General features: G+C 71.1%; 100 protein-coding genes, 1 tRNA gene and 4 pseudogenes (1 of these 105 cut by a window edge). 47 read left to right on the plus strand and 58 right to left on the minus strand.

What is annotated here, in order from left to right; all coding sequences use genetic code 11:
* Window positions 1-159: 159 nt before the first annotated feature.
* The 3 genes from ACZ69Q_RS15390 to bldG form a co-directional block, all read right to left on the minus strand.
* On the minus strand, window positions 160-2,565 hold the full coding sequence (locus ACZ69Q_RS15390; protein ID WP_471041705.1) for a sodium-translocating pyrophosphatase: 2,406 nt from the start codon (window positions 2,563-2,565) through the stop codon (window positions 160-162).
* A 329-nt stretch (window positions 2,566-2,894) separates the two neighbouring features.
* Window positions 2,895-3,332: an ATP-binding protein gene (locus ACZ69Q_RS15395; RefSeq protein WP_471041707.1), complete on the minus strand. Its 438-nt coding sequence runs from the start codon at window positions 3,330-3,332 to the stop codon at window positions 2,895-2,897.
* Between the two features lie 122 nt (window positions 3,333-3,454).
* A complete protein-coding gene (gene bldG / locus ACZ69Q_RS15400) occupies window positions 3,455-3,796 on the minus strand; it encodes an anti-sigma factor antagonist BldG (RefSeq protein ID WP_003975386.1) in 342 nt (113 codons plus the stop codon).
* Window positions 3,797-3,878: 82 nt separating this feature from the next.
* Between bldG and ACZ69Q_RS15405 the strand changes: the two genes are divergently transcribed.
* The gene (locus ACZ69Q_RS15405) at window positions 3,879-6,665 is read left to right on the plus strand and encodes a DEAD/DEAH box helicase (RefSeq protein ID WP_471041708.1); all 2,787 of its coding nucleotides are present in this window, start codon (window positions 3,879-3,881) and stop codon (window positions 6,663-6,665) included.
* On the opposite strand, the pseudogene ACZ69Q_RS15410 reads toward ACZ69Q_RS15405, so the two are convergent.
* From ACZ69Q_RS15410 to ssd, 7 genes and pseudogenes are all read right to left on the minus strand, one after another.
* Window positions 6,616-7,020, minus strand: a pseudogene (locus ACZ69Q_RS15410) (Rv3654c family TadE-like protein); the annotation flags it as partial. The gene ACZ69Q_RS15405 and the pseudogene ACZ69Q_RS15410 overlap by 50 nt on opposite strands.
* Window positions 7,021-7,064: 44 nt before the next feature.
* Window positions 7,065-7,463, minus strand: coding sequence for a TadE family type IV pilus minor pilin (locus ACZ69Q_RS15415; RefSeq protein WP_471041710.1), 399 nt, complete (start codon window positions 7,461-7,463; stop codon window positions 7,065-7,067).
* 7 nt (window positions 7,464-7,470) lie between these two features.
* On the minus strand, window positions 7,471-7,680 hold the full coding sequence (locus ACZ69Q_RS15420) for a DUF4244 domain-containing protein (RefSeq protein WP_471041712.1): 210 nt from the start codon (window positions 7,678-7,680) through the stop codon (window positions 7,471-7,473).
* Window positions 7,681-7,830: 150 nt separating this feature from the next.
* Complete coding sequence (locus tag ACZ69Q_RS15425) at window positions 7,831-8,622, minus strand: type II secretion system F family protein (RefSeq protein WP_471041714.1); 792 nt, start codon at window positions 8,620-8,622, stop codon at window positions 7,831-7,833.
* A gap of 100 nt (window positions 8,623-8,722) precedes the next feature.
* Window positions 8,723-9,574 (minus strand): type II secretion system F family protein, encoded by an 852-nt coding sequence (locus ACZ69Q_RS15430; protein ID WP_471041715.1) that lies wholly within the window; start codon window positions 9,572-9,574, stop codon window positions 8,723-8,725.
* Between the two features lie 122 nt (window positions 9,575-9,696).
* Window positions 9,697-10,977: a TadA family conjugal transfer-associated ATPase gene (locus ACZ69Q_RS15435; RefSeq protein ID WP_471041717.1), complete on the minus strand. Its 1,281-nt coding sequence runs from the start codon at window positions 10,975-10,977 to the stop codon at window positions 9,697-9,699.
* 449 nt (window positions 10,978-11,426) lie between these two features.
* Window positions 11,427-12,554, minus strand: a complete 1,128-nt coding sequence (gene ssd / locus ACZ69Q_RS15440; RefSeq protein WP_471042598.1) for a septum site-determining protein Ssd — start codon at window positions 12,552-12,554, stop codon at window positions 11,427-11,429.
* A 569-nt stretch (window positions 12,555-13,123) separates the two neighbouring features.
* On the opposite strand from ssd, the gene ACZ69Q_RS15445 reads away from it, so the two are divergent.
* Window positions 13,124-13,957 carry an HAD family hydrolase gene (locus tag ACZ69Q_RS15445; protein WP_471041719.1) on the plus strand — a complete coding sequence of 278 codons (834 nt, stop codon included), beginning with the start codon at window positions 13,124-13,126 and terminating at the stop codon, window positions 13,955-13,957.
* A 435-nt stretch (window positions 13,958-14,392) separates the two neighbouring features.
* On the opposite strand, the gene ACZ69Q_RS15450 is transcribed toward ACZ69Q_RS15445, so the two are convergent.
* Window positions 14,393-15,217 (minus strand): Fic family protein, encoded by an 825-nt coding sequence (locus ACZ69Q_RS15450; RefSeq protein WP_471041721.1) that lies wholly within the window; start codon window positions 15,215-15,217, stop codon window positions 14,393-14,395.
* A gap of 147 nt (window positions 15,218-15,364) precedes the next feature.
* Between ACZ69Q_RS15450 and ACZ69Q_RS15455 the strand changes: the two genes are divergently transcribed.
* A complete protein-coding gene (locus tag ACZ69Q_RS15455; protein WP_471041723.1) occupies window positions 15,365-16,375 on the plus strand; it encodes an ATP-binding protein in 1,011 nt (336 codons plus the stop codon).
* Here the strand turns inward: ACZ69Q_RS15455 and ACZ69Q_RS15460 are convergent.
* Complete coding sequence (locus ACZ69Q_RS15460) at window positions 16,365-17,672, minus strand: polysaccharide deacetylase family protein (RefSeq protein WP_471041725.1); 1,308 nt, start codon at window positions 17,670-17,672, stop codon at window positions 16,365-16,367. The two genes, ACZ69Q_RS15455 and ACZ69Q_RS15460, sit on opposite strands and share 11 nt — an antisense overlap.
* Window positions 17,673-17,966: 294 nt before the next feature.
* Here ACZ69Q_RS15460 and ACZ69Q_RS15465 point away from each other — a divergent pair, with 294 nt between their 5' ends.
* The 6 genes from ACZ69Q_RS15465 to ACZ69Q_RS15490 all read left to right on the plus strand — a co-directional run bounded on the left by ACZ69Q_RS15465 (window position 17,967) and on the right by ACZ69Q_RS15490 (window position 26,503).
* Window positions 17,967-20,687, plus strand: a complete 2,721-nt coding sequence (locus tag ACZ69Q_RS15465; RefSeq protein ID WP_471041726.1) for a bifunctional SulP family inorganic anion transporter/carbonic anhydrase — start codon at window positions 17,967-17,969, stop codon at window positions 20,685-20,687.
* A 308-nt stretch (window positions 20,688-20,995) separates the two neighbouring features.
* Window positions 20,996-22,954, plus strand: coding sequence for an acetate--CoA ligase (gene acs / locus ACZ69Q_RS15470; protein WP_471041728.1), 1,959 nt, complete (start codon window positions 20,996-20,998; stop codon window positions 22,952-22,954).
* Between the two features lie 227 nt (window positions 22,955-23,181).
* Window positions 23,182-24,618 carry a Na+/H+ antiporter NhaA gene (gene nhaA / locus ACZ69Q_RS15475; protein ID WP_471041730.1) on the plus strand — a complete coding sequence of 479 codons (1,437 nt, stop codon included), beginning with the start codon at window positions 23,182-23,184 and terminating at the stop codon, window positions 24,616-24,618.
* A gap of 78 nt (window positions 24,619-24,696) precedes the next feature.
* A complete protein-coding gene (locus ACZ69Q_RS15480; RefSeq protein WP_471041732.1) occupies window positions 24,697-25,197 on the plus strand; it encodes a phage holin family protein in 501 nt (166 codons plus the stop codon).
* A complete protein-coding gene (locus ACZ69Q_RS15485) occupies window positions 25,194-26,120 on the plus strand; it encodes an alpha/beta fold hydrolase (protein ID WP_471041733.1) in 927 nt (308 codons plus the stop codon). The genes ACZ69Q_RS15480 and ACZ69Q_RS15485 overlap by 4 nt, the downstream gene beginning before the upstream one ends.
* A gap of 200 nt (window positions 26,121-26,320) precedes the next feature.
* On the plus strand, window positions 26,321-26,503 hold the full coding sequence (locus ACZ69Q_RS15490; protein WP_471041735.1) for a hypothetical protein: 183 nt from the start codon (window positions 26,321-26,323) through the stop codon (window positions 26,501-26,503).
* A 69-nt stretch (window positions 26,504-26,572) separates the two neighbouring features.
* Here ACZ69Q_RS15490 and ACZ69Q_RS15495 read toward each other — a convergent pair whose 3' ends face one another.
* The 3 genes from ACZ69Q_RS15495 to nth form a co-directional block, all read right to left on the minus strand.
* Entirely contained in the window at window positions 26,573-27,772 is a 1,200-nt protein-coding gene (locus ACZ69Q_RS15495; RefSeq protein ID WP_471041737.1) for a MarP family serine protease, read from the minus strand.
* A 120-nt stretch (window positions 27,773-27,892) separates the two neighbouring features.
* The gene (locus ACZ69Q_RS15500) at window positions 27,893-28,588 is read right to left on the minus strand and encodes an NUDIX hydrolase (protein WP_471042600.1); all 696 of its coding nucleotides are present in this window, start codon (window positions 28,586-28,588) and stop codon (window positions 27,893-27,895) included.
* 151 nt (window positions 28,589-28,739) lie between these two features.
* On the minus strand, window positions 28,740-29,834 hold the full coding sequence (gene nth, locus ACZ69Q_RS15505) for an endonuclease III (protein WP_471041739.1): 1,095 nt from the start codon (window positions 29,832-29,834) through the stop codon (window positions 28,740-28,742).
* Between the two features lie 369 nt (window positions 29,835-30,203).
* Between nth and ACZ69Q_RS15510 the strand changes: the two genes are divergently transcribed.
* From ACZ69Q_RS15510 to ACZ69Q_RS15520, 3 genes are all read left to right on the plus strand, one after another.
* On the plus strand, window positions 30,204-30,878 hold the full coding sequence (locus tag ACZ69Q_RS15510) for a Crp/Fnr family transcriptional regulator (RefSeq protein ID WP_030943409.1): 675 nt from the start codon (window positions 30,204-30,206) through the stop codon (window positions 30,876-30,878).
* Between the two features lie 656 nt (window positions 30,879-31,534).
* Window positions 31,535-32,401, plus strand: a complete 867-nt coding sequence (locus tag ACZ69Q_RS15515; RefSeq protein WP_471041741.1) for an NUDIX hydrolase — start codon at window positions 31,535-31,537, stop codon at window positions 32,399-32,401.
* Between the two features lie 94 nt (window positions 32,402-32,495).
* Window positions 32,496-33,326, plus strand: a complete 831-nt coding sequence (locus ACZ69Q_RS15520; RefSeq protein ID WP_471041743.1) for an MBL fold metallo-hydrolase — start codon at window positions 32,496-32,498, stop codon at window positions 33,324-33,326.
* 47 nt (window positions 33,327-33,373) lie between these two features.
* Here the strand turns inward: ACZ69Q_RS15520 and ACZ69Q_RS15525 are convergent, their stop codons facing one another.
* The 3 genes from ACZ69Q_RS15525 to ACZ69Q_RS15535 form a co-directional block, all read right to left on the minus strand.
* On the minus strand, window positions 33,374-34,195 hold the full coding sequence (locus ACZ69Q_RS15525; RefSeq protein ID WP_471041745.1) for a nucleotidyltransferase domain-containing protein: 822 nt from the start codon (window positions 34,193-34,195) through the stop codon (window positions 33,374-33,376).
* 150 nt (window positions 34,196-34,345) lie between these two features.
* The gene (locus ACZ69Q_RS15530; RefSeq protein ID WP_471041746.1) at window positions 34,346-34,813 is read right to left on the minus strand and encodes a RidA family protein; all 468 of its coding nucleotides are present in this window, start codon (window positions 34,811-34,813) and stop codon (window positions 34,346-34,348) included.
* Window positions 34,810-34,968, minus strand: coding sequence for a DUF4177 domain-containing protein (locus tag ACZ69Q_RS15535; protein ID WP_003967454.1), 159 nt, complete (start codon window positions 34,966-34,968; stop codon window positions 34,810-34,812). The genes ACZ69Q_RS15530 and ACZ69Q_RS15535 overlap by 4 nt, the downstream gene beginning before the upstream one ends.
* A 106-nt stretch (window positions 34,969-35,074) precedes the next feature.
* On the opposite strand from ACZ69Q_RS15535, the gene bagA reads away from it, so the two are divergent.
* On the plus strand, window positions 35,075-36,052 hold the full coding sequence (bagA, locus tag ACZ69Q_RS15540; protein WP_471041748.1) for an ATPase BagA: 978 nt from the start codon (window positions 35,075-35,077) through the stop codon (window positions 36,050-36,052).
* 73 nt (window positions 36,053-36,125) lie between these two features.
* Window positions 36,126-37,520: an ATPase BagB gene (bagB, locus tag ACZ69Q_RS15545; protein ID WP_471041749.1), complete on the plus strand. Its 1,395-nt coding sequence runs from the start codon at window positions 36,126-36,128 to the stop codon at window positions 37,518-37,520.
* A gap of 44 nt (window positions 37,521-37,564) precedes the next feature.
* Here the strand turns inward: bagB and wblA are convergent, their stop codons facing one another.
* Entirely contained in the window at window positions 37,565-37,903 is a 339-nt protein-coding gene (wblA, locus tag ACZ69Q_RS15550) for a transcriptional regulator WblA (protein WP_030943388.1), read from the minus strand.
* Between the two features lie 552 nt (window positions 37,904-38,455).
* On the opposite strand from wblA, the gene ACZ69Q_RS15555 reads away from it, so the two are divergent.
* On the plus strand, window positions 38,456-40,750 hold the full coding sequence (locus ACZ69Q_RS15555; protein ID WP_471041752.1) for a transglycosylase domain-containing protein: 2,295 nt from the start codon (window positions 38,456-38,458) through the stop codon (window positions 40,748-40,750).
* 321 nt (window positions 40,751-41,071) lie between these two features.
* Here the strand turns inward: ACZ69Q_RS15555 and ACZ69Q_RS15560 are convergent, their stop codons facing one another.
* Window positions 41,072-41,536 (minus strand): GatB/YqeY domain-containing protein, encoded by a 465-nt coding sequence (locus ACZ69Q_RS15560; protein WP_471041753.1) that lies wholly within the window; start codon window positions 41,534-41,536, stop codon window positions 41,072-41,074.
* A 121-nt stretch (window positions 41,537-41,657) separates the two neighbouring features.
* Here ACZ69Q_RS15560 and ACZ69Q_RS15565 point away from each other — a divergent pair, with 121 nt between their 5' ends.
* From ACZ69Q_RS15565 to ACZ69Q_RS15610, 10 genes and pseudogenes are all read left to right on the plus strand, one after another.
* Window positions 41,658-42,584, plus strand: a complete 927-nt coding sequence (locus tag ACZ69Q_RS15565) for a metallophosphoesterase (RefSeq protein ID WP_471041754.1) — start codon at window positions 41,658-41,660, stop codon at window positions 42,582-42,584.
* A 230-nt stretch (window positions 42,585-42,814) separates the two neighbouring features.
* Complete coding sequence (locus ACZ69Q_RS15570; RefSeq protein ID WP_471041756.1) at window positions 42,815-43,624, plus strand: Pr6Pr family membrane protein; 810 nt, start codon at window positions 42,815-42,817, stop codon at window positions 43,622-43,624.
* Window positions 43,625-43,657: 33 nt separating this feature from the next.
* A tRNA-Pro gene (locus tag ACZ69Q_RS15575) sits at window positions 43,658-43,731 on the plus strand.
* Window positions 43,732-44,135: 404 nt separating this feature from the next.
* Complete coding sequence (locus tag ACZ69Q_RS15580) at window positions 44,136-44,483, plus strand: GntR family transcriptional regulator (protein ID WP_471041757.1); 348 nt, start codon at window positions 44,136-44,138, stop codon at window positions 44,481-44,483.
* A complete protein-coding gene (locus ACZ69Q_RS15585) occupies window positions 44,480-45,466 on the plus strand; it encodes a DUF1648 domain-containing protein (RefSeq protein ID WP_471041759.1) in 987 nt (328 codons plus the stop codon). The genes ACZ69Q_RS15580 and ACZ69Q_RS15585 overlap by 4 nt, the downstream gene beginning before the upstream one ends.
* A gap of 230 nt (window positions 45,467-45,696) precedes the next feature.
* Complete coding sequence (locus tag ACZ69Q_RS15590; protein ID WP_471041761.1) at window positions 45,697-46,425, plus strand: sporulation delaying protein family toxin; 729 nt, start codon at window positions 45,697-45,699, stop codon at window positions 46,423-46,425.
* An 87-nt stretch (window positions 46,426-46,512) separates the two neighbouring features.
* Entirely contained in the window at window positions 46,513-47,112 is a 600-nt protein-coding gene (locus ACZ69Q_RS15595) for an SdpA family antimicrobial peptide system protein (RefSeq protein ID WP_471041762.1), read from the plus strand.
* Window positions 47,112-48,059 carry a sporulation-delaying protein SdpB family protein gene (locus ACZ69Q_RS15600; protein ID WP_471041764.1) on the plus strand — a complete coding sequence of 316 codons (948 nt, stop codon included), beginning with the start codon at window positions 47,112-47,114 and terminating at the stop codon, window positions 48,057-48,059. The genes ACZ69Q_RS15595 and ACZ69Q_RS15600 overlap by 1 nt, the downstream gene beginning before the upstream one ends.
* A gap of 28 nt (window positions 48,060-48,087) precedes the next feature.
* Window positions 48,088-48,510 carry a hypothetical protein gene (locus tag ACZ69Q_RS15605; RefSeq protein ID WP_471041766.1) on the plus strand — a complete coding sequence of 141 codons (423 nt, stop codon included), beginning with the start codon at window positions 48,088-48,090 and terminating at the stop codon, window positions 48,508-48,510.
* Between the two features lie 390 nt (window positions 48,511-48,900).
* A pseudogene (locus ACZ69Q_RS15610) lies at window positions 48,901-49,206 on the plus strand (calcium-binding protein); the annotation flags it as partial.
* A gap of 178 nt (window positions 49,207-49,384) precedes the next feature.
* On the opposite strand, the gene ACZ69Q_RS15615 reads toward ACZ69Q_RS15610, so the two are convergent.
* From ACZ69Q_RS15615 to ACZ69Q_RS15635, 5 genes are all read right to left on the minus strand, one after another.
* Window positions 49,385-49,756 carry an SH3 domain-containing protein gene (locus ACZ69Q_RS15615; protein ID WP_471041768.1) on the minus strand — a complete coding sequence of 124 codons (372 nt, stop codon included), beginning with the start codon at window positions 49,754-49,756 and terminating at the stop codon, window positions 49,385-49,387.
* Between the two features lie 133 nt (window positions 49,757-49,889).
* Window positions 49,890-50,675 (minus strand): calcium-binding protein, encoded by a 786-nt coding sequence (locus ACZ69Q_RS15620; RefSeq protein ID WP_471041770.1) that lies wholly within the window; start codon window positions 50,673-50,675, stop codon window positions 49,890-49,892.
* Between the two features lie 97 nt (window positions 50,676-50,772).
* Complete coding sequence (locus ACZ69Q_RS15625; protein ID WP_471041772.1) at window positions 50,773-51,969, minus strand: acyltransferase family protein; 1,197 nt, start codon at window positions 51,967-51,969, stop codon at window positions 50,773-50,775.
* Between the two features lie 75 nt (window positions 51,970-52,044).
* Entirely contained in the window at window positions 52,045-53,067 is a 1,023-nt protein-coding gene (locus ACZ69Q_RS15630; RefSeq protein ID WP_471041774.1) for a hemolysin family protein, read from the minus strand.
* Entirely contained in the window at window positions 53,064-54,443 is a 1,380-nt protein-coding gene (locus ACZ69Q_RS15635) for a hemolysin family protein (RefSeq protein WP_471041775.1), read from the minus strand. The genes ACZ69Q_RS15630 and ACZ69Q_RS15635 overlap by 4 nt, the downstream gene beginning before the upstream one ends.
* A 354-nt stretch (window positions 54,444-54,797) precedes the next feature.
* On the opposite strand from ACZ69Q_RS15635, the pseudogene ACZ69Q_RS15640 reads away from it, so the two are divergent.
* Window positions 54,798-55,762: pseudogene (locus tag ACZ69Q_RS15640) on the plus strand (sporulation protein).
* Between the two features lie 57 nt (window positions 55,763-55,819).
* Window positions 55,820-56,275 carry a tellurite resistance TerB family protein gene (locus ACZ69Q_RS15645; RefSeq protein WP_030960098.1) on the plus strand — a complete coding sequence of 152 codons (456 nt, stop codon included), beginning with the start codon at window positions 55,820-55,822 and terminating at the stop codon, window positions 56,273-56,275.
* A gap of 103 nt (window positions 56,276-56,378) precedes the next feature.
* Here ACZ69Q_RS15645 and ACZ69Q_RS15650 read toward each other — a convergent pair whose 3' ends face one another.
* From ACZ69Q_RS15650 to ACZ69Q_RS15660, 3 genes are read right to left on the minus strand one after another with little or no spacing between them, the layout of a single operon-like run.
* Window positions 56,379-57,842 (minus strand): LCP family protein, encoded by a 1,464-nt coding sequence (locus ACZ69Q_RS15650; RefSeq protein ID WP_471041777.1) that lies wholly within the window; start codon window positions 57,840-57,842, stop codon window positions 56,379-56,381.
* A gap of 59 nt (window positions 57,843-57,901) precedes the next feature.
* Entirely contained in the window at window positions 57,902-58,834 is a 933-nt protein-coding gene (locus tag ACZ69Q_RS15655) for a M56 family metallopeptidase (protein WP_471041778.1), read from the minus strand.
* A gap of 6 nt (window positions 58,835-58,840) precedes the next feature.
* Window positions 58,841-59,266 (minus strand): BlaI/MecI/CopY family transcriptional regulator, encoded by a 426-nt coding sequence (locus tag ACZ69Q_RS15660; RefSeq protein ID WP_471041780.1) that lies wholly within the window; start codon window positions 59,264-59,266, stop codon window positions 58,841-58,843.
* A gap of 262 nt (window positions 59,267-59,528) precedes the next feature.
* Here ACZ69Q_RS15660 and ACZ69Q_RS15665 point away from each other — a divergent pair, with 262 nt between their 5' ends.
* Window positions 59,529-59,765, plus strand: coding sequence for a twin-arginine translocase TatA/TatE family subunit (locus tag ACZ69Q_RS15665; RefSeq protein WP_471041782.1), 237 nt, complete (start codon window positions 59,529-59,531; stop codon window positions 59,763-59,765).
* 24 nt (window positions 59,766-59,789) lie between these two features.
* On the opposite strand, the gene ACZ69Q_RS15670 is transcribed toward ACZ69Q_RS15665, so the two are convergent.
* The 4 genes from ACZ69Q_RS15670 to ACZ69Q_RS15685 all read right to left on the minus strand — a co-directional run bounded on the left by ACZ69Q_RS15670 (window position 59,790) and on the right by ACZ69Q_RS15685 (window position 63,449).
* Window positions 59,790-61,694: a glycoside hydrolase family 15 protein gene (locus ACZ69Q_RS15670; protein ID WP_471041784.1), complete on the minus strand. Its 1,905-nt coding sequence runs from the start codon at window positions 61,692-61,694 to the stop codon at window positions 59,790-59,792.
* Between the two features lie 118 nt (window positions 61,695-61,812).
* Window positions 61,813-62,229, minus strand: a complete 417-nt coding sequence (locus ACZ69Q_RS15675) for a DUF7144 family membrane protein (protein WP_471041786.1) — start codon at window positions 62,227-62,229, stop codon at window positions 61,813-61,815.
* A 40-nt stretch (window positions 62,230-62,269) separates the two neighbouring features.
* Window positions 62,270-62,728, minus strand: coding sequence for a PLDc N-terminal domain-containing protein (locus ACZ69Q_RS15680; RefSeq protein WP_471041788.1), 459 nt, complete (start codon window positions 62,726-62,728; stop codon window positions 62,270-62,272).
* Between the two features lie 79 nt (window positions 62,729-62,807).
* The gene (locus tag ACZ69Q_RS15685; protein ID WP_471041790.1) at window positions 62,808-63,449 is read right to left on the minus strand and encodes an HdeD family acid-resistance protein; all 642 of its coding nucleotides are present in this window, start codon (window positions 63,447-63,449) and stop codon (window positions 62,808-62,810) included.
* 214 nt (window positions 63,450-63,663) lie between these two features.
* Here ACZ69Q_RS15685 and ACZ69Q_RS15690 point away from each other — a divergent pair, with 214 nt between their 5' ends.
* Entirely contained in the window at window positions 63,664-65,076 is a 1,413-nt protein-coding gene (locus ACZ69Q_RS15690) for a DUF2252 domain-containing protein (protein ID WP_471041792.1), read from the plus strand.
* 19 nt (window positions 65,077-65,095) lie between these two features.
* On the opposite strand, the gene ACZ69Q_RS15695 is transcribed toward ACZ69Q_RS15690, so the two are convergent.
* The 3 genes from ACZ69Q_RS15695 to ACZ69Q_RS15705 all read right to left on the minus strand — a co-directional run bounded on the left by ACZ69Q_RS15695 (window position 65,096) and on the right by ACZ69Q_RS15705 (window position 68,583).
* Window positions 65,096-65,293 carry a hypothetical protein gene (locus tag ACZ69Q_RS15695; RefSeq protein WP_147999898.1) on the minus strand — a complete coding sequence of 66 codons (198 nt, stop codon included), beginning with the start codon at window positions 65,291-65,293 and terminating at the stop codon, window positions 65,096-65,098.
* Between the two features lie 120 nt (window positions 65,294-65,413).
* On the minus strand, window positions 65,414-65,920 hold the full coding sequence (locus ACZ69Q_RS15700; protein WP_471041794.1) for a hypothetical protein: 507 nt from the start codon (window positions 65,918-65,920) through the stop codon (window positions 65,414-65,416).
* 29 nt (window positions 65,921-65,949) lie between these two features.
* Window positions 65,950-68,583, minus strand: coding sequence for a winged helix-turn-helix domain-containing protein (locus tag ACZ69Q_RS15705; protein WP_471042603.1), 2,634 nt, complete (start codon window positions 68,581-68,583; stop codon window positions 65,950-65,952).
* A 623-nt stretch (window positions 68,584-69,206) separates the two neighbouring features.
* On the opposite strand from ACZ69Q_RS15705, the gene ACZ69Q_RS15710 reads away from it, so the two are divergent.
* Both ACZ69Q_RS15710 and ACZ69Q_RS15715 read left to right on the plus strand, forming a co-directional pair.
* Window positions 69,207-73,238 (plus strand): nSTAND1 domain-containing NTPase, encoded by a 4,032-nt coding sequence (locus ACZ69Q_RS15710; RefSeq protein ID WP_471041795.1) that lies wholly within the window; start codon window positions 69,207-69,209, stop codon window positions 73,236-73,238.
* A gap of 235 nt (window positions 73,239-73,473) precedes the next feature.
* Window positions 73,474-74,247, plus strand: coding sequence for a glycosyltransferase family 2 protein (locus tag ACZ69Q_RS15715; RefSeq protein WP_471041797.1), 774 nt, complete (start codon window positions 73,474-73,476; stop codon window positions 74,245-74,247).
* Between the two features lie 75 nt (window positions 74,248-74,322).
* Here ACZ69Q_RS15715 and ACZ69Q_RS15720 read toward each other — a convergent pair whose 3' ends face one another.
* The 3 genes from ACZ69Q_RS15720 to ACZ69Q_RS15730 all read right to left on the minus strand — a co-directional run bounded on the left by ACZ69Q_RS15720 (window position 74,323) and on the right by ACZ69Q_RS15730 (window position 77,588).
* Window positions 74,323-75,543, minus strand: a complete 1,221-nt coding sequence (locus ACZ69Q_RS15720) for an amidohydrolase family protein (protein WP_471041799.1) — start codon at window positions 75,541-75,543, stop codon at window positions 74,323-74,325.
* 225 nt (window positions 75,544-75,768) lie between these two features.
* Complete coding sequence (locus ACZ69Q_RS15725) at window positions 75,769-76,536, minus strand: TIGR03943 family putative permease subunit (RefSeq protein WP_471042606.1); 768 nt, start codon at window positions 76,534-76,536, stop codon at window positions 75,769-75,771.
* Window positions 76,533-77,588, minus strand: a complete 1,056-nt coding sequence (locus tag ACZ69Q_RS15730; protein ID WP_471041801.1) for a permease — start codon at window positions 77,586-77,588, stop codon at window positions 76,533-76,535. Before ACZ69Q_RS15730 ends, ACZ69Q_RS15725 begins: the two co-directional genes overlap by 4 nt.
* 194 nt (window positions 77,589-77,782) lie before the next feature.
* On the opposite strand from ACZ69Q_RS15730, the gene ACZ69Q_RS15735 reads away from it, so the two are divergent.
* The 3 genes from ACZ69Q_RS15735 (at window position 77,783) to ACZ69Q_RS15745 (ending at window position 80,666) form a co-directional block, all read left to right on the plus strand.
* Window positions 77,783-79,702 carry an NAD-binding protein gene (locus ACZ69Q_RS15735; RefSeq protein WP_471041803.1) on the plus strand — a complete coding sequence of 640 codons (1,920 nt, stop codon included), beginning with the start codon at window positions 77,783-77,785 and terminating at the stop codon, window positions 79,700-79,702.
* 65 nt (window positions 79,703-79,767) lie between these two features.
* Window positions 79,768-80,439: an RNA polymerase sigma factor gene (locus tag ACZ69Q_RS15740; protein ID WP_471041805.1), complete on the plus strand. Its 672-nt coding sequence runs from the start codon at window positions 79,768-79,770 to the stop codon at window positions 80,437-80,439.
* The gene (locus ACZ69Q_RS15745) at window positions 80,436-80,666 is read left to right on the plus strand and encodes an anti-sigma factor family protein (protein WP_471041807.1); all 231 of its coding nucleotides are present in this window, start codon (window positions 80,436-80,438) and stop codon (window positions 80,664-80,666) included. Before ACZ69Q_RS15740 ends, ACZ69Q_RS15745 begins: the two co-directional genes overlap by 4 nt.
* 4 nt (window positions 80,667-80,670) lie before the next feature.
* On the opposite strand, the gene ACZ69Q_RS15750 is transcribed toward ACZ69Q_RS15745, so the two are convergent.
* From ACZ69Q_RS15750 to ACZ69Q_RS15765, 4 genes are all read right to left on the minus strand, one after another.
* Window positions 80,671-81,177: a DM13 domain-containing protein gene (locus ACZ69Q_RS15750; RefSeq protein ID WP_471041809.1), complete on the minus strand. Its 507-nt coding sequence runs from the start codon at window positions 81,175-81,177 to the stop codon at window positions 80,671-80,673.
* Window positions 81,178-81,293: 116 nt separating this feature from the next.
* Window positions 81,294-82,175: a hypothetical protein gene (locus ACZ69Q_RS15755; RefSeq protein ID WP_471041811.1), complete on the minus strand. Its 882-nt coding sequence runs from the start codon at window positions 82,173-82,175 to the stop codon at window positions 81,294-81,296.
* Window positions 82,176-82,315: 140 nt separating this feature from the next.
* A complete protein-coding gene (locus ACZ69Q_RS15760) occupies window positions 82,316-83,017 on the minus strand; it encodes a flavodoxin family protein (RefSeq protein ID WP_471041812.1) in 702 nt (233 codons plus the stop codon).
* Window positions 83,018-83,188: 171 nt separating this feature from the next.
* Window positions 83,189-85,027 carry a S9 family peptidase gene (locus ACZ69Q_RS15765; protein ID WP_471041813.1) on the minus strand — a complete coding sequence of 613 codons (1,839 nt, stop codon included), beginning with the start codon at window positions 85,025-85,027 and terminating at the stop codon, window positions 83,189-83,191.
* A gap of 70 nt (window positions 85,028-85,097) precedes the next feature.
* Between ACZ69Q_RS15765 and ACZ69Q_RS15770 the strand changes: the two genes are divergently transcribed.
* The 3 genes from ACZ69Q_RS15770 to ACZ69Q_RS15780 are packed head-to-tail and all read left to right on the plus strand — an operon-like array spanning window position 85,098 to window position 87,155.
* Window positions 85,098-85,922 (plus strand): class I SAM-dependent methyltransferase, encoded by an 825-nt coding sequence (locus tag ACZ69Q_RS15770; RefSeq protein ID WP_471041814.1) that lies wholly within the window; start codon window positions 85,098-85,100, stop codon window positions 85,920-85,922.
* A gap of 29 nt (window positions 85,923-85,951) precedes the next feature.
* Entirely contained in the window at window positions 85,952-86,320 is a 369-nt protein-coding gene (locus ACZ69Q_RS15775; protein ID WP_471041816.1) for a nuclear transport factor 2 family protein, read from the plus strand.
* A gap of 43 nt (window positions 86,321-86,363) precedes the next feature.
* Window positions 86,364-87,155: an SURF1 family protein gene (locus tag ACZ69Q_RS15780; protein ID WP_471041818.1), complete on the plus strand. Its 792-nt coding sequence runs from the start codon at window positions 86,364-86,366 to the stop codon at window positions 87,153-87,155.
* A 25-nt stretch (window positions 87,156-87,180) separates the two neighbouring features.
* Here ACZ69Q_RS15780 and ACZ69Q_RS15785 read toward each other — a convergent pair whose 3' ends face one another.
* The 4 genes from ACZ69Q_RS15785 to ACZ69Q_RS15800 all read right to left on the minus strand — a co-directional run bounded on the left by ACZ69Q_RS15785 (window position 87,181) and on the right by ACZ69Q_RS15800 (window position 91,744).
* Window positions 87,181-88,230: a hypothetical protein gene (locus ACZ69Q_RS15785; protein ID WP_471041820.1), complete on the minus strand. Its 1,050-nt coding sequence runs from the start codon at window positions 88,228-88,230 to the stop codon at window positions 87,181-87,183.
* Window positions 88,231-88,313: 83 nt separating this feature from the next.
* Window positions 88,314-88,997, minus strand: coding sequence for a SigE family RNA polymerase sigma factor (locus ACZ69Q_RS15790; protein WP_471041822.1), 684 nt, complete (start codon window positions 88,995-88,997; stop codon window positions 88,314-88,316).
* A 420-nt stretch (window positions 88,998-89,417) separates the two neighbouring features.
* On the minus strand, window positions 89,418-90,470 hold the full coding sequence (locus ACZ69Q_RS15795; RefSeq protein WP_471041824.1) for an aspartate-semialdehyde dehydrogenase: 1,053 nt from the start codon (window positions 90,468-90,470) through the stop codon (window positions 89,418-89,420).
* On the minus strand, window positions 90,467-91,744 hold the full coding sequence (locus ACZ69Q_RS15800; protein ID WP_380850666.1) for an aspartate kinase: 1,278 nt from the start codon (window positions 91,742-91,744) through the stop codon (window positions 90,467-90,469). Before ACZ69Q_RS15800 ends, ACZ69Q_RS15795 begins: the two co-directional genes overlap by 4 nt.
* Before the next feature lie 276 nt (window positions 91,745-92,020).
* On the opposite strand from ACZ69Q_RS15800, the gene ACZ69Q_RS15805 reads away from it, so the two are divergent.
* The 4 genes from ACZ69Q_RS15805 (at window position 92,021) to ACZ69Q_RS15820 (ending at window position 96,137) form a co-directional block, all read left to right on the plus strand.
* Window positions 92,021-92,776 (plus strand): cyclodityrosine synthase, encoded by a 756-nt coding sequence (locus ACZ69Q_RS15805; RefSeq protein WP_471041826.1) that lies wholly within the window; start codon window positions 92,021-92,023, stop codon window positions 92,774-92,776.
* Window positions 92,766-93,953: a cytochrome P450 gene (locus ACZ69Q_RS15810; RefSeq protein ID WP_471041828.1), complete on the plus strand. Its 1,188-nt coding sequence runs from the start codon at window positions 92,766-92,768 to the stop codon at window positions 93,951-93,953. Before ACZ69Q_RS15805 ends, ACZ69Q_RS15810 begins: the two co-directional genes overlap by 11 nt.
* A 97-nt stretch (window positions 93,954-94,050) precedes the next feature.
* Window positions 94,051-94,755: a response regulator transcription factor gene (locus ACZ69Q_RS15815; RefSeq protein ID WP_471041830.1), complete on the plus strand. Its 705-nt coding sequence runs from the start codon at window positions 94,051-94,053 to the stop codon at window positions 94,753-94,755.
* Window positions 94,752-96,137 carry a sensor histidine kinase gene (locus ACZ69Q_RS15820; protein ID WP_471041832.1) on the plus strand — a complete coding sequence of 462 codons (1,386 nt, stop codon included), beginning with the start codon at window positions 94,752-94,754 and terminating at the stop codon, window positions 96,135-96,137. Before ACZ69Q_RS15815 ends, ACZ69Q_RS15820 begins: the two co-directional genes overlap by 4 nt.
* Here ACZ69Q_RS15820 and ACZ69Q_RS15825 read toward each other — a convergent pair.
* The 3 genes from ACZ69Q_RS15825 to ACZ69Q_RS15835 form a co-directional block, all read right to left on the minus strand.
* Window positions 96,103-96,606 (minus strand): SgcJ/EcaC family oxidoreductase, encoded by a 504-nt coding sequence (locus tag ACZ69Q_RS15825; protein ID WP_471041834.1) that lies wholly within the window; start codon window positions 96,604-96,606, stop codon window positions 96,103-96,105. The two genes, ACZ69Q_RS15820 and ACZ69Q_RS15825, sit on opposite strands and share 35 nt — an antisense overlap.
* A 123-nt stretch (window positions 96,607-96,729) precedes the next feature.
* Complete coding sequence (locus ACZ69Q_RS15830) at window positions 96,730-96,924, minus strand: hypothetical protein (RefSeq protein WP_471041836.1); 195 nt, start codon at window positions 96,922-96,924, stop codon at window positions 96,730-96,732.
* A gap of 147 nt (window positions 96,925-97,071) precedes the next feature.
* Window positions 97,072-97,485 (minus strand): SsgA family sporulation/cell division regulator, encoded by a 414-nt coding sequence (locus ACZ69Q_RS15835; protein WP_471041837.1) that lies wholly within the window; start codon window positions 97,483-97,485, stop codon window positions 97,072-97,074.
* 192 nt (window positions 97,486-97,677) lie between these two features.
* On the opposite strand from ACZ69Q_RS15835, the gene ACZ69Q_RS15840 reads away from it, so the two are divergent.
* Entirely contained in the window at window positions 97,678-98,514 is an 837-nt protein-coding gene (locus ACZ69Q_RS15840) for a PhzF family phenazine biosynthesis protein (RefSeq protein WP_471041839.1), read from the plus strand.
* Window positions 98,515-98,537: 23 nt separating this feature from the next.
* Here the strand turns inward: ACZ69Q_RS15840 and ACZ69Q_RS15845 are convergent, their stop codons facing one another.
* The 3 genes from ACZ69Q_RS15845 to ACZ69Q_RS15855 all read right to left on the minus strand — a co-directional run bounded on the left by ACZ69Q_RS15845 (window position 98,538) and on the right by ACZ69Q_RS15855 (window position 100,229).
* Window positions 98,538-99,200, minus strand: coding sequence for a DUF5063 domain-containing protein (locus ACZ69Q_RS15845; protein WP_471041841.1), 663 nt, complete (start codon window positions 99,198-99,200; stop codon window positions 98,538-98,540).
* Entirely contained in the window at window positions 99,193-99,792 is a 600-nt protein-coding gene (recR, locus tag ACZ69Q_RS15850; RefSeq protein ID WP_030053254.1) for a recombination mediator RecR, read from the minus strand. Before recR ends, ACZ69Q_RS15845 begins: the two co-directional genes overlap by 8 nt.
* 92 nt (window positions 99,793-99,884) lie before the next feature.
* The gene (locus ACZ69Q_RS15855; RefSeq protein WP_471041843.1) at window positions 99,885-100,229 is read right to left on the minus strand and encodes a YbaB/EbfC family nucleoid-associated protein; all 345 of its coding nucleotides are present in this window, start codon (window positions 100,227-100,229) and stop codon (window positions 99,885-99,887) included.
* Window positions 100,230-100,520: 291 nt separating this feature from the next.
* Here ACZ69Q_RS15855 and ACZ69Q_RS15860 point away from each other — a divergent pair, with 291 nt between their 5' ends.
* Window positions 100,521-101,273 carry an SLATT domain-containing protein gene (locus tag ACZ69Q_RS15860; RefSeq protein ID WP_471041845.1) on the plus strand — a complete coding sequence of 251 codons (753 nt, stop codon included), beginning with the start codon at window positions 100,521-100,523 and terminating at the stop codon, window positions 101,271-101,273.
* Between the two features lie 16 nt (window positions 101,274-101,289).
* On the opposite strand, the gene ACZ69Q_RS15865 is transcribed toward ACZ69Q_RS15860, so the two are convergent.
* The 6 genes and pseudogenes from ACZ69Q_RS15865 to ACZ69Q_RS15890 form a co-directional block, all read right to left on the minus strand.
* A complete protein-coding gene (locus tag ACZ69Q_RS15865; RefSeq protein ID WP_471041847.1) occupies window positions 101,290-102,744 on the minus strand; it encodes a M28 family metallopeptidase in 1,455 nt (484 codons plus the stop codon).
* Between the two features lie 96 nt (window positions 102,745-102,840).
* A complete protein-coding gene (locus tag ACZ69Q_RS15870; RefSeq protein ID WP_471042679.1) occupies window positions 102,841-103,242 on the minus strand; it encodes a type 2 periplasmic-binding domain-containing protein in 402 nt (133 codons plus the stop codon).
* 21 nt (window positions 103,243-103,263) lie between these two features.
* Window positions 103,264-103,466 (minus strand): annotated as a pseudogene (locus ACZ69Q_RS15875) (hypothetical protein); the annotation flags it as partial.
* Window positions 103,467-103,601: 135 nt separating this feature from the next.
* Window positions 103,602-105,551 (minus strand): serine/threonine-protein kinase, encoded by a 1,950-nt coding sequence (locus ACZ69Q_RS15880; RefSeq protein WP_471041849.1) that lies wholly within the window; start codon window positions 105,549-105,551, stop codon window positions 103,602-103,604.
* Window positions 105,552-105,629: 78 nt separating this feature from the next.
* A complete protein-coding gene (locus ACZ69Q_RS15885) occupies window positions 105,630-106,088 on the minus strand; it encodes a MarR family winged helix-turn-helix transcriptional regulator (protein ID WP_471041850.1) in 459 nt (152 codons plus the stop codon).
* Window positions 106,085-106,690 (minus strand): type 1 glutamine amidotransferase family protein, encoded by a 606-nt coding sequence (locus ACZ69Q_RS15890; protein ID WP_471041852.1) that lies wholly within the window; start codon window positions 106,688-106,690, stop codon window positions 106,085-106,087. Before ACZ69Q_RS15890 ends, ACZ69Q_RS15885 begins: the two co-directional genes overlap by 4 nt.
* 171 nt (window positions 106,691-106,861) lie before the next feature.
* On the opposite strand from ACZ69Q_RS15890, the gene ACZ69Q_RS15895 reads away from it, so the two are divergent.
* The 4 genes from ACZ69Q_RS15895 to ACZ69Q_RS15910 all read left to right on the plus strand — a co-directional run.
* Entirely contained in the window at window positions 106,862-108,235 is a 1,374-nt protein-coding gene (locus ACZ69Q_RS15895) for an aminotransferase class III-fold pyridoxal phosphate-dependent enzyme (RefSeq protein ID WP_471041854.1), read from the plus strand.
* Window positions 108,236-108,429: 194 nt separating this feature from the next.
* Window positions 108,430-109,131 (plus strand): GntR family transcriptional regulator, encoded by a 702-nt coding sequence (locus ACZ69Q_RS15900; protein ID WP_471041855.1) that lies wholly within the window; start codon window positions 108,430-108,432, stop codon window positions 109,129-109,131.
* On the plus strand, window positions 109,128-111,626 hold the full coding sequence (locus ACZ69Q_RS15905) for a dolichyl-phosphate beta-glucosyltransferase (RefSeq protein WP_471041857.1): 2,499 nt from the start codon (window positions 109,128-109,130) through the stop codon (window positions 111,624-111,626). The genes ACZ69Q_RS15900 and ACZ69Q_RS15905 overlap by 4 nt, the downstream gene beginning before the upstream one ends.
* A gap of 37 nt (window positions 111,627-111,663) precedes the next feature.
* Window positions 111,664-112,295, plus strand: the 5' portion of a protein-coding gene (locus ACZ69Q_RS15910) for a hypothetical protein (protein WP_471041859.1). 19 nt of this gene lie beyond the right edge of the window; only the first 632 of its 651 coding nucleotides appear in the window; it begins with the start codon at window positions 111,664-111,666; its stop codon lies beyond the right edge, outside the window.

Here is a 112,295-nt window from a genome sequence, read left to right on the forward strand (position 1 = left end):
GGGCCACCCCCTTACCGCTTGCCCCATCCTGTTTTTTTCCGGTTTTTTTCCACAGGGGGAGAAAAGGGGAGGGAAAGGGAGGAAACAAAAGGGGGGGGGGGGGGGGTGGGCCCCCCCCCCCCCCCCCCCCGCCTCTTGGGCCGGGTGTCGTATGACCGCCTACGAGACCACCGCGGGATCGGCCGGCTTCGCCATCCGCTCGGCGTTGTCTTCGTCACCCACGGCGATGCCACGCCGCTTGGAGACGTAGACCGCGCCGACGATCACGAGGAGCGAGACGACGGCGATCAGGACCCGCACGCCGACGTTCTTGTCCTCGCCGTAGCTGAACTGGATGACCGCGGGCGCGATGAGCAGCGCGACCAGGTTCATCACCTTCAGCAGCGGGTTGATCGCGGGACCGGCGGTGTCCTTGAAGGGGTCGCCGACCGTGTCGCCGATCACCGTCGCGGCGTGGGCCTCACTGCCCTTGCCGCCGTGGTGACCGTCCTCGACGAGCTTCTTGGCGTTGTCCCAGGCGCCACCGGAGTTGGCGAGGAACACGGCCATCAGCGTGCCGGTGCCGATCGCGCCCGCCAGATACGCGCCGAGGGCGCCGACGCCGAGCGTGAACCCGATGAAGATCGGCGCCATCACGGCCAGCAGTCCGGGGGTGGCCAGCTCGCGCAGGGCGTCCCGGGTGCAGATGTCGACGACCTTGCCGTACTCCGGCTTCTCCGTGTAGTCCATGATCCCGGGCCGCTCGCGGAACTGCCGCCGCACCTCGTACACCACGGCACCCGCCGACCGCGAAACGGCGTTGATGGCGAGCCCCGAGAAGAGGAAGACGACCGCCGCGCCGGCGATCAGGCCGACGAGGTTGTTGGGCTGCGAGATGTCCATGATCAGGTTCATCGGCGCGCCTTCGCCGCTGAGCTTCTCGCCCACGTCCCGCGCGCCGGTGGTGATGGCGTCGCGATACGAGCCGAAGAGCGCCGCTGCCGCCAGGACGGCGGTGGCGATGGCGATGCCCTTGGTGATGGCCTTGGTCGTGTTGCCGACCGCGTCCAGGTTGGTGAGCACCTGGGCGCCCGCGCCCGTGACATCGCCGGACATCTCGGCGATGCCCTGCGCGTTGTCGGAGACCGGACCGAAGGTGTCCATGGCGACGATCACGCCGACCGTGGTGAGCAGGCCGGTGCCGGCCAGCGCCACCGCGAACAGCGCGAGCATGATCGACGTGCCGCCGAGCAGGAACGCCCCGTAGACGCCGAGGCCGATCAGCAGCGCGGTGTAGACGGCCGATTCGAGACCGATCGAGATACCGGCCAGGACGACGGTGGCGGGCCCCGTGAGCGAGGTCTTGCCGATGTCCTGGACCGGGCGGCGGTTGGTCTCGGTGAAGTAGCCGGTGAGCTGCTGGATGACGGCGGCGAGCACGATACCGATGCCCACGGCGACGAGCGCGAGGATCCGCGGATCGCCGTCCTTGGCCGCGATGGCGGCGTCGCTGATGCCGTCGAGGTCGGCGTACGACGACGGCAGATAGGCGTACACGGCGGCCGCGACCAACGCGAGCGAGATCACCGCGGAGATGAAGAACCCGCGGTTGATCGCGGTCATGCCGCTGCGGTCGGTGCGGCGCGGGGCCACGGCGAAGATGCCGATCATCGCGGTGATCACGCCGATCGCGGGCACGATCAGCGGGAAGGCGAGACCGGAGTCACCGAATGCCGCCTTGCCGAGGATCAGCGCGGCGACCAGGGTCACCGCGTACGACTCGAAGAGGTCGGCCGCCATGCCTGCGCAGTCGCCGACGTTGTCGCCCACGTTGTCGGCGATGGTCGCGGCATTGCGCGGGTCGTCCTCCGGAATGCCCTGTTCGACCTTTCCGACCAGGTCGGCGCCGACGTCGGCGGCCTTGGTGAAGATGCCGCCGCCGACACGCATGAACATCGCGATCAGCGCGGCACCGAGACCGAATCCTTCGAGCACCTTCGGCGCGTCGGCCGCGTACACCAGCACCACACAGGAGGCGCCCAGCAGACCGAGCCCCACTGTGAACATGCCGACGACGCCGCCCGTGCGGAAAGCGATCTTCATGGCTTTGTGCGAGACGGCGGTGAGATCCTTTTCGGGCTCACCTTCCGCAGGGGTCGCTTCCCGTGCGGCCGCTGCGACGCGGACATTGGTGCGCACGGCGAGCCACATGCCGATATAACCGGTGGCCGCCGAGAACGCGGCGCCGATCAAGAAGAACACCGATCGGCCGATGCGCTGATTCCAGTCGTCCGCAGGCAGCAGCATGAGCAGGAAGAACACCACTACGGCGAATACGCCGAGGGTGCGCAACTGCCGGGCCAGATAGGCGTTCGCGCCTTCCTGGATGGCCGTCGCGATCTTCTTCATGCTGTCGGTGCCCTCGCCCGCCGCGAGCACCTGGCGCACCAGGACGCCGGCGACCACGAGCGCTGCCAGTGCGACGACACCGATGATCGTGATGATGATCCGGTTGTCGTCGGTCAGCACTGCGGCTGCGAGGGTTGTGGGTTGGTCCAACTGATGAGGGGTAGAAAGCCCCGCCATTCGTCCTCCTTGACGCTTGGGCTGAGCTCAAGATGTGGACGGATTCTAGGTACCGGAACCTGATCAAAACAGATGGCGGTAAACGGAATCGGCCTTCACGTGCCGTTCAGCAAATGATCGACATCAGGCCACTGAACCCGAAAGTGCTAATGCCCCAAAACCATTGACGCCCACATTGGCGCTTGATCAAATTATCGAGGGCTTGATCAATTATCGGAAGATCGATCGTGAATTCATTCACGAATTCCCCTGCGCCGGGAACACAAACACGAAGGGGCCCTGCTCAGCAGGGCCCCTTCGTGATGAGACGGATGGGTGAGGCTGTCGCCTCAGGAGAACACCGCGGCCGGCGGTGTGGTCGGCCAGGTCATACGGATCAGGCCACCATGCTCCCCGGCGGAGACTTCGACGTCGTCGACGAGGCCGCTGATGACCGCGAGGCCCATCTCGTCCTCCTCGGTCTCCACCTCACCGTCGTCGCCCGCGGCGCCGGATGCCCGCTCGCCGGGAACGGAACGCGGCGCCTCGTCGCCGACCTCGATGGAGAACTGCTTCTCCTCGTCGATCAGCGACACCTTCACCGGCGCCGTGATGCCGACGCTCTGGTGCAGTCCGACGGCCCGGGTACACGCCTCGCCCACGGCGAGTCTGACCTCGTCCAGGACGGCCTCGTCCACTCCGGCCCTGCGCGCCACCGCTGCCGCCACCAATCGGGCGGTCCTGACGTGCTCGGGCAGCGCGCTGAAGCGGAGTTCAACGGTGGCCATGCATCCCCCTCGCGACTTCGGGCGTGCTGTCGGGGGGACCGGGCCGCCGAAAGCCCAGTCCCCCTTCTCTTTCAACTTCTGCCGCGCCCGGGCGCGCTCAGGTGCCCGCCCGGGTCCGGTTGTCAGTCGGTCGCCGCTACCGCTTCCTCGACCGAGGTGTGGATCGGGAACACCTTGGTGAGGCCGGTGATGCGGAAGATCTTGAGAATGCGCTCCTGGTTGCACACCAGGCGCAGGGAGCCCTCATGGGCACGAACCCGCTTCAAGCCGCCGACCAGTACGCCGAGCCCGGTGGAGTCGAGGAAATCCACGCCCTCCATGTCGACGACGAGGTGGAAACTCCCGTCGTTCACCAGCTCGACCAACTGTTCGCGCAACTTGGGCGCGGTATATACGTCGATTTCGCCACCGACCTCGACGACCGTACGATCGCCGACGGTACGGGTCGACAGGGACAGGTCCACGGATCCTCCAGCACCTTGCTATCGAGCGGTCGTCCCTAGGGACACCTCGGCTTGCAGTCCCCAGGACGGTTCGCCAGCCGCGATGGCATTCAATCACTTACCGGCAGGCGTGCACGACGCCTTGGTCCCATTGTCCGTCACGCCAGTGACACACTCGGTCCCGATGGCCAAGAATCACCGATCCGATCGATCCCCGACGGGCCCCGTTTCCCGGGTGGACCCGGGCGCGGTGCTGGGCCGACTCGCCTCGGGGCCGAGCCGGGCTTCGCGCATCACTCATACGGAGCATGTGCCCCCGCGGGAGGGTCGCCATGCCGTCTGGCCCGACCGGATCCGCGCGGAGGTCATCGCCGCGGTGCAGACGGCCGGAATCCAGCATCCATGGGCCCACCAGGCACGCGCCGCCGAACACGCCCTGGACGGCGACTCGGTGGTCGTCGCCACGGGCACGGCCTCCGGCAAGTCCCTGGCCTACCTCGTGCCGGTCCTGTCGACGCTCCTGGACGGCTCGGAGGCCCCGAACGGCCGTGGCGCCACCGCTCTCTACCTGGCCCCGACCAAGGCTCTTGCGGCGGATCAGTGCCGTTCGGTGAAGGAACTTTCACATCCGCTGGGCAATTCCGTCCGACCCGCCGTGTACGACGGAGATACTCCGTTCGAGGAACGCGAGTGGATCCGCCAGTACGCCAACTACGTCCTGACCAACCCCGACATGCTGCATCGCGGCATACTCCCGTCCCACCCACGCTGGTCCTCCTTCCTGAAGGCGCTGAAGTACGTCGTCATCGACGAGTGCCACACCTACCGCGGCGTGTTCGGATCCCATGTCGCCCAGGTGCTGCGCCGCCTGCGCCGCCTCTGCGCCCGCTACGGCGCCTCTCCCGTCTTCCTGCTGGCCTCCGCGACGGCCGCCGAGCCCGCGGTGGCCGCCCGCCGCCTGACCGGCCTCCCGGTCGTGGAGGTCGCCGACGACGCCTCCCCGCGCGGCGAACTCGTCTTCGCCCTCTGGGAGCCCCCGCTCACCGAGATGCAGGGCGAGAAGGGCGCACCCGTCCGGCGTACGGCCACCGCCGAGACGGCCGACCTCCTGACCGATCTCGCGGTGCAGGGCATCCGCTCGGTCGCCTTCGTACGCTCCCGGCGCGGCGCCGAGCTGATCGCGGTCATCGCTCAGGAACGCCTCGCCGAGGTCGACCGCTCCCTCGCCCGGCGTGTCGCGGCGTACCGCGGCGGCTACCTCCCCGAGGAACGCCGCGCCCTGGAACAGGCCCTCCACTCCGGCGAACTCCTCGGCCTGTCGGCCACCACGGCCCTCGAACTCGGTATCGACGTCTCCGGCCTCGACGCCGTACTGATCGCCGGCTACCCGGGCACACGCGCCTCCCTGTGGCAGCAGGCGGGCCGGGCCGGCCGCTCCGGACAGGGGGCGCTGGCCGTCCTGGTCGCCCGCGACGACCCACTGGACACCTACCTCGTCCACCATCCCGAGGCCCTGTTCGACCGTCCGGTGGAGTCCACGGTCCTCGACCCCGACAACCCGTACGTCCTCGCGCCGCATCTGTGCGCGGCCGCCGCGGAGATCCCGCTGACCGACGAGGACCTGGAGCTGTTCGGCCCCGAGACCGAGGGGCTGCTGCCGCAACTGGAGGCCGCGAAGCTGCTGCGCCGCCGCACCAAGGCCTGGCACTGGACGCGCCGGGAACGGGCCGCCGACCTCACCGACATCCGCGGCGAGGGCGGCCGTCCGGTCCAGGTGGTCGAGGCCGGGACGGGCCGGCTGCTCGGCACGGTCGACGCGGGCGCCGCGCACAGCACCGTCCACGAGGGCGCGGTCCATCTGCACCAGGGCCGTACGTACCTGGTGCGCTCCCTCGACCTGGAGGACTCCGTCGCCCTGGTCGAGGAGGCCGCCCCGCCGTACGCGACGGTCGCCCGGGACACGACGGCGATCTCCGTCCTGGAGACGGACGTCGAGGTCCCGTGGGGCGACGGCCGCCTGTGCTACGGCTCCGTCGAGGTCACCAACCAGGTGGTCTCCTTCCTGCGGCGCCGGCTGATCACCGGCGAAGTACTGGGCGAGACGAAGCTCGACCTCCCTCCTCGTACGCTGCGCACGCGCGCGGTGTGGTGGACGGTCACCGAGGACCAGCTCGACGAGGCCCGGATCAACCCCGAGATCCTCGGCGGCGCCCTGCACGCCGCCGAGCACGCCTCGATCGGCCTGCTGCCCCTCTTCGCGACCTGCGACCGCTGGGACATCGGCGGCGTGTCGATCCCGCTGCACCCCGACACGCTGCTCCCGACGGTCTTTGTCTACGACGGCCACCCCGGCGGCGCGGGCTTCGCCGAGCGGGCCTTCCACACGGCCCGCTCCTGGCTCACCGCCACCCGCCAGGCCATCGCCTCCTGCGAGTGCGACGCCGGCTGCCCGTCCTGCATCCAGTCCCCCAAGTGCGGCAACGGCAACGATCCGCTGCACAAGCGGGGGGCCGTGCGGTTGCTGACGGTGTTGCTGCGGGGGGCGCCGGAGGAGCCGGGAGAGAGCGAGAGCCTCAGCGAGGTGCCCGGAGCGGTTCGGGACGGGGAGTCCGCGTCGTCGCCGGACGGGACGACGGTGGCTGTACAGCCCGTCACGGAACCGGCGCCGGCCGATCCTTCGCCGCAGGGTCGAGAGGCCGATGCCCCGTCGGCGGGGTCGTCTCCGCAGGCACCGTCGACCGCCGAAGCCCCGTCGGCTCCACAGGCACTGCCGCCGGTGGAACCTCCGCCGGCTCCACAGGCACTGCCGCCGGTGGAACCTCCGTCGGCTCCACAGGCACTGCCGACGACGGAAGCCCCGCCGGCTCCGCAGGTCCCGCCCGTGCCCTGACCTCCGCCGCGAAGGGACCCCGGCCCGACGCCGCCGTCACGTCCGAGACCTGGCCGATCAGCACGCACCGCACGAGCCGCACGCCCTGTGCGCCGGCAACCCGTTCGGCCCGTGCGCAGGCCGCCGTGCCGCCCTCCGCCCAGTGGTCGGCCGCGGCGAGCGCCGCGAGATCGGCGCCGCCGGCCGCACGGTGCCGGGTCACGACGGCGTGCCCCAGGGCGAGTACGACACCGAAGACGACGCAGAGCACGGCGATGACGCCGAGGCTCCACACGGTGGCGGAGCCCCGATCGGAGCGCCGGTCGGCGGCAGCCTTGCGGGCTGCCCGCCCAACGCCCGCCGCGGCACGCCGGATACAACACCCGGCATCAAAGCTGCGACGTGTCGCGGATCCTCCTCTCATGTCCCCGCCCCCACCGTCTCCTCGGCCACGGCCACGGCTTCCTCCCGTACCTCGAAGGGGAGCCCCGTCAGCACCGGCGGCTTGGCCACGACGACCACGTGCACCTCGTCCCCTTCCCGGCCGACCGTGACCGTCGCGCCGCGGGGCGCCGCCTCGCGGGTCACCTCGACGACCGCGTCGGTGGGATCCTGCCGGGCGGCCGCCCGGGCGCCGGTCCGCGCCGCGTCCACGCACTGGATCTGCGCCGCCATCACGAGCAGGCCCCACACCAACGCCATCGCGAACATGACCAGAACCGGCAGGACGACGGCCGACTCCGCGGTGACGAAGCCACGGTCCGAGCCCCCGACCGGCCTCCGGGCCCGCCGCTCGCCCTCCCCCTCACATCCGCGCATCCAGCTCTCACATCCGCGCATCGAGCGCCCGCTTCACGATGGCCTGCAACTCCTCGCTGACCTGCCCGCTCGTCACGACCTTGTAGAGCACCACGGCGAACGCCACCGCCGCGACGATCCCCATCGCGTACTCGGAGGTGACCATCCCGGCATCGCCTCGTGCCGCTCGCACCCTGCACACCAGCGCGCGCATCCGTGCTCGTACCGCCTTGTACATCTCAACCCCCGTAAGGTTCAGTCCCGTTGAACAATCCGTTGAACAGTCCGTTGAACTTCCGCTGCCGCACGCTCTGGAGCGCCCGCAGTCGGCCCCGCCTGTCGCGGAACCCCCGACCGCCGGCCTCTGGCCGGCGCCGCTCTAACCCCGTCAGCCGACGCCCCCTCCCAGCGCCCCGCCCGCAAGCCCGATCACGACCGGTGCCACGCCCACCGCGATGAACGCGGGCAGGAAGCACAGCCCCACCGGCGCACTGACCATGACGGCCGCCCGCCTGGCCCGTTCCGTCGCGGTGCGCGTCCACTCGGCGCGGGCCTCCGCGGCCAGCCGCGCGACCGGTCCGGCCGCCGGAAGCCCCGTCACATCGGCGCGTTCCAGCAACCGCGCCAGCGCCCCGGCTCCGGGCATCGAGGCCAACCGCTGCCACGCCTCACCCGGTTCACCACCGAGCCGCACCTCCGCGGCACCTCGTGACAACCCGCCCCCGACGGGACCACCCAGCGCCTCGCCCACGGCCTGAGCCGCGATCACCGGACCGGCGCCCGCCGAGATGCATGCCGCGAGGAGATCGGCGGCGAGTGGAAGCCGACGTGCCACCTCACCGGCGTCGACCTCCTGCACGGCACCAGCAGCGGCTCTCTGCCGACGCCGCCACAGCCACATCCCGCCCGCGACGACCAGGCCCACCCCCAGACCGGCGACCCCGCCCACCACGGTCCACCCGGCGCCCACGACCGCTGCCAGGGGCAGCCATTGCCGCACGCCCCGCCGGACGTCGTACCGTCTGCGAGTCGGCGTCACGTCGGCCGGCGTCAGCAACGACCCCAGCCGTCGCCGAGCCCTTCGCTCGCGCCGCACCTCCGCCGACCACCGCAACAGCCAACCGGCGACCAGCACCGCCCCCATCGCCGTCCCCAGCCTGTGGACAACCTCCGCGTTCACACCGCCACCTCCCTGTCACGACGGCCATCGGCTCGGCCTCGAAGCCGGCCTCGCAGCCCGACCCGCAGTCGGCCCTTCGCTCGCCTTCCTCCTCGGCACCTCACGCCGCCTCCGCTTGCCGCACGATCCGCGTCGCCCACCACATCCCCAGCCCTTCCAGCGCTCCGCCGACGACGAGACACCCGAACCCGGCCCCGGTGTGCAGCAGCACATGCAGCGGGTCGGCTCCCATGGCGGCCCCGAGCAGCAGCCCCAGGACCGGCAAGCCGGCGAGCATCAGCACCGTCGATCTGGCGCCCGCCAACTGGGCACGCAGGTCGGCACGTTGGTCCCGCTCGGCCCGCAGTGCCCCTTCCAGCCGGTCGAGCCCGGCCGCGAGCCCCGCGCCCTGGTCCACGGCCACCCGCCAGCACGCCGCCAGACCCAGCAGGCCCTCGGCACCCGGTTGCCGTGCCGCCGAGGTGAGCGCACCCGGCACGTCCCCGCCGAACTTCGCCGCCGCCAGCACCGCGGACTGCGCCTCACCGAGCCCGACGGAGTCTCGCGCCGCCCGCAGCAGCGCCTCGGCCGGCTGCCGGCCGGCCCGCACCTCCCCGGCGAGCCTCGCGCACAGCGCGATCACCGCGGCCCCGCGACGCTCCCGCGCCCGGCGCGCCTCCCGGGCCAGCCGCACCCGCCGCAGCAGTGGCACCCCGGCCGCCCCCGCGACGACCGGCAGCACCGACGACCCCAGCAGCGCCAGCACCACTCCGACGGCCGGCGCCCACCACTCGGCACGGATCCGCCCCCGCAGCCGCCGCAGCTCCCCTGCCAACCGCCGCCAGTCGGGTGGCCCGGCACCCACCGCCCCACCACCGGCCAGCAGCAACTGCGCCCGTCGCGCCCCGGAGTTCGACCCACCCAGCAACCAGACCGCCACACCGAGGCACAGCACGGCCGCGCCCACCGACATCCCACCCACTCAAATCACCGAACCCGTCACGCTCACCGAACCCCTCACGCCCACCGAACCCCCCACGTCCGCGGAACCCCTCACACTCACCGGCCTCCGCCGCGGCACCTGTCGCCGCACGATCACCAGGCCTCGCCATTGCCACTCGCGACCCCACAACCATCGCCCCGCCCCTCCGTCGCACCTGGGCCCGCACCCTCACCTTCAGGAGCACGACGCCCTCCGCCCTCACCCTCAGGAGCACGACGCCCTCCGTCGCCCGCACCCCGAAGCAACCCCCGCAGCCGCTCCCACCCGCGCTCGTACGCGAATGCCTCCGCGCCCCATCGCAACGCCGGCACCGTCCGCACCAACCCCGACGGGTCCCGTTCCAGCACATGCACCTCGGCGATCCGCCGGCGCCCGGTCCGGTCGCGTACGAGGTGGAGTACGACCGACAGCGCGGCCGCCAACTGGCTGTGCAGCGCGGCCCGGTCGAGCCCGGCCGCGGTGCCGAGCGCCTCCAGCCGGGCCGGTACATCGGCCGCCGCGTTGGCGTGGACGGTGCCGCAGCCGCCTTCGTGGCCCGTGTTCAACGCGGCCAGCAGATGGACGACTTCGGGGCCGCGTACCTCGCCCACGACCAGCCGGTCAGGCCGCATCCGCAGTGCCTGCCGCACCAGGTCCTCAAGGGTGACGAGCCCGGCGTTCTCCTGGTTGGCGGGTCTGCTCTCCAGCCGTACGACATGCGGATGGTCCGGCCTGAGCTCCGCGGAGTCCTCGGCGAGCACGATCCGCTCGCCGCCCCCGACCAGTCCGAGCAACGCGCTCAGCAGCGTGGTCTTGCCAGTGCCCGTGCCGCCGCTGATGAGGAACGACAGCCGTGCGTCGATCAGCGCGCGCAGCACTCGGTCCCCACCCGGCGGCACCGTGCCCGCCGCGACCAGTTCGTCCAGCGTGAACGCCCGCGGACGTACCACTCGCAGCGACAGGCACGCGCAGCCGACGGCCACGGGTGGCAGCACCGCATGCAGCCGGGTCCCGTCGGGCAGCCGGGCGTCCACCCAGGGCCGCGCGTCGTCCAGTCGCCGCCCTGCCACCGCTGCCAGGCGCTGCGCGAGACGTCGTACGGCAGTTGCGTCCGGGAAGGACACGGACGTCAGCTCCAGGCCTCCGCCCCGGTCCACCCAGACACGGTCCGGTGCCGACACCAGCACGTCCGTCACCGAGGGATCGGTGAGGAGTGGCTCGAGCGGGCCGCTGCCGACCAGCTCGGACCGCAATTGCTCGGCCGCCCCGAGGACTTCGGCGTCGCCCAGCACCCGGCCCTGCTCCCGCAGAGCCTGCGCCACACGCGCGGGCGTCGGCTCGGCGCCGCTCTCGGCCAGCCAAAGCCGCACTCCGTCCAGCAGTTCCGACGGCATGCCGGCCCTGGCTGCCGCCCCGTCCGGCGCCCTGCTCCCAGCCGGCGAACCGGCCCGTTCGGCCGGATCCCGCCACCCACCGCCGGCACTCACCGCTCCCTGCGACACCTGCCACCCGGCAGCGGTGCCACCCGAGCCGTCCGCGGCAGAAGCAGCCGCACCCGCCCCCGAGCCCGCCGAAGCAGCCGCACCCGCCCGCGCCGCGGCGGCCACCGCCCCGCCCGACCACCACTGCCCAGGCAACGCTGCACCCGACCGCCACCGCCCAGGCGCCGCCCGCACCGACCCGGTCTCGCCCCCGCCCACCCGCCCGAACCCCGCTGCCGTACTCATGCCGCGGTCGAACCCCGATGCCGCACTCATGCCACGGTCGACCCCCGTTGCCGCACTCACGCCGCGCCCGACCCCCGCTGCCGAAACCCTGCCACGGTCGAACCCCGATGCCGTACTCATGCCGCCCTCGCTTCGAGCAGCGAGCGCTCCCAGAACTCCCGGCAGAACCGCGCCAGCGGCCCCCGCCCGGCCGCCCCCGGCGGTTCCTCGCTCTCGTGCGGACGCGACAGCCCCGATTCGACCGGCACCTCACCCACCAGCGGCAGGTCCAGCAGCCGGGCCACCTCACGGTCGTCGAGTCCGGGCGCGTAGGGACCGCGTACGGCCACCCGCAGGTCCCGTAGGACCAGCCGCACCGCGCAGGCCACCTGCCGGGCGGCGGCTACGGCGCGCAGTTCGGCGGGGACCACGAGGATCCCGACGTCGAGTTGGGCGAGGGCCTCGGCGACCCCGTCGTCGATGCGGCGGGGCAGGTCGACGACAACCGTGCCGCCTCGGCGCCGGGCCGCCGCGAGCACCGCGCGCATCGCCTGCGGGGGAACGTCGACGCATTCGCCGCGATCCCAGCTCAGGACGCGCAGGGAGTGCAGCTTGGGCAGCGACTCCTCCAGCGCGCCGCTGCCGAGACGCCCGCGCGAGCCGGCGAACGAGGGCCAGCGCAGCCCCTCGGCCGCCTCGCCGCCGAGGAGGACATCGAGTCCGCCGCCCAGCGGGTCGGCGTCCACGAGCAGCGTGCGCAGTCCCTCACGCGCGGCGGTGACGGCGAGGGCACACGCGAGCGTGGAGGCTCCTGCGCCGCCTCGGCCGCCGATGACGCCGACGGTGAGAGCCGGTCGGCCGACGCCCTCCGCGACGTCGGCAATGCGGTCGACCAGCCATTGTTCGCCGTCGGGCAGCATCAGGACGTGGTCCGCCCCGATCTCGACAGCGCGGCGCCACACTCCGGCGTCGTCCTGGTCCCGGCCCACCAGCACCACCCCGCGCCTGCGTCCGGCACCGCGCACGCGGCGTGCGGCGTCGTCACCGACCAGGACGAGCGGCGCGGCCTCCCAACTGCTTCTGGGCTCGGGCACGCCGTGGTGGACCTCGGGCGTGGCACCGGCCGCCGCGCACAGGCGCAGCAGGTCGTCCAGCAGTTCGGCGTCTTCCGTGACGATCAACGGCCTGCCCGGCCGCCCGGAGGCGGCGGGCGGCGGATCGTGTGTGACGACTGCGGTCACGGTTTCCGTCCCCCTTCGCTGCATCACTCGCGCAGCCCTGCGGCCCCGCGATTCCCAAACGTGTGAAGAACCGGCAACCGGCCTCCATATGAACGGCCGATACGAACCGGCCAAACACGCCCGACAAACCGGAACCGGCCATCAAGTCGGCCCGAGCCGGACGCGTTGGAATCACGGTGCAGCGATCCCGGAAATCGTGTGGATCTTGGTCGATAACTGTGGACAACTCAGCAGTTGTGAATATCGCCGTCACCCAAACCGGTGACCCCTGCACCGATCCGGGACCGACCCTTGTGCGACTCCCGCAGAGCAGCGCGATGACTACACACAGTCACGAAACATGAGCATGCCGAAAAGGCGGCCGCAGCCGCCTCGCCGCGGCTCCGCGGCCACGCTCGGAAGAGGAAAACCCACCCGGACATGCGACGACCCCCGCCGGGGGGGAGAGCGGGGGTCGTCTCCACGGCCGACTCGGGGGGGGAGGAGTCGGACCGGGTTAGCACGGTCGCGAACGATCCGTGACTTCCATGGTGTACCCGAGAGCCCTCTCAGGCAAACCCACGCGCCCACCTTACGCCGAATGGGCTGCACCTATGCTCTGGGTCGTGGAAAACCACTCCTTGCCCCGCACAGCGGCCTTCTTTGACCTGGACAAGACGGTCATTGCGAAGTCGAGCACGCTCACCTTCAGCAAGTCGTTCTACCAAGGCGGTCTGATCAACCGCAGGGCCGCCTTGCGCACCGCATATGCCCAGTTCGTCTTCCGACTGGGCGGTATGGACCATGACCAGATGGAGCGCACACGGAAGTACCTCTCCGCGCTCGTCCGCGGCTGGAACGTCCAGCAGGTCAAGGAGATCGTCGCGGAGACACTGCACGACCTGATCGACCCGATCATCTACGACGAGGCCGCCTCCCTCATCGAGGAGCACCACATCGCCGGCCGTGACGTGGTGATCGTGTCCACCTCCGGCGCCGAGGTGGTCGAGCCGATCGGCGAGCTGCTCGGCGCCGACCGCGTGGTCGCCACGCGCATGGTCGTGGGCGACGACGGCTGCTTCACCGGCGAGGTGGAGTACTACGCGTACGGCCCGACGAAGGCCCGGGCGATCAGGGAACTCGCCGAGTCCGAGGGCTACGACCTCGACCGCTGCTACGCCTACAGCGACTCGGCGACCGACCTGCCGATGCTGGAGACGGTCGGGCATCCGCACGCCGTGAACCCGGACCGCGCGCTGCGCCGCGAGGCACTCGCGCGCGGGTGGCCGATTCTCGATTTCCATCGCCCGGTCCGGCTCAAGCAGCGGATCCCCTCCTTCTCGGTACCGCCACGTCCGGCCCTGGTCGCGGCAGCCGCCATAGGGGCCGCGGCGGCCACGGCAGGCCTGGTCTGGTACGCGAGCCGACGCCGTACGGCGCCCGCCTGACCTGCACCTCCGCTTTGCGCGCACTCCGCTCGACAAACCGATGTCCGTTTGAAGTGATTTGAGAGTAAAAGTAAAGAACTGCAGCCAGGCCTTCCGCTTGGTTGTGACCTGGAGTACAAAGGACTCAACGGCCCGCGAGACCAAGGACATCCGAGAGGATCACCTTTAATACGCATTTGGCCCCACGGACCTAGCATGAACATTGGGCACCCACGCGACGTCGACCCGTCGATTACGGGCCAGCCGCACCAGGTGACGGGCAAAAGTTCCCGACCTGATGGGCAACATATCGAGGACGCTTGGTAACCCGGTGAACATGCCAGCGGCGGTACGAATACTCGTACCGCCGCAACTCTTGTGAGCCCCGCGCGGGATCCCCGGAACGCGACGAAGCCTCACGCGTGCGTGCGCACTACGACTACGCCGCCAAAGGCTCTACGCCGCCCCGCGCTGGAGTGCCTCGCACACCGCCGTCGACTCTCGCGCCCCGAGCTCGATCGCCCTGCCGCAGTGGGCGATCCACGCGGCCATGCCCTCGGGAGTGCCGGACACATAGCCCTCCAGCGCCGCCAGATAGGCCGCGCGCCCGAGCTCCGCGTGGCCGGCCTCGGGCGGGCAGACAGACTTGGGGTCGAGGCCGCTGCCGACCAGGACGATGCGTTCGGCCGTACGGGCGACCAGGCCGTTGTGGGAGGTGAACGGCCGCAGCGCGAGGAGTTCGCCGTGCACGACGGCCGCCGTCACCAGGGCGGGCGCCGAACCGCCCGCGATGATCAGCTCGGCCAGCCCTTCCAGACGGCCGTGCACCTCCGTGGCGCTCGGCAGCGGAAGCTCGATCAGGGGCTCGTCGACCGGTTCGCCGGCCTGGCGCGGACGCCCGACCTCGCCCTCGTTGCTCGCCGCCGCCACTAGATGCAGCCGGGCCAGCACCCGCAGCGGCGACTGCCGCCAGATGGACAGCAGTTGGCCCGCCTCGGCCGTCAGCCGCAGGGCCGCGCCCATCACACGCGCCCCGTCGTCACCACTGAAGTCGGTACGCCGGCGGACCTCTTCGAGCGCCCAGTCGGCACCCGACAGCGCCGCCGAGCCACGAGCGCCGCGCAGGGCCGCCTCGGAGGTGATCTCGTTGCTGCGCCGCCGCATGATCCGGTGCCCGTAGACCCGGTCCACCGCCTTGCGCACGGACTCCACGGACTCCGGCACCGAGGGCAGCGAACCGAGGGCCGCGAGCGGATCGGCGGACGCACCTGTCGTACTCATGAGTACGACATTACGCGCCCACCCTTCGCCCGTCGGGCACCCCCCAACGAGCTTCGCGCCCCTTCGATCGCCCGCACCCCACGATCGGGTGGCCTTCTCCCCGCACGCCTGCCACATACAGCTATCGCGCGACTACTGTTCGTGAACATGAAAATTGCTTTCGTCGGGAAGGGCGGCAGCGGCAAGACGACCCTGTCCTCTCTGTTCATCCGCCACCTCGCCGCCGCCGGCGCACCGGTCGTGGCCGTCGACGCCGACATCAACCAGCATCTGGGTGCCGCGCTCGGCCTGGACGAGGCGCAGGCCGCGGCCACGCCCGCGATGGGCGAGCGGCTGCCGCTGATCAAGGACTATCTGCGCGGCTCGAACCCGCGGATCGCCTCCACCCGGACGATGATCAAGACGACTCCGCCCGGCGAGGGTTCGCGGCTGCTGCGGGTGTGCGAGCCGAACCCGGTGTACGACGCCTGTGCCCGGCCGGTGGAACTCGACGGCGGCGCCGTCCGTTTGATGGTCACCGGCCCCTTCACCGAATCCGACCTCGGGGTCGCCTGCTACCACTCCAAGACGGGAGCGGTGGAGCTGTTCCTGAACCACCTGGTCGACGGCCCCGGTGAATACGTCGTGGTCGACATGACGGCGGGCTCGGACTCCTTCGCCTCCGGCATGTTCACCCGTTTCGACATCACGTTCCTCGTCGCCGAGCCGACCCGGAAGGGGGTCTCCGTCTATCGCCAGTACCGGGAGTACGCCCGCGACTTCGGCGTCGCCCTGAAGGTCGTCGGCAACAAGGTGCAAGGGCAGGACGACCTCGACTTCCTCCGCGCCGAGGTCGGGGACGACCTGCTGGTGACCGTCGGGCACTCGGACTGGGTGCGCTCCATGGAGAAGGGCCGTCCGCCCCGGTTCGAGCTCCTGGAGGACGCGAACCACCTCTCCCTGCGCCGGCTGCGCACGGCCGTGGACGCGACGTACGAGCTGCGGGACTGGGAGCGCTACACCCGCCAGATGGTGCACTTCCACCTGAAGAACGCCCGGTCCTGGGGCGACGAGCGCACCGGGGCCGACCTGGCGGCGCAGATCGACCCCGGGTTCGTGCTCGGGGAGGGCGTGAGCGCCCTGCCCGTGAGCAATGCCCCGCTGACGCCTACTGCTTGAGGGGCGGCGCCCCGGGCACACCCTTCGGGGCGGGTGCGGGGTGCCCCGACAGGAACGACGCCCAGCCCTCCTTCGGGGCCTCGCCGACTTCCAGGGTGCGCAGCTTCCTCAAGGTCGCCGGGTCCTGGGCGTCGAGCCAGTCTGCGAGCTGCCGGAAGGACACGCAGCGCACGTCGGGCTTGTTGCAGACGGCCTCGACGACCTCCTCGACGGCGCGCATGTAGGTGCCGCCGTTCCAGGACTCGAAGTGGTTGCCGATGATCAGGGGCGCGCGGTTGCCCTCATAGGCCCGGCGGAAGCCCATGAGGAGGCCGTCCCGCATCTGATCGCCCCAGAACTCGTGCTTGTCGGGGTCGCCCTGGCTCGTGGTGCCCGACTGGTTGACCATGAAGTTGTAGTCCATGGTGAGCTGTTCGTAGGAGTGCCCCGGGAAGGGCACGAGCTGCATCGACAGATCCCACAGACCCTCCCTCTTCACGGGCCAGAGCTGGTTGTTGACGCCGCTGGAGTCATAGCGGAAGCCCATCTCGCGGGCTGCCTGGACGAAGTTCGTGCGGCCCTCCAGGCAGGGCGTGCGGGCGCCGATGAGCTCCTTGTCGTAGTCGAAGGGGAGGGGTGACACCTTCTTCATGCCGGTGTTGGTCTTCCAGGACTTGACGAATCGTTTCGCCTGAGTGATCTCGTCCTTCCATTCCTCCACCGACCACTCGCCGACGCCACCGCCGCTGCCGCAGAAGTGGCCGTTGAAGTGGGTGCCGATCTCGTTGCCCTCCAGCCACGCGAGACGTAGCTGCCTCACGGTGTCGCCGATTCCCTCCGCGTCGTTGAAGCCGATGTCGGAGCGGCCCGGGGAGTGCTGTGGGGGCCGGTACAGGTCGCGCTTGTGGTCCGGCAGCATGTACACGCCGCTGAGGAAGTACGTCATCGTCGCGTTGTTCGCCCTGGCGACCTGGCGGAAGTGGGAAAAGAGCTTCTGGCCGTCCTCGCCGGCGCCGTCCCAGGAGAACACCACGAACTGCGGGGGCTTCTGACCGGGCCTCAGTCTTTCGGGCCGGGGCAGATGCGGCTGCGCGCCGGTGTAGGCGGTGGACCCGTCGCCGATCAGACGGATCGCGCTCCGGGGCGCGGGAGCCGCGGGCTTCGCCTTCTGCGGCCCGTGCGCCGGCTGCCCCGTCGTGTCACGGCTCGCGCATCCGGCGAGCGAGGCGGCGCAGACCGCGGCGGCAGCGGTACCCGCGGCAATTCGGTGTGTCGCGGCTGTTTTTCGGGGGGCGGCGAACCTGCGAGTGGCGGCCATGTTCGGTCCACCTACTTCCTTCTCTCGGAGGGCGACAGCGCCGCCAAGGTCGCACGGGACCGAGAAGGAATTAATACGACAAGCCGACTAATTAGCTACGTCACTCTTCAGGGGGATTTATTAGTCCATTTGCTCGGAAAATCTATTCCGGGCCTTTACTCTGCATTACGATCCGTTTACCGACAGTTGATGCATCCCGCCGCTGCACGCCGTGACCACACGGCCGCGACCCGACCCCGCCAGGAGCGGGGACCGCCAGATCCGCGACCGCGCTGCCCGGAGGAGACGGGAAACATGTCAGCCTGCGTTCCCACCCGCGCCGACGATCCACGTCGAGAAGAGCACAGCCACGAACCTCACAGCCCACCCCCGACCCGGCCCCGCCTCCCACGCATCGCGGGCGCCGATGTCTCGGCCTCCATCGCGGTCTTCCTGATCGCACTCCCGCTGTCCCTCGGTATCGCCCTCGCCACCGGCGCGCCCCTCCAGGCCGGCCTTGTCGCCGCTGCCGTCGGAGGACTCGTCGCCGGACGGCTCGGCGGCGCCCCGCTCCAGGTCAGCGGCCCCGCCGCCGGACTCACGGTCGTCACCGCCGAGCTCATCCAGCAATACGGATGGCGTACGACCTGCGCCATCACCGTCCTCGCCGGCCTCGCACAGCTCGGCCTCGGCCTCCTGCGCGTGGCACGTACCGCGCTGGCCGTCAGCCCCGCGATCGTGCACGGCATGCTCGCCGGCATCGGCGTCACCATCGCCGTGGCCCAGCTTCACATCGTCCTCGGCGGCATCCCGCACAGCTCGGTCCTCGACAACCTGCGCGAGCTGCCCGCCCAGTTGGCCCGTGTGCATCCCGCCGCCCTGTCGGTGAGTGTGCTGACCCTCGCCCTGCTGGTCGTCTGGCCCAGACTTCCCGGCCGGGCCGGCAAGCTCCTGCGCAGGATGCCGACGCCGCTCGTCGCCGTCGCCGTCGCGACCACGACCGCCTCGCTCGTGGGCCTGAGCCTGCCCAAGGTCGACCTGCCGTCCTGGAGCAGCCACGCACTGGCCGCCCTGCCCGACGGCCCGGTACTGGGCCTCGTCGCCGCCGTGCTCACCATCACGCTGGTGTGCAGTGTGCAGTCGCTGCTCGGCGCGGTCGCCGTGGACAAGCTGGTCGCCGGCCGGCCGGAGCTGTCCGCCCGAGTCGGACGCTCCGACCTGGACCGCGAGCTGCTCGGCCAGGGCGCTGCCAACGTGGTCTCCGGCGCACTCGGCGGGCTGCCCGTCGCGGGCGTGGCCGTGCGCAGTTCCGCGAATGTGCAAGCGGGTGCCGTGAGCCGGAACTCCACGATGTTGCACGGCGTTCTCGTAGTAGTCGCCGCACTGCTGATGGTCCCGCTCCTGGAGCTCATCCCGCTCGCCTCGCTCGCCGCCCTGGTGATGGCCGTCGGCATCCAGATGGTGTCCCTGCACCACATCCGCACGGTGACCCGCCACCGAGAGGTGCTGGTGTACGCCGTCACCACCCTCGGCGTCGTGTTCCTCGGCGTGCTGGAGGGCGTGGCCCTGGGCATCGCCATGGCCGTCGGCGTCGCCCTGCACCGCCTCACCCGCACCCGGATCACGCACCACGAGACGGAAGGAGTCCATCACGTACATGTACGAGGGCAGTTGACGTTCCTCGCGGTCCCGCGCCTCAGCCGGGCCCTGCACCTCGTCCCTCAAGGTGCCGACGCCGTCGTGGAGTTGGACGGGTCCTTCATGGACCATGCGGCGTACGAGTCACTTCAGGACTGGCAGAACACGCACACCGTGCACGGCGGCACTGTCGAGCTGGTCGGCCGCAGGTCCGGGGTCCGCATCGGTGAACCGACGGGACCGGCCGGCCTCCAGCCAGGCACCGGGGTCGTCGCGGACGAGACGGCGGACTGCCGCTGCCACCCCTGGACGGCCTGGCGCAACCACCAGTGCGAGATCCCGGAGGCCGCCCTGCTCCGTGACGGGCGGCCCGGGGACGCCCACTCGACCGGGCCCGACGACACCGACGGAACCACGACACCCTCCGACGCCGACGCCCCCGACGGCTCCGTCCGCAGCAGCGGCACCGGGGGCCACGGCGGCACCGGCGAGCCCGACGGGGCCGGCGGACCTGGCAGCCCCAGCGGCCCCAGTGCCTCCAGCGGTGGCGCAGCCGACCCTGCCCATCCCGACCACCCCCAGGACCGGACAGCCGACGTGAGCGAAGGCACCGGCACAAGCCCAGCCACAGGCGCGCGTGCGAGCACCGGCGCGAGCACAGGCGCCGGTGGCCACACAGGCACCAGCACCGGAAAGGGCTCCGGTGCCGGCACCGACGACAGCCGCCCCAGCGCCCGGCAACTGGCCCGCGGCATCAGCGCGTTCCAGCGCAACACCGCACCCCTGGTGCGGGGCGAGCTGGCGCGACTGGCGCGTGAGGGGCAGCAGCCCTCCCAGCTATTCCTCACCTGTGCGGACTCACGGCTGGTCACGTCGATGATCACCTCCAGTGGTCCCGGCGACCTGTTCGTGGTGCGCAACGTGGGCAATCTCGTGCCACTGCCCGGCCGGGAGAGCGGCGACGACTCGGTGGCGGCCGCGATCGAGTACGCGGTGGAGGTGCTTCAGGTGCGGTCGATCACGGTGTGCGGGCACTCCGGGTGCGGGGCCATGCAGGCGCTGCTCGCCTCGGAGCCGGGCGCCGCGCAGACCCCGCTCAGGCGGTGGCTGCGACACGGGCGGCCGAGCCTGGAGCGGATCTCCGACGAGAGCCGGCCCTGGGCCAGGCTCGCCGGGCGGGCGCCGGCCGACGCCGTCGAGCAGCTCTGCCTGACCAACGTGGTGCAGCAGTTGGAGCATCTGCGCGCCCACGAGTCGGTGTCTCGGGCGTTGCGCGCGGGCGCGCTGGAGTTGCACGGGATGTACTTCCATGTGGGCGAGGCGCAGGCGTACCTGCTCACCGAGGGACACCAGGACAGGGTGTTCGACCACGTGGGTGTGGCGAATCTGCCCGCCTGACGCAGGCCGGCCTGACACAGGCAGGTGCACGCGGCCCCGCTCCCCCGCGGGGCCGCGCTTCCATGTGGTCTCCGTTTCCGTGCGGTCCGCGTTTCGCCTGCGCCCGGCCTGGATGTGAGAGGGGTTACACACCTGAACCGGCCTGGTCCGGCGTCCGTGGAAACGGATGACCCCGGCACGGACAGCGGCTCGGGCCTCACCCCATTGACAGGTCTAAACCAATTTTCCGTCGACCCTTGTCATCGGACCCCCGGGTCTGATGAGCTGTGGCCTGGGACACAACGGACACCCTGGGAAAGGGAGATGTCGTGAGCAACGAAAGCCTGGCCAACCTGCTGAAGGAAGAGCGCAGGTTCGCACCCCCCGCCGACCTGGCAGCGAACGCCAACGTCACGGCGGAGGCGTATGAACAGGCCAAGGCTGACAGGCTCGGCTTCTGGGCCGAGCAGGCCCGTCGGCTGACCTGGGCCAAGGAGCCGACGGAGACACTGGACTGGTCGAACCCGCCGTTCGCGAAGTGGTTCAAGGACGGCGAGCTCAACGTCGCGTACAACTGCGTCGACCGGCATGTTGAGGCCGGGCTCGGCGACCGCGTCGCCATCCACTTCGAGGGCGAGCCCGGCGACAGCCGCGCCATCACCTACGCGGAGCTGAAGGACGAGGTCTCCAGGGCTGCCAACGCCCTGCTGGAGCTGGGCGTTCAGAAGGGCGACCGGGTCGCCGTCTACATGCCGATGATCCCGGAGACGGCGGTCGCGATGCTGGCCTGCGCGCGCATCGGCGCCGCGCACTCGGTCGTCTTCGGCGGCTTCTCGGCGGACGCGCTGGCCACACGTATCCAGGACGCGGACGCCAAGGTCGTCATCACCTCCGACGGCGGCTACCGGCGCGGCAAGCCGTCCGCGCTGAAGCCGGCCGTGGACGACGCGATCGGCAAGGTCGACAACGTCGAGCACGTGCTCGTCGTGCGCCGCACCGGCCAGGACGTCGCCTGGGACGACAGCCGTGACGTGTGGTGGCACGAGATCGTCGAGCGGCAGTCCGCCGAGCACGCCCCCGAGGCCTTCGACGCCGAGCACCCGCTGTTCATCCTGTACACGTCCGGCACGACGGGTAAGCCGAAGGGCATCCTGCACACCTCCGGCGGCTACCTGACCCAGGCGTCGTACACCCACCACGCGGTCTTCGACCTCAAGCCGGAGACGGACGTGTACTGGTGCACGGCCGACGTCGGCTGGGTCACCGGCCACTCGTACATCGTGTACGGGCCGCTGGCGAACGGCGCGACCCAGGTGATGTACGAGGGCACGCCGGACACGCCGCACCAGGGCCGCTTCTGGGAGATCGTGCAGAAGTACGGCGTGACCATCCTGTACACGGCGCCGACGGCGATCCGTACGTTCATGAAGTGGGGCGACGACATCCCCGCGAAGTTCGACCTCAGCAGCCTGCGGGTGCTGGGCTCGGTGGGCGAGCCGATCAACCCCGAGGCGTGGATCTGGTACCGCAAGCACATCGGCGCCGACCGGACCCCGGTCGTCGACACCTGGTGGCAGACCGAGACCGGCGCGATGATGATCTCGCCGCTGCCGGGCGTGACCGAGGCCAAGCCCGGTTCGGCGCAGCGTCCGCTGCCCGGCATCTCCGCGACCGTCGTGGACGACGAGGCGAACGAGGTACCGAACGGCGGTGGCGGCTACCTGGTGCTGACCGAGCCGTGGCCGTCGATGCTGCGCACCATCTGGGGCGACGACCAGCGGTTCCTCGACACCTACTGGTCGCGGTTCGAGGGCAAGTACTTCGCCGGTGACGGGGCGAAGAAGGACGACGACGGGGACATCTGGCTGCTCGGCCGGGTGGACGACGTCATGCTCGTGTCGGGCCACAACATCTCCACCACGGAGGTCGAGTCGGCGCTCGTCTCGCACCCGTCCGTCGCCGAGGCGGCCGTCGTCGGTGCCGCCGACGAGACGACCGGGCAGGCGATCGTCGCCTTCGTGATCCTGCGCGGGACGGCGAACGCCGAGGACGAGGGCCTGGTCAACGACCTGCGCAACCACGTCGGCGCCACCCTCGGACCGATCGCCAAGCCGAAGCGGATCCTGCCGGTGGCCGAACTGCCGAAGACCCGCTCCGGCAAGATCATGCGCCGACTGCTGCGGGACGTCGCCGAGAACCGCCAGCTCGGCGATGTGACGACGCTGACCGACTCGACCGTCATGGACCTCATCCAGGCGAAGCTGCCGGCGGCGCCGAGCGAGGACTGAGTCTGCCGTAGTTCACGAAGGGCCTCCCGGTGCATCGCGCGCCGGGCGGCCCTTTTCTGCATACCGTGGGGTCAACCGGACACCGCCCCGCCGCACCTCCACAGCCCCTTAGGTAAAGTAAACAAAGTCACGTTAGGTAACGTAATAACAGGAACGTCAACCTCAGGTGCGCCGGGAAGTCTGGTCGGCATGTGCTCAGCCCTGCCCACCGACCGGAGGTCTCCCCCGTGCCCGCGCCCCGCACCAACGCTCCCCGCAAGGTCTTCGGACGGCTCTCCCTGCCCGAGCGGAACTTCGTCGCGGACGCCCTGCGCACCGAGACCGTCGGCGGTGTCCTGCTGCTGCTCGCCGCGATCGCGGCGCTGATCTGGGCGAACGTACCCGCCCTCGGCGACAGCTACGAGACCGTCGGCCACTTCCACATCGGCCCCGAGGCGCTCGGACTGAACCTGTCCATCGAGCACTGGGCCGCCGACGGGCTGCTCGCGATCTTCTTCTTCGTCGCCGGGATCGAGCTCAAGCGCGAGCTCGTCGCCGGCGATCTCAAGGACCCGAAGGCAGCCGCGCTGCCGGTCGTCGCCGCGCTGTGCGGCATGGCGGTGCCCGCGCTCGTCTACACCCTGACCGTTGCCACCGGGCACGGCTCGTCGGCGGGCTGGGCGGTTCCGACCGCCACGGACATCGCCTTCGCGCTCGCCGTGCTCGCCGTCATCGGCACCTCCCTGCCGAGCGCCCTGCGCGCCTTCCTGCTCACGCTCGCCGTGGTCGACGACCTGTTCGCGATCCTGATCATCGCGATCTTCTTCACCTCGCAGATCGACTTCGCCGCACTCGGCGGCGCCGTCGTCGGGCTGGGCGTCTTCTGGCTGCTGCTCAGGAAGGGCGTACGCGGGTGGTACGTGTACGTCCCGCTCGCCCTCGTGATCTGGGCGCTGATGTACAACAGCGGCGTCCACGCCACCATCGCGGGCGTCGCGATGGGCCTGATGCTGCGCTGCACCCGGCGCGAGGACGAGCAGCACTCCCCCGGTGAGCACATCGAGCACCTCGTACGCCCCCTGTCGGCCGGCCTGGCCGTCCCGTTGTTCGCGCTGTTCAGCGCCGGCGTGGTGGTCTCCGGGGGCGCGCTCGGCGATGTGTTCACCCAGCCGGAGACACTCGGCGTGGTCCTCGGGCTGGTGGTCGGCAAGGCGGTCGGGATCTTCGGCGGCACCTGGCTGACGGCACGTTTCACCAGGGCCTCGCTCAGCGACGACCTGGAGTGGGCCGACGTGTTCGCCGTCGCGACCCTCGCCGGCATCGGCTTCACCGTCTCGCTGCTCATCGGCGAGCTCGCCTTCGTGGGCAACGCCACGCTGACCGACGAGGTCAAGGCGGCCGTACTGCTCGGGTCCCTCGCCGCGGCGATCCTGGCGACGGTGCTGCTGAAGATACGGAACACCAAGTACCGCAGGATGGTCGAGGCCGAGGAGCGCGACGAGGACGCGGACGGCATTCCGGACATCTACGAACAGGACGAGCCGGAGTACCACCTGCGCATGGCCGCCATCCACGAGCGCAAGGCCGCCGAGCACCGCCGTCTGGCCGAGGAGAAACTCGCCGCACGCCACGCGCTTGCCGAAGTGGCGGGCAGGGCAGGCGAGGAGGACCACCGTCGGGCATGATCTGACGGGACGGTACAAAAGACGGAACCGTACGCAGTCAGGCAGAAGACGGATCCGTACACGACGAGGGAGACCGCGATGAGCGCACCCGACGGCAGCCCGGTCGGCGCCGAACGCAGCATCGGCGAGCTGTTCGCCTCGGCGACGACCGAGATGTCGGCGCTGGTGCATGACGAGATCGCACTGGCGAAAGCGCAGCTCAAACGAGACGTCAAGCGTGGCGCGACAAGCGGCGGCGCGTTCACGGTGGCGGGCGCCGTCCTGGTGTTCTCGCTGCCGATGCTGAACTTCGCCCTCGCGTACGGCATTCGGACCTGGAGCGACTGGAACCTCGCGATCTGCTTCCTGCTGTCCTTCGCGGCGAACGTCCTCATCGCCCTCGTACTCGCGCTGATCGGCGTCGTCTTCGCGAAGAAGGCCAAGAAGAGCAAGGGCCCGCAGAAGGTCGCCGCGTCGATGAAGGAGACGGCGGGCGTCCTGCAGAATGCCAAGCCGCACCCGCGTCCGACGGCCGGGCGGCCTGAGCTGGAGGACCGGGCGCCCGCGGCCATCGAGGCTGTGGCACGCTCGTCGTCATGACGGATCCCGCCACCCCCTCCTCGGTCGTACGACCGGACGGCCCCTGGACCCACCGGGAGGTCGCGGCGAACGGCGCGCGCTTCCACATCGCCGAGGTGGGCGACGGTCCGCTGGTGCTGCTGCTGCACGGCTTCCCGCAGTTCTGGTGGACCTGGCGGCACCAGCTCGTCGCGCTCGCCGACGCGGGCTTCCGGGCCGTGGCGATGGATCTCCGGGGCGTCGGCGGCAGCGACCGCACGCCGCGCGGTTACGACCCGGCCAACCTCGCCCTCGACATCACCGGCGTGGTCCGCTCGCTCGGCGAGCCGGACGCCGCGCTGGTCGGCCACGACCTGGGCGGATACCTGGCGTGGACGGCGGCCGTGATGCGCCCCAAGCTGGTGCGCCGGCTCGCGGTCGCGTCCATGCCGCACCCCCGGCGCTGGCGCTCGGCGATGCTCTCGGACGTCAAGCAGACCGGTGCCAGTTCCTACATCTGGGGGTTCCAGCGGCCCTGGATCCCCGAGCGGCAACTGACGGCCGACGACGGCGCGCTCGTCGGCCGGCTCGTGCGGGACTGGTCCGGCCCGCGCCTGCCGGACGACGACGCGGTGGAGACGTATCGCCGCGCGATCTGCATCCCGTCGACCGCGCACTGCTCGATCGAGCCGTACCGCTGGATGGTGCGCTCGCTGGCCCGCCCCGACGGCATCCAGTTCAACCGCCGTATGAAGCGGCCGGTGCGCGTGCCGACGCTGCATCTGCACGGCTCCCTCGACCCCGTCATGCGCACACGCAGCGCGGCCGGTTCGGGCGAGTACGTCGAAGCGCCCTACCGCTGGCGCCTGTTCGACGGCCTCGGACACTTCCCGCACGAGGAGGACCCGGTCGCCTTCTCCACGGAGCTCATCAACTGGCTCAAGGACCCCGAGCCCGACCGATGACCGGCTGGCTCAAGGACCCCGAACCCGACCGATGACCGGCTGGCTGTAGGAGACCCCCGAACCCGATCGGTGACCGCGCCGATGCGCCCGGTATCCGGAACTGAACACCTGTCCTACGAACAGCCAATTGCCCGGCGCATAGGCCAATTGGGGGCCCTGGGGGCGGTTATCGACCTTGGGGCAGGGGCAGACGTCGGGGTATGGGCTGGACGCACGACTACAGTGACGCAGCACGCAATCGCCGCTCGGCCGGTGGGCTGAGCTCCCACCAGCGAGGCAGCGCCCCGCAGATGCAGGGTGCGGATCTCCGGGTGGGAATTCCGCGCATTCTGCGCCGCCGGGCCCGCTGGGTCTCGGTGCGCCTGCGCCACCCGCGCGGCTGACCGGCCGCCACTCTTCCACCGACCCGACCGACCGGGGCAGGCTCTCGCGCCTGCCCCGGCCTCACGGGCTCACAGCGCGCAGCTATCGCTGTCCACCTGCTGGTTGGCGGTACGACCCTTGACGATGTCCTCCTGGATCTCGTCCGCGGTCAGCGCGTAGCCGGTCTCGGCGTCGTCGAGTGACTTGGCGAACACCACGCCGTACACCTTGCCTTCGGGCGTGAGCAGCGGGCCGCCGGAGTTGCCCTGGCGGACGGTCGCGTAGAGGGAGTAGACATCACGGTGCACGGTGCCGCGGTGGTAGATGTCCGGTCCGTTGGCCGGCAGGCGCCCGCGTACACGCGCGGCACGCACGTCGTACGCGCCGTTCTCCGGGAAGCCCGCGATGATCGCGCCGTCGCCGCTCTCGGCGTCGGTGGCCGTGAACTTCAGGACGGGCGCGTCCAGGTCGGGTACGTCGAGTACGGCGATGTCGCGCTCCCAGTCGTAGAGGACGACCGTCGCGTCGTACCGCTTGCCCTCGCCGCCTATCTGGACGGTGGGCTCGTCGACACCGCCGACCACATGCGCGTTGGTCATGACGCGGCGGTCGGCGAAGACGAAGCCGGTGCCCTCCAGGACCTTGCCGCAACTCGTCGCCGTACCCATGACCTTGACGATGGATCGCTGCGCGCGGGTTGCGACGGGGCTGTTGGCGAGCGCCGGGTCGGGCGGCTTGACCTCGTTGATCGGCTCGTTGGAGAACGGGCTGAAGACCTGTGGGAAGCCGTTCTGCGCGAGGACGGTGGAGAAGTCCGCGAACCAGGTGTCGGCCTGGTCGGGCAGCGCCCGCGAGACCCCGAGCAGCACCTTGGAGCTACGGACCTCCTTGCCGAGCGTCGGCAGCGTCGTCCCGGCGAGGGCGGAGCCGATCAGCCAGGCCACCAGCAGCATCGCGACGACGTTGACGAGGGCGCCGCCGGTGGCGTCCAGGGCACGGGCCGGGGACCAGGTGATGTACCGGCGCAGCTTGTTGCCGAGGTGAGTGGTCAGGGCCTGACCGACGGAGGCGCAGACGATCACGACGACGACCGCGACGACGGCGGCGGTGGTGCTCACCTCGGCGTTGTCGGTCAGCGCGTCCCAGATGACCGGGAGGAGGTAGACGGCCACGAGGCCGCCGCCGAGGAAGCCGATCACCGACAGGATGCCGACGACGAAGCCTTGGCGGTAGCCCACGATCGCGAACCAGACGGCGGCGACCAGCAACAGGATGTCCAGCACGTTCACCGGTTCGAGCCTCGCCTCGTCACTCTTCGCTCACCACAGGTCGGCCACGGGCCCGGCCCGCCACACAGCGACGTTCGGACACGACGGCCCCCGGGAAGACACAGCACGGCAGACACCCTGTCATGACCGCCAGTCGAGCGGGACCTGCTTCCCCCGGTCCCAGGGCCGCTCCCAGCCCGAGAAATGGAGCAGACGGTCGATGATCCCGGCCGTGAAGCCCCACACCAGTGCCGATTCGACCAGAAATGCCGGACCTCGGTGGCCGCTCGGGTGCACTGTGGTGGCGCGGTTGTCCGGATTCGTGAGATCCGCCACGGGGACGGTGAAGACGCGGGCGGTCTCGTTCGGATCGACGACGTCGACCGGGCTGGGCTCGCGCCACCAGCCCACCACGGGCGTGACGACGAAGCCGCTGACCGGGATGTACAGCTTCGGCAGGACACCGAAGAGCTGGACGCCGCTCGGATCGAGCCCGGTCTCCTCCTCGGCCTCGCGGAGAGCGGCCCGCAACGGCCCGTCGGCCTGCGGGTCGCCGTCCTCGGGGTCGAGGGCGCCACCGGGGAAGGAGGGCTGTCCGGCATGGGACCGCAGCGAGCTCGCCCGCTCCATCAGCAGCAGCTCGGGCCCCTGCTCGCCCTCACCGAACAGGATCAGTACGGCGGACTGGCGCCCCGCGCCGCTCTCCGGCGGCAGGAAGCGGCTCAGTTGCAACGGCTCGACGGTCTCCACCACCCGCACCACCGGGTCCAGCCACTGCGGCAGCCCGTCCTTGCTGACCACCACCGGCCCGTCCTGCGTATCGCTCGCCCGCGTCATCGCCACCCCCGTCGTCCTGCCGAGTCCAACGCCCGAGGGCCCCTAGATCGTTCCGCGGCGCCTGCACAACCGCCTGCCCACGGCAACGGGGACAGGGCCTCGATGGCCGTACGACCAGCCGACAGCGCCCCCATACTTCCCGCTCCCCCCGTCATCCGGCCCCCAGCGGCGGGGCCGGCTTGCCGCCCGCGTCCAGATAGGACTGCGGCGGGTTGAGCCGCTGCCCCGGGAAGCCGCCCTTCTCGTACTTCAGGAGCTTCTTCGCCTTCTCCGGATCCGTCTCGCCCTCGCCGTACGCCGGGCAGAGCGGGGCGATGGGGCAGGCGCCGCAGGCGGGCTTGCGGGCGTGGCAGATGCGGCGGCCGTGCCAGATCACATGGTGCGAGAGGTCGGTCCAGTCGCTCTTGGGGAACAGCGCGCCGATCTCCGCCTCGATCTTGTCCGGGTCGGCCTGCCCGGTCCACTGCCAGCGCCGTACCAGCCGCTGGAAGTGCGTGTCCACGGTGATGCCGGGCCGGCCGAAGGCGTTACCGAGCACGACGAAGGCGGTCTTGCGCCCGACGCCGGGCAGCTTGACGAGATCCTCCAGCCGTCCCGGCACCTCCCCGCCGTAGTGCTCCACCAGCGCCTTCGACAGCCCCATGACCGACTTGGTCTTGGCCCGGAAGAACCCGGTCGGCCGGAGGATCTCCTCGACCTCCTCGGGGTTGGCGGCGGCCAGATCCTCGGGGGTGGGGTACTTGGCGAACAGCGCGGGGGTCGTCTGGTTGACGCGCAGATCGGTGGTCTGGGCGGACAGAACCGTGGCGACCACGAGCTGGAAGGGGTTGTCGAAGTCCAGCTCCGGGTGGGCGTACGGGTAGACGTCGGCGAGCTCGCGGTTAATACGCCGGGCACGGCGAACGAGGGCCGTGCGGGACTCGGCGGCGGGGGGCTCGGCGGAGACGGTCTTCACGGGGGAGGCGCCCTTTACGGTGGCGGAGGCCTTCTCGGGGGCGACGGCAGGCTTCTTCTTGATCGCCTTCTTGCTGATCGCGCTCTTGGCCGTCGCCTTCTTGGCCGTCGCCTTCTTGGCCGTCGCCTTCTTGGCGGCCGGCGTTTTCGCGGGGGCCGCCTTCTTCGCGGGGGCCGCCTTCTTCGCGGGGGCCGCCTTCTTCGCGGGGGCAGCCTTCTTCGCGGGGGCAGCCTTCTTCGCGGGGGCAGCCTTCTTGGACGAGGTGGACCCGGCCGCCGTCGACCTCTTCACAGCCGCCGCTTTCCGGCCACCGGCCGCCGCCTCACCCGGCGCCCTTTTCGCCGCTTCTGTCGTTTTCCTTCGGCCACCGGGGTCCTGTTCGCCCACAGCGGAATCGCGACGTACAACCACCCGCCCAGCCCCCTTGGCCTGTGCTCTCACCGGCGATTTGGACACCCGGCCAGCCTAAAGCCCGGCACTGACATCCGCCCCGGACCCTGAAGATCGGCCCCCAATTGGACCCCTGCCGCTTACCTCGGGACACCTGTGCGGCATCCTTGTGACAGATCACACTGTTTGGACCGTCCGGCAAAATGGGGAGCACGGTCCCCTGATACACAGGGGAGTGATCCCCTGAGCAGGTCGACAAGGAGAGAACTCGTGGACGACGTTCTGCGGCGCAACCCGCTCTTCGCGGCGCTCGATGACGAGCAGTCCGCGGAACTGCGCGCCTCCATGAGTGAGGTGACGCTCGCGCGTGGCGACTCCCTGTTCCACGAGGGCGACCCGGGCGACCGGCTGTACGTCGTCACCGAGGGCAAGGTAAAGCTCCACCGCACCTCCCCCGACGGTCGCGAGAACATGCTCGCCGTCGTCGGCCCCGGAGAGCTCATCGGCGAACTGTCCCTCTTCGACCCGGGCCCGCGTACGGCGACCGCCACCGCGCTGACCGAGGTCAAGCTGCTGGGTCTGGGCCACGGTGACCTCCAGCCCTGGCTGAACGTCCGCCCCGAGGTGGCCACCGCGCTGCTGCGCGCCGTCGCCCGTCGGCTGCGGCGTACCAATGACGCGATGTCCGACCTGGTCTTCTCGGACGTTCCCGGCCGTGTGGCCCGCGCGCTGCTCGACCTCTCCCGCCGCTTCGGCGTGCAGTCCGAGGAGGGCATCCATGTCGTCCACGACCTGACGCAGGAGGAGCTGGCCCAGCTCGTCGGCGCGTCGCGTGAGACGGTCAACAAGGCGCTTGCCGACTTCGCCCAGCGTGGGTGGCTGCGGCTGGAGGCCCGCGCGGTGATTCTGCTGGACGTCGAGCGACTGGCGAAGCGTTCGCGCTAGGCCGTCCGGCCTCTACGACACCGGGGTCCCGCCTCAGCGACGAGGCGGGACCCTGTTTCGCGTACCGCCGGAATTCTCGCCCCCGCCGCCCCTACCCGTCCCATCCCCGGGGGCTGCCGCCCCCGGACCCCCCGCATCGGCCCTGAACGGGCCTCGTCCTCAAACGCCGGACGGGCTGAAATAGGCGGGCGTACCCCCACGCACCCGTCCGGCGACTGCGGGTCCGTCGTGGCTGATCGCGCAGTTCCCCGCGCCCCTGGCGGCGTGGCAGGCGGCCTGCACCGAGACGCACCCGCGGCCGCCCACGGCGTAAGGAACCGTGCCGGCGATGGCGCCGCACCCGCGTACGGCGGCAAGGGGACGTGCCGACGATGGCGCAGCACCCGCGTACGGCGTAAGGGGACGTGCCGGGGGGTGTCCGCCCGCAGCGGCGGGCGTCAAGAGACGGTGGCCTCTCTGCCCGACAGCAACCGCCCGACCGAGGACGGACACCCCCCGGCACGGCCCCGACCCACCCACCGAACCGTTGGCGCTACACGCACCCCCACCCACCCCGCACAGGCGCCGCAGGCACACAACCCGCACCCCCACCCCACCAGCACAGGCCGCCGCAGGCACCCCTCGAACATCCGCGCACCAAGAGATAGCCTCCGCCCATGGCAAACGGGCAGTGGTATCCACCGGAGTGGCCGGACCGTATCCGTGCGCTCGCGGACGGCAGTCTCACCCCCGTCGTCCCGAAACGGGCGGCCACGGTCATGCTGCTCAAGGACACCGGCACCGGCCCGGCCGTGCACATGCTGCGTCGCCGTAGCTCCATGGCCTTCGCCGGCGGCGCGTACGCCTACCCCGGCGGCGGCGTCGACCCGCGTGACGAGCAGCAGATCCGCTGGGCGGGCCCCACGCGCGCGTGGTGGGCACAGCAGCTCGGCCTCGAGGAGGCCGCCGCCCAGGCGATCGTCTGCGCCGCCGTGCGGGAGACCTACGAGGAGGCCGGTGTCCTGCTCGCCGGCCTCACCGACGATTCCGTCGTCGGCGACACCACCGGCGACGACTGGGAGACCGACCGCGCCGCCCTCGTCGCCCGCGACCTCTCCTTCGCCGAGTTCCTCGACCGCCGCGGCCTGGTCCTCCGTTCCGACCTCCTCGGCGCCTGGACCCGCTGGATCACCCCGGAGTTCGAACCCCGCCGCTACGACACGTGGTTCTTCGTCGCCGCCCTCCCGGAGGGCCAACGCACCCGTAACGCCTCCACAGAAGCCGACCGCACGGTGTGGATCCGCCCCACGGACGCCGCCGCCTCGTACGACAAGGGCGAGCTGCTGATGATGCCGCCCACCATCGCGACACTGCGTCAGCTAGCCCCCTACGACAGCGCCGCCCAGGCCCTGGCCGCCGCCCCCGCCCGCGACCTCACCCCGGTCCTCGCCCGGGCCCGCCTCGAAGACGGCGAGATCGTGCTCGCCTGGCCCGGCCACGACGAGTTCACCAAGCACATCCCGACCGGCGGAACCCCCGCATGACCCCGCCCACGGCGCCCACGGCGCCCACAGCGCCCATCCCGCCCACGACACCCTCGACGCCCCCGCCGCCCACAGCCCCGGAAGGCCCCCTCGTATGACGGACGCAGCAGCCCTCCCCGGCCAGCCGCGAGGCGAGGTCCTCTCCGGCCCCGCGACCGCGCGCGCCGTCAACGTCCTCGCCCCCAACGCCTCGGCGATGACCCTGGACGGCACCAACACCTGGGTCGTCTCCGAACCGGACTCGGACTTGGCCGTCGTGATCGACCCCGGCCCGCTCGACGACGGACACCTGCGCAACGTCGTCGCCACGGCCGAGAAGGCCGGCAAGCGCGTCGCCCTGACCCTGCTCACCCACGGCCACCCGGACCACGCCGAGGGCGCCGCACGCTTCGCCGAACTGACCGGCACACACGTGCGTGCCCTCGACCCGGCACTCCGCCTCGGCGACGAGGGACTCGGCGCCGGGGACGTGGTCACCGTCGGCGGCCTGGAGCTGCGCGTCGTGCCGACGCCCGGGCACACCGCCGACTCCCTCTGCTTCCACCTCCCGGCCGACCGCGCCGTGCTGACCGGCGACACGATCCTGGGCCGCGGCACGACGGTCGTGGCGCACCCCGACGGCCGCCTAGGCGACTACCTGGACTCGCTGCGCCGGCTCAGGTCCCTGACGGTCGACGACGGCGTGCACACCGTCCTGCCGGGCCACGGGCCGGTCCTGGAGGACGCCCAGGGCGCGGTCGAGTTCTACCTCGCCCACCGCGCCCACCGCCTCGCCCAGGTCGAGACGGCGGTCGAGGACGGCTACGGCACTCCGGGCGAGGTCGTCGCCCACGTGTACGCGGACGTGGACCGCTCCCTGTGGCCGGCGGCCGAGCTGTCGGTACGGGCGCAAATGGACTACCTGCAGGAGCACGGCATCATCTAGCTCCAGCCGAAGTCTCCTGATAGCCGAGGACCCTCTCCTGAGCGCTGTCAGTCGGGCCGCGGGGCTTTGACCCCGTGCACACGCGCGTACTCCCCCGCAAGCCACGGTCCCAGATCCTCGACGTACGACCGCAGGACCGCGGCGTCCCCCGTCGGCTCGTACCCGAGCACGGCCGCCGTGCGCAGTTGCTCGGCCCGCGCGGGGTAGTACGAGGCGAAGGCTTCCGCCATCTCCCCGAGGTCGCTGGTCCACCCGCCCCAGCGAGGCATGACGAGCGTGAATCCCGTCCGCACCAGATGCCGCGACATGAACCGGACGAGCGGCCGACGGGCGTCATCGGTGTCGTCGGCGCCGGCGATCCGCGCCCGCCACCGAGGCAGCAGGAGTCCGAGGTCGCCGTTCGTCTCGCGCGCGAGCAGCGTGTCGGGCCGGTAGCGCGGCAGGTACTCGGCGAGATCGTCCCCCAGCAGGGGCGTGCACAGGCAGGCGACGAACCACCCGCCGTCGTAGGTCTCCAGGTCGCTCAGCAGGCGCCCGCGGCTGCTGAGCAGCGTCCCCGCCCCGTCGATCTGCGCGAACTCCTTGTCCAGCGCTTCGTCGAGCGCACGCGCGTCCGCCCGGTCGGCCTCGACCGGCTCCTCGCGCAGGGCGATGAGCAGATCCAGGTCGCTGCGGCCCACGCGCGCGGTGCCGCGCGGAATCGACCCGTAGAGGTAGGCGCTGTGCATCCGCGCCCCGAACACGTCCAGCACACGGTCCCGCGCGGCGGCGACGACGGGCCTGAAGGCGCGCGGAACGCGCCCGAGGGACCCTTCGCGCTCGATGTACCCCTGGGCATCGAGCCCTCTGCGCAGAAGCGTCTCGGTCATGGGGCCACTGTGCCCTGCCGGGCGGCCCGCGAGCGGCTCATTTTCGCCACCGCCGAGCGATGTTCAGCCTGCCCGGGCATCCCCGGACAGGCTGCTGCGACACCATGGCCGCCGCAGGACGGCCGCACAGGACGGCTCACCGCCGAAGGCCTACGCCCCCGTCAGCTCCACCTGGACCTCGACCTCGACCGGCGCGTCCAGCGGCAGCACCGCCACGCCCACCGCGCTGCGCGCGTGGACGCCCTTGTCGCCGAGGACCTGCGCCAGGAGCTCGCTCGCGCCGTTGATGACGCCGGGCTGGCCCGTGAAGTCGGACGCCGACGCCACGAACCCGACGACCTTCACGACCCGCGCGATGCGGTCCAGGTCGCCCGCCACCGACTTCACGGCCGCGAGGGCGTTCAGGGCGCAGATGCGGGCGAGGTCCTTGGCCTCCTCGGCCGTGACCTCCGCGCCCACCTTGCCGGTGACCGGAAGCTTGCCCTCCACCATGGGGAGCTGGCCGGCGGTGTAGACGTACACGCCCGACTGGACCGCCGGCTGGTACGCGGCCAGCGGCGGCACGACCTCCGGGAGCCTCAGGCCCAGCTCGGCGAGCTTCGCCTCGGCCGCGCTCACGCCTTCTCCCGCTTCAGGTAGGCCACGAGCTGCTCGGGGTTGTTCGGCCCGGGCACGACCTGGACGAGCTCCCAGCCGTCCTCGCCCCAGGTGTCCAGAATCTGCTTCGTGGCGTGGACGAGCAGCGGCACGGTTGCGTATTCCCACTTGGTCATGTGGCCGACTTTATCCGCTGCCCGCACGCGGCCATGCGGCCGACCGCCCTCAGGTTGTCCACAGGCTGCCGCGTGACTGGCGGACCGACTGGTTAGGCTCGAAGACGTGAGCAGGCTCCAGGTCGTCAGTGGCAAGGGCGGGACCGGTAAGACCACGGTCGCCGCCGCGCTCGCGCTCGCCCTCGCGACCGAGGGGAAGCGGACGCTTCTCGTCGAGGTCGAGGGCAGGCAGGGCATCGCGCAGCTCTTCGAGACGGAGGCGCTGCCTTATGAGGAGCGGAAGATCGCCGTCGCTCCCGGGGGCGGGGAGGTGTACGCCCTCGCCATAGACCCCGAACTGGCCCTTCTGGACTACCTCCAGATGTTCTACAAGATGGGCGGCGCGGGCCGGGCGCTGAAGAAGCTCGGCGCGATCGACTTCGCCACCACCGTCGCGCCGGGGCTGAGAGACGTCCTGCTGACCGGCAAGGCGTGCGAGGCGGTGCGCCGCAAGGACAAGGCCGGGCGGTTCGTCTACGACTGTGTCGTCATGGACGCCCCGCCCACCGGGCGCATCACCCGCTTCCTGAACGTCAACGACGAGGTCGCGGGGCTCGCCAGGATCGGGCCGATACACAATCAGGCGCAGGCCGTGATGCGGGTGCTGAAGTCGGCGGAGACGGCCGTGCACCTGGTGACGCTGCTGGAGGAGATGCCCGTCCAGGAGACCGCGGACGGGATCGCCGAGCTGCGGGCGGCGCGGCTGCCGGTCGGGCGGATCATCGTGAACATGGTGCGCCCCGAGGTGTTGGACGGGGCCGATCTGGAACTCGTACGCAGTGTCCCGCGCACCGCCGTCGCCAAGTCGCTGTCCTCGGCCGGGCTCGGCGGTGCACGGCGCGGCGGGAACGCCGAGAAGCTGGTGACCCCGCTGCTGGCGCAGGCCGACGAGTACGCGGAGCGGCACGCGCTGGAGCAGGAGCAGCGGGCGGTCCTCGACGAGTTGGGGCTGCCGGTGCACGAACTGCCGCTGCTCGCCGAGGGTATGGACCTGGCGGGCCTGTACGCACTCTCGCGCGAACTGCGGGAACAGGACCTGTCATGAGTCCGTTCACAAGTCGGGAGCCGTACGCGGAACGTCAGCGGTTGTACGCGCTACGTCGGAAGCAGGGGATGTCATGAGTCGTCCGGAACCGGCCCAGGCACAGGACGCCGCCCGCCGGCCCCACCATCTCTCCGCCGCGCGCGTGCTCGACCTCGATCCGCTGCTCGACGATCCGAAGACCCGCATCGTGGTGTGCTGCGGCTCGGGCGGCGTCGGCAAGACCACGACCGCGGCGGCGCTGGGGCTGCGGGCGGCCGAGCGCGGGCGCAAGGTCGTCGTGCTCACCATCGACCCCGCCCGCCGGCTAGCCCAGTCGATGGGCATCGACTCGCTGGACAACACCCCGCGCCGGGTGAAGGGCGTAGATGGCGACGGCGAGCTGCACGCGATGATGCTCGACATGAAGCGCACCTTCGACGAGATCGTCGAGGCGCACGCGGACCCCGAGCGGGCGGCCGCGATCCTGGGAAACCCCTTCTACCAATCGCTCTCGGCGGGCTTCGCGGGCACGCAGGAGTACATGGCGATGGAGAAGCTGGGCCAGTTGCGGGCCAGGGACGAGTGGGACCTCATCGTCGTGGACACCCCGCCGTCCCGCTCCGCGCTGGACTTCCTGGACGCCCCCAAGCGGCTCGGCTCGTTCCTCGACGGCAAGCTGATCCGCGTCCTGCTGGCCCCGGCGAAGGTCGGCGGGCGGGCGGGCATGAAGTTCCTGAACGTCGGCATGTCGATGATGACCGGCGCGCTCGGCAAGCTGCTCGGCGGACAGTTGCTGAAGGACGTACAGACCTTCGTGGCGGCCATGGACTCGATGTTCGGCGGTTTCCGTACGCGCGCGGACGCCACGTACAAGCTGCTTCAGGCGCCCGGGACCGCGTTCTTGGTCGTGGCGGCGCCTGAGCGGGACGCGCTGCGGGAAGCCGCGTACTTCGTGGAGCGGCTGGCCGCGGAGGACATGCCGCTCGCGGGTCTGGTGCTCAACCGGGTCCACGGCAGCGGCGCCGACCGGCTGTCGGCCGAGCGGGCGCTCGCCGCCGCGGAAAATCTTGAAGAGCCCCGCATTGTGGATCAGGAGGGCGGGAAAGCTGGACTTCGTAACTCCCCCGACACGTACGACAGTTCAGAATCAGCCGCTTCCGAGGCACCGGCTCCAGCCGCAGGCTCCCCCGCCGTCACGGACATGGAGCGAACCGCCGCCCCGGATTCCGTCGACCCGGACTCCGTCGCTCCGCATGTGGAGCGGTCCGTCGACCAGCTCACCGCAGGCCTGTTGAAGCTCCACGCCGAGCGCATGCAAATGCTCTCCCGCGAGCAGCGCACGCGTGACCGCTTCACCACGCTCCACCCCGAGGTGGCGGTGGCCGAAGTGGCCGCGCTGCCCGGCGATGTGCATGACCTCACGGGGCTGCGGGACATCGGGAACCGGCTCGCGGCCCATCGGCCAGAGCTGCCTGATCCCGAGGCCTGAGGGCAGACCTGCCGGATCCGCCCGCGGGGAGACCTCGTGGCCCCTCAGCCCACCGCCGCGAAGTTCTCGTACACCTCGTCGTCGTCGAGCGGCAGCAGACCCGCGCCGCGCTCGTACTCCGTGCGTGCCGTCTCCAGCAGCCGGCGCCACGACGTGACCGTCGGCCGCCTGCGCAGCAGTGCGCGGCGCTCGCGCTCCGTCATTCCTCCCCACACGCCGAACTCGACGCGGTTGTCCAGCGCGTCCGCCAGGCACTCCGTGCGCACCGGGCATCCGGTGCACACCGCCTTGGCCCTGTTCTGCGCTGCTCCCTGAACGAACAGTTCATCCGGATCGGTAGTGCGGCAGGCCGCCTGCGCACTCCAGTCGGTTACCCAGCCCATACCGGCGCCGTCCTCTCCCGAATCGAGGCTCCCCCACGGCGGCAGCGGCATATTCACCGCCGCCAGTTGAGGACGTTACGGAAGGTGGGCACAGCGCAACACCCCCTTCGGGCCCAATCTTGAATGGCCCGAACGGACTATGCGTAAGCGGCAGATCACCCGGGGGAGTGAGCTGGCGACATGCGTGACTTTCCCGGCAAAGCGGGACAGTTCTGTTGAGTCACAACGGACGCCGAATGACACACAAGGCGGATTCGGACACGTCCCCACCAAAAAAGTGGGCTACCGCCAGAACGATTCGGGGTCGCCGGACGTATTGATACGTGGCCGCACTGCTGTGACAGTTGAGAGCAGCTTAGGCCAAGGCCTGCACGCCTGTCCGGCGAATGGGCCGCATCCGTCATGCGAGCTCCGCTCGCGGGCCGACGGCGACTTTGCCGCGCCGTGCGCGCACGCACGCCACGCGCGCGCATGGCAAGTCTCACGTCACCGTGCCGGGCTCGCGCGCGATCGGCTCTCGGTTCGCTCATGTCTACGGTTTAGGCTGCCCCCATGCCAAAGAACCGCTCGGGCGGTGGTCTGTCGCCGACGCAGCAGGCCGCCAAGTTCCTCGGTGTCAGTGTGCTCGCGGGAGCCGTGCTGGCCGGTATCGCGCTGCCCGCCGTAGGCGCCCTGGGACTCGCGGCCAAGGGGTCCGTCGAGAGCTTCGACGAGCTCCCGACCAACCTCAAGACGCCGCCGCTGAGCCAGCGCACCACGATCCTGGACGCCGAGGGCGGCACGATCGCCACCGTCTACTCGCGTGACCGTACGGTCGTCGACCTCAAGGACATCTCGCCGTACATGCAGAAGGCGATCGTCGCGATCGAGGACGCCCGCTTCTACCAGCACGGCGCGGTCGACCTGAAGGGCGTCCTGCGCGCCCTCAACCGCAACGCCCAGAGCGGCGGCGTCAGCGAGGGCGCGTCGACGCTCACGCAGCAGTACGTGAAGAACGTCTTCGTGGAGGAGGCCGGCGACGACCCGACGAAGGTCGCGCAGGCCACCCAGCAGACACTCGGCCGCAAGATCAAGGAGCTGAAGTACGCGATCCAGGTGGAGGAGGAGCTCGGCAAGAAGAAGATCCTCGAGAACTACCTGAACATCACGTTCTTCGGCCAGCAGGCATACGGCGTCGAGGCCGCCGCCCAGCGCTACTTCTCCAAGTCCGCCAAGGACCTCAAGGTCCAGGAGGCGGCGCTGCTCGCCGGCATCGTCCAGTCGCCGAGCCGCTACGACCCCATCAACGACGAGGCCGAGGCCACCAAGCGGCGCAACACCGTCCTCCAGCGCATGGCCGACATGGGCGACATCTCCCAGGCGGAGGCGGACAAGGCCAAGGAGACGCCGCTGGGGCTGAAGGTCAGCAAGCCCAAGAACGGCTGCATCACCGCGGTCCGGGGCGCCAGCTTCTTCTGCAAGTACGTCGAGAAGGTCTTCCTGAGCGAACCGGTCTTCGGCAAGAACCGCGAGGCCCGCGCCAAGATCTGGAACCAGGGCGGCCTGACCATCACGACGACCCTGGACCCGCAGTCCCAGAGGTCGGTCCAGGCCTCGCTCAAGGACCACGTCAACCAGGACGACAAGGTCGCCGCCGCGACCACCCTCGTCGAGCCCGGCACCGGCAAGATCCTCGGCATGGGCCAGTCGAAGCCGTTCGGCTACGGCAAGAACGAGACCGAGTACAACTACTCGGTCGACGCGAAGTACGGCGGCTCCAACTACGGCTTCCCGACCGGTTCGACGTTCAAGCCGTTCGTCGCCGCGGCCGCGCTGGAGGAGGGCCGGCCGCCGACGCAGGAGTACTCGTCGCCGTACCAGATGGAGTACCCGAGCCCGGTCCAGACGTGCGAGAGCGCGCCCTGGACCAACCGGAACAACGAGAAGCTGGAGAACGAGAGCGAGTCGGAGCACGGCCCCTACCGCCTGAAGAAGGCGATGGAGCTTTCGGTCAACACGTACTTCGTGCAGATGATCGCCGACATCGGTCTGTGCCCGGTGGTCAACATCACCGACAAGCTCCAGGTCCGCCAGGGCAACGGCGACAAGCTCCCCGAGCGCCCGGCCATCGCCCTCGGCTCCGTCGGCCTGTCCCCGCTGACGATGGCGAGCGCGTACGCCGCCTTCGCCTCCCGCGGCATGTACTGCACGCCGATCGCCATCGAGTCGATCTCGCAGAAGGTCGGCGGCCAGCAAAAGTCCCTCGAGGTGCCGAAGTCGACCTGCTCGCGCGCGATGTCAGAGCAGACCGCGGACACCGTCAACAGCCTGCTCCAGGGCGTGGTCGACTCCGGTACGGGTAAGGAGGCCGGTCTCACCGACCGCGACAGCGCCGGTAAGACGGGTACGACGGACGAGCGCCGCAACGCCTGGTTCGTCGGCTACACCCCGAACCTCTCGGGCGCCGTCTGGGTCGGCAGCGCCACCCAGAAGGTCAAGATGCGCAACATCTACATCGGCGGCGAGTACCACGACCTCGTCTACGGCGGCCGGGTGCCGGGCCCGATCTGGCGCGACGCGATGGTCGGCGCCCTCGAGGGCAAGCCCGTCGACGAGTTCAACACCATCCACATCCCGGACGAGGACCGCGACCGCGATCGCGACCGCGACAAGGGCCGGGGGAACGACGACAACGGCAACGGCGACGACAACCTCATCGGCGGCCTGATCGGCGGCGGGGACAACGGCGGCGGCAACGGCGGCAACGGTGGCACCGACGGGGGCACGGAGCCGACGCCGACCTTCTCGATCCCCGAGGGCTGGTGGCAGGGCCAGACGAACGGGAACGGGAACGGCGGGCGCGACTGAGGCGGGCGCCCGGACGGCGGCAGGATTCTGCGACCGCCTGAGTACGGCGACGGCCCCTACCTCCTCGACACGGGGGGTAGGGGCCGTCGGCGTATGCGCTGCCGGTTGGTTGGCCGGGTGGCCGGGCGTCAGCGCGGAATCGCCGGGGGGCGAGGGGCAGCCCGTATCGCCTGGGGCGGGGGCCAGCCCGGCCTTGCCGGGGCGCGGCAGCCCGCGAGCAGCTTCTTGACCGCCGGCGGCGGGGCCAGCCCGCGAGCAGCTTCTTGACCGCCGGCGGCGGGGCCAGCCCGCGAACAGCTTCTTGACCGCCGGTGGCGGGGGTCAGCCCGCGAGGAGCTTCTTGACCGCCGCGGCCACCCGGCCGCCCTCGGCCTGTCCGGCGACCTTCGGGTTCACGATCTTCATGACGGCACCCATGGCCCGCGGGCCCTCGGCACCGGCCGCCTTGGCCTCCTCGACGGCCTGGGCGACGATCTCGTTCAGCTCGTCCTCGCTGAGCTGCTTCGGCAGGTACGCGGCGAGCACCTCGCCCTCGGCCTTCTCCCGCTCGGCCTGCTCGGCGCGACCGCCCTGCGCGAACGCCTCGGCCGCCTCACGGCGCTTCTTCGCCTCGCGGGTGATCACCTTCTGCACCTCGTCGTCGGAGAGCTCGCGCTTCTCCTTGCCCGCGACCTCCTCCTTGGTGATCGCGGCGAGCGTCAGCCGGAGCGTCGAGGAGCGCAGCTCGTCGCGCCCCTTGATCGCGGCGTTGAGGTCTTCCTGAAGCTTCGACTTGAGCGTGGTCATGGCGTCGATTGTCGCAGGTGTGGTGCGGGGAACGCCCGTTGATTTCAAGGGGCCTGCGCGGGGACGCCGTACCGGAGGCCGCCGGGCACGGAGGGCTTCGCCGGTCTGACACGATGGTCGTATGCGCGCGCGATACGGAGTACCCCTGGGAATCACGGCGGTTGGTGCCGCCGGTCTGCTGTACTCGGCGGGTTTCGAGGCCCGTTCCTTCCGCCTGCGACGGGTGACGATCCCCGTCCTGCCGGCCGGAATGCGGCCGCTGCGGGTGCTCCAGGTCTCCGACATCCACATGGTCGGCGGCCAGCGCAAGAAGCAGCGCTGGCTGCACTCGCTGGCGGGCCTGCGCCCCGACTTCGTGATCAACACGGGCGACAACCTGTCGGACCCCGAGGGCGTGCCGGAGGTGCTGGACGCGCTGGGCCCGCTGATGGAGTTCCCGGGCGCGTACGTCTTCGGCTCGAACGACTACTACGGCCCCAAGCTGCGCAACCCCGCGCTCTACCTGCTGGAGAAGGCCCAGGGCAGGCACGGTCTGAACGGAAACGCGCCCGCCGTCGGCGTGATCCACAACCCGTGGGAGGGCCTGCGCGACGGCTTCGACGCCGCGGGCTGGCTGAACCTGACGAACACCCGCGGCATGCTCAAGGTCGAGGGCGTGTCGGTGGAGCTGACGGGCCTGGACGACCCGCACATCAAGCGGGACCGCTACGAGCGGGTGGCCGGCGGTCCGTCGGGCGCCGCCGACTTCTCGATGGGCGTGGTGCACGCGCCGTACCTGCGCGTCCTCGACTCGTACACGGCGGACGACTACCCCTTGGTCCTGGCCGGCCACACCCACGGCGGCCAGCTCCGCGTCCCCTTCTACGGCGCCCTGGTCACCAACTGCGACCTGGACACGGACCGGGCGAGGGGCCTGTCCACGCACACGGCGGAGGGCCGTACATCCTTCCTCCACGTCTCCGCAGGCTGCGGCACCAACCGCTACACGCCGTTCCGCTTTGCTTGCCCACCGGAGGCGACGTTGCTGACGTTGGTGGGGCGGGAGTAGCTGACGTCGGTCGGCCGGGAATAGGAGACGGCGAGTCGTCGCCCGACGGCTGCTGGCTGCAGGCTGCTGGCTGCTGTCAGCCGGCTGCCGGCATTCGTCGGGCGGCAGTCGTGGGCGCAGTCACCCGCACGGGACCACCGGCACAGACCCCCGGCACCCACTCAATCACCCAGTAACCCACCCGGCCCACCCATATCGCCCATTTCGCCCACGCTGCTTAGCGTGAGGCCATGACCGCCCCGATACCCAGGGACATCCCGGACCTCCCCGCGATACCGGGCATGCCCGTACTGATGCCGTCCCACGTCCCCGCCACGGCTGTACGGGCCCCGGTACCCCGGCGCCCGGCCGCAGTGTTCCGCCTTCTGGTGGCCCTGTCCGCGGCCGCGGCGGTGACCGTCGAGCTGCGCCTCGGCAGCCCTTTGCGCACCTTGAGCCACTTCGCGATCCAGAGCAACATCCTGCTGGCGCTGGTCTTCCTCGCCTCGGCCCGCCGCGCCTGGACCGCCCGCCGCCCGCTCCCCTCGTCCCTGACGGGCGCCACGCTGCTCTACACCCTGGTGACGGGCCTCGTCTACCACCTGCTGCTGGCCGACGGTTCGAGCCCGTACGCGCTGCCCGGCGTCCTCACGGGCACGGCCACCGCCCCCACGGGCTGGCACGCGATCACCAACCAGGTCCTGCACACGGCGATCCCGATCGCCGCCCTGCTGGACTGGCTGCTCCTGACACCCACCGCCCAGCTACACCTGCGCCAGGCCGCGACGTGGCTCCTCTACCCCCTCACCTACCTGGCCTTCACCTTCGCCCGAGGCGAGCTCCTCGTCCCCGGCACGCCGGCCCGCTACCTCTACCCGTTCCTCGACGTGGCCCGGCACGGCTACAAGAGCGTCCTCGGCAACGCCCTCCTCATCGGCCTGGCCATCTACGCCCTGGCCATCCTCCTCGTGGCCCTCGACCACGCCCGCCCGAACCCCATCCGCCATCGCGCCCACCACCGCGCCAAAACCGGATTTCGTCTCCAGCCACCAGTGGGCTAAAGTAAACGTCGTCGCCGCGACAAGCAGCGACATCGGGGTGTAGCGCAGCTTGGCAGCGCGCTTCGTTCGGGACGAAGAGGTCGTGGGTTCAAATCCCGCCACCCCGACAGTGAAACACCAGGTCAGGGGCCTGATCCGCTTAGCGGGTCGGGCCCCTGATTGGTTGTAGGAGCCGTTTCGGGAGCCATGTGGGAGCCGAGTTCGGAATCCGGCTCCCCGGCGGCTCACATCTTGCGGGTCGGCCGGTGCCTCCAGCTCGGCGCAGAAGCAGGAACGCCTCGTCACCGCGACCGTCACGATGGAGCTTGGGCCCTATCCAGCCTCACCCTGGGGGTCGCTGGACCCGCGCCCGCTACCTGGCGCCAGACACGGGCAGCCATGAACCGGAGGACCCCGAGAAGCGATCCCCCTCGGGACTGCCTCACTCTGCATCCGAGTCTCGACCTCAGCCGGCATCCCCGGCGCCTCGCCACCCACAAATGAATTGAATGGTGCTATCGTCAGTAGCATCATGCTGCTGAGACTGAATGCTGCGGACAGTCGCCCGCTGCACGAGCAGGTGGCGAGCGCGATCCGCCACGCCATCGCCGAAGGTGAATGCGGTCCGGGGGACCGGCTGCCTCCGGCGCGCGACCTTGCCGAGGCGCTGGGCGTCAATGCCAACACTGTGTTGCGCAGCCTCCGGGCACTGCGTGACGAGGGTGTGCTGGAGTTCCGGCGCGGCCGGGGCGTGACGGTGGCCGACGGGGCGGACCAGCGCTCCGTACTGCTGGAACGCGTAAGCGATCTGGTGGCCGATGCGACGCGCCTCGGTTACAGCAAGACCGACCTCATCGAGATGATCAGGGGGATTCCGTGAAGAAGCGCACGGGCCGCGGGAGCGGAACTACGTGGGGTGTTGTCGGCTGGTGCGCGGGAGTTCTGCTGTTGCTGGTAGGCATGCCGCTGGCCACGAGCGGACGACTGCCGGAGAGACTGGCGACGCACTGGAGCGGATCGGGGGAGCCCGACAACTCCATGCCGCTGTGGGCGGCGGCATTCTTTCCAGCGCTGATCTGGACGGTGCTGGCTCTGGGCGTGACGCTCGGGTTGCGGCGAACGGGCCGGGAACCCGGAACAGCGATACGCGGATGGGCCGGTGTCAGCTTGCTGGCCGGAGGGCTCTTTCTGGTTGGCGGGCAGGCGTCGGTCGTACGGGCGAACCTGGACCGGGCCGACTGGCGCGACGCTGGTTCGGTGACGGGCTGGGTCGTGACGACCGTCGTGGTGGCGGCCACAGCAGGCGTGGTCGCCTGGCTCGCGACCCGTCGGGGACCCGGGACACAAGGCCGGCCAGCGGACGGCCCGAGCATGGAGATCCCCGAGGGTCAGCGGCTGGTGTGGCTTTCCGGTACGTCCAACCCGTGGCTTCATATGACGTCTGCTGTCACGGGGCTTGTAGCCCTGGCCGCCGTCGCGACAGCCGTCGGGGGGTTGGTGAGCCCGCTTCCAGCGCTGATCATGATGGCACCGTTCGCGCTCGCCTCGGTTCTGGTCCTCGGCTGTGCCACCGTGCAGGCACGGGTCAGCGAGGAGGGACTGAAAGTGTCCTTCGGGCCATTCGGTTGGCCAGCGCGTCGCTGGGCTGTCCGGGACATCGAGTCGGCCCGCGTTGAGCAGCGCACACCGGCGCAGGTGGGCGGCTGGGGCTACCGGCTGAGCGGGATGGGCACCACCGTGATGCTGCGGCGCGGCGAGTGCCTCGTCATCAACACCAACGGCAAGGACTTCGCCGTAAGTGTCGACGACGCCGAACGGGGCGCCGCACTCCTGAACTCCTTGGGCGCAAACAGCCCAAGGTGAGAAGTCGGTCCTGGCCCGCGTTTCCCCCGTGCGCGGTCCAGGGCCGACTCCGGCAGAAACCGATAGGCCGCCATCCAAATTCCGTAAAGATTTCAAATAATGGGCATGGATTCAACTACTGGAGCCCAATAGGCGGGGCCCATTTACCTCGTGTGACGTCGGCCACTTTCATTCGACTTCCCCGTTTTTACGTGTAATGATCTTCGACGTCATAACGCGCCGGGGGGAGCGTGCTGACCACACGCCTATCACCCCTCGGAGTGTTCTGTAGAATCGAGGGGATCGAATTGAATATCAAGCAGCGCGGTATTCTGGCTGTCGCCGGCGTTACTGCGGCGGCTCTTTGTGTGGCTGCAGCACCGACGGCGATCGCGGACACCAGCAGCACGTCCGCCAAGTCGGCGGCCGTCGCGCCTGCCACCTCGGCCAAGACTGACGGTGAGAACGTCTTCCGCGGCCTGTTCTTCGGGCAGGGCAAGGCTGGTAAGGACCTGGCCGAGCTGGAGCTCTTCTCGGAGGCACGCCAGCACATCGGCAACGACTCGCCCGACGAGATCCGCGCGTCCGATGCGGTGATCGAACTGATCAACAAGCGGTCGCCCGGCTTCTTCGCGGACCTCAGCCGGAAGTCCCGTAGCGGTGACCCGCGCCAGGTGGAGAAGGCTGTCACCGGTGCTCAGGACATGCTCCTGAGGGTGGCCAAGACGGACACGTCCGCCACTCCCGTTGAGAAGGGGCAGCGCTGCGGCGTCACCGTGGCGGTGGGTGCCGCGGTCGTCCACGTCGCGGCCGTGGTGACCGCCGCCGGTGCCGTCGTGACGGTCACCGTCGCGGTGGGCGCCAACTTCGTCAAGGGCAAGAACTGGTTCTGGAGCGCGAAGCCGACCAGCGGTGACGAGACTCCGCTGTCGAAGGACGAGGCCGTTGCGCAGGTCACGAAGGCGCTGAAGGCCGCCTAGTGACCAAGGGGCGGGGAGGCTGCAGACTCCCCGCCCCTTGGTCCGGCCTTACACGACGGCGCCCCACGGGGGCAGGGGACTCACCACATGAAAACCAGACTCCGCCGCTTCTACGACGCTTTTACGCGAAGCGGGGAAGACTCTATTTCCGTTTCATTGAAAATGATGGCCGCTGTTTGCGCTGTGTGGGCCATCGTCATCGCGTACGCGGTCCAGGAACATCTACCGAAGAACGTCATTTCACTGCCCGCCCAGGAAAAGGCTAAATATACGGTCGTGAACCTGGCTCCCCAGGGCTGGGCATTCTTCACCAAGTCACCGCGGGATCTCGAAGTCATTCCTTTCAAGAAGGCTCCAGGGGACTGGCAGCCGCTTTCACTGGCTCCCCATGCCTCACCGCGGAACGCTTTCGGCCTCGATCGCGAATCGCGCGCTCAGGGCGTCGAGATCGCGATGCTGCTTTCCGCCGCGCAGAAGGACGACTGGCGCAAGTGCTCCGACGACAGACAACGCTGTCTGAAGAGCTTCGGCGCACCCGCGCGGCACATCGAAAACCGCTCGCCGGACCCTACTCTGTGCGGAACCATCGGCCTGCTGCAGGAACGCCCCACTCCGTGGGCGTGGCGTGACCTCATGCCCGAGGCCCACAGCCCCGAAGGCGTCATGGTGCTGGAGGTGACGTGCTGATGCGTCGGCGCACCATCCCCATACCGTGGGCCTCCGGCTACGGCTTGGCCCGTACGCTGCTGGCCCTCGGCACCCTCGGCACCCTGGCGTTCAGTGACGCTGCCACCCTCTTCCGGGAGGTGGCCACCGTCGGCCAGTATCCGCTGTGCCGGGGTGTCACGGCCGGTGGCGCCTTCTGCCTGGTGGAACCCGACCACTACGACACCGTGCGCTGGCTGTGCTGTCTCGTTCTCGTCGTCGTGGCCAGCGGATGGCGGCCACGCTTCACCGCCATCCCGCATGCCTACGTGGCCTTCAGCGTCTTCACCGGCATCTCGATCCCCGACGGCGGTGACCAGATCACCTGGGTACTCACCCTGCTGATCGCCATCGTTGCCGTGGGCGACTCACGCCGCTGGCACTGGCAGCACCGCCCGGCTCAAGACCCCGAATCCCAAGGGCGCGGCGTGCTGGCGCTGCTCGGCGTCAGCGCGGTCGTCGTGGCTCGGCTCCAGATGGCCGTCCTGTACTTCCAGTCATGCGTGGCCAAACTTCCCCACGCCGAATGGGCCGACGGAACCGCCCTGTACTACTGGGTCAACAACTACGACTTCGGCGCCCCCGGTTGGCTGCGGCCCATGGTCAACGCCGTCGTCCACACCCCCGCGGGCGTGGCCGCGATGACCTGGGGACCGCTCGTCCTCGAGATCGCCCTGGCTGCCGCGCTCCTGATGCCCCAGAAAGTGCGTTGGATCCTGCTGGCCGCCGGTGTCCTCTTCCACCTCTCCATCGCGGTCGTCATGGGCCTGTGGAGCTTCGCCTTCGCCATGTGGGCCGGCCTTCTGCTCCTGCTTGCGCCCCTCGGCCACGACCCCGACCTGGGACGCGTCCTCCGCGCTCTGTCCCGACGGACTCGGACGCCAGAGCCTGTGCGCGACGAGCCCATCAAGGAACCTTCCCCCGCCTGACGAAAGGAACGGCACCATGCCGTCACACATGTTCAAAGCCGTCGCCGTGGCTCTGGCCTCCACCAGCGCCGTCCTGATCTCCGGCGCACCCTCATCCGCCGCAGGCGTGCCGTGGGACGTCGCTCACAGAACCGCCACCGCTCAGGGAACCCGCGCGATCGAAAAGGGTCCTCTGAACTCCACATTGGTGGTCAAAGGCGAGCTGACGAACACTGGGGACGGCTGCTACTCCGTGTGGTTCCGGTTCACCGATGACTTCGTGCCCGGCCCCACCGTCGAGCACGCCACCCAGTGCGGCCGCGGCTCGACCTCGATCGACTTCCGCATGACAACCAGGCCAACTACCACCGGCTCCATTTTCATCTGCAAGGGCGGGACCCGTGAGGACTGCGGGGACCGCAAGACCATCACCTCCTGGCCCGTTCAGAAGCCCGCCGTTCGCACGAGCTGACTGGCACCGCCGACGGTCGCTCCCGTCCAACCCCTGCGTCCAGTAGCGGGCCGCCGGGGTTGCCCGGGTTGATCGAGGGCGCGGATGCGCAACGGAGGCGATGCCGGTGGATCGCAAGGGGCCGACCTGCTACTTGAGTTCGACTATTCGGACCGGGTGCCAGTGGTGCGAGCAGTACTTTCGAAGTCGCGGTCGTAGTGCAGCAACGTGGGTTTCCTGCTTCTTCCGCGCCTGCGGTCACGAGGACGTCCACGGCTCCAGCGCTCTAGGCCCGGTGCCGAGGAGGCACCGGGTCTGAGTTGCTGTACGGCCCATGAGGCGCTTGCGCATGGCAGGGGTGACATGGGCGTAGCGCGCCGAGACCGAGCCGTCGATGTGGCCCATGCGTTCGTCACCGTGAATGCCTCGCCCGAGCCCGTCAAGAAGGGCAAGAAGATCACGGTCACCGGGGTGCTCACCCGCGCGAACTGGAACAACCACACATGGGCCGGCTACAGCGGCCAGAGCGTCAAACTGCAGTACCGGCCCAAGAACTCAAGCACCTACACGACGGTCAGGACCATCACCGCCAGCAGCACCGGCAGGCTGAGCAGCACCGTCACGGCCACCGCCGACGGCTACTACCGCTTCACCTTCGCCGGCACCTCCACCACCCCCGCAGCCACGGCCGCCGGCGACTACGTCGACGTAACCTGACCTTGTTCAGGGACGCCCAGGGTGAGCCTCCGGTCATCAAGGGTGCGCCGGCTCCCAGCCCATCAGCCGCGCATTCCCGGCGCAGGCCGACAACGAGCCGAAGGGCCATTCACGTGATCGTGAATGGCCCTCGCTCGTTCACCCGCAAATAGGTTGTGAACGGCACCGCACCATGCCGTCAGGAGGCGCCCAGCGCCACGCATTCTGCTGCGACCCAGCCGTCACGGCCGTTGATGCGGACGGTCTTCCAGTAGTTGGACGTGCCGCCGCATGCCGTGTACCTCTGGCCCTCCACGTCGCCCTCTCCGAGGCTTCCGCAGGGCACCCGTCCGCCGGCGGCGATCGTCCCCACGACCGCGTACCTGGTGCCGGCTCCGCCTCGGACATTCAAGGTCGATCCGGAGCGGTTGTGGGCGTAGCAGCTCACCGCGGCCGCGGAGGCCTTCTCTGCTGCGGCGGTCGCAGGTGCGGCGCTGACGGGGCCGACCGCGGCACCGATCACCCCAAGTGCGGACACGGCGACGGCAGAGGCTTTCAGGGACAGGCGCATGTCTTCCAATCCTTCATCTGGCTAGCGAGCCCAAGCCAAACTCAGCGAAACGATCACAACAAGATCATTTTTGGCCAGAGCTCCGAACACGGGCAAGGACGCCGGCCGGCTTGCCGGCGATCCCCGTGCGTGGTTACTGGACGTCCACGAAGTCGCCCGTCGCGTTGACCGCCGGAGTTGTCGCCGTGCCGGCGAAGCTGTAGCGGAAGTAGCCGTCGGTGGAGGCGGTGACGGTGGTCTTGAGGTTGCCCGTCGAGTCCGACTTGATCGTCTTCACCGTGGTGTAGGTGTTGCTGCCCTTCTTACGGAACTGCAGCTTCACCGACTGGTTCGTGTAGCCGTGGTACTTGTTGTCCTCCCAGTTGGCCCGGGAGAGCTTGCCGGTGACCGTGATGGTCTTGCCCTTCTTCACGGGCTCCGGCGAGGCGTTGACCGTGAGCTGCGAGGCGCGCTGCACCTTGAACGTGGTGGCCGCGTCCCGGTGGATGAAGTCGGAGTCGTGGGCGGAGACCAGCGTGCCCAGGTCCCAGGTGGCTGCCGCGTTGTTGTCGACGAAACCGGTCGACGCCTGCGGGTCGAACGTCAGCGTGCCCGAGCAGGTCGACGTGGTCGCGCTCACCTCGACACACGTGATGTCGCCGTCGTCCGCCCAGATCTGCGCGAAGTTCGGCGTCGGGCCGAAGGCGCTGAAGTAGGTCGTCTCGGCGATGCCCGAGTCGTCCGACGCGGTCACGGAGACTTTGGCGGACACCACCTTGGTGGTACCGACCACGACCGGCTTGCCGCCGTTGACGACGACCTTGTCGATCGTGATGTCGCCCACGCCGCCGTCGGCCGCCTGGGCGGCGGTGGTACCGACCACGCCGGCGACCAGCGTGAGGCCGGCGCCGAGCAGGGCGAAGCGCCCGGTTGTGCGCATGAATGTCCCCCCGGGGATTCCTTGGATGATTGACCATCAGATGATCAGGGGGAGCGTACGGCGCCGGCCAACGGTTCACCACAGGGTTAATTCGCGGTCACCGGATCCTCGGCTCCAGCACGCAGCGGAACGTGCGTTGCACGGGAGGCGTGCACAGTGCCGTCATGAGCGCGGCGGCGATCAGGGTGACCGTCAGTTCGCCCGTCGGGTGGTGGAGCCAGGCGGGGGCGTACCAGTCGGCGTACTCGGCTGTCTGGGCGAGGAAGCCGTGGAGGAGGTAGCCGCAGAGTGTGGCCGTGCCCAGGGTGGTGAACCAGGTGCGGTGGCCGGGCACCCAGGCAAGGAAGGCGGCGGCCAGCACCACCGAGCAGCCGAATGTCGCCAGGGTCATGACCGGGCCGGACCAGGCGGGTGCGCCCAGGGCGGTCGCGCTGTCGTTGTGGAAGAACCAGGCGTAGTTCATCCTCGGCGCCGCCCAGTACGCCAGCACCAGCGCGCAGGCGAAGACCGGCGCGGCCAGGAGGCGGACCTCGCGCCGGTGCACCAGCCGGAGGTGCTCGGGCTTCAGGCACAGGCCCAGCACGAAGTACGGCAGGAACTGTGCGACCCGCTGGAGGTCGAGGTCGCTCCCGATGGACGGTGAGAGCGTCGCCAGGGCGGCGATGGTCAGGGCCAGAGGCAGCGGCCGGCGCACCGTCCTCCAGATCGGTGACGTCAGGCGCCAGATGAACAGGGCCGCCAGGAACCAGGTCAGGTAGAGCGGGTCGAGGAGGGTGACCGGGCGGTCGGGGTCCTCGCTGGTCCAGCGGGTGAAGAAGGTGTACGCCGTCTCGAAGACCACGTAGGGAATCACCGTGCGCTTGAGCAGGCCGCGGAGTCTCCTCCCGGTCGCCTCGAAGTCGCGCGATAAATGGCCCGCGATCACGGCGAACACCGGCATGTGGAAGGCGTACACGAGCATGTACAGGGCGGTGGTCGTCCTGCTGCCCTCGCGCAGGGGTTCCCAGGCGTGGCCGACCGCGACCAGGACGATCGCCAGGTACTTGGCGTTGTCGAGGAAGGGGTCCCGCAGCGCCGGTCCCGGTCCCGGTCCCACCAGTGCCGTACCCGCCGGTCCCGGTCCCGGTTCCGGTTCCGGTTCCGCCGGTGTCGTACCCGTCGATCCCGGCCCCGCCGACCCCGGCCCCGCCGGAACCCGTCTCGCCCCCGCCTCCGCGGACGGCAGCGATTCCTGTCGTCCGTCCGGTGCGGCAGTGGCGTCTGTTACCGGTGTGGCGCGAGGGGGGAGCAGCATCGCCTGCACCCTAAACACATCGGCGAGCCCTCGCTCAACCCCCGCAGGCAATCCCCGCAAGGGCCCGCCCTCACGTCACGCTGCCGTCTGAGCCGGCCCCACCAGTTCGGACAGAACGTCCTCCATCGTCACGAAACCGATCACCTTGCCGCCCTCCCCGAGGACGGCGGCGAGATGGCTGCCCTCGGCCCGCAGGGCCGTCAGGGTGTCGTCCAGCGGTGTGTCGATGCGGACCCGGGTGACCGGGTGCAGGGCGGCCGGCGGGAACGGGCGGTCCCGGTCGGTCGTACCGAGGGTGTCCTTGATGTGCAGGTAGCCGAGGACGGTGCCGTCGGCGGCGGTGACCGGGAAGCGGGAGTAGCCCGCCTCGGCCGCGACCCGCTCCAGTCGGGCCGGCGTGACCGAGGCGTCCACGGTCCGCATCCGCCGCGCGGGGACGAGGATCTCGCCCACCGGGCGGGTGCCCAACTCCAGGGCGTCGCGCAGGCGTTCGCCGTCGGCCGGGGTGAGCAGTCCGGCCTCGCCCGCCTCGACGACCATGCGGGCGAGCTGGTCGTCGGTGAAGACGGCCTCGACCTCGTCCTTCGGCTCGACGCGCAGCAGCCTCAGCAGGGTGTTGGCGAAGGCGTTGATGCCGAAGACGAACGGCCGCAGCGCCCGGGTGAGGGCCACCAGGGGCGGGCCGAGCAGCAGGGCGGTGGGGACGGGGGCGGCCAGCGCGATGTTCTTCGGCACCATCTCGCCGATGAGCATGTGCAGATACGTCGCCACGGTCAGCGCGATCACGAACGCGATCGGGTGGACCAGGGCGTGCGGGACGTGGGCCGCCTCGAACGGCGGCTCCAGCAGATGCGCGATGGCCGGTTCCGCCACCGCGCCCAGCACCAGCGAGGAGACGGTGATGCCGAGCTGGGCCGTGGCCATCATCGCGGAGAGGTGTTCCAGGGCCCACAGGGTCATCCGCGCCCGCTTGTTCCCGTCCTTCGCACGCGGCTCGACCTGGCTGCGGCGCACGGAGATCAAGGCGAACTCGGCGCCCACGAAGAAGGCGTTGGTCAGCAGCGTCAGGGCGCCGATGGCCAGTTGCAGCGCGGTCATCGGGCGTCCTCCGTGAGTCGCGCCGCAGGAGCGGGGGCGGGGGCAGGGGCAGAGGTAGGGGCGGAAACAGGGCTGGAGGCCGGCCGCGTGATGCGGATGCGGTCGGCCCGGTGGTGGTCCACGTCGACGACGTCCAGCTTCCAGCCGTCCAGATCGAGCACGTCCCCCTTGGCGGGGATCCGGGCCAGGCGGGTGGCGATCAGGCCGGCGAGGGTCTCGTACGGCCCCTTCGGCGCGGCAAGGCCTATGCCGGCGAGTTCGTCCAGGCGTACGCCGCCGTCCGCCTCCCACACCGCCTGCCCGTCCCGGGTCGCCGGGGCGGACTGGAGGTCGGGGGCCTCGACCGGGTCGTGCTCGTCGCGGACCTCGCCGACGACCTCCTCGACGATGTCCTCCATCGTGGCCACGCCGGCCGTACCGCCGTACTCGTCGATGACGACGGCCATGGTGCGGCCGGCCCGCAGGCGCTCCAGCAGCCGGTCGGCGGTGAGGGAGTCGGGCACCAGCAGGGGTTCGGTGGCCAGTTCGGTGACCGGGGTGGTCGGGCGCCGTTCGGGGTCCAGGGCCAGGACGTCGCGGATGTGGACGGTGCCGATGACCTCGTCGAGGCTGTCGCGGTAGACAGGGAAGCGGGACAGGCCGGTGGCGTACGTCAGGTTCGCCGCGTCTGCGGCCGTCGCGTGCGCCTCGAGTGCCTGTACGTCGACCCGCGGCGTCATCACGTTCTGCGCCGTCAGCTCGCCCAGGTGCAGGGTGCGTACGAACAGCTCGGCGGAGTCCGGCTCCAGGGCTCCCCGGGCCGCCGAGTGCCGGGCCAGCGCGACGAGTTCCTCGGGGCTGCGCACGGAGTCGAGCTCCTCGGCGGGCTCCAGGCCGAAGCGGCGCACGAAACGGTTCGCGGTGTCGTTCAGATGGCGGATGAACGGGCCGAAGGCGGCCGTGAAGCCGCGCTGCGGTCCTGCGACCACCTTGGCGACGGCCAGCGGGCGGGAGATCGCCCAGTTCTTCGGCACCAGTTCACCGACGACCATCAGCACCACGGTGGAGAGCGCCACGCCCAGCACGGTCGCCACCGTCGAGGCGGCACCGCCCAGGCCGGTCGCCTCCAACGGGCCCCGCAGCAGCGCGGCGAGGGACGGCTCGGCGAGCATGCCGATCACCAGCGAGGTGACGGTGATGCCCAGTTGGGCGCCGGAGAGCTGGAGGGTCAGTCGGCGGACGGCCCGCAGCGCGCCCTCGGCGCCCCGCTCGCCCGCCGCCGCGGCACGCTCCAGTTCGCCGCGCTCGACGGTGGTCAGCGAGAACTCGGCCGCGACGAACAGCGCGCAGGCCAGCGTGAGGAGGAGGGCCGTCAGGAGCAGCAGGACCTCGGTCACCGTGCCACCCCCCTTCCCTCGTGCGGGCGGGAATCGGCACGGCTGGTACTGGGAGGCTCACCCATCGCGGGCTCGTGTCTCCTTCTCTCTTCGGGGTCTGTCTCAGGGCGGGCGGACCACTCGTCGGCGGTCGGGCGGATGCCCGCTCGGCGGCCGGACCCACCGCGCCGAACCGACGGCCTTTCCGGAGCCGAACCGACGGCCCTTTTCGGACTTTCCCGCGGCGGGCGTCGTGACACCGGCTCCGGCGGGTCCGGCCATCCTATTCTTCTACTCGCTTGTAGAGAACGGCCGCGGATCCCCGGTTGTTCCCAACGGACACGCACGTACGCACGTGAAGGAGTGAACGCCACGATGGTGTTCAAACGACTGCTCGGCTCGCTCGGTGTGGGCGGCCCCACGGTGGACACGGTCCTCGACCCCGGGCCCGCGCTGCCCGGCGGCGCGCTGACCGGCCAGGTCCATCTCAGAGGCGGCGGCGCCGACTTCGAGATCGAGTCGATCGCCCTGGAACTGGTGGCCCGGGTCGAGGCCGAGCACGAGGACGGCGAGAGCGAGGCGCCGTCGCCTTCGAACGGTTCACCGTCGGTGGCGGATTCCGGCTCGCCGGGGGCGAGGAGCGCTCCGTGCCGTTCAGCGTGACGCTGCCCTGGGAGACGCCGGTCACCGAGCTGTACGGCCAGGCGCTGGGCGTCGTCCTCGGCGTGCGCACGGAGCTGTCGGTGGCGGGCGCGAAGGACAAGGGCGACCTCGACCCGCTGGCCGTCGGCCCGCTGCCCGTGCAGGAGGCGATTCTGGAGGCCCTCGGCCGGCTCGGGTTCGGCTTCCGGTCCGCCGACCTGGAGTACGGCCGTATCGGCGGCACCGGGCAGCAACTGCCCTTCTACCAGGAGATCGAGATCACCCCCTCGCCGCGGTTCGCGCACCAGGTGAACGAGATCGAGGTGACCTTCCTCGCCGGCCCGGCCGGCATGGAGGTGGTCCTGGAGGCCGACAAGCGCGGCGGACCGTTCTCCGCGGGCCACGACGCGCTCACCCGCTTCACCGTGGGGCACCACGACACCCGCGACTGGAACGCCGAGGTCGAGGGCTGGATCGAGCAATTGTTGGAGCACCGGGCGTCATACGGATCGCACGCGGCGTACGGGCACGGGCACGGGCACCATCACGGGCACGGTTCAGGACCCGGCGTCGGCACCGCCGTCGCCGCGGGGGCCGCCGGGCTCGCGGTCGGTGTCGTCGGCGGCATGGTCGCGGCCGAAGTCGTCGACGAGGTCGGGGACTTCTTCGAGGGCGAGGAGGAGGGTGAGGAGGGCTGAGCCCGCACCTGGTAGCTTCTACAGTGCTGTAGAAGTTATCGATCGTATGGAGTTCTCATGGCCCTGTGGGACCGCATCAAGGAGTCCGCATCGACGATGCAGACCCAGCTCGTGGCGAAGAAGAACGACCTGAAGAGCGGTGCCTTCCGCGACGCGAGCATGGCCATGTGCGCGCTCGTCGCCGCCGCGGACGGCACCGTCGACCCGTCGGAGCGCCAGCGCGTGGCCCAGCTCATCGCCGGCAACGAGGTGTTGCAGAACTTCCCCGCCGACGATCTGCGCCGCCGTTTCGAGGAGAACCTGAACCGGCTCACCACCGACTTCGACTTCGGCAAGGTGAGCGTGATGCAGGAGGTCGCCAAGGCGAAGAAGAAGCCCGCCGAGGCGCGTGCCGTCATCCAGATCGGCATCGTCATCGGCGGCGCCGACGGCGACTTCGACAAGGACGAACAGGCCGTGGTCCGCGAGGCGTGCTACGCGCTCGGCCTGCCGCCCCACGAGTTCGACCTCTGACCGACGGGCATCGGCCCCTGATCGGCCCCCGCCCGAGCGGCACCTGGCCGTCCCCCGCCCGAGCGGCACCTGGCCGGCCCCCGTCCGAGCGGCGCGGGGCCGGTCAGTGGATGCGTTCGGGGTCGAGGTCCTTGCCGACGACCAGGGTGACGACGCCGGCCGTGGCCTCCGGTGCCCGCGTGGCCTTGACGCCGGGCAGCCGTGCGGCGAGTGCCTCGGCCTCTTTCTCCAGGCCGGCGGGGTAGGTGACCGTGGTGGTGCCGGTGTTCTCGGGCGCGTTGCCCGTGCCGGTGACCGTGACGCCGGCCGTGCGCAGTTCCTCCGCGACGGTGCCGGCCAGGCCCTGGACCGAGGTGCCGTTGAGGACCTGGACGCGCACGGCGGAGGCGTACAGCGGGTTCTTCGCGCCCGCCTCCAGCCGTTTCTTGTCGACCTCCCTGTCCTTGGCCAGGTCGGTGAACAGGTCGGTGGCCTGCGGGTACTGCCAGACGACGTTGGCCTTGTCGGTGGCTATGTCCGCCTCGCGCGGGTAGTTGGGGACCGTGAGGAAGGTCAGGCGATCGCTCGGTATTCCCTTGAGTTCGGACGCCAGTCCGAACAGCGGCTTGATGCCGGCCAGGTCGGGGTCCGTGGTCAGGGACTTGGTGCCGGACTGGAGGAAGCCGTAGAGGGCCTTCGGGCTGGTGAGCTTGTCCTTCGCCTTGGCGGCCAGGGCGTCCATGAACTCCTGCTGGCGTCCGATGCGCCCGATGTCGGAGTTGTCCCCGACGCCGTAGCGGACCCGCACATAGCCGAGTGCCTGTTCCCCGCGGACGGTCTGGCAGCCGGGCTCCAGGTCGAGCCGGGCCTTCTTGGAGTGGATGGCCTCCTTCGGGCAGACCTCTATGCCCTCCAGGGCGTCGACCATCCCCTTGAAGCCCTGGAAGTCGACGGACATGAAGTGGTCAATGCGCAGCCCGGTGTTGGCCTCGACCGTCTTGATGGAGCAGGCGGCCGCCCCTGCGACCTCGCCGCTGCTGCCGCCGATCGCGAACGCCTCGTTGATCTTGAAGTGGTGCGGGGCGGAGGTGCTGCCGTCGCCCTTGTCGCAGGCCGGTATGCCCACCCAGGAGTCGCGGGGGAACGACACGACCGTGGCCCACTTCCGGTTCGCGGGCACGTGCAGCACCATCAGCGTGTCCGACTGCATGGTGGTCAGGTCCTTGCCGTACTTCGCGTTGGCGCCGTCGCGGCTGTCGGAGCCGACGACGAGGATGTTCTTCGAGCCGGGGCTGAGGTTGACCGGCCGGTCACCGCCGATCTTGTCGTCGACGTCCGCCGACTTGATGTTGTCGTTGAGGTCCTGGTAGACCCACGCGCCGACGCCGGCGACACCGAGGACGACCGCCGAGGTCACCCCCGCGCTCCAGGCCAGTATCCGCCCCCGCCGGGTCAGCCGTGCCGAGCCCCTTCCGGCCCCCGTCCCGGCCCCCGTCCCTGTCTCCGCCCCGGTCCCGGCCGACGTACGCCGCCGTTTTCCCGATCCGCTCACCAGCGCCCTCCCCCTCACCCATAGCCGTCCCCCCATGAACAGACGGCGAACTTCGTCACTTGCGTTGCCTGCACCGGCCGATCAGGCGCCCTGGGTCACAGGGGCGTGGCCGCGTGCAGGATGAGAACCATCGTCACCGCCGAGTTGGCCGACGACATCGCCGATACGGCCGTCCCCACGGCCGCGCACCACGCCGCCAGCCCCACCGACGTGAACAGCGACGGCCAGCGGCGCACCGCCGGGGCGGGCCCGAGCAGCGCGGCGACCCGGCGGGGCACGGGCCCCGGCGCCGCGAAGCCGGCCAGCGTCGCGACCGGGGCGCCCCGGGACACCAGCGCCGCCTTGCCGATCGCGCACGCCACCGTCCGACGGCTGCCGACCGTCTGGGCGGCCGCCTCGTCCGCCCAGCGTTCCGCCGTGTACGACACCGCCGTACGCAGCGGGCGCAGGAACGGGTTGGCGCGCGCGGCCAGTTGGACGGCGAGCAGGAAACGGTGGTGGTGTTCGGTCAGATGGGCCCGTTCATGGGCGAACAGCGCCCGGCGTTCGGCGGGTTCGAGATGGTCCAGCAGCCCGGTGGTCACCACCACGCGGTCGCGTCGCCCGCCGGGCAGCGCGTAGGCGTACGGCAGCACGTCGGGCAGTACGGCCACCCCGGTCCCCGGCAGTCCGGTCAGCGCCCGGTGGGTGTGGCGGCGTACCCGGGCGTGCCGCAACAGGGTGCGGGCGCAGGCCACGAGCACCGCACACAGGGCCGGGATCGCCGCCTTGCCGACGACCTCGTCGTAGGGCACGGCCGCCCGCACCTCGGGGTCGGACCAGCCGTCGGGCAGCGGGTTGCCGGGCAGTTGGGCGGTGCCGACGACCATGGCCAGGCCCAGGCAAACGGTGCTGCACACCGCCATCACCGCGGCGACCGCGGTGAGCAGTCTCGTGGCGGTGCGGGGATGCAGGTGCTGCTCGGCGAGGCGGGCGATCGGCCATGCCGTGAGCGGCAGGACGAGCGGCAGAAAGACGAAGACCCCCATGAGGCGTCAGTCTTCCCCCTCGCCCGGGGACCGACCCGCGCCGCCGGACTCGGCCACGCCGCCGGTCTGCCCCAGCAGTTCGCGCAGCAGCCGTTCGTCGTCCGGCCCGAGGCCCGTGACGAAGCTGGCCAGCACCGCCTCCCGGTCGCTCTCGGCGTCCAGCACCCTGCGCATCCGGTGCGCGGCGAGGCCCGCCTGGTCCGAGGCCGACGTCCACGCGAAGGACCGGCCGGCCCGCTCCCGGGTCACCGCGCCCTTGGCCAGCAGCCGGGTCAGGATCGTGATCACCGTCGTATAGGCGAGGTCGCCGCCGAGGCGCTCCTGCACCCAGCCGGCCGTCGCGGGTCCGTCCGCCTCCGCCAGCGCCGACAGGACCAGCGCCTCCAGCTCGCCCTGCCCCCGGCGCCGGGATCCCTGCCGGTGATCCGCCATGCCCTGTCTCCCTTCCGCTGACCTGCGCGTCATGCGCGATCCATCGAGCCGTACAGCGTAAGGAAAGCAGAGGCCGCCCGACGGGGACGAGCTTCTCATATTTCTACAGTGGTGTAGATTTCTGAGGTACGGCAATGCCGTCACCTGACGCCAGGGCGAGCCGTACCGCAGCGGCGCCAGGGGGCCGTGGTTCCGCGCGGTCGGCCAGGGCTACGCTTCGGGCCTGGCCCAGCGTCCCTGCTCACCAGGAGGACAGGACCCCATGTTCGGACTGAGCGAAGTCGCCGTCATCCTCATCGTCGTCATAGCCGTCCTCTGCGCGAAGAAGCTGCCCGAACTGGCCCGTTCGGCGGGCAAGTCGGCGCGCATCCTCAAGGCCGAGGCCAGGGCGGCGAAGGACGAGCACGATCCGGCGACGCCCCGGGTGATCCAGGGCGAGACGGTCCCGCCGGGCACGGCCGACCCCAAGGAGCAGGGCACTCAGCAGCCCCGGCAGTGACCTGCGTCCGAATCCCTTCGGTGATCAGTCCGCCCAGTGACCCCCGGTTCCCGGACGGATGCCCAGGCCGTGGACGCTGGGGTGCAGACGGTCGGCCGCTCGCGGCGTGGTGCTCGGTCTGCTCAGTTCCTCGTCCAGCGCCATCGCCGCGGTGACCAGCGCGAGATGGGTGAACGCCTGGGGAAAGTTGCCGAGTTGCTCGCCGGAGGGGCCGATCTCCTCGGCGAACAGGCCGACGTGGTTGGAGTAGGTCAGCATCTTGTCGAAGGCGTACCGGGCCTGCGCGATCCGGCCGCTGCGGGCGAGGGCCTCGACGTAGAGGAAGCTGCACAGGTTGAAGGTGCCTTCGGAGCCGCGCAGGCCGTCCGGGGAGGCCGCCGGGTCGTAGCGGTAGACCAGGCTGTCGCTGACGAGGTCGTGGTCCATGGCGTCGAGGGTGCTGAGCCAGTCCGGATCGTGCGCGGAGACGAAGCCGACCCGGGGCATGAGCAGCAGCGAGGCGTCCAGGACGTCGGTGTCGAAGTGCTGGACGAAGGCCTGCCGTTTGTCGTGAAAGCCCTGCTCGACGATCTGCCGGAACACGGCGTTGCGGGCCCGCGTCCAGCGTTCGATGTCGGCCGGGCGGGAGGTGTAGACGGCGGCGCGGATGCCGCGGTCGAACGCGACCCAGGTCATCAGCCGGCTGTAGGTGAAGTTCTGCCGCCCGCCCCGGGTCTCCCAGATGCCCTCGTCGGGCCGGTCCCAGTGGTCGCACAGCCAGTCCAGCACTTCGCTCAGTGCCCTCCAGCCGCCGATGGCGCCGATGTCACGGCCGACGATCAGGGCGTCGGCGACCTCGCCGTAGATGTCGAGCTGGAGCTGGTCGGCGGCGGCGTTGCCGGCGCGGACGGGCCGTGAGCCCTGGTAGCCCTCCAGGTGGTCGAGGGTCTCCTCGGTGAGGTGGGCGTCGCCGTCGACCCGGTACATGATCTGCAAGGGGTCCCCGGAGGCCGCGTCACCGGCCTCGATACGGTCGTGCAGCCAGCGGCGGAAGGCGTGCGCCTCGGCCTGGAAGCCCAGGTCGATCAGGGCCCGCACGGACAGCGAGGCGTCCCGGATCCAGGTGTAGCGGTAGTCCCAGTTGCGCTCGCCGCCGATCTGCTCGGGCAGGCCCATGGTGGCCGCCGCGATGGGCGCGCCGCTGGGCGCGTAGGTGAGGAGCTTGAGCGTGATCGCCGACCGGTTCACCATGTCCTGCCAGCGACCCTTGTAGGTGCACGACCGCAGCCAGGACAGCCAGAAGACCCGGCAGTGCTCCAGCAGCCCGATCGCCTCGCCCAGCGACTGTTCGGGCGGGGCTTCCGCGCCGGCCGCCGTGCTGGTCAGCACGACGGCCGCGACCTGGCCGGCCGAGAGCGTGAAGCGGGCGGTGACGTCGTCCCCGTCGGCGTGCAGGGCGATGTCACCGCAGGTCTGCACATACAGGTCGGTGCCGGGTCCGCGCAGCACGGCACGGTGGTCGTCGGGCCTGGTCAGGGTGTGCGGGGCCCGGCCGTAGTCGAAGCGCGGGCGGCAGGCGAACGCGAAGGGCAGGCTGCCGCGTACGACCCTGATGAGCCGGACCATGCGGTGCCGGTCCGTCGGGGCGGGCGACTCGACGGGCGGCATGAAGTCGGCCACCTCGCCGACGCCGCCCGGCGCCATGAACCGCGTGACCAGGATGGCGGTGTCGGACAGATAGAGCTGGCGCGCGCTCATGCCGTCCTCGGGCAGCTCCGCGGCCAGTTGGCAGTGGCCGCCGTGCTCGCTGTCAAGGAGCGAGGCGAACAGGCTGGGCGAGTCGAAGCGGGGTGTGCACCACCAGTCGACGGTGCCCTCGGAGGACACGAGCGCGGCGGTCTGGAGATCGCCGACCATGCCGTGGTCCGCGATGGGTGGGTACTGGTTCACGAGCACCTCCTACGGCAGGTGGACGAAGACCCGGACGGCGGCACCGGCGGTTCTCCGCCGTGCTCCGCGCACTCGTGTGTGTGGCGGCCCACCTGCCGCTGGGGGGCCGGCAGGGGGACTAGCGGAAGTCTTCCTTCCGTGCGACGCACAGCGCCCAGATGATGAACCCGGACATCGCGATCATCACGACCGACCACACCGGGTAGTACGGCAGGGAGAGGAAGTTGGCGATGATGATCAGACCCGCGATGGCCACGCCGCCGATCCGGGCCCACACCGCCGGCTGGAACAGCCCGATGCCGATGATCACGGCGACCGCGCCGAGGATGAGGTGGACCCAGCCCCAGCCGGTGAGGTCGAACTCGAAGACGTAGTTGCGGGTGGTGACGAAGACGTCGTCCTCGGCGATCCCCATGATGCCGCGGAAGACGGCGATGAGTCCGGCGATGGTCAGCATGACGGCGGCGAAGACCGTCAGGCCCCCGGCCCAGGCGTACTTGGTCTCGTGCGCCTGCTTGGTCTGCATGGCGGCCATGGTTGTACCTCGCTTCCTTGTAGGTGCTCAGGTGCCTCGGTCAGGACGGGGTGGCGGAGTCGCCGCGGGCGGACGGGCCGGAGCCGCTGAGGACGAGTTCCTTGGCACGGCGGAACTCGTCGTCGGTGATGTCGCCGTGGGAGCGCATCTCGGAGAGCTTGGCGAGCTCCTCGGCGCTGCTCGGCTTCTTGGCCTCACCGGCCCGGTCGCGGACGTAGTCGTCGAACATCCGCTGTTGCTTCTGGGCGTGGTCGATCTCGCGCTGGCCCATCGACTTGCCGCGGGCGATGAGGTACACGAACACGCCGAGGAACGGCAGCACGATGCAGAAGACCAGCCAGCCGGTCTTGCCCCAGCCACTCAGGCTGTCGTCGCGGAAGATGTCGCCGATGATCCGGAAGAGCAGGACGAACCACATGATCCACAGGAAGAACCACAGGAGCGTCCAGAACATGCTCAACAGCGGATAGTCGTAGGCGAGGTACGTGGTCGTGCTCATCGTCTGCCTCCGTCCCGAGCGGGGTACTCGGCTGCCGTCCCCGCCGCTTTCAGCGTGCGCATGCTCAACGGGAACGGCCTCACCCTGGGCGGGTGAAGCCTTCCCGGTGCAGTGCGGACCGCCAGGCGAAGGCGAGCCCCAGCTCGGTCAGCCCGAGCAGCAGCAGCCACAGGCCGACCAGCCTGGTCAGGACGACGGCGGACTGGTTGGGCGTGGCCAGCACCACGATGCCCGCGACGACGCCGAGCAGCCCGGCGACGAGGACGAACCCGCGGTGCGGCAGGCCCTTGGCCGCAAGGGCCGTCCAGGCGGTCAGCATGCCCGTGACGACCCAGACGGCACCCACGATCAGGGACAGCGCGGCGATCGTCTGCAGCGGGTTGCGCAGACACAGCACCCCGGCGAGGACGTACAGCGCCGCGGCGAGCAGCGCCAGATGCCGGTCGCCCTGCTCGCGGGCGAAGGAGGCGACGAACCGGAAGCCGCCCGTCACCAGCAGATACAGCCCGATGATCACCGCCAGGACGTGCAGGGAGGCGTCCGGCCAGGCCAGGGCCACGATGCCCGGCACCAGCGTGGCCACCGCGGACCCCAGCAGCCACAGCCACGAGCCGCCGAGGTCCGCCAGCAGTTGCTCGGCGTCCTGGTCGGCGGCGGGGCCCGTCCCGTCGGTCAGAGGATCGGGTCCGGTGTCCGGCCCCGGACCACGCGACATGGTCATGGCTCCTCCTCGCGTGATACGGCCGGCGGCCACCGGACCTCCGACGGGACGGTGTGCGGCACCCTCACCGGGCCAGCGTGGCGCCCACCGGCGCGGGCCGGGTCACCCCTCACGGGTGATCCGCGGACGGGTCGGTGGCGATGGGGTGGGGTGGAAGGGTCCGCCGGTTCTGCGCGGGAGCAGGGCGAGGCTGCCCGGAGGTGGAGGGTGAGCCATGTCGATACCCAGTGCGTTCGCGGTCCCGCTGTCGCCCGACGAGAGGGCGGCGTACGGCAGAAGCGCCCGTAGTCGCGTCTCGCGTTCCGGCCAGGGCCGGTACGAGGGAGGGGACCGGACCGACCCGATCGAGGTGATCGAGCGCCAGTCGGCGCAGCGCGTCCAGGAGTTGGTGCCGATCCGCTACGGCCGGATGATGGAGTCGCCGTTCCGCTTCTACCGGGGCGCCGCGGCCATCATGGCGATGGACCTGGGCCGGATGCCGCACACCGACCTGACGGTGCAGCTCTGCGGAGACGCCCACCTGCTGAACTTCCGGCTGCTGGCCTCCCCGGAGCGCCATCTGGTCTTCGACATCAACGACTTCGACGAGACGTATCCCGGGCCCTTCGAGTGGGACGTCAAACGGCTGGCGGCCAGCTTCGTGATCGCGGCACGCGCCAACGGGTTCTCCACCGCCGAACAGGACGCGGCCGTGCAGGAGTGCGTGCGGGCGTACCGGGGGCGGATGCGGGAGTTCGCCGGGATGCGCACCCTGGACATCTGGTACGCGCAGGACGACGCCGACCACATGAGTGAGCTGATGGCGTCCTCCATGAGCAAGGAGGCCAGGCGCCGCACGGCCAAGGCGACCGCCAAGGCACGGACCCGCACCTACCTCCAGGCCTTCGCCAAACTCACCCACGTCACCGCCGAGGGCCTGCGGATCGCGCCGGATCCCCCGCTGATCATCCCGCTCAGCGACCTGATGGCCGACTCGGGCGCGGGCGACGAGGCGAAGGACCTCCAGACCGTCTTCGAGGCGTACGCGGAGACCCTGTCGTCCGAGCGCCGGCACCTGCTGAGCCAATACCACCTGGTGGACATCGCCCGCAAAGTGGTGGGGGTCGGCAGCGTCGGCACCCGCTGCTGGATCATCCTGCTGCTCGGCCGGGACGACGACGATCCCCTGCTGCTCCAGGCCAAGGAGGCCCAGGAGTCGGTACTGGCCGCGCACACCGACGGCCATGTGCACTTCGACAACCAGGGCCGCCGCGTCGTGACGGGACAGCGGCTGATCCAGACGACCAGCGACATCTTCCTGGGCTGGACCCACATCGTCAGCGGCCTCGACGGCCGCGACCGGGACTTCTACGTACGCCAGCTCCGGGACTGGAAGGGCATCGCACGGCCGGAGACCTGGGACCCCGCCATGCTGCGTCTGTTCGGCACGCTCTGCGGAGGCAGCCTCGCGCGCGCCCACGCCCGCTCCGGCGACCCCGTGGCCATCGCCGCCTACCTGGGCGGCAGCGACCGCTTCGACCGTGCGCTGACCGACTTCGCGCAGGCCTACGCCGATCAGAACGAGCGCGACTTCGAGGCACTGGGCGTCGCCGCCCGCTCGGGCCGGGTACAGGCGAAGGAACTCTGAGGACAGACGGTTTCGCGCTTCATTCGGGCAACTGGCGCATCTCCAGTACCCGCAGGCCCAGCGACTGGCAGCGGGCCAGCAGGCCGTAGAGGTGGGCGTCGTCGACGACGGGACCGAACAGCACCGTCTGACCGGACATGACCACGTGATCCAGCTCCGGAAAGACCTTGGCCAGGGTCTTCGACACATGTCCTTCGACACGGATCTCGTAGCGCATGTGCTGCCTCCCGCCGACAGCCGCTGGCAGACCTGCCGCGGCCATCGTCCCGCCGCGGCGAGGACACCACCTCACCCGGCGCAGGTGACCCCCCCTTCGCCGAGGGAATCGCCGAGGGAATCAGTGCGTGACGACGATCTTGAAGACGATGATCAGCAGACCGAGCAGCAGATTGACCGAGGCGGTGACGGCCATCAGCGGCCATCCGGCGCCGGCCCGGCGGGCTGCGGCCACCGACCAGCCGACCTGACCGGCCACCGCCACCGACACGGCGAGCCACGCGGCCCCCGACACGTCCAGCCCCAGGAGCGGGCTGACGGCCACCGCCACCGCCGGCGGGACGGCCGCCTTGACGATCGGCCACTCGTCCCGGCACACGTGCAGCACGGTCCGCCGGTTCAGGGGGTGCTGTGCCAGGCGGGCGCCGAAGAGCTGGGCGTGCACATGCGCCACCCAGAAGACCAGCCCGGTCACCAGCAGCAGCGCGACCAGCTCCGCGCGGGGGTAGTCGCCCAGGGCGCCGGCGCCGATCACCACGGAGGCGGCGAGCATGGAGCCGTAGACGCCGCCGGTGTAGTCGGCGCCTGCTCGGCGCTCGCGCGCGGTGGGCGGGTCGGTTCGGGACATGGCCGCCTCTCGCGGTCGGCGCACGTGCGTCACAGCAGGTGCAGCTCGCGGGCTCGTCGTACGGCGTCGTTGCGGCGGTTGACCGCCAGCTTCCGGTAGACGCTCTTGAGGTGGGTCTTCACCGTGTTCACGGAGACGTACAGATCGGCGGCGATGTCCTCGGTCGACATCATCTGGGCGAGCCGTTGGAGGACATCGCGCTCCCGCCCGCTCAGGTGCTCCACCAGCAGCGGCCCTGGCTCGTCGGCCGCGGTGCCCGGCATGAGCCAGCCCGCCGCCAGCCCGCGCAGCGGTTCGCCCGCCAGGTACGGCCCGACCCACGCCCCCGCCTCCAGGAAGGGCAGCCGCAGCCGCTCGCGCCTGGCCTCCGTCAGGGCCCGGGCGAGCAGCCTGCGCACGGTCGCGGCGTCGCCCGCCGCGTTCGCGGCCTGTGCCCGCAGCAGCGTGGCGCGCACGAGCAGCGCCGGGCCGGTGTGCTCCTCGGTGCCGATGACGTCGAGCAGTTCCAGCGCCGCGGCCGGATCGCCGGCCGCGAGGTGGGCCCGCGCCGCGCCCACCGCGCAGGTGGGCTGCTGGGAGGCCACCGGCTCCAGCACCTTTGCCGCCTCCCTCGGCCTGCCCTCGGCCAGGTGGGCGGCCGAGGCGACCAGCGCGGCGTGGCCGCGCTCCCAGGGGGAGGCCACATCGGCGGGCACGGCGGCCTCGGCGGCCGCGAGGGCGGCGCGCGCCTTGCCCATGGCCAGCAGGAGATGGGCGGTGGCGATGGAGCGGCCCGCGGCCGTCACCGGGTCGCCGGGCGCGCATCCGCTCGTCCGGTCGATGAGTTCCTCGGCCTCGGCCAGCTCGCCCCGGTCCACGGCCACGGCGGCCAGGACCAGGTGGCCGAGGGCGGAGGCCGATGCCTGGGGCAGGCTGAACCGCTCGGTCTCGGTCAGCGCCGCGACGGCTTTCCGTTCCGCGCGGGTCGGCCAGCCGTCGAGGTAGTCGATGAGCGCCAGATGCTCCAGGGACTGCTCCCGCGGCAGGGCCGTCGCCGCGCCGGCGGTGCTGTCCGCGACGGTGGTCAGGGCGTCCCGCGCCGCGTCGAAGCGCCCGGCCCACAGCCGCGTCGAGCCCAGGTGGGTCAGCAGCAGCGCCGGCAGCTCGGGGTGCTTGTCGAGCAGATGGACGGGGACCTCCCGCTCCAGCTCTCGGGCGGTCCGTACGGCCTGCTCGGCGCGGCGGGGGGAGCCGGCCAGCCGGGCCGCGAGGGCCCGCAACAGGGCGCAGCTCAGTTGGGCCGCGGCGGGGCCGGAGCCGTCGGCGGCCAACTGCTCCTCGGCGTGCTGGAGATGGGCCAGCGCCTGGTCCAGGTCGCACTGGGACAGATCGCGTGCCGCGCGGACCAGGTCCGCCGCCGGGCTCGTCGGCCCGGGGCCCATGCCGGAGAACAGCTCGGTCAGTTCGTCGGAGCGCAGGCCGGTGAAGAGCTGCCCGATCGCCAGGTCGTCGACGAGCGCGCCGGCGGTGAAGTCCCACTCCCCCGCCGCCGCGCCGTGGGCCAGCATCTCCGGCAGCAGCCCGGAGCGCCCCAGCCAGCGTGCGGCCCGCAGGTGCAGCTCCGGTTCCAGGTCGGCGGAGCGCTCGCGCAGGTGGGCCCGCAGGATCTCCCGGAACAGCGGGTGCAGGCGGTACCAGGTGTGCCCGAGGTCCTCGACGAAGGCGTTCGCACGGTGCAGCCCGGCGAGGATGGGCTCGGCGTCCGTCCGCCCGGTCAGCTCGTTGGCCAGCCCGACGCAGAAGCGTTCCAGGACGCTGACCCGCAGCAGCAGGTCCTGGGTGGGCGGCGGCTGCCGTTTGAGGACCTCCGCGAGCAGGAAGTCGGCGACCGTGCTGTGCCCGGCCTCGAACTCCTTCAGATAGCCCTCCGGGTCCGGCTGCTGCCGCGCGGCCAGGGCGCACAGCCGAAGGCCGGCCGCCCAGCCCCGGGTGCGGCCCACGAGGGCGTCGGCCGCGTGGACGGGCAGGCACAGCCCGTGCAGTTCCAGCAGGGCGACGGTCTCCTCGGGCGTGAAGGCCAGCTCGGCGTTGCGGATCTCGGTCATCGTGCCGGCCGTGCGGTAGCGGTGCAGCGGCAGCAGCGGCTCGGTGCGGGTGACGACGACGAGCCGCAGTCCGGGCCCGGCGTGGTGCAGCACGAACTCGAGCTGTTCCGAGAGTTCCGGGGAGTTCACGCGGTCGTACTCGTCGAGCACCACGGTCACATTCCGGGCGCTGTCGCCGAGCTGTGCGGCGAGCCGGGTCAGCAGGGTGCGGCTCACCTTGTTGGCGGGGCAGCGGATGTCGTCGGCGACCGGCACACCGCGGGTGCGCAGGGCCTGCAGGAGATGGGCCCAGAACATGCCGGGGCTCTGGAGCGCCGGGTCGAGCGTGAGCCAGGCGACCGGCTTTCCCAGACCCGCCGCCCAGTCCGCGACCAGCAGGGTCTTGCCCGCTCCGGCCGCGCCGTTGACCATCGTCAGCGGGGTCCGCAGGGCCTGGTCGAGGTGCTCGACCAGGCGCTCTCGCCGCAGGAAGGTGCCCGGCCGGGCCGGCAGCGCGAACCGGGTCCGCAGGTACGGGTCGCCCAGCGGATCGACGTGGTCGGCGGCCGCTTCGTTCGGGATCTCGTCGCTCACCACCACCACGCTCACCACCCTGCGCGATCGGGGTCTGCTCCCCCCACCACCATCACAGCTTTGCCGCGTTCCTGCTCGCCAGGGTCCGAAAACCGCGCCACCCCCCGATTTCCGGCAAGGAGACGCAGGTCGGATTCGCCCATGTCACAGGGCTCGGGCCGGCTCGTCCCCGTGGGTCGCCGGCGCGGAGAACGTGGCCCGGCTGCTTACCTGGAGCCCAGACAGGGCCCGCGCAGCACCCCTGACCGCATCGTCCGGCACCGGTCCCTCCCCTCGTGGGGACCGGTGCCGAACGGCGGGGCGGAGTCGATCCTCGACCCGCCGGCCTGGTGGGCCGACTGGTCAGAGCGGATCGAGCAGAACCTGGGCGGCGCGACGCGCTTGCGGCCGAAGCGGATCTGGATCCGTCGAAAGGTGTCCGAGAACATGCGGCGCCATGAGTGGTGTCTCCGAGCTCCGGGCTGGTGGCCTGCCTGGGCGACGCGCGAGCGGTGCGCACTTGCGTCGTGATCCTGCCAGCCGCGGGTGCCGGCGGGGAGGTTCCGGTCTCCGGACAACGCATTAACCGCAGGTCAGCCGTATAAGGTGAGTTTTCCGGTCCGGATGCCCAGGTGCGGCTGAGTAAAGGAGTGCAGGCCTTGAGTTCCGACTCCTCGGCGCGCACAGCCTTCGCGGAACGGCTCGCGCTGCTCTACAAGGAGGCCGGCAACCCGCCCCTGAAGAGCGTGGCCGAAGCGGTCGTGCGGCTCCAGCGGGTCGACGAGCGGGGACGGCCCGTACGGGTCTCCGCCCAGCGGATCAGCGACTGGCGCCGGGCCAGGAACGTACCCGCCCAGTTCGCCGCCCTGTCGGCCGTCCTGCACGTACTGATCCCCCAGGCGCGGCGCGAGCGGCCCACTCCCGTGTCCGCCGGCCTCTACGACCTCGGGCAGTGGCAGCGGCTGTGGGAGCGGGCGACGGCCGGGGAAGAGGAGGAGCAGACTCCGGTCGAGGACAGCGCGATGTCCGGCGGCGTGTGCCCGTACCGGGGGCTCGCCTCCTACCGGCAGGAGCACGCCCGGTGGTTCTTCGGCCGGGAGCGCAGCACCGAGGCCCTGGTCGCCCAGTTGCGCGCGGTGGAGAAGAGCGGCGGCCTGGTCATGCTGGTCGGCGCCTCGGGCGCCGGGAAGTCCTCCCTGCTGAACGCCGGCCTGGTGCCCGCCCTGCGCGACGGCGCGCTCGGCGGTGAGAGCGCCGGGGGCGGCTCGGTCGTGCAGTTCGTGCCGGGCGCCGATCCGCTAGCCGAACTGACCCGCCGGATACCGGAACTCGCCGACGTCATCGCCTCGGCCGGCCCGGACCGCCCGGCGGACGCGGACGATCCGGGCGGCGGCCCGGAAGGGTCCGACCGGGCCGACGCCGGGGAGTCCTGTGCGGGCTTCGTGCACGCCGCCCGCGAGGCCGTCACCGCATGGGCCCGCCGCGAGGCCCCGGCCACCGCGCCCGCGGTCCTGATCGTCGACCAGTTCGAGGAGACCTTCACCCTCTGCCCCGACGAGTCGGACCGCCGCACCTTCGTCCAGCTCCTCCAGGCCGCCTGCACGCCGGGCGACCCCGCCGACCCGCCGCCCGTCCTCGTCGTCCTCGGTATCCGCGCCGACTTCTACGAGCAGTGCCTCGCGCACCCGGAGCTGGCCGACGCCCTCCAGCACCGGCACATGGTGCTCGGGCCGCTGACCACCCCGGAGCTTCGGGAGGCGGTGACCGGGCCGGCGAAGGCGGTCGGCCTGGAGCTGGAGCCGGGCCTCGCCGAGCTGATCGTGCGGGAGGTCAGCGCGGACGGGCCGCGCGGCACCCACGACTCGGGCGCGCTGCCCCTGCTGTCGCACGCGCTGCTCGCCACCTGGCAGCGGCGAAAGGGCGGCCGGCTGACGGTGGCCGGATACCGCGCCGCGGGCGGCATCCAGGGCGCGGTCGCCGCCACCGCCGAACGCGCCTGGTCCGGCCTCGACCCGGCGGCCCGCACGGCCGCCCGGCTGCTGCTGCTCAGGCTGGTCCGGCTCGGCGAGGACACCCAGACGACCCGGCGCCGCGGCACACGGCGCCAGCTCGCGGCGGAGTCGACGGATCCGGGCAAGACGGAGGAGTCCCTCGAAGCGCTGGTGCGCGCCCGGCTGGTCACGCTGGACGCGGAGACCGTGGAGATCACCCACGAGGCGCTGCTGCACGCCTGGCCCCGGCTGCGGGACTGGATCGACGAGGACCGGCAGGGCAATCTGCTGCGCCAGCGCCTGGAGGAGGACGGCCGGGCCTGGGAGGCCTCGAACCGTGACTCGTCGCTGCTGTACCGGGGCTCCCGGCTGGAGCAGGCGCGCGGCTGGGCGCGGTCGGCCGGGGACACCTTCCTCACCCGGGGCGCGGTGGAGTTCCTGGCCGCCTCGGTCCGGCTGCGCCGGCGCACCGTCTGGATACTGCGCAGCGCGGTCGCGGCGCTGGTCGCGCTGGCGATGCTGGCCGTCGGCGCGGCGGTGGTCGCCTGGCAGCAGCGCAACGACGCCATGTTCGCGCAGGTCCTCGCCGAGGCGGACCGCTTCCAGTACACCGACCCCTCGCTGTCCGCCCAGCTCGACCTGGTGGCGCACCGGCTGCGGCCGGACGACGAGGACACCGCCAGCCGGCTGATCTCCATCGTGAACGCACCGCTGGCCACGCCCCTGCGCGGCCACACCGGCGCCGTCTACCTCACCTCCTTCAGCCCCGACGGACGGCTCCTGGCCACCGCCAGCTACGACCGGACCGTACGGCTGTGGGACGTGGCCGACCGAAACCGGCCCAAGCCGCTGGGCAACCCCCTGACCGGGCACAAGAGCTGGGTGAGCAGCGCGGTCTTCAGCCCGGACGGCCGCACCCTCGCCAGCGCCGCCGACGACGGCACGGTCCGGCTGTGGGACGTGACCGAGCCGAGCCGGCCGCGTCCGATCGGCGTGCCCCTGACCGGGCACGAGGGCACGATCTACCTGGTCGCCTTCAGCCCGGACGGCCGCACCCTCGCCTCCGTCAGCGAGGACCGCACCGTACGCCTGTGGAACGTGGCCGACCCGCGGCGGCCGAAGGCGCTCGCCACGCTCACCGGCACGGACGCGGCCGTACGGTCCGTGGCGTTCAGCCCGGACGGCGACACCCTCGCGGCCGGGGGCGACGACGACACCATCCGGCTGTGGGACGTGGCCGCGCCGGACCGCCCGAAGCGGCTCTCCACCCTCACCGGCCACACCGACCTGGTGCACTCGGTCGCCTTCAGCCCGGACGGCCGCACGCTCGCCAGCGGCAGCGCGGACGACACCATCCGGTTGTGGGACGTGGCGGACCCACGCCACGGCCGGCCGCTCGGCGCCCCGCTGACCGGGCACACCGGCCCGATCTGGTCGGTGGCCTTCAACCCGGCCGGCAACACGCTCGCCGCCGCCAGCGCGGACAGCACCGCGAGTCTGTGGAACGTCAGCGACCCGGCCTATCCCTCACAGGTCGGCGAGCCCCTCGCGGGCGCCAGCGGCGAGATGTACGCGCTGGGCTTCAGCCCCGACGGCCGCACCCTGGCCACCGGCAGCGGCGACAGCAAGGTCCGGCTGTGGTCGATCCCGACGTCGGACATGATCGGCCGCAGCGGCGCGTTCCGGCCGGACGGGAAGGTGCTGGCCACGGCCGCGCGTGACGGCAGCGTCCGGCTGTGGAACGTGGCGAGGCCCGCCCGGCCCGTCCTGCTGAACGCACCCTTCATGCCCGACGACGGTGGCCAGCGCTCCCTGGTGTTCTCCCCCGACGGCGGCACCCTCGCGGTGCTGACCGGCAGCCGCGCGGTCCATCTGTGGGACATCCGCGACCCGGCCCGTCCGGTCTCCCTGGGCCCGCCCCTCACCCTGCGCACCCGGTTCATGGGCCCCGACGCGCTCGCGTTCAGCCCGGACGGCCGCACTCTGGCCACCGCGTACGACGACCGCACGATCCGGCTGTGGAACGTCGGCGACCCCTCCCATGTCGTCCCGCTCGGGGAACCGATCGCCGGCCACACCGGCTACATCAACTCCCTGGACTTCAGCCCGGACGGCCGCACGCTGGCCAGCGGCAGCGCGGACTCCACCGTGCGGCTGTGGGACGTGGCCGCGCCGGGCCACCCGAAGGCGCTGGCCCGGCTCACCGGGCACACCGGGCCCGTCAACGCGCTCGACTTCAACCGGGACGGCCGCACGCTGGCCAGCGGCAGCGACGACGACACCGTACGGCTGTGGGACGTCTCCGACCCGCGTGCGGCGAGCCTGCTGGGCTCCCCGCTCACCGGTCACACCGAGGCGGTCGTGTCGCTGACGTTCAGCAAGGGCGGGCGCTATCTCGCCAGCGGCGGCAACGACAACACGGTCCGGCTGTGGAACATCTCCACCCCGTCCGACGCCTCCGCGATCGGCCAGGCGATGAGCCCCAACGCCAAGACGGGCAACTTCCTCTCCTTCAGCCCCACCAGCCACATGCTCGGCGTCTCCAGCGGCACCGACACCGTCCGGCTGTGGAACCTCGACGTGGACCAGGCGATCAGCCGCGTCTGCTCGACGACTCAGGGCGTGCTGACCCGGGACAAGTGGCACGAGTATCTGCCCCGGTTGTCGTACGAACCGCCCTGTTTGCGGTAGTCGGGTGCACTCAGTGATCGGGCTGCGACGCAAGTGATGCAGAACGGACTCAGCGGACAGCGGTTTCCGTGATCCCGATCACAACGCCTGCTCACAGCCGATGAGGCGGCTCCCGTGAGGCAGGCAGCCTTGTTAGTGTTGGCACCAGCCCGATCGCTGGTGCATCCCCCGTCGCCAGCGATCGGGTCTTCTCATGTCCGATGATGTCCGACGTGATGAGTCGTACGAGAAAAGGATGGTGACCGCCGCCGTGTCCCGGCGCGTCGTCGTCGTCACCGCAGTCCACGCCCCTTCGGCGAGGTTTCTGCCCGAGGCCCACGAGTCGCTGCGCGCGCAGGAGTTGCCGCCCGACTGGGAGTGGCACTGGGTGATCCAGGAGGACGGGCGCACGGACGAGGTCCGGCCCTACGTCCCCGACGACCCACGGGTGACCTTCCGTCAGGGACGGCCCGGCGGCCCTGGTGTGGCCCGGACCCTCGCGCTGGCGCACGCCGAGGGCGAGTACGTCAAGATCCTGGACGCCGACGACCGGCTCACCCCGGGGACGCTGGCCCGTGACCTCGCCGTACTGGAGGCCGACCGCACCGTCGGCTGGACCACCTCCCGGGCCCTGGACCTGCTGCCCGACGGCACCACAGCCGGTTTCCCCGGCGACCCCGACGACGGGCCGATCGAACCGGGCGCCGTGCTCGACTTCTGGCAGGCCAACGACTTCCGCGCCCAGGTCCACCCGGCGACCCTGTGCATGCGCCGGGACCTCCTGCTCACGCTCGGCGGCTGGATGGCCCTCCCGGCGTCGGAGGACACCGGCCTGCTGCTCGCGCTGAACTCCGTGAGCCGGGGCTGGTTCTCGACGCGGACGGGACTGCTCTACCGCAAGTGGGACGGCCAGGCGACGGGCCAGGCCGCGCACGTCGACCCCGCCGAACGGGCCGCGCGGATGGCGGTGGTGGCCGCCAGGGCACGGGCGCTGGGCTCGTTCGGCTGGCGGTACCCGCCCGCCGGGTGAGGGATACGGCCCCGGACGGGCAGCGCTCGGCGGCCTCCCGCACCCGCGGGCCGACATCGGTCCTTCGCGCCCCTCCTACTTCTCCTGGTCAAAGGGGAGTTCGAGCATCCGGATCGCGTTTCCGCGCAGCAGCTTGTACGCGACCTCGTCGGACAGCCCGCCGACGTGCTCCTCGGCCACCCGCTTGGTCTCCGGCCAGGTCGAGTCGACGTGCGGATAGTCGGTCTCGAAGGTCGCGTTGTCGACGCCGACCGTCTCGATCGCCTCGATGCCGTGCTTGTCCCGGAAGAAGCAGCAGAAGATCTGGCGGTAGTAGTACGTCGACGGCGGCTCGGGGATCAGGTCCTTCACGCCGCCCCACGCCCGGTGCTCCTCCCAGACGTCGTCCGCGCGCTCCAGGGCGTACGGGATCCAGCCCATCTGACCCTCGCTGTACGCCAGTTTCAGCCGGGGGAACTTCACCAGGACCCCGGAGAAGAGGAAGTCCATCATCGACGCCATGGCGTTGTTGAAGCTCAGCGAGGCCTGCACGGCGGGCGGCGCGTCGGGGGACGCGGCCGGCATCTGGGAGGAGGACCCGATGTGCATGTTGACGACCGTGCCGGTCTCCTCGCAGGCCGCGAAGAACGGGTCCCAGTAACCGGAGTGGATGGACGGCAGCCCGAGATAGGTGGGGATCTCGCTGAACGTCACCGCGCGCACCCCGCGCGCCGCGTTCCGGTGGATCTCCGCGACCGCCAGGTCGATGTCCCACAGCGGGATCAGGCACAGCGGGATCAGCCGGCCGCCGCTGTCGCCGCACCACTCCTCGACCATCCAGTCGTTGTATGCGCGCACACAGGCGAGCCCGACCTCCTTGTCCTTGGCCTCCGCGAAGGTCTGGCCGCAAAAGCGCGGGAAGGTCGGGAAGCAGAGCGAGGCCTCGACGTGGTTGATGTCCATGTCCGCGAGCCGCGCCTTCGGGTCCCAGCAGCCGCGCCGCATCTGCTCGCGCGTGATGCCGTCGAGCGTCATCTCGTCCCGGGAGAAGCCGACGGCCGCGATGATGCGCTTGTACGGGAAGAGGTCGCCCTCGTACTCCCACCAGTCGGTGAGCTGGCCGTCCGGATCCGTGGTGAACCGGTACTTCCCGCCGATGTACTCGAGCTCGCCGATCCCGGCGGTGAGGGGCTTCGGGCCCCGGTCCCGGTACTTGGCCGGGAGCCAGGTCTCGAAGAGATGCGCGGGCTCGATCACATGATCGTCCACGCTGATGACCCTGGGCAGGTCCTTCGTGCCGCTCTCGGTACTGGCCACGCCATGCCTCCCGAATCTGACGACCCATCAGATTCAGGGTAGGGGGCGGGTCGGGGGGCGGCAAGAGAGGGCGACTTCGGGAGCCGTGGGAGAAGGCGGCTCCGAGGCGTGGGAGAGGGCGACTCCGGGAGCCGTGGGAGAAGGCGGCTACGGAGGCGAGGGAGAGGGCGACTCCGGGAGCTGTGAGAGAAGCCGGCTCCGGGAGCCGTGGGGAGAGGGCGCTCGTCAGCCGTTCCAGCTCTCGTCGTACGGGTCCGTCGGCTCTGCCACCGGCTTCGCCTCGGTGACCTCGATGAACGGGATCGGGCCGCCGTTGACCGGGTCCTTCGCGCGGCGCGGGGTGTAGGTGCCGGTGACGCGGAGCCAGGTGTCCGGCTGGAGGACCGGCGGCACCTCGCCGGTCAGGGCGACCTTGACCGGCTGGGCGTCGGCGGCACAGCAGTTGAGGGCCATGCGGACGAGGTAGGGGGTGCCGTCGCGGTCCAGGGCCACGAAGCCGGTGAGCTGGATCCGGCGGTTCTGGAGGGTGCGGCCGTGGTCGTAGACGGCGCGGCCCGCGTAGTCGACGACGTTGAGGGGCAAGGGGTCGGCCGCCGGCAGGTCGGGGTAGGCGAGGGGTTCCTGGAGGGCCGTGCCGGTGCGGGTGGCGCTGTAGGAGCCGAGGGCGGGCGGGGCGACCAGGATGAGGGCGAGGAGGGGGAGGACCAGGAGCCAGGAGATGCGGGGTTCGCGGTGGGTGTGTTCGGCGTGGGGGTGCTCGACGTCGGGATGCTCGGCGTCGGGGTTTTCGGCGTGGGCCTGCTTCCGGCTTCGGGCCCGCTTGCGCTCGTACCAGACCGTCGCCAGCGCCGCCGCGATCAGCACCGCGCCGGACACCAGCACCAGCGGGCGCAGGCCCTGTTTGACGTAGCGCAGATAGAGGTCGGTGGTGGCGGCGTGCAGCAAGGACGCGCCCAGCAGGAACAGGACTGCCGATTGGGCCTGGCGGTTCACAGCATCACCCATCCGGTGAGCACCGACACGAGCACCGCCAGCACGAAGGTGGCCGGGGCGAAACGCAGGGCGAAGGAGCGGCCGAAGGTGCCCGCCTGCATCGCGAAGAGCTTGAGGTCGATCATCGGGCCCACCACGAGGAAGGCGAGGCGGGCCGTCAGCGAGAACTGCGACAGCGACGCCGCCACGAACGCGTCCGCCTCCGAGCAGATCGACAGCACGACGGCGAGGACCGCGAGGGCCAGGACCGACAGCACGGGGTTGTCGGCCGCCGCGCTCAGCCACGTCTGCGGGACCACCGCCTTGAGGGTCGCCGCCGCCATCGCGCCGACCACCAGGAAACCGCCCGCGTGCATCACGTCGTGCCGGACCGAGCCCCAGAACGCCTCGCCCTTGCTCTGACCGTCGTGGGACGGACGCGACGGCGGCTTCAGCCAGTCGGTGCGGCCCAGGCGCAGCCACAGCCAGCCCATCGCGCAGGCCACCAGCAGGCTCGCGACCAGGCGGGCGAGCACCATCTCCGGGTTGCCGGGGAAGGCCACGGCGGTCGCCGTCAGCACGATCGGGTTGATCGCCGGGGCGGACAGCAGGAACGTCAGCGCCGCGGCCGGGGTGACACCGCGCCGGACCAGCGCCCCGGCCACCGGCACCGACGCGCACTCGCAGCCCGGCAGCACCGCGCCCGCCGCTCCGGCGACCGGGACGGCGAGGGCGGGGCGGGACGGCAGGGCGCGGGCGAAGAAGGCCGGCGGCACGAACACCGCGATGGCCGCCGAGAGCAGCACGCCGAGGACCAGGAAGGGCAGCGCCTGCACCATCACCGCGACGAACACCGTGGTCCAGCTCTGCATGACCGGCGCGGCCAGCGCGCCGCGGATCGGGCTCTGGAGCAGGACCAGGGCGAGCATGAGGATGGTCAGCAGCAGGGGGGAGTTGAGGTGCCGGCCCTCTTCCTGCGGCTTCGCCGGCGGGTTGGGCTTCGCGGATGCGCTGGGCTTCGCCGGTTGCCCGCGGTCGTCGGTCCGCTGGGGGCTGGGCTTGGTGATCGCCACGGGCGAGGTACCTCCGGTGGTGCGGAACGGCGCTGGTCCCGGCGCTGGTTTCCCTCCCCTCCCATACGGTCGCAAAGGCCCGCGCGTTCAGTTTCGGCGGGGCCGCTCCTGGAACCACCCGTCACCTTGAGGCACTCTTTCCCCTTGTGGGGAGCGTTCCGAATCAGGGCTTAGCGAGTGACACGGTCGCGCACATGGTCGTGTGCGGCGACGACGGGCTCGCGCACCGGCTGGCCGCCGAGTTGCGCGGAGTGTACGGCGAACAGGTCACGCTCGTCGTGCCACCCTCCGAACGCACGGTGCGGCCACCGGTCGTCGGCCGGGCCCGTGCGGCGTCGGCGGCGCTGCTGGACCGCGTGGTGAACGCGGCCGTGGGCCGTGCGGGCGGCGCGGCGGGCGCCGGCGAACCGGCCGGCAGCGTGCGGGTGGTGGAGGCGGCCGAGGCGACGGAGGCCGCGCTCGCCGACGCGGGCGTGGAACGGGCCGGCGCGCTCGCCCTCGTCTATGACGACGACGAGACCAACATCCGCGCCGCCCTCACCGCCCGCCGCCTCAACCCCCGGCTCCGGCTCGTCCTGCGGCTGTACAACCGCCGGTTGGGCCAGCACATCGAGGAACTCCTGGACCAGGCGGCCACGTTGGCGACGGGCGCGGACGACGCCGGTCTCGACGCCTCCACCACCGTCCTGTCCGACGCCGACACCGCCGCCCCCGCCCTGGCCGCCGCCGCGGTCGCCGGCACCACCAAGGTCGTACAGACCGACGGCCTGCTGCTGCGCGCGGTCGAGCGCCCGCCCCTGAACCCGGGGCAGACACCCCCGTCCGGGCTGGTCACGCTGGCCCTGCTGTCCGCGAACGGCCACGAACCCGGCTCGGGCGACGGTTCGGAGAACGCCGAGCAGGCACCGCTGCTGCTGCCGGACGACACGACCGTGCAGGAGGCCAGGGGGCGGGGCAGGGTCGTCCTGGAGCAGGTGTCGTACGCGGGCACGTCGATGCCGTCGAGCGGAGGCGGGCGCGGCATCGTGCCGGCGTTCGGCTCGCTGTTCTCCCGGCGGCTGCGCTGGTCGCTGGCCGGTCTGGTGGGCTGTGTGGCGGCACTGGCCGTGGCGCTGTCGGTGGTGACCGGGGAACACCCGCTGTACGCGACGTACATGACCCTCCTCGACCTCTTCGCCATCAACGATCCCGCGCTCCACCAGCCCCTGGCCCGCCAGCTCCTGCAGTTGCTGTCCGGGCTGACCGGTCTGCTGCTCCTTCCGGTGCTGCTGGCGGCCGTACTGGAGGCCCTCGGCACGTTCCGCACCGCCTCCGCCCTGCGCAAGCCGCCCCGCGGACTGGGCGGGCACGTGGTCCTGCTCGGCCTGGGCAAGATCGGCACCCGGGTGCTGACCCGGCTGCGTGAACTGAACATCCCCGTGGTGTGCGTCGAGGCCGACCCCGACGCGCGCGGCCTCGCCACGGCCCGGCGGCTGCGGGTCCCGGTGGTGCTCGGGGACGTCACCCAGGAGGGCGTCCTGGAGGCCGCGAAGATCCACCGGTCGCACGCCCTGCTCGCGGTGACCAGCGCGGACACCACGAACCTGGAGGCCGCGCTGTACGCCCGCTCCGTGCGCCCCGACCTGCGCGTGGTCCTGCGCCTTTACGACGACGACTTCGCCACCGCCGTCTACCGCACCCTGCGCGCCGCGCACCCCTACGCCTCCACCCGCAGCCGGAGCGTGACCCATCTGGCCGCGCCCGCGTTCGCCGGGGCGATGATGGGGCGGCAGATCCTGGGCGCCATTCCCGTGGAGCGGCGGGTGCTGCTGTTCGCCGCGGTGGACGTGGCCGGCCATCCCCAACTGGAGGGCAGGACCGTCGGACAGGCCTTCCGCCCCGGGTCCTGGCGGGTGCTGGCCCTGGACCGGACCCCGCCGGACGGGCGCCGGGACGAACCGGCGACGGAGGAGTCCTACGAGGACACCCGCGCGGGCGACGGGCCGGCGGGGTGGGTGTGGGACCTGCCCGACACCCACGTCCTCCAGAAGGAGGACCGCGTCGTACTCGCCGCCACACGGCAGGGGTTGGCGGATCTGCTGGGGCGACGGTCGCGGGAGCGGGCCGCAACGTAGCCTGAGCGGGGGGGGGAGCGCGTCCTGGCCGGCGCTCCCGGTCGACGGCCGGCGAGGAGAGACGAATGACGGGCGGACGCGAACTGCCCCCGGACGAAGTTTTGGTCCGGCGGCTGCGTGACGGTGACGAGGAGACGTTCGCCCTCGTGCTGGACACGTGGTCGGGCAGCATGCTCCGGCTGGCCATGTCGTTCGTGTCCACCAAGGACTCCGCACAGGAGACCGTCCAGGACACCTGGCTGGCGGTCATCAAGGGGATCGGCGACTTCGAGGGCCGTTCGTCCCTGAAGACCTGGGTGTACCGGATCCTGGTCAACACGGCCAAGGCGCGCGGCACGAAGGAGAGCAGGACCGTTCCCTTCGCCAGCCTGCTGCCGGAGGAGGAAGGGCCGACGGTGGACGCCGACCGGTTCCGCGCCCCCGGCGAGCCGTACGCCGGTCACTGGGCCGTCGGGCAGAAGCCGCATCCCTGGCACATCCCCGAGGACCACGTCCTGCGCGGTGAGGTCCGCGAGGTGATCTCGGAGGCGATCGACGAGCTCCCGCCACGGCTGCGCACGGTGATCACACTGCGCGATGTCGCGGGGTACGGCTCGCAGGAGGTGTGCGACATGCTGGAGATCTCGCCGGGAAACCAACGTGTCCTCCTTCATCGGGCCAGGGCTTTGTTGCGCCGTAAACTGGAGAAGTACTTGTCCGGTGCCCATGACGTCGCGGGCGGGAAGGGACAGGCGTGAACTGCAACGAGTTCGTGGAGCTGGTGACCGAGTTCCTCGACGGCGCCCTGCCCGAAGGGGACGAGCGCCGCTTCATCGAGCACCTGGCGGAGTGCTCCGGGTGCGAGACCTACCTGGACCAGTTCCGTCAGACGATCGCCACGACGGGCGAACTGACCCCGGACGCCATTTCGTCGGAAGCCAGGCAGCAACTGCTCAGCGCTTTCCGGGACTGGCCGAGGGGTTGAGCGTTCAGGCGCTCTGCTTCAGCTCGGCCGCGCCGAACGACACGCTGAAGCGCTCGCACCAGATCGTCACCGTGGAGAACTCGTTCAGGTCGGTACCCGCCGGGATCGCGTAGTTCTGGTTGCCCTCGTTGCCCTTGAGGTCGCCCAGGTCGACATGCTTGCCGTCGTCGAGGTTGCCGCCGCCGTCCCGGCGGACCGGCTGGTCGCTGAGCCACACGTGCAGGGCCGGGCCGTCGGAGGTGCGCAGATCCGTCAGGCGCAGCGTGGCCTTGCCGCCGTCGGGCTTGAGGACCTCCACCGAGCCACTGGTCTCGTGCTCGTGGGAGATGAAACTGCCGGTCTCCGACGGCTTCGCCGGCGCCCCCTGCCGTCCGGTGGCCACGGGAGCCGCCTCATCCACGCGGTTGGTGGTGAACAGCCGCCAGGGCTGGAAGAGGTAGAGCCCGACGGCCGCCGCGACGACGACCACCGCGGTGGTGATCCAGAGGACGGGGCGCTTGTTTCGGCACATGAGGGTTTTCCGTTTCTCGTTCGGGTGTCGGCATTCAGAGGCGGAAGGAGCGGCGAACGTTACAGACGAACGCCCGCCGCTCTTCCGGAACTTCGGTGCCCGCAGATCTGGGGCCGTCAGCAGTTCTCGGGGGCGGGGCGCGGCCGCTCGGGCTCGCCGGCGTGCGGGGCCCGCGCGCGACGCAGTTCGTCGGCCTCGTCGCGGACGGCGTCGAGCCGGACCTCGAGCATGCCGACCCGCTCGCGGTAGCGCTCCAGCTCGGCCCGGACGAACACGGCGTCCGCCACCTGGCCGGCCGTCTCCTCGCGGATCGCGGCGGTCTCGGCGGCGAACTTCTCCTGCGCGGTGTCGAGCACGGTGACGGCCATGTCGGCCGCCTCCTCGGCGAGCGTGGCGCGCTCCTCGGCGGCCAGGATGCGCTGCGCGGCGGCGCGGGTGACCGTCTCGATCCGGGCCTCGGCCGCCGCGGAGTCGGTGATGATCGCCAACTCCTCTATGTAGGACGGCAGATCGGCGGCGAGCTGCTTGATGAGCGCGACGAGGGCGTCGCGCGACCGGGCGGCACGGTCGCTGTCGACCGGCGCCATCGCGGCAATGGCCGCCATCGCCTCCGCCTCGCTGTGACCGGCTTCCACCGGCGCGTGCTCGGACGCCTCGGCGATCTGGGCGGGCGCGTGCTCGTGCGGCACCATTTCGGCGCCGGGGGCCTGCCCGGACGGCTCGGGGGTCGCGGGCCAGGCCTGCCCGGCGACCGGCGCCTGTGCCTCCTGCGCGCCCTCCTTGGCGGCCTTCTTGGCCTCGGCCGCCGCACGCTTGTCCTCCCTGCGCTGCTGCCGCTTGGCGCGGAACTGCCGGAACGCGCCGAGCGCGTTGTGCTCGGGGTGTCCGCAGTAGCGGTGCGCCGTGCCCTGCGCGTCGGGGGCGAGCGGCTCGGCCGGATTGGTACAACCCGGGTAGGCGCAGGTGGGGGTGGTCTCGACGGTGTTCTCGACGGTCATTTCGAGCCTTTCACTATGGGTTCAGTGATATTCCGGATTCGGCGGTGCTGCGGATTCGGCGCCGATCCGGGTTCAGCGCCGCTCCGGGTTCAGCGGTACTCCGGGTTCAGCGCCGCTCCGGGTTCAGCGGTACTCCGGGTTCAGCGGTACTCCGGGTTCTCGAAGTCGAACCGGCACCCCGCGTCCCACTCGGAACGCTGGTTCCCGTGCGCCGGAATGCCACCGGCGTCCTTGAGCAGCCGCGCCAGATGCAGCAGGTTCCACGTCATGAACGTGGTGTTCCTGTTGGTGAAGTCGTTGGCGGGGCCGCCGGAACCGGGATCGAGATAGGAAGGGCCCGGCCCGGCCTCTCCGATCCAGCCCGCGTCCGCCTGCGGCGGGATGGTGTACCCCAAGTGCTGCAAGCTGTAGAGGACGTTCATGGCGCAGTGCTTGGCGCCGTCCTCGTTGCCGGTGATCAGGCAGCCGCCGACCCGGCCGTAGTAGGCGTACTGGCCGGCGTCGTTGAGCAGGCCCGAGCAGGCGTAGAGCCGCTCGATGACCAGCTTGGCGACCGAACTGTTGTCACCCAGCCAGATCGGCCCGGCGATGACGAGGATGTCGGCGGCCATCACCTGCCGGTAGATCGACGGCCACGCGTCGCGTTCCCAGTTGTGCTCGGTCATGTCCGGCCATACGCCGGTGGCGATCTCGTGGTCGATGGGCCGCAGGTGCTCGACGGAGACGCCCTGCTTCTCCATGATCCGCGAGCTGAGGTCGATCAGGCCCTGTGTGTGGCTGCGCTCGGGGCTCTTCTTCAGCGTGCAGTTGAGGAACAGCGCACGCAGGTCGTCATGGCTCATACCCCTCAGTGCCGCGGGGCCGCCGAACGTTACAAGTCGGTTTGGCAGTTGGGTGCCGGGCCCGGCGCACGCCGCTGCGCGCCGCCGTCGAAAGCGGTCGGCCCGCGCTGGACCGAGGTCCCCTGCGCGGGCCGACGTCGCATGCCTCAGCCCTCTTCGGGCGGGCGGCGATCAGGAATCGCGCTGCACCTTCAAGTGGCGCTCCGCGAAGTCCAGTTCCAGCCGTACCTGCTTGATCCGCTCGTCCACCACCAGCGAGCCGTGTCCCGCGTCGTAGCGGTACACCTCGTGCGCCGCGCCGCGGGCCTCAAGGCGCTCGACGTAGTTGTCGATCTGGCGGATCGGGCAGCGGGGGTCGTTCACGCCTGCCGAGATGTAGACCGGGGCCTTGACGCCGTCGACGTAGGTCAGCGGGGACGACGCCTCGTAGCGCTCCGGTACCTCCTCCGGGGTGCCGCCCAGGAGGGTGCGGTCCATGGCCTTCAGGGCTTCCATCTCGTCGTGGTACGCGGTGACGTAGTCGGCGACCGGGACCGCCGCGATGCCCACCGTCCACGCGTCCGGCTGGGTGCCGAGGCCGAGGAGGGTGAGGTAGCCGCCCCAGGAGCCGCCGGTCAGGACCAGGCGGGACGGGTCGGCCAGGCCGGAGGTGACGGCCCATTCACGGACCGCCGCGATGTCCTCCAGCTCGATCAGGCCGACCCGGTGCTTGAGCGCGTCGGTCCAGGCGCGGCCGTAGCCCGTCGAACCGCGGTAGTTGACCCGGACGACCGCGTAGCCGTGGTCCACCCAGGCCGCCGGGCCCGCCGCGAAGGCGTCGCTGTCGTGCCAGGTCGGGCCGCCGTGGATGTCGAACACGGTGGGGAGCGGGCCCTCGACGCCCGCCGGGCGCTGGACGAGGGCGTGGATACGGCCGCCCGGGCCCTGCACCCACACGTCCTCGACGGCGACCGAGCCCGGGGACTTCATGCCGGGCGGGTCCAGCACGACCTGTCCGGTCGTCGAGCGCACCGCCGACGGCTCCGCCGCCGACGACCACAGGTACTCCACGCTGCCGTCCGGCCGGGCCGTCGCCCCGGAAACCGAGCCCGCCGGGGTCGGGATCCGCACCGCCTCACGCCGCTCCAGGTCGTACCGGAACAGCTCGCTGCGTGCCTCGAAGCTGTGCACGATCAGCAGACCGGTGCCGTCGGGATACCACTCCGCGCTCACATCGCCCGGCAGCTCCAGCGCGAGGTCCGTCTCCTCCCCCGTCGCCACGTCCCACACCAGCGGCTCCCAGCGGCCACGGCGCTGATGCCCGATGAGCAGCCGCGTGTCACCGTCCACCGGGGCGAAGCCCAGGACCTCGAGGCCCAGCTCCTCGGTGCCGCCCTTGGTGTCGTCGAGCTCGGCGACCGCCGTGCCGTCCGGGCGCAGGACGCGCAGGGCCGAGTGCATCGCGTCGCCGTGCTCGGTGTGCTCGACGGCGATCAGCGTGCCGTCGTGCGAGAGGTCGCCGACGCCCGCGGACTCGCGGTGGCGGTAGAGCTCCACCGGGGGCTCACCGGCGCGGGCCAGATGGATCGTCGTGCCGTCCTCGTCCGTGGAGCGGCCCACGATCGCCGTACGCCCGTCCCGGCCCAGGGCCAGGCCCGCCGGGTAGGACGGGTCCAGGCCCGGCGCCGCGAGCTCGTCCTCACCGCCGTCGAAACGCTGCCGGCGCCAGACGCCGAACTCGTCGCCGTCCTTGTCGTCGAACCACCAGATCCAGGTGCCGTCCGGGCAGAGCACGCCGTCCGTCGTGCCGTTCGGCCGGTCCGTCACCTGGCGCTGCTCGCCCGTGGCACGGTCCCAGGCGTACAGCTCGTACGTGCCCGTGGCGTTCGACACGAACAAGGAGCGGTCCGGTGCGTCCTCCGCCCAGTCGGGCAGCGACACCCGAGGCGCCCGGAAGCGCTTCTCCCAGTCCGGCATGTCCTGGTCCTGCATCTGGTGATCGGGCGAATCGGACCCGTGGCTCTCAGTCATGGCCCCATAGTGCCTGGCCCGGCAGACAATTCGCTGGCGAGGTCCCCAGCCTGTGGATAACTTCGCGGTCATGACCTCCACCACCCCCACCGACTGGAACGATGCCAACCGTGCAATGTGGGACGAACGAGTCCCGCTGCACGCCGCCGGCGCCTTCTACGACCTCGACGGCTTCCGCGCCGGCACCGACCCCCTGCGCGACTTCGAGCTGGCCGAGGTGGGGGACGTCACGGGCAGATCGCTGCTGCACCTCCAGTGCCACATGGGCCTGGACACCCTGTCCTGGGCCCGGCACGGCGCCGCCCGCGTCGTGGGCCTGGACTTCTCCGAACCGGCGGTGGACGTGGCCCGCTCGCTCGCCGCCGACCTCGGACTCGGACCCGACCGTGCGGCCTTCGTCGCGGCCGACGTGTACGACGCCGCGCAGGCCGTGCCCGACCCCGCGTACGACATCGTCTACACCGGCGGGGGCGCCCTGTGCTGGCTGCCCGACCTCCGCCGCTGGGCCGAGACGGCCGCCTCGCTCGTCGCGCCGGGCGGGTTCCTGTACCTCGCCGAGTTCCACCCCCTCACCGAGGCCCTCGACGACGAGACGGGCTCGCGGGTCGTGCGCGACTACTTCGACCGGGACGCCCAGGTGTACGACATCCCCGGGACCTACGCCTCCGACCGCACCGACACCGTCAACAACCGCAGCGTCGAGTGGCAGCACCCGATCGGCGAGGTCGTGACCGCGCTCGCGGCGGCCGGGCTGCGCGTCGATTTCCTGCGCGAACACGACGTCTCGCTGTTCCGCCGGTTCGAGTCCTTCGAGGAGCGGGAGGGCTACTACCGCTTCCCGGCCGGCCGGCCGCGGATCCCGCTGATGTACTCGGTCAGGGCGAGCAAGGTCTGACTGTCAGTGCCGGGGTGCACACTCTGGGCATGACCGATCTGCGCAAGACAGTCGAGAGGTTCTGGGCCGCCGCCGAGGCCCGGGACTGGGACGCATTCGCCGGGACACTGGCCGAGGACGTGGTGTACACCCTGCCGCAGACGCGGGAGCAGATCAGCGGCAGGGAGCGGTACGTGCAGTTCAACCGGGAGTATCCGGGGGACTGGCATCTGCGTGTGGAGCGGATCGTCGCCGAGCCGGGACAGGTCGTGACGTGGCTCCACTTCAGGGTCGGGCTGGAGGAGATGTACGGCATCTCGTTCTTCACCGGCACCGACCGGATCACGTCCATAACCGACTTCTGGCCCGAGCCCTACGAGCCCCCGGCCGGCCGCGACCACCTCACCGTGCGGTACTGACCCCGCGGGCGGGCCCGGTCCGGCAGCCCCGTACCGTTGAGGCGTGTACCGGTTTCTGCTGACACCCCGTTGGTGGGGGATCAACATCTTCGTGCTGCTCGCCATCCCCTTCTGCGTGTTCATGGGGTCGTGGCAGCTCGGCCGGTTCGAGGCGCGCGTCGAGGACCATCGCAACGCCGGTGAGCAAGCCGCGGAGAACAAGCGGGAGGCCGCCCGGCCGCTCGCCGACCTGCTGCCGGTGGACAAGGCGACGGTGGGCCGGCAGGCGACCGCCCAGGGGCGGTACTCCGAGCAGTTGCTCGTGCCGGGCCGGGAGCTCGACGGCAAGCGGGGCTACTACGTCCTGACGCTGCTGCGCACCGACGACGGCAAGGCCCTGCCGGTCGTGCGGGGCTGGCTGCCGGGCGCCGCCGACCGCGCCGACGCCCCCGCCGCCCCCACCGGCGAGGTCACCGTCACCGGCGCGCTCCAGGCGTCCGAGCAGCCCGGGGAGAACGGCGTACCCGCGCAAGGAGGCCTGCCGTCCGGCCAGACGGCGGCGATCAGCGCGGCCTCGCTGGTGAACCTGGTGCCGTACGACGTCTACGACGCCTGGATCACCCTCACCAAGGCCGACCCCGGTATGAAGGCGGTCCCGGTGGCCGCCGCCGCTGACACGGGCCTCGACCTGAAGGCGTTCCAGAACCTCGGCTACACCGGCGAGTGGTTCGTCTTCGCCGGCTTCGTGGTCTTCATGTGGTTCCGGCTGCTGCGCCGCGAGGTGGAGTCCGTGCGGGACGCGGAGCTGGGGCTGACACCGGCCGAGGAGCCCGTCTCCAGCCCGTCCGGCGTCTGATCCGGGCGGCCCCGGCGGTGCGCTGCTATGCGCCCGCCAGCACGCCCGTCCAGTAGACCGTCCCCGCGCAGGCGTTGGACACGACCACCGTGGCCGTCGGGCCGCCCGCCTCCGTCGTGTTGGAGATCGTGACGCTGCCGTCGAGGGTGGTGTCCTCCCTCACGAGCTGGGTGGAGGTCCCCGTGTCACCGCCGGTGGAGGTGCCCTCGGTCGCGCCGCTGGTGGTGTCCGTCGGTGTCGGGTCGGGCGAGGGCTCTCCGCCGCCGGAGCCGCCGCCGTTGTTGTCGCCCGTCGTGGGACAGGCCTCCGAAGCGATCCAGGCGAACTTCACCGCGTACGACTCGCCCGGCTTGAGGACGAGCGAGGTGAGTTCCTGGGACGGGTCGGGCAGACCGGCCGCTGCGTCCCCGGCGATGTGCCGGATCGGGGTGATCTTCGTCTGGTCCGCCGCGCCCGACGCCAGCGCGCCCACGCTGCCGGGGCTGCTCACCATGCAGTCGGCCGTGGAGATGTTGCTGAAGCGGAAGGTGCCGTAGACCGCACCGGACGGGTCGGGTCCGTCGACGCTCCCGCCGGACGTGCCGAGTTGGTCGGCCGTACACGCCGCGATGCCGGCCGCGGTGGTCGCCTCGGGGTCGTCGGGGCTTCCGGAGCCGCTGCCCGCACCCGTGCCGGTGCCCTTGTCCTCCCCCTTGTGGCCGCCCTTGTCCTGATCCTGGGTCTTGCCGGAGGAGCCGCCCGAGGTGCTCTGGCCGCCCTCGGTCTCCTTGCCCTGACCGGCCCCGCCCTGTGCCTGCTCACCATGGCCGGCGACGGACGGGTTGACGTCGGAGCCGGTGGAGTTGGACACGTGCACCAGCGCCGGGACGGCGGTGCCGACGAAGAGGGCCGCGGCGGCCATGCCGACGAGCGCCTGACGCTTGCGCGCCCGTCGTGCGGGCACCGCCCGGCGCAGATGGTCCAGCGTGCCGTCGCGCGGCTCGATCTCCTGGACCGCGTCGTGCAGCAAGCTGCGCAGTACCAGCTCGTCCGAGTCGAGCCCCTCGGGGCCCTGGTCGTCGGGGCCGTGGTTCACAGTTCCGTTCCCAGCGTGCGATTGCTTCGGCTGTTGCATGTCCGGCCACCTCGCCGGCTCCGGCCGCCCGTCCCGGTCCCCGCTCATACCGGCTCCTCCATGGCGACCCGCAGCGCCGCGATGCCGCGCGAGCCGTACGCCTTCACCGAGCCCAGCGAGATGCCGAGCGTCTCGGCGACCTGCGCCTCGGTCATGTCCGCGAAGTACCGCAGGACGAGCACCTCGCGCTGGCGGCGCTGGAGACCCTTCATCGCCTTGATGAGGGAGTCCCGTTCGAGCTGGTCGTAGGCCCCCTCCTCCGCGCTCGCCATGTCGGGCATCGGCTTGGACAGCAGCTTCAGGCCGAGTATGCGGCGGCGCAGGGCGGAGCGGGAGAGATTCACGACCGTCTGACGCAGATACGCCAGTGTCTTTTCCGGATCCCGCACCCGCTTGCGCGCGGAGTGGACCCGGATGAACGCCTCCTGGACGACGTCCTCGCAGGAGGCGGTGTCGTCGAGGAGGAGGGCCGCGAGTCCCAGCAGGGAGCGGTAGTGCGCCCGGTAGGTCTCGGTGAGGTGATCGACGGTGGTGCCGGCCGCCGCGGTGTTCTCGGCGTGCTCGGCACCGTCACGCTGACTCGGAATGCGGGTGGGCCGCGCTGCGGGCATGGGCGCGATCACCGGCATGCCGCCGGCCACACCGGGCATGCGGGGTCGGACGGCCCGCCGGGGCGGCCGTAGAGCCGTACCGCGGGTCGCCGCACTGAAGTCGAGTACCTCTGCCACGCCTGTTGGACACGCGTCCCCCCGTAAGGGTTGTACGTGCCGGACGTCACTTTTGCGCCAGTCCTCGCAACCGACACTCTGCCGCCCGCAACTACCCGTCTTGCTCCAGGCAGCACTGCTGACCGTGCGTCAAACGCCCACATGCCTACCCGCTCTTCCGTTATGTCCCAAATGAACGGGGCGTCCCCACGCCCTGCTCATGGCGTCCCCACGCCAGAAAAAACGCGTCTCCACGCCCATGAGGGCGACCGCAAAGACGCTCCCCGCCCTGCAAGCGGTTGCAGAGCGGGGAGGAAAATCTTCGGATGCCGACCCGGCCCGGTTCAAGTGGTCCGGACCATCGATCAGCTCACATTCTTCACACAGATCCTACAAACGAATGCGTCGCAGACCAGGGGGTTTCCTGCGGCACCGGCCTTCTCACGAAAACTCCGCCGCCACGAGCTCGGCGATCTGAGCCGTGTTGAGGGCCGCGCCCTTGCGCAAATTGTCTCCGCAGACGAAGAGTTCGAGCGCCGTGGGATCGTCCAGCGCGCGCCGCACCCGGCCGACCCAGGTCGGATCCGTGCCCACGACGTCGGCGGGCGTCGGGAACTCACCGGCCGCCGGGTCGTCGTACAGCACGACCCCGGGTGCGGTGGCCAGGATCTCGCGCGCCTTGGCGACGGTGACCTCGCCCTCGAAGCGGGCGTGCACGGTCAGCGAGTGCCCGGTGAGCACCGGCACCCGTACACAGGTCACCGCGACCGGCAGTTTCGGCAGCCCGAGGATCTTGCGGGACTCGTCCCGCACCTTCATCTCCTCCGACGACCAGCCGTCCTCGCGCAGCGACCCGGCCCACGGCACGACGTTCAGCGCGACCGGCTCCGGGAACGGCCCGGTGTTCTCGCCGATGGCCCGCCGTACGTCGCCTGGACTGGTCCCAAGTTCCGTACCGGCGACCAGGGAGAGCTGCTGGCGCAGGGTGTCGACGCCGGCCCGGCCGGCCCCGCTCACCGCCTGGTAGGAGGAGACCACCAGGGAGCGCAGCCCGAACTCGGCGTGCAGCGCGCCCAGCGCCACGATCATGGAGAGGGTCGTGCAGTTGGGGTTGGCCACTATCCCGCGCGGCCGCCTGCGGACCACGTGCGCGTTGACCTCGGGCACGACGAGGGGCACCTCCGGATCCATCCGGAAGGCGCCCGAGTTGTCGACCACCACCGCGCCCGCGGCGGCGGCGATCGGCGCCCAGCGGGCGGCCACCTCGTCCGGTACGTCGAACATCGCGACGTCGACCCCGGCGAAGGCCTCCTCGCTGAGCGCCACCACCTCGACCTCCTCGCCGCGCACGGCCAGCTTGCGGCCGGCCGAGCGCGGCGAAGCGATCAGACGGATCTCACCCCAGACGTCCGCGCGCTGGGACAGGATCTGGAGCATGACCGAGCCGACGGCTCCGGTCGCACCCACGACCGCGAGCGTCGGTCGGTGAGTCATCGCCCGGTGCCCCCGTAGACAACGGCCTCGTCGCTGTCGGAGTCGAGCCCGAAGGCGGAGTGCACGGCGCGCACGGCCTCGTTGACGTCGTCGGCGCGGGTGACGACCGAGATGCGGATCTCGGAGGTGGAGATCAGCTCGATGTTCACGCCCGCGTCGGACAGCGCCTTGAAGAAGTCGGCCGTGACACCCGGGTTGGTCTTCATACCGGCGCCGACCAGGGAGATCTTGCCGATCTGGTCGTCGTAGCGCAGGGAGTCGAAGCCGATGCCGGCCTTGCTCTTCTCCAGGGCGTCGATGGCCTTGCGGCCCTCGGACTTCGGCAGCGTGAAGGAGATGTCCGTCAGACCGGTGGAGGCGGCGGACACGTTCTGCACGATCATGTCGATGTTGATCTCGGCGTCGGAGATCGCGCGGAAGATCGCGGCCGCCTCGCCCGGCTTGTCCGGCACGCCGACGACCGTGACCTTGGCCTCGGAGGTGTCGTGCGCGACACCGGAGATGATGGCCTGCTCCACCTGCTTGTCCCCTTGCTCGATCGGCTCGCTGCTGACCCACGTGCCCTGAAGCCCGCTGAAGCTGGACCGCACGTGGATCGGGATGTTGTAACGACGGGCGTACTCCACACACCGGTGGAGCAGCACCTTCGAGCCGGACGCGGCCAGCTCCAGCATGTCCTCGAAGGCGATCCAGTCGATCTTCTTCGCCTTCTTGACCACGCGCGGGTCGGCGGTGAACACGCCGTCGACGTCCGTGTAGATCTCGCAGACCTCGGCGTCGAGGGCCGCGGCCAGCGCCACGGCGGTGGTGTCCGACCCGCCGCGCCCCAGCGTGGTGATGTCCTTGGAGTCCTGGCTCACGCCCTGGAACCCGGCGACGATGGCGATGTTGCCGTCGTCCAGCGAGTCACGGATCCGGCCCGGTGTGACGTCGATGATCCGGGCTTTGTTGTGGACCGAGTCGGTGATGACACCTGCCTGGCTGCCGGTGAACGACTGGGCCGAGTGGCCCAGGTTTTTGATAGCCATGGCCAGCAGGGCCATGGAGATCCGCTCTCCCGCGGTCAGCAGCATGTCGAGCTCGCGCCCGGCAGGGATCGGGGATACCTGCTCGGCGAGATCGATCAGCTCGTCCGTCGTGTCGCCCATCGCGGAAACCACGGCGACCACCTGGTGGCCGTTCTTCTTGGCTTCCACGATCCGCTTGGCGACGCGCTTGATGCCCTCGGCATCGGCTACGGAGGAGCCTCCGTACTTCTGCACGACAAGGCCCACGTGCGCTCCTCGCTCAGTCCGTGTGTGTCGGCTCAGTTTACCGAGCGTCCGAATTCGACCTTGGGGTTCCCAGATGGTGAGATCCGGGCGCTCGGGGTCGTGTCTGCCCGGTGGGGAGCGCCGCACTCCGGAAAGTGGGACAGGTCACTCGCGGGTGATGCGGGCCGTCAGAAGACCATTGACGCTCTCCGTAGCCGCCCGATAACTTCGCGTCGTCGTCGCCACACCAGGGGCACAAGGCTCCATCGGGACTTGCGACGCGAAGGATTCTCTCCTTTGACGACTGCGACCGCTTCCGAGATCCAGCACGTCACATCAGCCGAGGCCGACAGGGATTCCGCGGCCGGCTCCCTCTTCGAGATCCAGCCCTTCACCCCGCACTGCGAGGTCATCCGCACCGCCGGCGACCACGCCGTCATCGGCGTCTCCCCCGGCAACAGCTACTTCTCCGCGGACCGTGTCCACGACCTGGCCCGCTGGGGCCTCGCCCTCTTCGAACGGGTGGACTTCGTCTACACGGACCTGTACGTGGCCGAGATGTACGTGGCGTCCGGCTATCCGCCCGACGACGCCCGCCGCAAGGCGGTGAAGAACCTGCGCGGGGTGCGGGCCAAGGTCCTCGGCGCAGTACGGGCCGCCGACCCCGGCGGCACCCGGCTGTACGCCCACGCCATGTCCGACTTCCGCGGCAACGCGGCGTACCGCGAGATCCACGACCGTCTCCAGTCCCGCCTCACCACGGACGACGAGTTCCGCACGACCTGCGAGAAACTCGTCGACTCCTTCCTGACCGGCAGGGACGTGGGCACGACCGCCGCCCAGCGGGAGGTCTGCCTGGCCTACGTCTGCGCCGAGGCGCCCCTCTTCCTGGACACCCCCGCCATCCTCGGCGTGCCGTCCTCCCTCAACTGCTACCACCAGCTTCTGCCGATGGCGGAGCTGCTCTACTCCCGCGGCGCCGGACTGCGCGCCTCCCGCAACCAGGGACACGCCATCGTCACGCCCGCCGAGGGGACCACCGATGCTCACTGAAGCCCCCCTCGACTTCCCGTTCTCCTGGCGCGGCGACCAGCTCCCGCACGAGGTCGAGGAGCTGCGGAACGCCGCGCCCGTTCGCCGGGTGCGCACCATCGCCGGCGACGAGGCATGGCTGGTGTCGTCGTACGCACTGTGCAAGCAGGTCCTCGAGGACTCCCGCTTCAGCCTGAAGGACACCTCCGCGCCCGGCGTGCCCCGCCAGTACGCGCTGACGATCCCGCCCGAGGTCGTCAACAACATGGGGAACATCACCGGCGCGGGGCTGCGCAGGGCCGTACTGAAGGCGCTGAACCCCAAGAGCCCCGGCCTTGCGGAATGGATGCGGGCCTGTGCCGGTGAACTCGTCGACGGGCTGATGCGCGAGGGCGCCCCGGCCGACCTGCGCGGCGGCTTCGCCGATCCGTACTCGGCGGGCATGCACTGCCGCATCCTCGGCATCCCGCCCGAGGACGCGCCCCGGCTGATGCGGAGCCTGGACATCGCGTTCATGAACTCGGCCTGCCCCGTCGCGGGCGCCCGGCTCAACTGGGACCGGGACATCGCCCATATGACGGAGCGGCTCGACGACCCGGCGACGACGGGCCTGATGGCCGAGCTCGCCGCCCTGCGCAACGACCCCGACTACGGCCATCTCACCGACGAGATGCTCGCGACGGTCGGGGTGACGATGTTCGGCGCCGGCACCATCTCCACCGCGGGCTTCCTGACCATGGCACTGGTGTCGCTGATCCAGCACCCCGACCTCCAGGCCGAGCTGGTCGCGGACCCCGGGAAGATCCCCGCGGCCGTGGACGAGCTCCTGCGGATCAACCTGTCCATCGGTGACGGGCTGCCGCGGCTGGCGACCGAGGACGTGACGCTGGGCGACGTGGACGTGAAGGCGGGCGAGCTCGTCCTGGTCCTGGTCGAGGGCGCGAACTTCGACCCGGCCGCCTTCCCCGACCCCCACCGGGTCGACCTCGGCCGGCACAACGCCACCGCCCATCTCTCCTTCGGCGGCGGGGCGCACTACTGCCCCGCGACCGCCCTCGGCCGCAAGCACGCCGAGATCGCCCTTCGAACGCTGCTGGAGCGGATGCCCGGGGTGCGCCTCGCGGTGCCGATCGAGCAGCTCGTGTGGCGCACGGGATTCATGAAGCGGATCCCGGAGCGGCTGCCCGTCATGTGGTAGCTCCGCTCGTCGGGAAATCCTGACGAATCCGGGGAAACCCCTGCTCACTGGCTCGGCGGCCGGTCGTCTTTAAGTTTCAACCACTAGGGTTCGCCCTGTGCGCGTACTTCTGGTGGAAGACGACGAACCGGTCGCCGAGTCGCTCCGGCGAGGACTGCTGCGCTACGGCTTCGAGGTGGCCTGGGTCGAAACGGGCGGCGCGGCACTGAGCCACAGCGACCCCTACGACGTCGTACTGCTCGATCTCGGGCTGCCCGACACCGACGGACTCGACGTCTGCAAGGCGCTGCGCGAGCGCGGCGACGTGCCGATCATCGTGATCAGCGCGCGCAGCGACGAGACGGACCGGGTGGTCGGCCTCGAGCTCGGCGCGGACGACTACGTCTCCAAACCGTTCGGCGTCCGCGAGGTCATCGCCCGGATACGGGCCGTGATGCGCCGCGTGCAGCCCCGTACGTCCGCCGCCGAGGCCGGCCCGGACCGCTACGGCGACCGCCTCACCGTCGACCGCAAGGCGGCCCGGGTCAAGCTGGACGGCGAGGAGGTGGCACTCGCGCCCAAGGAGTACGACCTGCTGGCCTTCCTCACCGAGGAGCCGGGGGCGCTGATGTCGCGCGAGCAGATCATGGAGGCGGTCTGGGACGCGAACTGGTTCGGCCCGACCAAGACGCTGGACGTGCACGTGGCGGCGCTGCGGCGCAAGCTCGCCGGGGCCGTCACGATCGAGGCGGTGCGCGGGGTCGGCTTCCGGCTGGAGATCGCGAGCGCCGAGCGGAGCGACAGCGGTAGCGACGCGTCATGATCCGCCAGCTCATCCGCAGTTACGTCGGGCTCGTCGCCGTGGCGATCGCCCTGTTCACGGTGCCGGTGGCCTTCACGCTCACGGACCAGCTCCGGGGCGACACCGCGGACTCCGTACGGCGCGAGGCCCACACCATGGCCCTGCTCCTCGGCAACGGCAACACCCCCTCGTGCGCGGCACTGGACGAGATGGCCAGGGCGTACGCCGGCCAGACTCCCGGCCAGGTCCAGGTGACCGGGCGCTGCGACACCGGCCTGCCGAGCCCGCAGCAGGACACGGCCCTGACCAGGGCCCTGGCGGACGGCAGGTCCACGACCGACTGGGGCTCCTCCTTCATCTGGGGGCCGGAGCTGAAGATCACGGTGCCCGCCCGTTCCAGCGCGGTGGACCTGGACGGCCGCAACCGGGGCCCGGTCGTCGGCGCGGTACGCATCGTGTACTCGACCGACGACCTCACCGAGCGGCTGTGGACGATCTGGGGTTTCCGCGCGGGCCTCGCGGTGGCCGTCCTCGCCGTGGCCGCGGTGATCGGCGCCGCGGCGGCGCGGCGCATCACCCGGCCCCTGCGCCAGCTCAACGACATGGCCAGCAGGTTCAGCGACGGCGATCTGACCGCCCGCTCCCCCGTGACGGGCCCGCCGGAGACCCAGACGCTGGCGCGCACCCTGAACCAGGGGGCGGAACGCCTGGACACGCTGGTCGCTTCCCAGCGCATCTTCGTGGCCGACGCCTCGCATCAACTCCGTACCCCTCTCACGGCGCTCAGGCTGTCGCTGGACAACATCGCGGACGGGGTGGACGACGAGTTCGTCAAGGAGGACGTGGAGCAGGCCACGGCCGAGGTCGTCCGGATGAGCCGGCTGGTGAACGGGCTGCTGGTGCTGGCGCGGGCGGAGGCCAAGGTGACGGCGGCGGAACCGCTGGCCCTGGACGACATCGTGCGCGAGCGGCTGGACGTGTGGAGGCCGGCCGCCGACGAGCGCGGAGTCACCATCGCGCACAGGGGGAGTGCCGACGGCCGGCTGCTGGTGCTGGCCAGTCCGGGTCATCTGGAGCAGGTGCTGGACAACGTGCTCTCCAACGCCCTGGAGGTGTCACCGGACGGTGGCACGATCACCGTCGAGGTGGAGTCAAAGGGCGACGAGGTGGTGCTCTCCGTGCTCGACGAGGGCCCCGGCATGCCGGACACCGACAAGTCCCGTGCCTTCGACCGGTTCTGGCGGGGCAGGGGGCTGACCGGGAAGTCCGGTTCGGGCCTCGGCCTCGCCGTCGTCAGGCAGTTGGTGACCGACGACGGCGGGACCGTGACGCTCGGGGACGCTCCCGGGGGCGGGCTGAAGGTGGCGATCAGCCTTCGGGCATCTTCGAGGAGTGGTGGTTGACGATGTACCACTCACCGCCGCGCTTCTCGTACGCGTAGGTGTAGCGGGCCTCGACGGTGCTCTTCTCGCCGGTCGCGGGGTCGGTGAGCGCGAACTCGTAGACGCCGGTGTCGATGGCGGAGTTGTTGTCGAGGACGTTGACGTGCGTCTCGATCTTCGTGCCGACCGGCTTGTTCGCGAGGAAGTGCTCGAAGTAGTCGACGATGCCGGCGCGGTCGGAACGGACCCGGTTGGAGACGGTGGGCAGCAGCACCGCGTCCTTCGCGTACAGGTCGGCGACCTGCTCCGGGTCCCCGGTCCCGAGGGCTCTGTTCCACTGGTCGAACAGGCCGGCTATCTCCTTCTTGCTGGGCTTCTTCTCGCTCCAGCCGGGCCCGGCGATCGCGGCACCGGCGGTGACGGTGCCGACGGCGGCCACGGCGGTGGAGGTGACAATGGCCACGCGCTTGCTGATGGAACGACGAGTCATCGCATCTCCCGTACGGGTCTGGTGGAAGTGACTCCAGACTCGCCGCGGGCCGGTTAGGGCCCGTGCAGCGGACGTACAGGCCGGGGACAACACGGCTCCAATTCGCCTCGCGTGACCGCCGGGTCACACAGCGGCCGCCTTCCCGCGGACCCGCCCGCGCACCAACTCGACGCCTGCGCCCAGCGATACGACGCCCATGCCGACGGCGGTCATGACGCCCTGGGCGCCGTCGACGACGAAGGGGGCGGCAGCGGCGACGACGGAGTTGAAGAGGAAAAGGAACCACAGGACGGGGCGGGAGGGGAGCAGGGCCTTCATGACGGTTTCCTTCGGGGCGGGGCCGTTGCTCACGGCCGTTGACCTGGCGCGATCAACGATCCCGTTCCCCGAGGTCAGCGACGAGGCAGTGAGCTCCCGAGGAAGGGGTGTAGCCCGCTACACCCCGGCCGTGGGCCGCGCCCCGTGTCACACCCGCCCTCCGAACAGTGCCGCGAGCCCGTGGTCCAGCTCCGCGCCCACGGTCTCCTCGCCCGGCGCGAGCACGGTGTAGGTGCGGGCCAGGAAGCGGTACAGGTCCGCGGTGGCGAAACGGAGCCTGGCCACGCCCTCCGGCGCGTGGAACTCCACGTAGGTGTGGGAGGTACCGCACGGCCGGACGCGCACGGTGCCGAGCCCGGCGGTCGCCCGCAGCCCCTCGCCCAGCAGTACGCGAGCGAACGTCCAGGTCGCGGCCTTGCCGTCCAGGGTGGCGTGGGCCGGGAAGTCGATGTGCACCGCCAGCGGGTCGCCGGAGGTGTAGCGGAGGGTCGCCGGTATGGCGATCTCCTGGTCGGCGGTGATCAGACGGGCGCCGGTCGGCTGCTCCAGGGTGACGTGCATGGTCGGGCTCCGATTCGGGGGCGGGGGCAGCGGCCGGGTACGGCCGTTGTGCCTGTGAGACGGCGCGAGGCCCCGGTGCATTACGCCGCTTCCGGAGCCTTTCCCTGTAACCTGCGTCACTTTTCGCCGCGCAGGTTCTCCTACCCGGGTAATCCCATCGCCCCGTTCCCCACGCCCGGTTACGGTCCACGCATGGAGATTTCGCGCTACGTGGCCTTCAGCAGCGACCCCGCGGGAGGCAACCCGGCCGGTGTGGTGCTCGACGCCACCGGGGTCGACGACAAGGCGATGCTGGAGACGGCGGCCGAACTCGGCTACTCGGAGTCGGCGTTCGTCGTGCCGGCCGGCGACGGCACGCTGGACATCCGGTACTTCAGCCCGCTCGCCGAGGTGCCGTTCTGCGGCCACGCGACGATCGCCACGGCCGTCGCCCACGCCGAACGGCACGGCACCGGGCGGCTGCTGCTGCGGACCCAGGCGGGCCCGGTCACCGTGACCACCGACCGGACGCCGGACGGCACCGTGACGGCGACCCTGGTGAGCGTGGCGCCGCACACGGAGCCCCTCGCGGAGGCCGACCTGGCCGAGCTGCTGACCATCCTGGGCTGGTCCCCCGCCGATCTGGACCCGGCGCTGCCGCCCCGCGTCGCCTTCGCCGGGGCCCGGCACCCGATCCTCGCCGCCACCACCCGGGAGCGGCTGGCCGACCTGGACTACGACATGGAGCCGCTGGCCGCCCTGATGGCCCGCGAGGACTGGACGACCGTCGACCTGATCTGGCGCGAGTCGTCCACCGTGTTCCACGCCCGCAACCCGTTCCCGCCCGGCGGTGTCGTGGAGGACCCGGCCACGGGTGCGGCGGCGGCCGCGTTCGGCGGCTATCTGCGCGAGCTCGAACTCGTCGCGCCACCCGCCGCACTGACGATCCATCAGGGCGTGGACATGGGCAGGCCGAGCACGATCACGGTGACCGTTCCGGCCGAGCCGGGCACGGGAATCGGCGTGACCGGCACGGCAGTACAGATCTGAGCCCGCGCGGGCCGGGGCCGGCGCTACTTCGCCGGCCGCAGCCCGAGCTGCTCCCCGATCTCCTGCTCCATGACCTTGCCGGCCTCGAACTCCAGCGTCTCGTCGCCCATCACGCCCTGGTCCGTGTCCAGGCCGTCCAGCTCCTCCAGGGGCTGGTCCAGGCGGATGTGGGCCAGGACCGAGTGCAGCGCACGCAGCGTCGCGGACGCCGTCGAGCCCCAGTTGGAGAAGTAGGAGAACTGCCACCACCACAGGGCCTCGGCGGTGCGGCCGGCACGGTAGTGGGCCATGCCGTGGCGCAGGTCGGTGATGACGTCGGTCAGGTCGTCGGAGATCCGGGCCGGGACCGGGGCCTTGCGGGGCTCGTAGGGGTCGAAGACCTCGGAGTAGACGTCGACCGGGTCCAGCAGGCGGGCGAGGTTCTCGCGGAGCTCGTCCACGTCCGCCTCGGGGCCCAGATCGGGCTCGTAGCGCTCATCGGGCACGATGTCCTCGTGGGCGCCGAGACGGCCGCCGGCCAGCAGGAGCTGGGAGACCTCCAGGAGGAGGAAGGGCACGGTCGAGCCCGGCTCGTCGCCCTTCGCGACCTCCGTGACGGCGACCAGGAAGCTCTCGATCTGGTCCGCGATCTGGACCGCGAAGTCGTCCGGGTTCTGCTCGGTCGCGTGCAGCGTGGCGTCAGACATCTAGGAGTCGTCTCCCCTCGAAGGCGCGGCCGAGGGTGACCTCGTCCGCGTATTCCAGGTCGCCACCCACCGGGAGGCCGCTGGCCAGGCGGGTGACCTTCAGGCCCATGGGCTTGATCATGCGCGCGAGGTACGTGGCCGTGGCCTCGCCCTCGAGATTCGGATCGGTGGCCAGGATCAGCTCCGTGACCGTCCCGTCGGCCAACCGCGCGAGAAGTTCTCGTATACGCAGGTCGTCCGGTCCGACACCCTCGATCGGGCTGATGGCGCCGCCGAGGACGTGGTAGCGGCCACGGAACTCACGGGTCCGCTCGATCGCCACGACGTCCTTCGGCTCCTCGACCACGCAGATCACCGCCGGATCACGGCGCGTGTCGCGGCAGATGTTGCACAGCTCCTCCTGTGCGACGTTCCCGCACGTCGCACAGAAGCGGACCTTCGCCTTGACCTCCATGAGGGCCTGCGCGAGGCGCCGTACGTCCGTCGGTTCCGCCTGCAGGATGTGGAAGGCGATCCGCTGGGCGCTCTTGGGACCGACGCCGGGCAGCCGACCCAGCTCGTCGATCAGGTCCTGGACCACGCCTTCGTACAACGGACTGCCGTCCTTCCTGGGGTTCCTTACGGTACGTACGGTAGTTGGCGACGCCCCCTCTTAGAAAGGCAAGGCGGGGAACGCCCTGAGCGTCAGAACGGCAGGCCGGGGATCCCGCTGCCGCCGCCCAGGCCTTGGGCCAGCGGGCCCAGCTTCTGCTGCTGGAGGTTCTGCGCGTTCTCGTTGGCCGCCTGGACGGCCGCGATGATCAGGTCGGCGAGGGTCTCGGTGTCCTCCGGGTCCACCGCCTTCGGGTCGATCTTCAGCGCGCGGAGCTCGCCGGAGCCGGTGACAGTGGCCTTCACCAGGCCGCCGCCCGCCTGTCCGTCGACCTCGGTCTGCGCCAGTTCCTCCTGCGCCCGCTGCAAGTCCTGCTGCATCTTCTGGGCCTGCTGGAGAAGCTGCTGCATGTTGGGCTGGCCACCACCGGGGATCACGATCAGCTCCTTGCGTGTCTACGCGTTTCCCGTTCAGCACGAGCCTACGTGGTCTGCGTGGCCGTCGCCCCGGCACTCTTTCGAGTGAGAGGAACTGGAGTCCTATACCTGATCAAGACCCACTTCCGGGCGGAAAAGAGGCGAAAGGCATCTCTTCGCCACCCATTGGGCGGTAGGAAGGGTCCGGCGCGTCAGCCTCAGGTGTTGCGTGACGTTCCGTGCGCTGCGGGGGTCGCATCCACGTCGTATGTCGCACGTGATGTCACGCACCGTGACAGTAGGGAGTGCCGGGTGGGTCAGTCGGAGATGCAGCCCGACAGGTCGCCGAAGGACGGGCGGGACGGCGAAGGGGCGGCCTGGCTGCGGCTGGGCGATCTGACGGGGCGGGCGTTTCCGCACGGCGACTGGGGGGAGCCGGCGGCGCGGCTCGACGAGCTGTACCGGTGGGTGGAGCGGGGGGCGCTGGACACGGCGGCGTGGTATCTCACGGACCGGGTGTGGAAGCGGCGCGGGGCGCGGGCGCTGCGCGGCGGGGCGGCGGCGGGGGCCGTGGTCGGAGCCGCGCTGCCGCTCCTCGATCTGACCGGGGTCGCGAGCGGGGTGGCCCCCTGGGGGTATCTGGCGCTGTTGATCGCCGTGGCCTGCGTGGCGGTCGACCGGTTCTTCGGGGTCACGTCCGGGTGGATAAGGGACGTCGCCACGGCCCAGGCCGTACAGCGGCGGCTTCAGGTGCTTCAGTTCGACTGGGCGACGGAGAGCGTGCGGGAGGTCCTCGGCCCGGCCGAGGGCACGGCCGGCGAGGCCGCCGAGCGGTGCCTGGGTGTGCTGCGCCGGTTCTCCGAGGACGTGACCGAGCTGATGCGGGCGGAGACGGCGGACTGGATGGTGGAGTTCCGCACGGGCACCGCACCCCTCGGCATCCAGTCGTCGGTACCCGGAGCGAGCCGCCCGGACGCGGCCGCGACACTGGCCCGCTTCCCGGTGCCCCCGACGAACGGCACCCGCCCGAACATGCCGCGTCAGCGACCGCCCGAGCCCCGCTGAGGACCGCTCCCCGCACTCACGACTGAGGGGACGGGAAGGCCACCGGGCTGCGCAGGCCCGACCGGTTCATCGCTCGTACGCCGAAGAACACGTTGTCCTTGGACAGGTCCACCTCGTGGGTCGTCGTGTCGCCGACCGGCAGGACGTGGGTCCACTCCGGGGACGTCGTCTCGCGCCAGACGACCTCGTAGCCGGCGAGGTCCGGTTCCGGGCCTCTCGGCCAGGTCAGGCGGGTGGAGTTGGTGAGGTTGCTGGTGATGATCCGCGGGTTCCTCGGAGTGCCAGGGGCCTGGGCGAGGGTCCACAGGGTCGCCGCGTTGACCCTCGCCACCCGCGCCGTGAAGGCGAAGTCGCAGAACTCCGGCAGGTCGCCGTACTGCTTGCCGGTGTCGTCGACGCGGACGTCCTGGTGCTGGTGGGCGAAGTCCTCGGCCGGCTCGGTGAAGCGGGCGGCGGGGTAGCCGCGCTCCAGGAAGGGGATGTGGTCGCCGCCCCGCAGGTAGCGGTCCCGGCGGTAGATCACCCGCACCCGCATGCCGGTCGCGTCGTTGTCCGCCACGTCCCGGACGAAGCGGGCCAGTTGGCGGGTCGCCGAGTCGTTCTCGCCGCCCACCGAGCGGCGCAGCGCCGCCTGTTCGGGGGTCTCGGAGGACGGGACCCCCTCGGTGAACAGGCGGATCGTGTACGGGTCGCGGGTGCCGTCGTCCGCCGTGGCGCTGCCGACGATGTCGTTGGTGAACATGCCCTGGACGTCCGTGCCCGCCGCCTTCAACTGCTGTGCCAGGTACGCCGATCCGTACAGGCCCTGCTCCTCCCCCGCCACCGCCGCGAACACGATCGTCGACGCCGGTCGCCGCTTGGCCATCACCCGCGCCAGCTCCAGGACCACGGCCACGCCGGAGGCGTCGTCGTCCGCGCCCGGTGCGTCGGACGTGGCGTCCATGACGTCGGTGACCCGGGAGTCGTAGTGGCCGGAGACGACGTACACGCGCTCCGGGGTCACCGAGCCGCGCAGCGTCGCGACGACGTTCGTGATCTTCGTGGGGGTGGGGATGCGCGGCGCCGGTTCCTGGACGTACGACTGCAGTTCCGCCGTCATCCGGCCCCCGGAGGCCGCGGCGCAGGAGTTCAGTTCGGCCAGCAGCCAGTCGCGGGCCGCGCCGATGCCCCGGCTCGGGTCGTCCTGGACGGAGAGGGTGTGGCGGGTGCCGAAGGAGACGAGTCTGCGGACCGTGGCCTCGATGCGGGCGGGGTCGATCTCACGCAGGAGGGCACGCAGTTCGCGGGTCGGGCGCTGGGCCGTCGCCGCAGGGCGGTCCGCCGACGCGGAGGCCGCCTGGGCCGTACCGGTCGCCGCCTCGGCCGTACCGGTCGCCGCCTCGGCCATACCGGTCGCCGTCAGCGCGGCCGCGCTCGCTGCCGAAGCCGCCGTGGCCGTCAGGACCGTTCGTCTGGTGGGGCTGGGGCGCATGGGTCCTCCCGGTGCTGCCGATGCCGGCCGACCCCGTCATGGTTGTGTACATGGCAACCAACGGCAAGGGTGCCTCGGCCGCCACCGGCCCTCGGCTCAGCCGCACAGCTTCAGTCCGACCGGCGTCCCGCACGGCAGATGCCCCTGCGTGCGGATCACCTGCTGACTGCTCTCCTTGTCCAGGTAGGCGAGGAACCCCGCGGTGAGGGAGTCGCCGGACGCGGTGCCGTAGGTGTAGGCGTACTCGATGTCGCGGTACGGATAGGCGCTGTCGCCGCGCTCGATCTCGTCGACGTTCGCCCGGTCGCCGTCGAGCGGCACCGGCCGCAGGCCCTTGTGCCTGGCGGCGACACCGAGCTCGCTGTACCCGATCGCCCCGGGCTGCTCGGCGATCTTGTCCAGGACGTCGCCGGTACCGGCGAGTTCGCACCGCGTCACGGCGGTGACGGCACCGGCGGCGGGCGGCAGTCCAGTGACGTGCTCTGCGCCCGCTCCCACTCCCCCAGAGGGGGGACCCCCAGCCCGGCCCGAGCGCACGTCGTCGCCTATCGGGTTGTCCATCTGGACGCGGTAGCCGATCCTCCCCCACTGCCTTAAGGACGTGGGAGGTGCCCCCAGCGGCGCGGCACGCGCCGTTCGTACCAGACCATGACGCCCGACGCGACGACACCGAGGACCGCCGTGCCGACGGCCACGATGTTCTCTGCGCTCAGCCACTCCACCGTGGTGCCCCCGCAACTCACCAGAGCCGTAGTGGGGTCACCGTACGTCCGTTCGGGACCGTCGGCGCTGCTCGGGCGGCGATGTTCGCCGTACGTTCAACTGCCTCACAGGCACCGGGACTTCACTCCCGTCGATCACTGCTTGGTGTACGTCAGCTTCTCCCCGCTGCCCGTGGTCACCCGCTCCAGCCTGCCGTCCGGCAGCAGCGAGATCTCGGTGGCCTTGCCCGGCGAACAGGTGGGCGGCTCGCCGACCGTCACCGTGGACGGGCCGATCTGCAACGGGCCGTCGCCGCCCGGCGCCGCGGAGAGGTCCGCCTCGAACTCGCAGTGGTAGGTGCCGGTGCCGGCGGGCCCGTCGGCGACGAGGGACAGGACCGTGTCGCCCACCTCGCCCTGCCGGATGATCAGTTGGCGGGTGTTCCGGCCGGTGCCGCTGTCGATGGTGGCCGTCCAGGTGCCCACGTAGCCCGCCGGGACCGCGCCGTCCGCGGACACCGAGGGGGATGGGGTGGCAGTGGTCGGGTCGGAGGTCGGGGAGTCGGTCGCGGTGGACGTGGCGGTGGGCCCGTCGGTCGGATCGCCGCCGGCCCTGTCGTCACCGCCGCCGCTCATGAGGGCGTACACCGAGCCGCCCGCGGCGAGCGCGACGACCAGCGCGACCACGACGAGCGCCACCGTGGAACGGCCGCTGCGCCGGGGCGGTTCGGGCTGCGGCGCCGGGAGGTACGGCAGGGGCGGGCCGTAGGGCGGGGTGGAGCCGTACTGCGGATTCGGATTCGGGTACGGCGGGTTCGGGCCGTACGCCCCGTATGCGGGGGCGGAGCCGTAGGGCGGGTTGGAGCCGGCCTGCGGATAGCCGTACGCCGGCTGCTGCGGGTGCTGCTGCGGGAACCCGTACGCCGGGTGGGCCGGGGCGCTGCCGGGCGCGGCGGCGTCCCCGAAGGCACCGCCGGGGGGCGTGCCCGGGCCCGGCGGCGCGGTCGGACCGCGCTGGGCCGCGGAAATGGTGGGAAGCTGATCCGCCGGCGTCGGCCCGGCGGCCGGGGCGTGCTCGGGAGAGGCAGCGGGCGTCGGCTCCCCGGAACCCGGCTCACCAGAACCCGGCGAGCTCGCCGCCGTCGGGTCGGCTTCGCGTGTGGGTGGCTGGGCTGTCGTTCCGGCCACCGGGTTCTCCGCGTCCAGCAGTCGTACCGCGTGCCGCCCGAGCTGGGCCACCAGTGCGCTCGGCAGCCAGGGGTCGCGGGAGCGGCCGCTCGAGACGGTGTCCTCGGCGCCCGTGCGCTCCAGGATGCGGTCGAGCGTCGGGCGAACGCCGGGGTCCTTGCGCAGACAGTCCCGCACCAGCTCGGCGATGCCCTCGGGCATGCCCTCCAGGTCGGGGTCCTCCTGGGCGATCCGGAACATCACGGCGTGCGGGCCGCTGTCGACGGATCCGAAGGGAAGCCTGCCGGTGGCGGCGTACGCGAGGACCGAGCCCAGGCAGAACACGTCGCACGCGGGCGTGATCCGGTCGCCGCGCACCTGCTCGGGCGCCATGAACCCCGGCGACCCGACGAGCGCGCCGGTGCGCGTGAGCCCGCTCTCGTCGACCGTCTCCAGGGCGCGCGCGATGCCGAAGTCGATGACGCGGGGCCCGTCGATGGTGACCAGGACGTTCGACGGCTTCAGATCCCGGTGCACGATCCCCGCGGCGTGGATGTCCTTGAGCGCGTGCGACAGCCCCGCCGCCAGGATGCGCACCGAACGCTCCGGCAGCGCCCCGTGGTCGTGCCCGACGACCTGCTGGAGGCTGGGCCCGGCGACATACCCGGTGGCGACCCAGGGCACGTCGGCCTCGGTGTCCGCGTCGAGCACCGGCGCGGTCCAGAACCCGCCGACCTGCCGGGCGGCCTGCACCTCCTGCCGGAATCTGGCCCGGAATTCCTCCTGCGCGGCCAGTTCCCGCCGCACGAGCTTCACGGCGACCGTACGGCCACGGTCCGACCGGGCGAGATAGACGTCCCCCATGCCGCCCGCGCCCAGCTTCGCCAGCAGCCGATATGCCCCGATCTGCTGTGGATCCCCCGGCCCCAGCTTCTCCATCGCACGCCCCCAACCAGCCCCCGCCTATGCGTCGGCCCCACGATAGTGCGGCATAAAAGGAGGTGAGCGGGGCGGCGCCTACGGTTCCGTAACAGGAACGGCGATCTGGTCGAGCACTTTCGACAACCGTTCCAGAACCCTTACGGCATCGGCGAGTTCCGCCTCCCCCATGGCGTCCGCCAGTCGGTCCGCGAAGGCCGCGTGGCCGGGGTCGATCCGGTGGATCGCCGCCCGCCCCTGGTCCGTCGGCGCGAGGAGTTTGGCGCGGCGGTGGGCCGGGTTGGGCCGGTACTCCGCGAGCCCCTTGTCCACCAGCAGATCGGCGATGCGCTGCACGCTCTGCCGGGTGATGCCCATCGCGCGGGCGATCCCGGAGACCGGCAGGGGTTCGCCGAGCACCGCGCCCAGCACCTGCCACCAGGCCGCCGTCAGCCCGGAGGGCCGGGCCAGTTCCTCGGCGACCCCGAGGAACTGGCCGTTGAGCCGGAAGACACCGAGCGCGCTGCGGCTGAGCAGGTCCTGCCGCTCCCGGCTCACGCCGCTCCCGCCTTCGCCAGTACGGCGTACGCCTCGGCGTCGGAGTCGTGGAACAGCCGGTACCAGGCGTCCAGCACCTCGCCCTCGTACACCCCGAGCAGCCGGAAGATCTCCCGGGCGAAGGCGACCGGCTCGGTCGGGCCGGCGGTGATCAGCCTGCCGTCGGTGACGGCGTCGGCGTCGACGTACCGCTCGCCGCCGCCGTAGCCGGTGGCCGCGAGGTAGAAGGAGACGGCGCTGGTGTGGGCGCGGTCGTCGAGCAGTCCCTCGCGGGCGAGGCCGGCGGTGGCACCGCAGATCGCGGCGACGGGCACGCCGGCGTCGAGGAACTCGCGGGCCTTGCGGGCGAAGGGCGCCAGGTCGTCGCCCGCGTCCCACAGGTCGGCGCCCGGCAGGATCAGCAGGGAGCTGTCCTCGGGCCGTACGTCGTCCAGGGCGAGGTCGGGCCGGACGCACAGTCCGCCGATGCTCCTGACGGGCTGCGTGGACGGGCCGACGGTGCGGATGTCGTGGCCGGCGCGAGCGAGATGGGCGGTGGCGTGTCCCGTCTCCCAGTCGGCGTAGGTGTCGTAGACGGCGAGGTGCACGGGCTTGCTGCTCATGGCTTCCCCCAGGAGGCTTCGGCGATTTCGAAGATGACAGCATCCTGACATTTAGACAGCCTGCTGTCAATGTCCGGGCGCTCCCGCGTCGACAACCTGTCGCGGAAACCCGCCGACCGCAGACAGGACGCCGATATCTCGCCCACCCCGCGCACTCCTACGCTCACCCGCATGACCCCTCAGCCAGATCCCGAGGTCGGCGCCGCCGTGAAGGCCGCGGACCGTGCGCATGTGTTCCACTCCTGGTCCGCCCAGGAGCTCATCGACCCGCTCGCCGTCGCCGGTGCGCAGGGTTCGTACTTCTGGGACTACGACGGCAAGCGGTACCTCGACTTCACCAGCGGGCTCGTCTACACCAACATCGGCTACCAGCACCCCAAGGTCGTCGCCGCGATCCAGGAGCAGGCCGCGCGGATGACGACCTTCGCGCCGGCGTTCGCGATCGAGGCGCGCTCGGAGGCGGCACGGCTGATCGCCGAGCGGACGCCGGGCGACCTCGACAAGATCTTCTTCACCAACGGTGGCGCCGACGCGGTGGAGCACGCCGTACGGATGGCCCGGCTGCACACCGGGCGGCCGAAGGTGCTGTCGGCGTACCGGTCGTACCACGGCGGTACGCAGCAGGCCGTGAACATCACCGGTGACCCGCGCCGCTGGGCCTCCGACGGCGCCGCGGCCGGTGTCGTGCACTTCTGGACGCCCTTCCTCTACCGCTCCCGCTTCTACGCCGAGACCGAGGAACAGGAGTGCGCGCGGGCGCTGGAGCATCTGGAGACCACGATCGCCTTCGAGGGGCCGTCGACGATCGCCGCGATCATCCTGGAGACGGTTCCCGGGACGGCCGGGATCATGGTCCCGCCGGCGGGCTACCTCGCCGGGGTCCGGGAGATCTGCGACAAGTACGGGATCGTCTTCGTCCTCGACGAGGTCATGGCCGGGTTCGGGCGGACCGGGGAATGGTTCGCCGCGGACCTCTTCGACGTGACGCCGGACCTGATGACCTTCGCCAAGGGCGTGAACTCCGGATACGTGCCGCTGGGCGGGGTCGCCATCTCGGGGGCCATCGCGGAGACGTTCGCGAAGCGGCCGTACCCCGGCGGTCTGACGTACTCGGGCCACCCGCTGGCCTGCGCCGCCGCCGTCGCGACGATCGAGGTCATGGCCGAGGAGGGCGTCGTCGAGAACGCCGCGCGGCTGGGTGCCGACGTGGTGGGACCGGCGCTGCGGGAGCTCGCCGAGCGGCATCCGTGCGTCGGTGAGGTGCGGGGCGTCGGGATGTTCTGGGCGCTCGAACTGGTGCGGAACCGGGAGACCCGGGAGCCGCTGGTGCCCTACAACGCGGCCGGTGCGGCGAACGCCCCGATGGCGGCGTTCGGCGCCGCCGCGAAGGCCGGGGGCCTGTGGCCGTTCATGAACATGAACCGCACGCATGTCGTGCCGCCGTGCAACGTGACCGAGGCGGAGCTGAAGGAGGGGCTGGCGGCACTGGACGCGGCGCTGGCCGTGGCGGACGAGTACACGTCTGTCAGCCCGTCCGGCGATTGAGGACGAGGCCCTTCGGGCCGAAGCGGGGGTCCGGGGGCGGCGGCCCCCGGGGACGGGACGGGTAGGGGCGGCGGGGGCGAAAGAAGATCCTGGTCGCCACAGAAACGTCCCCGGAATCCGAACGCGTAAGGTGGCGTGCTCGTAGACATATACGTGCACGCCACCTCATCGCGACGACGGGAGACGCCCCGACCATGCCCGGCACCGGCGGCAACGGCTCCGTGACGCGAAGTACCCTGCGCCAGCAGATCGCGGACGCGCTGCGGGACGAGGTGCTGGCCGGGCGCCTCCAGGCGGGCCGCGAGTTCACCGTCAAGGAGATCGCCGAGCAGTACGGCGTCTCCGCGACCCCGGTACGCGAAGCACTCGTCGACCTCTCCGCACAGGGTCTGCTGGAGGCCGACCAGCACCGCGGCTTCCGGGTCCACGAGTACTCCGTGGCGGACTACCGCGGCATCGTCGAGGCCCGCGGCCTGGTCACCGACGGCATGTTCCAGGTCCTGGCCACCGACCGCTCGGCCCACCGCGATCCCGGCAACCCGCGTGTCGCCGCCGCCGTGGCCGGGGTACGCCGCCGCGCCGAGGAGGCCGAGCGCGCCGCCACCGCCGGCGACCTCACCGTCCTCATCGGCTACGACCTGCGCTTCTGGCGCGAACTCGGCGCCCTCTTCGGCAACCCCTACCTCGCCGACTTCCTGCACCGGCTGCGTGTGCAGTCCTGGGTCTGCGCGGTCCAGCACCTGCGCCGCCAGGACGATCTGCGCGGCCGTCTGTGGGCCCGGCACACCGACCTGGTCGACGCCCTGATGCACCGCGACCTGCCCACCGCCCGCCAGATCATCGCCGCCCACGACACGGACTCAGTCGCCCTGATCGAGCGACTGTCGGCCGAGTGACCCACGAGCGGGAGCCCACGAAAACCCCCACCCCACAGGCTCCCGGCCGACCCGAGGCCCCCGCCCTCTCCGTCGTCATCCCCGCCTACAACGAGCGGCACCGGCTCGCCCCCACTCTCGACGCCCTCACCGACTACCTCTCGGCCGATGAACCCCGCTGGGGCGCCTGGGAGATCGTCGTCGCCGACGACGGTTCCACCGACGGCACCGGCGGGCTCGTCACCGCCCGCCGGGACCCCCGTATCCGTCTGGTCACCGGCGAGAGCAACCGCGGCAAGGGCCACGCGCTGCGCCTCGGTGTCGCCGCCACCCGGGGGCGCCGGGTGCTGGTCACGGACGCCGATCTCGCGACGCCGATCGAGGAGCTGGAGCGGCTCGACAAGGCGTTCGGCGAGGGCAACTGCGCGGCGATCGGCTCCCGTTCGGTCCCCGGTGCCACGATCGGCGCCCGCCAGCACCGGCTGCGCGAACTGCTGGGCCGCGCGGGCAACGTACTCATACGCCGTACCGCCCTGCCCGGCATCCACGACTCCCAGTGCGGCTTCAAGCTCTTCGACGGCGACCGCGCCCGCGAGGCGTACGCCGCCTCCCGAGTCGACGGCTGGGGCATAGACGTCGAGGTGTTACGGCATCTGCACCGCGCCGGGCTGCCCGTCGCCGAGGTCCCCGTGCGCTGGTCCCACCGGCCCGGCTCGAAGGTCGGCCCCCTCGACTACGTCCGCGTCCTGACCGAGATCACCCGCATCGCCGCCCGCTCCCTGCGCCCCGCCGACGTCTTCGCCCCCTTCCTGTTCCTGCTGATGTCGGTGGCCCTGTACTCCGGCCGTTTCTTCGCCCCGGCCCACCGCTATCTCCCCGACTCGCTGCGCGACCAGAACCAGTGGGAGTGGTTCTTCGCGGTCACGGCCGACAACGTCGCCCACTTCCGCAACCCCCTGTTCACCGACCTCCAGGGCTTCCCCGACGGCGTGAACCTCATGGCCAACACGGTCATGCTGGGCCTGTCCGTCCCCCTGGCGCCCCTCACCCTGGCCGCCGGCCCCGCGGTCACCCTCAGCCTGGTCATGACGCTGGGCCTCGCCGCGACGGCGGCCGCCTGGTACTGGCTGATCGTCAAGTACGTGGTCCGCGGCCGGGTCGCGGCCTTCCTGGGCGCCTCCCTGGCCGCGTTCGCCCCGCCGATGGTCAGCCACGCCCACGCGCACCCGAACTTCGTGGTGCTGTTCATGATCCCGCTGATCATCGACCGCGCCCTGCGCCTGTGCGCGGGCACCCGGGTCGTCCGGGACGGCGTGGTGCTCGGCCTGATGGCGGCCTACCAGGTCTTCCTCGGCGAGGAGCCGTTGCTGCTTGCGGCGCTGGGCATGCTGCTGTTCGCCGCCGCCTACGCCGTCGTACGCCCGGACGCGGCACGGGACTCCTGGCGGCCGCTGCTGCGGGGCGTCCTCATCGGCGCCTCCGTCTGCCTCCCCCTCATCGTCTACCCCCTGGTGTGGCAGTTCGCCGGGCCGCAGAGCTACACGGACATCGAGCACAACCCCCGTTCCTTCAACAGCCCGCTCGCCCTGCTCTCCTTCGCCGAGCGCTCATGGCTCGCGGGCGACGCAGAGACGGCGAAGGCCCTGGCCTTCAACACCACCGAACAGAACGCCTTCTACGGCTGGCCGCTGGTCCTGCTCGCCCTCGCGATCGTCGTAGGGCTGTGGGAGCGGGCCCTGGTCAGAGCGCTGGCGTTCACGGCGGTGGCCGCGGCCTTCCTGTCCCTCGGGCGGGAGTTCCGCATCCCGCTGACCGGCGTCACGCTCCCCGGCCCCTGGGAACTCCTCGCCGACAAGCCGTTGTTCGAGGCGGTCATCGAGAGCCGGGTCGCGATGGTCTGCGCGCCCGCGCTGGGCATGTTGCTGGCCCTCGCCGTGGACCGGCTGCTCGCGGTGCGCCCCCCGGCCACGCGGTACGTCGGCCTGCTGGGCGTCGCCCTCGCCCTGCTCCCGCTGATCCCGGCCCCGCTCAGGGCCGTCGACCGGGTCGAGGTGCCCGCCTTCATCGCGGACGGCACCTGGAAGTCGTACGTCCGCGAGGGCGAGTCACTCGTGCCGGTGCCGCTGCCCGACCCGTCCGACGCGGAGGCGCTGCACTGGCAGACCGAGGCCGGGCTCGGGTTCCGGCTGGCGGGCGGCTACTTCAACGGCCCCTACGGCGACGAACGCGTCGGCATCTACGGCGCCGAGCCCCGCTTCACCTCCAACCTGCTGCGTGACGTTCGCAACTCGGGCAACGTCCCGCCCGTGAACGAGTCCTGGCGGGAGCAGGCAGGGGCGGACCTGGCGTACTGGAAGGCGGGCGCATTGGTGCTGGCACCGCAGCCGAACGACGGTCCGCTGCGGGCGACCGTGGAAAAGCTCGTGGGCCGGCCCGGTAGGTGGGCCGGCGGAGTATGGGTATGGGACCTGCACGAGGGGAGCCGCTCCCGCGGTGCACCGATTACCCTGCCCTGACCACCGTGCTACGCCGTGCTATGCGAGGAGCCCTCTTTTGGCCTGTGACCTGTGGCTGGTACCGCTCGTCGACGTGTTGTGCCACACCCCCGACAACCCGTTCGCCGAAGAACTCGCGCAATACAACAAGGTGCTCGCCGAGGCCGGACTGCCGCCGGTGCCGGTGTACCAGTACATGCCGGGCCTGTCCGGCGACGTCGCGCCGGTCGCCGGCTTCGACTACGACGCGCTGCACTTCCTGCGCCGGGCCTATCTGCTCCAGGTCTGCGGGCTCGCCGTCACCCCGGTCGACGAACTGGGCGGCGACTACGAACAGCTCCTGGAGATGTTCGAGTCGACGGCCAAGCAGTCCCACCTGGTCTGGCACTACGACCACGCGGGCGCCTACGTCCCGGTGGACTTCCCCGGACCGCTCTCCAACGACGAACTCCTCGCGGGCGGCGGCCCCCTGGGCTCCTCCCAGGCGCTCCTGCGCGAGCTGGAGTTCGTGGCCCCGGTGATCGGCATCGACCCGGCCAACCCGCCGGCGGCACCCCAGCCCCCGCTCGCTCCCACAGAGTTGGAGGAACCGGCGGTCCCCGCCCCCTACGACCCGAGCCCCTTCGCCCGTGAACGGCATGTCTGGCTGGGCCTGCACGCGGCGGCGACACGGAGTCTGGCGCAGGGGTC

It is taken from the genome of Streptomyces sp. NPDC036764 (genome assembly GCF_055609385.1).

Bases quoted from the DNA above. Each gene is read 5' to 3' on its own strand.
- ACZ69Q_RS15675 (WP_471041786.1), bottom strand. From the start codon at position 62,229: ATGGCCGCCATGCAGACCAAGCAGGCGCACGAGACCAAGTACGCCTGG.
- ACZ69Q_RS15895 (WP_471041854.1), top strand. From the start codon at position 106,862: ATGACCCCTCAGCCAGATCCCGAGGTCGGCGCCGCCGTGAAGGCCGCG.
- ACZ69Q_RS15620 (WP_471041770.1), bottom strand. From the start codon at position 50,675: ATGCGCACAACCGGGCGCTTCGCCCTGCTCGGCGCCGGCCTCACGCTG.
- ACZ69Q_RS15665 (WP_471041782.1), top strand. From the start codon at position 59,529: ATGTTCGGACTGAGCGAAGTCGCCGTCATCCTCATCGTCGTCATAGCC.
- ACZ69Q_RS15880 (WP_471041849.1), bottom strand. From the start codon at position 105,551: ATGGAGAAGCTGGGGCCGGGGGATCCACAGCAGATCGGGGCATATCGG.
- ACZ69Q_RS15565 (WP_471041754.1), top strand. From the start codon at position 41,658: ATGCGCGCGCGATACGGAGTACCCCTGGGAATCACGGCGGTTGGTGCC.
- ACZ69Q_RS15820 (WP_471041832.1), top strand. From the start codon at position 94,752: ATGATCCGCCAGCTCATCCGCAGTTACGTCGGGCTCGTCGCCGTGGCG.
- ssd (WP_471042598.1), bottom strand. From the start codon at position 12,554: ATGCAGCGAAGGGGGACGGAAACCGTGACCGCAGTCGTCACACACGAT.
- ACZ69Q_RS15840 (WP_471041839.1), top strand. From the start codon at position 97,678: ATGGAGATTTCGCGCTACGTGGCCTTCAGCAGCGACCCCGCGGGAGGC.
- ACZ69Q_RS15450 (WP_471041721.1), bottom strand. From the start codon at position 15,217: ATGAGTACGACAGGTGCGTCCGCCGATCCGCTCGCGGCCCTCGGTTCG.
- ACZ69Q_RS15695 (WP_147999898.1), bottom strand. From the start codon at position 65,293: ATGCGCTACGAGATCCGTGTCGAAGGACATGTGTCGAAGACCCTGGCC.
- ACZ69Q_RS15555 (WP_471041752.1), top strand. From the start codon at position 38,456: ATGCCAAAGAACCGCTCGGGCGGTGGTCTGTCGCCGACGCAGCAGGCC.
- ACZ69Q_RS15395 (WP_471041707.1), bottom strand. From the start codon at position 3,332: ATGGCCACCGTTGAACTCCGCTTCAGCGCGCTGCCCGAGCACGTCAGG.
- ACZ69Q_RS15605 (WP_471041766.1), top strand. From the start codon at position 48,088: ATGTTCAAAGCCGTCGCCGTGGCTCTGGCCTCCACCAGCGCCGTCCTG.
- bagB (WP_471041749.1), top strand. From the start codon at position 36,126: ATGAGTCGTCCGGAACCGGCCCAGGCACAGGACGCCGCCCGCCGGCCC.
- ACZ69Q_RS15775 (WP_471041816.1), top strand. From the start codon at position 85,952: ATGACCGATCTGCGCAAGACAGTCGAGAGGTTCTGGGCCGCCGCCGAG.
- ACZ69Q_RS15435 (WP_471041717.1), bottom strand. From the start codon at position 10,977: ATGCCGTCGGAACTGCTGGACGGAGTGCGGCTTTGGCTGGCCGAGAGC.
- ACZ69Q_RS15645 (WP_030960098.1), top strand. From the start codon at position 55,820: ATGGCCCTGTGGGACCGCATCAAGGAGTCCGCATCGACGATGCAGACC.
- ACZ69Q_RS15490 (WP_471041735.1), top strand. From the start codon at position 26,321: ATGGGCTGGACGCACGACTACAGTGACGCAGCACGCAATCGCCGCTCG.
- ACZ69Q_RS15595 (WP_471041762.1), top strand. From the start codon at position 46,513: ATGAAAACCAGACTCCGCCGCTTCTACGACGCTTTTACGCGAAGCGGG.
- ACZ69Q_RS15760 (WP_471041812.1), bottom strand. From the start codon at position 83,017: ATGAGCCATGACGACCTGCGTGCGCTGTTCCTCAACTGCACGCTGAAG.
- ACZ69Q_RS15700 (WP_471041794.1), bottom strand. From the start codon at position 65,920: ATGTCCCGAACCGACCCGCCCACCGCGCGCGAGCGCCGAGCAGGCGCC.
- ACZ69Q_RS15390 (WP_471041705.1), bottom strand. From the start codon at position 2,565: ATGGCGGGGCTTTCTACCCCTCATCAGTTGGACCAACCCACAACCCTC.
- ACZ69Q_RS15415 (WP_471041710.1), bottom strand. From the start codon at position 7,463: ATGCGCGGATGTGAGGGGGAGGGCGAGCGGCGGGCCCGGAGGCCGGTC.
- ACZ69Q_RS15735 (WP_471041803.1), top strand. From the start codon at position 77,783: ATGGTCGTGTGCGGCGACGACGGGCTCGCGCACCGGCTGGCCGCCGAG.
- ACZ69Q_RS15535 (WP_003967454.1), bottom strand. From the start codon at position 34,968: ATGACCAAGTGGGAATACGCAACCGTGCCGCTGCTCGTCCACGCCACG.
- ACZ69Q_RS15570 (WP_471041756.1), top strand. From the start codon at position 42,815: ATGACCGCCCCGATACCCAGGGACATCCCGGACCTCCCCGCGATACCG.
- ACZ69Q_RS15515 (WP_471041741.1), top strand. From the start codon at position 31,535: ATGGCAAACGGGCAGTGGTATCCACCGGAGTGGCCGGACCGTATCCGT.
- ACZ69Q_RS15690 (WP_471041792.1), top strand. From the start codon at position 63,664: ATGTCGATACCCAGTGCGTTCGCGGTCCCGCTGTCGCCCGACGAGAGG.
- ACZ69Q_RS15455 (WP_471041723.1), top strand. From the start codon at position 15,365: ATGAAAATTGCTTTCGTCGGGAAGGGCGGCAGCGGCAAGACGACCCTG.
- ACZ69Q_RS15740 (WP_471041805.1), top strand. From the start codon at position 79,768: ATGACGGGCGGACGCGAACTGCCCCCGGACGAAGTTTTGGTCCGGCGG.
- ACZ69Q_RS15460 (WP_471041725.1), bottom strand. From the start codon at position 17,672: ATGGCCGCCACTCGCAGGTTCGCCGCCCCCCGAAAAACAGCCGCGACA.
- ACZ69Q_RS15770 (WP_471041814.1), top strand. From the start codon at position 85,098: ATGACCTCCACCACCCCCACCGACTGGAACGATGCCAACCGTGCAATG.
- ACZ69Q_RS15650 (WP_471041777.1), bottom strand. From the start codon at position 57,842: ATGGGGGGACGGCTATGGGTGAGGGGGAGGGCGCTGGTGAGCGGATCG.
- ACZ69Q_RS15835 (WP_471041837.1), bottom strand. From the start codon at position 97,485: ATGCACGTCACCCTGGAGCAGCCGACCGGCGCCCGTCTGATCACCGCC.
- ACZ69Q_RS15890 (WP_471041852.1), bottom strand. From the start codon at position 106,690: ATGAGCAGCAAGCCCGTGCACCTCGCCGTCTACGACACCTACGCCGAC.
- ACZ69Q_RS15600 (WP_471041764.1), top strand. From the start codon at position 47,112: ATGCGTCGGCGCACCATCCCCATACCGTGGGCCTCCGGCTACGGCTTG.
- ACZ69Q_RS15660 (WP_471041780.1), bottom strand. From the start codon at position 59,266: ATGGCGGATCACCGGCAGGGATCCCGGCGCCGGGGGCAGGGCGAGCTG.
- ACZ69Q_RS15825 (WP_471041834.1), bottom strand. From the start codon at position 96,606: ATGACTCGTCGTTCCATCAGCAAGCGCGTGGCCATTGTCACCTCCACC.
- ACZ69Q_RS15845 (WP_471041841.1), bottom strand. From the start codon at position 99,200: ATGTCTGACGCCACGCTGCACGCGACCGAGCAGAACCCGGACGACTTC.
- ACZ69Q_RS15500 (WP_471042600.1), bottom strand. From the start codon at position 28,588: ATGACGCGGGCGAGCGATACGCAGGACGGGCCGGTGGTGGTCAGCAAG.
- ACZ69Q_RS15420 (WP_471041712.1), bottom strand. From the start codon at position 7,680: ATGTACAAGGCGGTACGAGCACGGATGCGCGCGCTGGTGTGCAGGGTG.
- ACZ69Q_RS15750 (WP_471041809.1), bottom strand. From the start codon at position 81,177: ATGTGCCGAAACAAGCGCCCCGTCCTCTGGATCACCACCGCGGTGGTC.
- ACZ69Q_RS15715 (WP_471041797.1), top strand. From the start codon at position 73,474: ATGGTGACCGCCGCCGTGTCCCGGCGCGTCGTCGTCGTCACCGCAGTC.
- ACZ69Q_RS15465 (WP_471041726.1), top strand. From the start codon at position 17,967: ATGTCAGCCTGCGTTCCCACCCGCGCCGACGATCCACGTCGAGAAGAG.
- ACZ69Q_RS15560 (WP_471041753.1), bottom strand. From the start codon at position 41,536: ATGACCACGCTCAAGTCGAAGCTTCAGGAAGACCTCAACGCCGCGATC.
- ACZ69Q_RS15765 (WP_471041813.1), bottom strand. From the start codon at position 85,027: ATGACTGAGAGCCACGGGTCCGATTCGCCCGATCACCAGATGCAGGAC.
- ACZ69Q_RS15685 (WP_471041790.1), bottom strand. From the start codon at position 63,449: ATGACCATGTCGCGTGGTCCGGGGCCGGACACCGGACCCGATCCTCTG.
- ACZ69Q_RS15865 (WP_471041847.1), bottom strand. From the start codon at position 102,744: ATGCGCCCCAGCCCCACCAGACGAACGGTCCTGACGGCCACGGCGGCT.
- ACZ69Q_RS15655 (WP_471041778.1), bottom strand. From the start codon at position 58,834: ATGGGGGTCTTCGTCTTTCTGCCGCTCGTCCTGCCGCTCACGGCATGG.
- ACZ69Q_RS15795 (WP_471041824.1), bottom strand. From the start codon at position 90,470: ATGACTCACCGACCGACGCTCGCGGTCGTGGGTGCGACCGGAGCCGTC.
- ACZ69Q_RS15480 (WP_471041732.1), top strand. From the start codon at position 24,697: ATGAGCGCACCCGACGGCAGCCCGGTCGGCGCCGAACGCAGCATCGGC.
- wblA (WP_030943388.1), bottom strand. From the start codon at position 37,903: ATGGGCTGGGTAACCGACTGGAGTGCGCAGGCGGCCTGCCGCACTACC.
- ACZ69Q_RS15680 (WP_471041788.1), bottom strand. From the start codon at position 62,728: ATGAGCACGACCACGTACCTCGCCTACGACTATCCGCTGTTGAGCATG.
- ACZ69Q_RS15405 (WP_471041708.1), top strand. From the start codon at position 3,879: ATGGCATTCAATCACTTACCGGCAGGCGTGCACGACGCCTTGGTCCCA.
- ACZ69Q_RS15615 (WP_471041768.1), bottom strand. From the start codon at position 49,756: ATGCGCCTGTCCCTGAAAGCCTCTGCCGTCGCCGTGTCCGCACTTGGG.
- ACZ69Q_RS15430 (WP_471041715.1), bottom strand. From the start codon at position 9,574: ATGTCGGTGGGCGCGGCCGTGCTGTGCCTCGGTGTGGCGGTCTGGTTG.
- ACZ69Q_RS15755 (WP_471041811.1), bottom strand. From the start codon at position 82,175: ATGACCGTCGAGAACACCGTCGAGACCACCCCCACCTGCGCCTACCCG.
- ACZ69Q_RS15445 (WP_471041719.1), top strand. From the start codon at position 13,124: ATGCTCTGGGTCGTGGAAAACCACTCCTTGCCCCGCACAGCGGCCTTC.
- ACZ69Q_RS15900 (WP_471041855.1), top strand. From the start codon at position 108,430: ATGCCCGGCACCGGCGGCAACGGCTCCGTGACGCGAAGTACCCTGCGC.
- ACZ69Q_RS15485 (WP_471041733.1), top strand. From the start codon at position 25,194: ATGACGGATCCCGCCACCCCCTCCTCGGTCGTACGACCGGACGGCCCC.
- ACZ69Q_RS15810 (WP_471041828.1), top strand. From the start codon at position 92,766: ATGCTCACTGAAGCCCCCCTCGACTTCCCGTTCTCCTGGCGCGGCGAC.
- ACZ69Q_RS15580 (WP_471041757.1), top strand. From the start codon at position 44,136: ATGCTGCTGAGACTGAATGCTGCGGACAGTCGCCCGCTGCACGAGCAG.
- ACZ69Q_RS15830 (WP_471041836.1), bottom strand. From the start codon at position 96,924: ATGAAGGCCCTGCTCCCCTCCCGCCCCGTCCTGTGGTTCCTTTTCCTC.
- ACZ69Q_RS15630 (WP_471041774.1), bottom strand. From the start codon at position 53,067: ATGACCGCGCTGCAACTGGCCATCGGCGCCCTGACGCTGCTGACCAAC.
- ACZ69Q_RS15625 (WP_471041772.1), bottom strand. From the start codon at position 51,969: ATGCTGCTCCCCCCTCGCGCCACACCGGTAACAGACGCCACTGCCGCA.
- ACZ69Q_RS15520 (WP_471041743.1), top strand. From the start codon at position 32,496: ATGACGGACGCAGCAGCCCTCCCCGGCCAGCCGCGAGGCGAGGTCCTC.
- ACZ69Q_RS15525 (WP_471041745.1), bottom strand. From the start codon at position 34,195: ATGACCGAGACGCTTCTGCGCAGAGGGCTCGATGCCCAGGGGTACATC.